General features: G+C 38.9%; 75 protein-coding genes and 1 tRNA gene. 42 read left to right on the top strand and 34 right to left on the bottom strand.

The genetic code is table 11. The annotated features are described in order from the left end of the window. Positions 1–149: 149 nt before the first annotated feature. The 3 genes from R2S57_RS20300 to R2S57_RS20290 all read right to left on the bottom strand — a co-directional run bounded on the left by R2S57_RS20300 (position 150) and on the right by R2S57_RS20290 (position 1,766). Positions 150–223 (bottom strand) — tRNA-Arg (locus R2S57_RS20300). A gap of 98 nt (positions 224–321) precedes the next feature. Beyond that, complete coding sequence (locus R2S57_RS20295; protein WP_316846766.1) at positions 322–786, bottom strand: redoxin domain-containing protein; 465 nt, start codon at positions 784–786, stop codon at positions 322–324. 77 nt (positions 787–863) lie between these two features. Beyond that, positions 864–1,766 carry an SDR family oxidoreductase gene (locus tag R2S57_RS20290; protein WP_316846765.1) on the bottom strand — a complete coding sequence of 301 codons (903 nt, stop codon included), beginning with the start codon at positions 1,764–1,766 and terminating at the stop codon, positions 864–866. 161 nt (positions 1,767–1,927) lie between these two features. Here R2S57_RS20290 and atpD point away from each other — a divergent pair, with 161 nt between their 5' ends. Beyond that, the gene (atpD, locus tag R2S57_RS20285; RefSeq protein ID WP_116251722.1) at positions 1,928–3,430 is read left to right on the top strand and encodes a F0F1 ATP synthase subunit beta; all 1,503 of its coding nucleotides are present in this window, start codon (positions 1,928–1,930) and stop codon (positions 3,428–3,430) included. An 81-nt stretch (positions 3,431–3,511) separates the two neighbouring features. Continuing rightward, a complete protein-coding gene (gene atpC / locus R2S57_RS20280; RefSeq protein ID WP_055912620.1) occupies positions 3,512–3,757 on the top strand; it encodes an ATP synthase F1 subunit epsilon in 246 nt (81 codons plus the stop codon). Positions 3,758–3,883: 126 nt separating this feature from the next. On the opposite strand, the gene R2S57_RS20275 is transcribed toward atpC, so the two are convergent. Next, the gene (locus tag R2S57_RS20275) at positions 3,884–4,834 is read right to left on the bottom strand and encodes an alpha/beta hydrolase (protein ID WP_316846764.1); all 951 of its coding nucleotides are present in this window, start codon (positions 4,832–4,834) and stop codon (positions 3,884–3,886) included. Between the two features lie 706 nt (positions 4,835–5,540). Between R2S57_RS20275 and ilvE the strand changes: the two genes are divergently transcribed. The 17 genes from ilvE to R2S57_RS20190 all read left to right on the top strand — a co-directional run bounded on the left by ilvE (position 5,541) and on the right by R2S57_RS20190 (position 23,498). Then, positions 5,541–6,431, top strand: a complete 891-nt coding sequence (gene ilvE, locus R2S57_RS20270) for a branched-chain-amino-acid transaminase (RefSeq protein ID WP_316846763.1) — start codon at positions 5,541–5,543, stop codon at positions 6,429–6,431. A 123-nt stretch (positions 6,432–6,554) separates the two neighbouring features. Then, a complete protein-coding gene (locus R2S57_RS20265; RefSeq protein ID WP_316846762.1) occupies positions 6,555–7,133 on the top strand; it encodes an O-methyltransferase in 579 nt (192 codons plus the stop codon). A gap of 241 nt (positions 7,134–7,374) precedes the next feature. After that, entirely contained in the window at positions 7,375–9,057 is a 1,683-nt protein-coding gene (gene ilvD, locus R2S57_RS20260) for a dihydroxy-acid dehydratase (RefSeq protein ID WP_316846761.1), read from the top strand. 47 nt (positions 9,058–9,104) lie between these two features. Next, a complete protein-coding gene (locus tag R2S57_RS20255; RefSeq protein WP_316846760.1) occupies positions 9,105–9,695 on the top strand; it encodes an ORF6N domain-containing protein in 591 nt (196 codons plus the stop codon). A gap of 21 nt (positions 9,696–9,716) precedes the next feature. Further along, entirely contained in the window at positions 9,717–11,468 is a 1,752-nt protein-coding gene (ilvB, locus tag R2S57_RS20250) for a biosynthetic-type acetolactate synthase large subunit (RefSeq protein WP_316846759.1), read from the top strand. A 117-nt stretch (positions 11,469–11,585) separates the two neighbouring features. Continuing rightward, positions 11,586–12,224 (top strand): acetolactate synthase small subunit, encoded by a 639-nt coding sequence (gene ilvN, locus R2S57_RS20245; protein ID WP_316846758.1) that lies wholly within the window; start codon positions 11,586–11,588, stop codon positions 12,222–12,224. A 116-nt stretch (positions 12,225–12,340) separates the two neighbouring features. Further along, a complete protein-coding gene (locus tag R2S57_RS20240) occupies positions 12,341–12,751 on the top strand; it encodes a glyoxalase superfamily protein (protein ID WP_316846757.1) in 411 nt (136 codons plus the stop codon). Between the two features lie 12 nt (positions 12,752–12,763). Next, positions 12,764–13,225, top strand: a complete 462-nt coding sequence (locus tag R2S57_RS20235) for a DinB family protein (RefSeq protein ID WP_316846756.1) — start codon at positions 12,764–12,766, stop codon at positions 13,223–13,225. 205 nt (positions 13,226–13,430) lie between these two features. Next, the gene (ilvC, locus tag R2S57_RS20230; protein ID WP_316846755.1) at positions 13,431–14,912 is read left to right on the top strand and encodes a ketol-acid reductoisomerase; all 1,482 of its coding nucleotides are present in this window, start codon (positions 13,431–13,433) and stop codon (positions 14,910–14,912) included. 108 nt (positions 14,913–15,020) lie between these two features. Continuing rightward, positions 15,021–16,427 carry a 3-isopropylmalate dehydratase large subunit gene (gene leuC / locus R2S57_RS20225; protein ID WP_316846754.1) on the top strand — a complete coding sequence of 469 codons (1,407 nt, stop codon included), beginning with the start codon at positions 15,021–15,023 and terminating at the stop codon, positions 16,425–16,427. 28 nt (positions 16,428–16,455) lie between these two features. Continuing rightward, a complete protein-coding gene (locus R2S57_RS20220) occupies positions 16,456–16,812 on the top strand; it encodes an antibiotic biosynthesis monooxygenase (RefSeq protein WP_316846753.1) in 357 nt (118 codons plus the stop codon). 120 nt (positions 16,813–16,932) lie between these two features. Next, positions 16,933–17,520, top strand: coding sequence for a 3-isopropylmalate dehydratase small subunit (gene leuD, locus R2S57_RS20215; RefSeq protein WP_316846752.1), 588 nt, complete (start codon positions 16,933–16,935; stop codon positions 17,518–17,520). A gap of 123 nt (positions 17,521–17,643) precedes the next feature. Then, the gene (locus R2S57_RS20210; protein WP_316846751.1) at positions 17,644–19,110 is read left to right on the top strand and encodes an ATP-binding cassette domain-containing protein; all 1,467 of its coding nucleotides are present in this window, start codon (positions 17,644–17,646) and stop codon (positions 19,108–19,110) included. Between the two features lie 139 nt (positions 19,111–19,249). Next, entirely contained in the window at positions 19,250–20,341 is a 1,092-nt protein-coding gene (gene leuB, locus R2S57_RS20205; RefSeq protein WP_316846750.1) for a 3-isopropylmalate dehydrogenase, read from the top strand. A gap of 10 nt (positions 20,342–20,351) precedes the next feature. Continuing rightward, positions 20,352–21,512 carry a 2-isopropylmalate synthase gene (locus tag R2S57_RS20200; protein ID WP_316846749.1) on the top strand — a complete coding sequence of 387 codons (1,161 nt, stop codon included), beginning with the start codon at positions 20,352–20,354 and terminating at the stop codon, positions 21,510–21,512. A 270-nt stretch (positions 21,513–21,782) separates the two neighbouring features. Then, positions 21,783–23,033, top strand: coding sequence for a threonine ammonia-lyase IlvA (gene ilvA / locus R2S57_RS20195; RefSeq protein ID WP_316846748.1), 1,251 nt, complete (start codon positions 21,783–21,785; stop codon positions 23,031–23,033). A 114-nt stretch (positions 23,034–23,147) separates the two neighbouring features. After that, complete coding sequence (locus R2S57_RS20190) at positions 23,148–23,498, top strand: cupin domain-containing protein (protein WP_316846747.1); 351 nt, start codon at positions 23,148–23,150, stop codon at positions 23,496–23,498. Between the two features lie 198 nt (positions 23,499–23,696). On the opposite strand, the gene R2S57_RS20185 is transcribed toward R2S57_RS20190, so the two are convergent. Further along, positions 23,697–24,326 (bottom strand): DUF4230 domain-containing protein, encoded by a 630-nt coding sequence (locus R2S57_RS20185; RefSeq protein ID WP_316846746.1) that lies wholly within the window; start codon positions 24,324–24,326, stop codon positions 23,697–23,699. Positions 24,327–24,394: 68 nt separating this feature from the next. Here R2S57_RS20185 and R2S57_RS20180 point away from each other — a divergent pair, with 68 nt between their 5' ends. Beyond that, a complete protein-coding gene (locus R2S57_RS20180; protein WP_316846745.1) occupies positions 24,395–24,808 on the top strand; it encodes a hypothetical protein in 414 nt (137 codons plus the stop codon). A gap of 176 nt (positions 24,809–24,984) precedes the next feature. Here R2S57_RS20180 and R2S57_RS20175 read toward each other — a convergent pair whose 3' ends face one another. The 16 genes from R2S57_RS20175 to hemA all read right to left on the bottom strand — a co-directional run bounded on the left by R2S57_RS20175 (position 24,985) and on the right by hemA (position 41,110). Beyond that, on the bottom strand, positions 24,985–25,977 hold the full coding sequence (locus R2S57_RS20175) for an ABC transporter ATP-binding protein (protein WP_316846744.1): 993 nt from the start codon (positions 25,975–25,977) through the stop codon (positions 24,985–24,987). A 182-nt stretch (positions 25,978–26,159) separates the two neighbouring features. Next, positions 26,160–26,945, bottom strand: a complete 786-nt coding sequence (locus R2S57_RS20170) for an outer membrane beta-barrel protein (RefSeq protein ID WP_316846743.1) — start codon at positions 26,943–26,945, stop codon at positions 26,160–26,162. Positions 26,946–27,079: 134 nt separating this feature from the next. Continuing rightward, positions 27,080–27,835 (bottom strand): hypothetical protein, encoded by a 756-nt coding sequence (locus R2S57_RS20165; protein WP_316846742.1) that lies wholly within the window; start codon positions 27,833–27,835, stop codon positions 27,080–27,082. Then, entirely contained in the window at positions 27,816–28,385 is a 570-nt protein-coding gene (locus tag R2S57_RS20160) for an RNA polymerase sigma factor (RefSeq protein WP_025146912.1), read from the bottom strand. The genes R2S57_RS20165 and R2S57_RS20160 overlap by 20 nt, the downstream gene beginning before the upstream one ends. Positions 28,386–28,735: 350 nt before the next feature. Beyond that, the gene (locus R2S57_RS20155; RefSeq protein ID WP_316846741.1) at positions 28,736–29,893 is read right to left on the bottom strand and encodes a hypothetical protein; all 1,158 of its coding nucleotides are present in this window, start codon (positions 29,891–29,893) and stop codon (positions 28,736–28,738) included. A gap of 210 nt (positions 29,894–30,103) precedes the next feature. Beyond that, positions 30,104–30,664, bottom strand: coding sequence for a CopD family protein (locus R2S57_RS20150; RefSeq protein ID WP_316846740.1), 561 nt, complete (start codon positions 30,662–30,664; stop codon positions 30,104–30,106). Further along, positions 30,664–31,404 (bottom strand): hypothetical protein, encoded by a 741-nt coding sequence (locus R2S57_RS20145; protein WP_316846739.1) that lies wholly within the window; start codon positions 31,402–31,404, stop codon positions 30,664–30,666. The genes R2S57_RS20150 and R2S57_RS20145 overlap by 1 nt, the downstream gene beginning before the upstream one ends. Then, the gene (locus tag R2S57_RS20140; protein WP_316827888.1) at positions 31,404–31,637 is read right to left on the bottom strand and encodes a hypothetical protein; all 234 of its coding nucleotides are present in this window, start codon (positions 31,635–31,637) and stop codon (positions 31,404–31,406) included. Before R2S57_RS20140 ends, R2S57_RS20145 begins: the two co-directional genes overlap by 1 nt. Before the next feature lie 45 nt (positions 31,638–31,682). Beyond that, entirely contained in the window at positions 31,683–32,708 is a 1,026-nt protein-coding gene (gene hemE, locus R2S57_RS20135; protein ID WP_316846738.1) for a uroporphyrinogen decarboxylase, read from the bottom strand. A gap of 212 nt (positions 32,709–32,920) precedes the next feature. Then, positions 32,921–33,436, bottom strand: a complete 516-nt coding sequence (locus R2S57_RS20130) for a hypothetical protein (protein ID WP_316846737.1) — start codon at positions 33,434–33,436, stop codon at positions 32,921–32,923. Further along, positions 33,436–34,140 carry a response regulator transcription factor gene (locus tag R2S57_RS20125; RefSeq protein WP_025146905.1) on the bottom strand — a complete coding sequence of 235 codons (705 nt, stop codon included), beginning with the start codon at positions 34,138–34,140 and terminating at the stop codon, positions 33,436–33,438. The genes R2S57_RS20130 and R2S57_RS20125 overlap by 1 nt, the downstream gene beginning before the upstream one ends. 8 nt (positions 34,141–34,148) lie before the next feature. After that, positions 34,149–35,015, bottom strand: a complete 867-nt coding sequence (locus R2S57_RS20120) for a sensor histidine kinase (RefSeq protein WP_316846736.1) — start codon at positions 35,013–35,015, stop codon at positions 34,149–34,151. Positions 35,016–35,160: 145 nt separating this feature from the next. Then, entirely contained in the window at positions 35,161–36,531 is a 1,371-nt protein-coding gene (gene hemL, locus R2S57_RS20115) for a glutamate-1-semialdehyde 2,1-aminomutase (RefSeq protein WP_316846735.1), read from the bottom strand. Between the two features lie 147 nt (positions 36,532–36,678). Further along, positions 36,679–37,647: a porphobilinogen synthase gene (hemB, locus tag R2S57_RS20110; protein WP_316846734.1), complete on the bottom strand. Its 969-nt coding sequence runs from the start codon at positions 37,645–37,647 to the stop codon at positions 36,679–36,681. 273 nt (positions 37,648–37,920) lie between these two features. Beyond that, entirely contained in the window at positions 37,921–39,501 is a 1,581-nt protein-coding gene (gene hemC / locus R2S57_RS20105; RefSeq protein WP_316846733.1) for a hydroxymethylbilane synthase, read from the bottom strand. Between the two features lie 382 nt (positions 39,502–39,883). After that, positions 39,884–41,110 (bottom strand): glutamyl-tRNA reductase, encoded by a 1,227-nt coding sequence (gene hemA / locus R2S57_RS20100; RefSeq protein ID WP_316846732.1) that lies wholly within the window; start codon positions 41,108–41,110, stop codon positions 39,884–39,886. A gap of 138 nt (positions 41,111–41,248) precedes the next feature. On the opposite strand from hemA, the gene R2S57_RS20095 reads away from it, so the two are divergent. The 3 genes from R2S57_RS20095 to R2S57_RS20085 all read left to right on the top strand — a co-directional run bounded on the left by R2S57_RS20095 (position 41,249) and on the right by R2S57_RS20085 (position 43,242). Then, the gene (locus R2S57_RS20095) at positions 41,249–41,632 is read left to right on the top strand and encodes a DoxX family protein (protein ID WP_316846731.1); all 384 of its coding nucleotides are present in this window, start codon (positions 41,249–41,251) and stop codon (positions 41,630–41,632) included. Positions 41,633–41,963: 331 nt separating this feature from the next. Further along, positions 41,964–42,791 (top strand): alpha/beta hydrolase, encoded by an 828-nt coding sequence (locus R2S57_RS20090; protein WP_316846730.1) that lies wholly within the window; start codon positions 41,964–41,966, stop codon positions 42,789–42,791. A gap of 10 nt (positions 42,792–42,801) precedes the next feature. Beyond that, positions 42,802–43,242 carry a UPF0158 family protein gene (locus R2S57_RS20085; RefSeq protein WP_316846729.1) on the top strand — a complete coding sequence of 147 codons (441 nt, stop codon included), beginning with the start codon at positions 42,802–42,804 and terminating at the stop codon, positions 43,240–43,242. Positions 43,243–43,254: 12 nt separating this feature from the next. Here R2S57_RS20085 and R2S57_RS20080 read toward each other — a convergent pair whose 3' ends face one another. The 3 genes from R2S57_RS20080 to R2S57_RS20070 all read right to left on the bottom strand — a co-directional run bounded on the left by R2S57_RS20080 (position 43,255) and on the right by R2S57_RS20070 (position 48,128). Then, positions 43,255–44,529 carry a mechanosensitive ion channel family protein gene (locus tag R2S57_RS20080; RefSeq protein WP_316846728.1) on the bottom strand — a complete coding sequence of 425 codons (1,275 nt, stop codon included), beginning with the start codon at positions 44,527–44,529 and terminating at the stop codon, positions 43,255–43,257. Between the two features lie 173 nt (positions 44,530–44,702). After that, positions 44,703–46,682, bottom strand: a complete 1,980-nt coding sequence (ispG, locus tag R2S57_RS20075; RefSeq protein WP_316846727.1) for a (E)-4-hydroxy-3-methylbut-2-enyl-diphosphate synthase — start codon at positions 46,680–46,682, stop codon at positions 44,703–44,705. 96 nt (positions 46,683–46,778) lie between these two features. Continuing rightward, positions 46,779–48,128 (bottom strand): alpha/beta hydrolase, encoded by a 1,350-nt coding sequence (locus tag R2S57_RS20070; RefSeq protein ID WP_316846726.1) that lies wholly within the window; start codon positions 48,126–48,128, stop codon positions 46,779–46,781. 80 nt (positions 48,129–48,208) lie between these two features. Here R2S57_RS20070 and R2S57_RS20065 point away from each other — a divergent pair, with 80 nt between their 5' ends. Continuing rightward, complete coding sequence (locus tag R2S57_RS20065; RefSeq protein WP_316846725.1) at positions 48,209–48,394, top strand: hypothetical protein; 186 nt, start codon at positions 48,209–48,211, stop codon at positions 48,392–48,394. A gap of 184 nt (positions 48,395–48,578) precedes the next feature. Here R2S57_RS20065 and R2S57_RS20060 read toward each other — a convergent pair whose 3' ends face one another. The 4 genes from R2S57_RS20060 to R2S57_RS20045 all read right to left on the bottom strand — a co-directional run bounded on the left by R2S57_RS20060 (position 48,579) and on the right by R2S57_RS20045 (position 51,693). Beyond that, positions 48,579–49,190 (bottom strand): RDD family protein, encoded by a 612-nt coding sequence (locus R2S57_RS20060; RefSeq protein ID WP_316846724.1) that lies wholly within the window; start codon positions 49,188–49,190, stop codon positions 48,579–48,581. Positions 49,191–49,294: 104 nt separating this feature from the next. Beyond that, complete coding sequence (locus R2S57_RS20055) at positions 49,295–50,284, bottom strand: LiaF transmembrane domain-containing protein (protein ID WP_316846723.1); 990 nt, start codon at positions 50,282–50,284, stop codon at positions 49,295–49,297. A gap of 5 nt (positions 50,285–50,289) precedes the next feature. Then, positions 50,290–50,985 carry a PspC domain-containing protein gene (locus R2S57_RS20050; RefSeq protein ID WP_316846722.1) on the bottom strand — a complete coding sequence of 232 codons (696 nt, stop codon included), beginning with the start codon at positions 50,983–50,985 and terminating at the stop codon, positions 50,290–50,292. 18 nt (positions 50,986–51,003) lie between these two features. Next, a complete protein-coding gene (locus R2S57_RS20045; protein ID WP_316846721.1) occupies positions 51,004–51,693 on the bottom strand; it encodes an SDR family oxidoreductase in 690 nt (229 codons plus the stop codon). Positions 51,694–51,841: 148 nt separating this feature from the next. Between R2S57_RS20045 and R2S57_RS20040 the strand changes: the two genes are divergently transcribed. The 6 genes from R2S57_RS20040 (at position 51,842) to msrA (ending at position 56,480) form a co-directional block, all read left to right on the top strand. Then, positions 51,842–52,576 (top strand): MlaE family ABC transporter permease, encoded by a 735-nt coding sequence (locus tag R2S57_RS20040; RefSeq protein ID WP_029275780.1) that lies wholly within the window; start codon positions 51,842–51,844, stop codon positions 52,574–52,576. Next, positions 52,576–53,328 carry an ABC transporter ATP-binding protein gene (locus tag R2S57_RS20035; protein WP_316846720.1) on the top strand — a complete coding sequence of 251 codons (753 nt, stop codon included), beginning with the start codon at positions 52,576–52,578 and terminating at the stop codon, positions 53,326–53,328. The genes R2S57_RS20040 and R2S57_RS20035 overlap by 1 nt, the downstream gene beginning before the upstream one ends. A 20-nt stretch (positions 53,329–53,348) precedes the next feature. Further along, complete coding sequence (locus R2S57_RS20030; protein ID WP_316846719.1) at positions 53,349–53,582, top strand: DUF2281 domain-containing protein; 234 nt, start codon at positions 53,349–53,351, stop codon at positions 53,580–53,582. 99 nt (positions 53,583–53,681) lie between these two features. Next, positions 53,682–54,563 (top strand): class I SAM-dependent methyltransferase, encoded by an 882-nt coding sequence (locus R2S57_RS20025; protein WP_316846718.1) that lies wholly within the window; start codon positions 53,682–53,684, stop codon positions 54,561–54,563. A gap of 98 nt (positions 54,564–54,661) precedes the next feature. Continuing rightward, positions 54,662–55,711 (top strand): hypothetical protein, encoded by a 1,050-nt coding sequence (locus tag R2S57_RS20020; protein ID WP_316846717.1) that lies wholly within the window; start codon positions 54,662–54,664, stop codon positions 55,709–55,711. A gap of 226 nt (positions 55,712–55,937) precedes the next feature. Continuing rightward, the gene (gene msrA / locus R2S57_RS20015) at positions 55,938–56,480 is read left to right on the top strand and encodes a peptide-methionine (S)-S-oxide reductase MsrA (protein WP_316846716.1); all 543 of its coding nucleotides are present in this window, start codon (positions 55,938–55,940) and stop codon (positions 56,478–56,480) included. On the opposite strand, the gene R2S57_RS20010 is transcribed toward msrA, so the two are convergent. Then, a complete protein-coding gene (locus tag R2S57_RS20010; RefSeq protein ID WP_316846715.1) occupies positions 56,481–57,569 on the bottom strand; it encodes an acyl-CoA dehydrogenase in 1,089 nt (362 codons plus the stop codon). A 60-nt stretch (positions 57,570–57,629) separates the two neighbouring features. Then, positions 57,630–58,250, bottom strand: coding sequence for a nicotinamide riboside transporter PnuC (gene pnuC, locus R2S57_RS20005; RefSeq protein ID WP_316846714.1), 621 nt, complete (start codon positions 58,248–58,250; stop codon positions 57,630–57,632). A gap of 406 nt (positions 58,251–58,656) precedes the next feature. Here pnuC and R2S57_RS20000 point away from each other — a divergent pair, with 406 nt between their 5' ends. The 6 genes from R2S57_RS20000 to R2S57_RS19975 all read left to right on the top strand — a co-directional run bounded on the left by R2S57_RS20000 (position 58,657) and on the right by R2S57_RS19975 (position 68,101). Beyond that, positions 58,657–61,719, top strand: coding sequence for a two-component regulator propeller domain-containing protein (locus R2S57_RS20000; protein WP_316846713.1), 3,063 nt, complete (start codon positions 58,657–58,659; stop codon positions 61,717–61,719). Further along, positions 61,712–62,359, top strand: coding sequence for a response regulator transcription factor (locus tag R2S57_RS19995; RefSeq protein WP_316846712.1), 648 nt, complete (start codon positions 61,712–61,714; stop codon positions 62,357–62,359). The genes R2S57_RS20000 and R2S57_RS19995 overlap by 8 nt, the downstream gene beginning before the upstream one ends. A 181-nt stretch (positions 62,360–62,540) precedes the next feature. Continuing rightward, a complete protein-coding gene (locus tag R2S57_RS19990; protein ID WP_316846711.1) occupies positions 62,541–63,032 on the top strand; it encodes a T9SS type A sorting domain-containing protein in 492 nt (163 codons plus the stop codon). A 29-nt stretch (positions 63,033–63,061) separates the two neighbouring features. Continuing rightward, positions 63,062–64,204 (top strand): type IX secretion system outer membrane channel protein PorV, encoded by a 1,143-nt coding sequence (gene porV, locus R2S57_RS19985; RefSeq protein WP_316846710.1) that lies wholly within the window; start codon positions 63,062–63,064, stop codon positions 64,202–64,204. A gap of 30 nt (positions 64,205–64,234) precedes the next feature. Next, on the top strand, positions 64,235–64,582 hold the full coding sequence (locus R2S57_RS19980; protein ID WP_316846709.1) for a hypothetical protein: 348 nt from the start codon (positions 64,235–64,237) through the stop codon (positions 64,580–64,582). Between the two features lie 39 nt (positions 64,583–64,621). Further along, positions 64,622–68,101 (top strand): collagen-like protein, encoded by a 3,480-nt coding sequence (locus tag R2S57_RS19975; protein ID WP_316846708.1) that lies wholly within the window; start codon positions 64,622–64,624, stop codon positions 68,099–68,101. Between the two features lie 294 nt (positions 68,102–68,395). On the opposite strand, the gene R2S57_RS19970 is transcribed toward R2S57_RS19975, so the two are convergent. Beyond that, entirely contained in the window at positions 68,396–71,320 is a 2,925-nt protein-coding gene (locus R2S57_RS19970; RefSeq protein ID WP_316846707.1) for a DNA gyrase/topoisomerase IV subunit A, read from the bottom strand. A 382-nt stretch (positions 71,321–71,702) separates the two neighbouring features. Then, entirely contained in the window at positions 71,703–73,388 is a 1,686-nt protein-coding gene (locus tag R2S57_RS19965; RefSeq protein ID WP_316846706.1) for a PNGase F N-terminal domain-containing protein, read from the bottom strand. Positions 73,389–73,452: 64 nt separating this feature from the next. Here R2S57_RS19965 and R2S57_RS19960 point away from each other — a divergent pair, with 64 nt between their 5' ends. Next, the gene (locus R2S57_RS19960; protein WP_316846705.1) at positions 73,453–73,704 is read left to right on the top strand and encodes a hypothetical protein; all 252 of its coding nucleotides are present in this window, start codon (positions 73,453–73,455) and stop codon (positions 73,702–73,704) included. Between the two features lie 157 nt (positions 73,705–73,861). Here the strand turns inward: R2S57_RS19960 and R2S57_RS19955 are convergent, their stop codons facing one another. Further along, positions 73,862–74,350: a cytidine deaminase gene (locus tag R2S57_RS19955; RefSeq protein ID WP_316846704.1), complete on the bottom strand. Its 489-nt coding sequence runs from the start codon at positions 74,348–74,350 to the stop codon at positions 73,862–73,864. 109 nt (positions 74,351–74,459) lie between these two features. On the opposite strand from R2S57_RS19955, the gene R2S57_RS19950 reads away from it, so the two are divergent. Genes R2S57_RS19950 through R2S57_RS19940 form a run of 3 tightly spaced genes read left to right on the top strand, consistent with a single transcriptional unit; the run spans position 74,460 to position 82,822 of the window. Next, positions 74,460–79,493, top strand: a complete 5,034-nt coding sequence (locus tag R2S57_RS19950) for a translocation/assembly module TamB domain-containing protein (RefSeq protein WP_316846703.1) — start codon at positions 74,460–74,462, stop codon at positions 79,491–79,493. Next, positions 79,477–81,792 (top strand): BamA/TamA family outer membrane protein, encoded by a 2,316-nt coding sequence (locus R2S57_RS19945; protein WP_316846702.1) that lies wholly within the window; start codon positions 79,477–79,479, stop codon positions 81,790–81,792. The genes R2S57_RS19950 and R2S57_RS19945 overlap by 17 nt, the downstream gene beginning before the upstream one ends. A 7-nt stretch (positions 81,793–81,799) precedes the next feature. Next, positions 81,800–82,822 (top strand): YihY/virulence factor BrkB family protein, encoded by a 1,023-nt coding sequence (locus tag R2S57_RS19940; RefSeq protein WP_316846701.1) that lies wholly within the window; start codon positions 81,800–81,802, stop codon positions 82,820–82,822. A 358-nt stretch (positions 82,823–83,180) separates the two neighbouring features. Here R2S57_RS19940 and R2S57_RS19935 read toward each other — a convergent pair whose 3' ends face one another. Continuing rightward, entirely contained in the window at positions 83,181–85,052 is a 1,872-nt protein-coding gene (locus R2S57_RS19935; protein ID WP_316846700.1) for a DNA topoisomerase IV subunit B, read from the bottom strand. 344 nt (positions 85,053–85,396) lie between these two features. On the opposite strand from R2S57_RS19935, the gene R2S57_RS19930 reads away from it, so the two are divergent. Continuing rightward, positions 85,397–86,731, top strand: a complete 1,335-nt coding sequence (locus R2S57_RS19930) for an APC family permease (protein ID WP_316846699.1) — start codon at positions 85,397–85,399, stop codon at positions 86,729–86,731. A 36-nt stretch (positions 86,732–86,767) separates the two neighbouring features. Beyond that, a complete protein-coding gene (locus R2S57_RS19925; protein WP_316846698.1) occupies positions 86,768–88,102 on the top strand; it encodes an MFS transporter in 1,335 nt (444 codons plus the stop codon). The last annotated feature ends 81 nt before the right edge of the window (positions 88,103–88,183 follow it).

The raw sequence follows: 88,183 nt of genomic DNA, 5'->3' as shown, positions 1-88,183 counted from the left end.
TAGCCAACGATATCAGGTCATTGTGAAAAGGACATCTATCGAACACCTACAATAGTGAACCAATAACCAACTAACACCCTTAAAATTAAATTTTTATATTTAAAATGATAGACAAAAAAAAGGGAGAATCTTTCAATTCTCCCTTTTAGTGCACTTGTAGGGATTCGAACCCCAAACCTTCTCATCCGTAGTGAGATGCTCTATCCAATTGAGCTACAAATGCGTTTCCGTATCGTTAACGGACTGCAAAGGTATAATTTGATATTTTAATTTCCAATTAAATTTAAAAAAAATATCAAATTATCTTTTGCAATTTATGCTTTACGCGCTTAAGGCATCGTTAATTGCTTTAAAATCAGGCAGGTCATGCGCATCTTCTAAAACTTCTGCATAAGCAACTTTTCCTTCTTCATCGATTACAAAAGCCGCTCTTTTCGAAACACCCTTCAATCCAAACACAAATTCGTCGTAAAAAGCACCGTACGCTGCCGATACTTCTTTGTTAAAATCCGACAATAACGGGAACTGGTAACTTTGTACTTCTTTAAATTTACCTAATGAGAATGGAGAATCGACAGAAATACCGATTACCTGCGCATTTATTCCTTCATAGTAGCTAAAGTTATCTCTCATGGTACATAACTGTTCGGTACAGGCTCCGGTAAAAGCCATAGGAAAAAAATGAATGATGACCTTTTTGCCTTTAAATGCAGAAAGTGAAATCTCTGCCAAATCAGAACTGTATAATTTAAAATCAGGGGCGGTATCGCCAACTTGTAATGCCATTTGTATTTTTTTTAGTTAATGTAATAGATTATTAAATGTTTTTATTGTTCAATTGCTCTAAGACTACTGACTCAAGACTATCTTTTCATCTGTTGATCCATAATTGCCAGTCCCTCTTCAAAACTATGCGGATTATAATTTAAATCTTTTATCGTTTTATCCAATACAAAACCCGTTTTAACTGGACGTTTAGCTGTTTGGTTTAAACTGGTTGAACTGATTTCGTTAATAAAAGATGGATCAAGCGACCAATAATCGGCAACTTTTCGCACTAAATCTGCAATACTCATGTAATCTTTACCTGATACATGATAAATCCCCTTCGCATTTTTTTCAACAGCCAGCAAACAAGCCTCAGCCAGATCTTCGGCTAAAGTTGGCATGCGCCATTGATCGTTTACCACATTAAGAGGTGAAGCTTTTTCTAATGCACTCTTGGCCCACAGCACAATATTGCTCCGGCTCATATCATTTGTGATTCCGTATACCAGAATTGTTCTCAAGATTGTCCAGTTTGCTTGTGAGTTTTTCAACAGCTCTTCGGCCAATACTTTCGATTCGCCATAATAACTTACAGGGTTAACAGCATCTTCTTCTCTATAAGGTCCATCGGCACCATCAAAAACAAAATCCGTACTTAAATGGATAAGCTGAATATTTTTTTCTTCACAGATCGACAACAAAGTTTGAACAGCATCTACATTAAGCTGATTACATAGTTCTTTATTTGCCTCACAGGTATCCACATTAGTCATTGCAGCCGTATGGACAATCGCACCCGGCTGGTATTTTTGGATAACCGCTCTAACCTGTGCAACATCTAAAATATCCATTTCCGCATATGCATATCCCTCTTTAACAGGGTAACGGTTTATTCCCCTGGATGTGGCTATCAGTTTTACTCTTCCCTCAGCAAGTACTTTTTCTGTTAATTTCTGTCCTAAAAGGCCGTTGCTGCCTGTTGTTAAAATGGTTTTCATAAGCCTTATTTAGGCCTCTAAATTATCGATAAAAACCATGTTGAAAAAATTTATAATATATATTTAAAATTCAGTTGGAATAACTTAACTTTGCCAACCGAATTGGAGCCCCTACAAACAGCTTTAATTCATTGATTGTAATAAATTTACTCACAACAGATATGCCTAACTTAGGAAAAATAGCACAAATTATCGGCCCAGTGGTTGACGTTAGCTTTGCTGATGATGCCCATCTACCTAAAATTTTTGACGCGTTAGAGATAACGAAAGAAAATGGACAAAAAATTGTTTTAGAAGTTCAACAACACTTAGGCGAAGATCGCGTTCGTGCCATCTCGATGGACTCTACAGACGGTTTAGTTCGTGGAATGAAGGTTCTTGATACTGGTTCAGCAATTAAAATGCCAGTAGGCGACCAGATTAAAGGTCGTTTATTTAATGTAGTTGGTGAAGCGATTGACGGTATTACTGCTGTTGATAAAACAGATGGTCGCCCTATCCACGCAACCCCTCCTAAGTTTGAAGATTTATCAACTGAAACTGAGGTGCTTTTTACAGGCATCAAAGTAATCGATTTATTAGAGCCTTATGCAAAAGGTGGTAAAATTGGTTTGTTCGGTGGTGCTGGTGTGGGTAAAACGGTATTAATTATGGAGTTGGTAAACAACATCGCTAAAGCTTATGCTGGTTTATCAGTATTCGCAGGTGTTGGTGAGCGTACTCGTGAGGGTAACGATTTACTTCGTGAGTTTATCGAATCAGGTGTAATCAACTATGGCGACGAATTCTTACACTCAATGGAAAAAGGTGGCTGGGATTTGAAAGCTGTTGATACTGAAAAATTAAAAGAATCTAAAGCAACATTGGTTTTCGGACAAATGAACGAGCCTCCTGGTGCACGTGCGCGTGTAGCATTATCAGGATTAACAGTTGCAGAATATTTCCGTGATGGTGATGGCGAAGGCGCTGGAAAAGATATCCTTTTCTTCGTTGATAACATCTTCCGTTTTACTCAGGCAGGTTCTGAGGTATCGGCATTACTAGGCCGTATGCCATCAGCTGTAGGTTACCAACCAACATTGGCAACTGAGATGGGTTTAATGCAAGAGCGTATTACTTCAACAAAACGTGGATCAATTACATCAGTACAAGCGGTATATGTACCAGCAGATGATTTAACTGACCCGGCTCCGGCAACAACTTTTGCCCACTTAGATGCTACTACAGTACTTTCACGTAAAATTGCTGAGCTAGGTATTTATCCTGCGGTAGATCCATTGGATTCTACTTCACGTATCCTTTCTCCTGCTGTTTTGGGCGACGAACACTATAACACTGCACAACGGGTTAAAGAAACATTGCAACGTTATAAAGAATTACAGGATATCATCGCAATCTTAGGTATGGACGAATTATCTGAAGAAGATAAATTAGTGGTATCAAGAGCGCGTCGTGTTCAACGTTTCTTATCTCAACCTTTCCACGTAGCTGAGCAATTTACAGGCTTAAAAGGTGTATTGGTTGACATTAAAGATACCATCAAAGGATTTAACATGATCATGGATGGTGAAGTTGATGAGTATCCTGAAGCTGCATTTAACTTAGTTGGTAGCATTGAAGATGCAATCGAAAAAGGTAAAAAATTATTAGCAGAAGCGAACTAAGAGAGACGTGAGACACTAGATATGAGATATGAGAGGGACTTGGTCTCAAATCTCATATCTCACATCTCAAATCTATTCAAAATGAATTTAGAAATATTAACTCCAGATAAAAAAGTTTTCGAAGGTGAAGTAACAGCAGTTACGGTGCCTGGTACTTTAGGCTCTTTCCAGATTTTAAAAGACCACGCCCCTATCATCTCTACTTTGGAAGATGGAGAAGTTATTATAAAAGCAAATAAAGCTGATGAGCAACGCTTTTTTATTAAAGGCGGTGTAGTTGAAGCTATCCACAACAAAATTGTTGTTTTAGCTGAAGGTATCGCTTAAGCTAACTATCCGTCATGCTGAATTTATTTCAGCATTTATAAAAGGACTCTGAAACAAGTTCAGATTGACGAAACAGAAAGCCTCCCGATTTAAAAAATCCGGGAGGCTTTTTTTTGTTTGTAGTAACTATTTTATAAAACTGCATACTGCAGCAGTAAATGCCTTATTGTTTTCATAATATAACATGTGTGAACCTGCAAGCTGTACTATCTTTTGGTTTTTAAACTTATAATTTTTGTAATAATCTGGCCCGACAGCATGGTCATCCTTACCTGTTATAATTAAGGTTGGTATTTTAATCTCACTGGTAAGTAAAGCGTAATCCTTAAAATATTCCGGATATTTCTGCACCTTCGTGCTGTCCATTAAGGGCATAAAAAGTGTCATTCCAAAATCGGAAGTCCGTTTATAAGAATTCTCAATACTATCCATTTTAATAATGGTATTGACATCATTGGCTATATATTTATACCCAAGATGAGCTGCACTTAACTTTTTTCGGACTAAAGCCGCGCTACTCATTAATTTTTTAAAATCCGTTTCATTTATAGTGGTATCCCTTTTTAATAGCCCGTATCCATATTCAATTTGTTCCTGCATCTGATTTGTATTCATAAAATGGGCAATTGTATTGGCCATGATGATACCAGTTAAGTGCTCAGGATATTTTAATGCATAATTAATCGCCAGAACCCCACCAAACGAATGGCTGAGTAAATACACTTTTTCTACACCCAATTTTAACCGCAGCTCTTCAATATCTTGCACCACCCGTTCTAAACTGTAGTTTTTGGCATTTTGCGAATGGCCTGATCCTCTTTGATCAAAGTAAAGCATGGTTAAACATTTTTCTAAACTTGCTCCACCCATCTTTTCAAAGGAAAGAAAATCCTGACCAGGGCCTCCATGTAAATAAATACAAACAGGGCCTGTACCTGCTACTTTAACAGACAGCTTCACAGAATCGGATGTTAATGCAATCTGATCACCCGTTTTGAGAAGAGTAGATGAATCCGGGGATGAACAAGCACTAAGTAATACCGTCAAAAGAATCGAAAGGATATAAATTATTTTCATAATTAAGGTTTCTACTATTAAATTACACAACTATTTCCAATAAGCAATCAAACCTGCTCAATAACCTATATATATTTAGACAAAAGCATCAATAATTCTTCGCATTTTAACATCAAAATATTAGCTCATTTTTCAATTTTGAGCATGCTCTTATCCATTTTAAGCAGAAAAATAGAAAATTTATAATGCAAGCATAATAAACATACCGTATACCGTTTTGATATTTGGTCTACGACTATCGGTATTAAATCACTAATCGAACTCCAATTAAGAATAATATTTCGTAGCAAGAACAAATACACAAACAATATTCTGATTTAACTTTTTTCTGATTTCTCTTGCATATTAATGAACCAAAAACTAAATTGGTTTTTATAAAGAATAAGATAATAATGACAATAGAGAACAACATATTTACAAGCCTTACTTCTGCAAAAGCGGTTGGCCATGCAGTGTTGTTACCAGTCGTTTTACTTAACCTCCTACTCCTAAATATTTTATGGAGTAAGAAAATGGGCAGCTTTTAAATAGATTTAAAAAACTAAATATACCTAAAGCGTCCCGATACAAACGGGACGCTTTTTTTAAATAACAAAACAACAGTATTATGAACCGTCCGTCATTAAAAAAGCAAAACAACAAATTGAATGCTTATTTAATCATGGAAAGCTCCATCTGACTGATGAAAAAAAAATAAAATAAACAGATGAAATACTATAATTCTAATACGATTATTTACCTTGATGGGGCTTTCGAAAAAGCTGTAAATAGCAATACTGACCTTTACGGGCAGTCGCTACATTACGGCTATGCTGCTTTCGAGGGTATTAGAGCCTATAAAACCCACAACGGTAACCGTATTTTTAAAGCTGCCGCCCACTTCGATCGCCTAGAGCGTTCGTGCCAGTTGGCAAATATTCCTTTCCCTTGGGATAAACAAGAATTAATTGCCGCAACTTATAAATTACTTCAGTTAAATAAACTGAAAGATGCATATATCCGTCCATTGGTATTTTGCCACCCGAACATGAAATTGAACGGGCCGAGTGGGGTTTCGATCTTAATCTGTGCATGGGAATGGGATGCTTATTCGGGCAACAAATTATTGAATTTAACAGTCTCTGATTACGAAAGACCAAACCCAAAATCGACTCCAATGGAAGCGAAATTGAGCGGAAACTACGTCAACTCCATTTTAGCCACCACAGCAGCAAACATTAAAGGTTACGACGAGGCTTTGCTTTTAGATATGCACGGTTTTGTTGCTGAGGCATCTGGAGCAAATATCTTTCTAGAAAAAGACGGCAAATTATATACCCCATCTGTAGGAAACATTTTGCCTGGGATCACACGCGCAACCGTAAAAGAGCTTTGTACCGTACTGGATATCGAATGCATAGAGAAAAAATTAACCGTAGAAGACCTAAAAAATGCCGACAGCGCTTTCTTATGTGGAACAGCAACTGAAATAGCAGGTATCGCTTCAATTGATGATATTGTTTATCGTCCATTGTGGAGAGAATCTATTGGTTATACCATACAACGGGCTTATAAAAACCTGGTATTGGAGAAGGTAAATTACGAGGTGATTATATAGTGAGAAGCATACTGGCTGAGGGTTAAATAGTTCATGGTTAATGGCATATTAAGCTATGAGCCATCGACTAAAAAACCATCAACCAAAAATAAATTTAAATAATAAAAAACATCTAAAAAGCAGATGACTGAAGATATCAACCAACATTTTCCAAAGGCCTACCAGCAAATTAACGATGCAACAAAAGCATCAGGTTTTGATATGGCATCTGATGTGTTGACCTGCTCTTTGCTCAGAACTCTTGCTTCAACCAAACCTTCAGGTAAATTTCTGGAGCTTGGAACAGGAACCGGTCTATCTACCTCCTGGATATTAGATGGTTTAGATCAAAATAGTACGCTTACTTCGATAGATAATGATGTTAAATTTTTAGCAATTGCCAAGACTTTTCTTGGTGGAGATGAACGCTTAACATTGGTTGATATCGATGGAGCCCAGTGGCTTCAAAAAAATAAAAACGAAAAATTCGATTACATTTTCGCCGATACCTGGCATGGAAAATATTTGCTTTTAGACGAAGCTTTATCTATGCTTAACAATGGAGGGCTTTATATCATTGACGACATGCTGCCACAGCCAAACTGGCCTGATGGCCATCAGGATAAGGCCGTAAAACTGATCAAAGATTTAGAATCCCGTGAAGATTTGTATCTAACCAAACAGGTTTGGGCAACAGGGATTGTAATCGGAGTAAAAAAATAAATAATATTAAAATAGTTCTTTGCATTTTTTAAATAGTTAGTATGTTTGTGATTCATCAAAGACATGAATATAAACACAAACATTATTAGCAACCTAATTATTGTCATTTCTCAAAAGAGAGGTGGAAATCGTTGCGTATAATATAAAAAATATACCCTATCGAAACCGCCTCCGAAACGAGGCGGTTTTTTTTTGCCTCGAAATTATACAACTAACAGAACCAGAATATACATTTTAAACAATGAGCGAATTAAACAAGTACAGTAAAACATTTACACAAGACCCAACACAACCGGCAGCACAAGCTATGCTTTATGGAATCGGATTAACTGATGCTGATATGGCAAAAGCGCAGGTCGGTATTGCTAGTATGGGTTACGATGGTAACACCTGCAATATGCACCTTAACGATCTTGCAAAAGATGTAAAAAAAGGGGTCTGGAATAATGATTTAGTGGGCTTGGTTTTCAATACCATTGGGGTGAGTGACGGAATGAGCAATGGTACTGATGGTATGCGTTATTCACTGGTAAGCCGTGATGTAATTGCAGATAGTATCGAAACTATTTGTGGTGGCCAATATTATGATGGTGTAATTGCCATCCCAGGCTGTGATAAAAATATGCCTGGCGCCATTATGGCCATGGCACGTTTAGACCGCCCTTCGATTATGGTATATGGCGGTACAATTGCACCAGGATATTACAAAGGTGAAGAGCTGAATATCGTATCTGCATTCGAAGCCTTAGGTCAAAAAATCTGTGGTAATCTTTCTGAAGAAGATTTTCAGGGAATTATTAAACATACTTGCCCGGGCGCTGGTGCCTGTGGCGGAATGTACACTGCAAATACAATGGCTGCCGCAATTGAGGCCTTGGGTATGAGTTTGCCATATTCTTCTTCAAATCCAGCCGTTAGCGAAGAGAAAAAACAAGAATGTTTAGATGCTGGTAAATACATCAGGATTTTATTAGAAAAAGACATCAAACCATCTGATATTATGACGAAAAAAGCATTTGAAAATGCGATTCGTTCGATTATCATTTTAGGTGGAAGTACAAATGCAGTATTGCACTTTATCGCAATTGGTAAAGCTATCGGTGTTGAGGTGACGCAAGATGATTTTCAACGCATGAGTGATGAAACACCTGTTTTAGCCGATTTTAAACCAAGTGGAAAATACTTAATGCAGGATTTACACCAATATGGTGGTATCCCAGCAGTATTAAAATATTTATTAAATGAAGGTTTATTGCATGGCGATTGTTTAACGGTAACCGGAAAAACTTTAGCCGAAAATTTAGCTGATGTAAAATCGGTGATGGATTACGATCAAAAAATCATTCAAAAAATAAGTGAGCCAATTAAAGCAACTGGTCACCTACAAGTGCTGTACGGCAACTTAGCCGAAAAAGGTTCTGTTGCAAAAATATCGGGTAAAGAAGGCGAAAAATTCGAAGGTCCTGCACGCGTTTTTGATGGCGAGCGCGATTTAGTTGCCGAAATTTCTTCTGGAAGAATTAAACCGGGTGATGTTGTCGTTATTAAAAACGAAGGGCCGGTTGGCGCACCTGGTATGCCAGAAATGTTAAAACCTACCTCGCTAATTATCGGTGCTGGTTTAGGTAAATCAATCGCATTAATTACCGATGGTCGCTTTTCGGGAGGAACACACGGTTTTGTGGTTGGTCACATTACCCCAGAGGCTTACAAAGGTGGCTTAATTGGATTAGTGCAAGATGACGACCCGATTGAAATTGATGCCGTAAATAATACCATTAATTTAATGGTCAGTGAAGAAGTGATTGCTGAACGCAGAAAAAACTATGTGCAGCCAGCTTTAAAAGTAACAAAAGGTGTTTTATATAAATATGCTAAAACAGTTTCAGATGCGGCCAGTGGTTGCGTAACTGACGAATATTAAGATCAAAAAAATCATCCCCAGATGAATTGATTACTAAAAAACAGATTATGCAAATAATTAAAAGTATTCAGAATAGGATTTATGAAATCCGGGGAGAAAGGGTAATGCTCGACTTTGATCTGGCATCGCTTTATGAAGTTGAAACAAAAGTATTAAATCAAGCAGTAAAACGAAATATCAAGCGCTTTCCCGATGATTTTATGTTTCAGTTAACTTCTGCAGAGTTTGAAAGTATAAAATTTCAAATAGAAGCGATCAATCAGGGTGCATCATCACAAATTGTGATAAAAAATCAACCCAACTTGAAGTCACAAATTGTGACTTCAAGTTGGGGCGGCACCAGAAAGCTCCCTTATGCCTTTACAGAGCAGGGAGTAGCCATGCTAAGCGGTGTTGTAAATAGCGACAAAGCCATTAACATGAACATTGCCATCATGAGGGCTTTTGTTGATGTTCGTAAAATTTTACTAAAACAAAGTAATCTTAACGAACAATTAACAGAAATTAAGGAACGGATTGGTGAACATGATGTTCAGCTCAACGAACTTTATGATGCAATGGAAAATTTGATAGATGAGAAAATTGCTCAAATAAAGTGGAACGACAGAGAAAGAATTGGGTTTAAAATTAAAAAATAGTAGAACCGCAAAAACATAACTATGGAAACTGCACAAGAAACAATACAACAAAACGAGGCGAAAGCAGAAACCTCAAAAACCTTATTCAAAGGAACGGGCTCGCAGGTTTTGTTGAATGGATTAATTGAAGAAGGTGTTACCACCATTTTCGGTTATCCAGGTGGAGCAATCATGCCTATTTATGATGCTCTTTATGATTATGCCGATAAATTAGAACATATCTTGGTCCGCCATGAGCAAGGCGGGATTCATGCTGCTCAGGGCTTTGCAAGAGCAAGCGGCGAAGTTGGTGTTGTTTTCGCAACCAGCGGACCAGGCGCAACCAACTTGGTTACAGGTTTAGCAGATGCACAAATTGATAGCACCCCTTTGGTTTGTATCACCGGACAGGTTTTCGCCCACTTATTGGGTACGGATGCTTTTCAGGAAACCGATGTGATCAACATTACCACTCCGGTTACCAAATGGAACTACCAGGTAACTGATGCCAAAGAAATCCAAGAGGTATTGGCCAAAGCTTTTTACATCGCTAAAAGCGGCAGACCGGGTCCTGTTTTAATCGACATTACCAAAAATGCACAAATACAGATTGAGGAATTTCCTGAATATGTAAAATGTAACCATATCCGCAGTTATCGCCCGAAACCTAAAGTTAGGATCGAATATATTGAGCAAGCAGCCGAATTGATCAATTCAGCAAAAAAACCATTTGTATTGTTTGGTCAAGGTGTTGTTTTAGGCAAAGCTGAAGAAGAATTTAAAGCATTTATTGATAAAAGTGGAATTCCTGCGGCATGGACAATCATGGGCGAAGGCGCCATTCCTACATCACATCCGCTAAATGTGGGTATGCTGGGTATGCATGGTAATTACGGGCCAAATGTTTTAACCAATGAGGCGGATGTAATTATTGCCATCGGAATGCGTTTCGATGATCGCGTAACCGGCCGATTGGATAAATATGCAAAACAGGCTAAAGTAGTTCATTTAGATATAGATCCTGCCGAAATTGATAAAAACGTAAAAGCTGATGTTGGTGTTTGGGGCGATTGTAAAGAAACACTTCCATTATTAACAAAATTGATCAATGAGAATAAACATGAAGATTGGTTAGCGGTCTTCAGAGATTACAATCAACAAGAAATCGATCAGGTTATTACGCCAGAACTTTATCCCGAAGGCGATGAAATAACCATGGGTGAAGTATTGCGTAACATCAATGAAATTTGTGGAGGCGAAGCCATCATCGTTACCGATGTAGGTCAGCACCAAATGGTTGCCTGCCGTTATGCGAAATTTAACAATACCCGTAGCAACATTACCTCTGGTGGTTTAGGCACAATGGGCTTTGGTTTACCCGCTGCAATTGGTGCTAAATATGGCGCTCCTGATAAAACTGTTATTGCCATAATCGGTGATGGTGGTTTCCAGATGACTCCGCAAGAATTAGGAACAATTATGCAGTTTGGCGCTGAAGTAAAAATCCTGATTTTGAACAACCGTTTTTTAGGTATGGTTCGCCAATGGCAGCAATTATTTAACGACAAGCGTTATTCATTCGTAAACATCACCAGTCCTGATTTCGTTGCCTTAGCAAAATCTTACTACATCGAAGCAGATAAAGTTGATGCCCGTGAAAACCTGAAAACAGCATTAGAAACCATGATTAACCACAAAGGTGCTTACTTATTAGAAATAATGGTTGGTAGAGAAAATAATGTTTTCCCGATGGTTCCACAAGGAATGAGCGTAAGTGAAATCAGGTTGAAGTAAGTAGAATCTAGCGTAATCGTCATCTCGACTGTAGCCGCGGCGAAACGGAGAGATCTTTCTTTAAAAACAGATTTCTCCACAAGGTCGAAATGACGAACAGATAAAAAAGAAATTATCATGAGTACTGAAAATACAATAAAACACACAATAGATCAGACCGACATCGACGGAAAACAGGAATATACCATTACGGTGTATGCCGAAAACCGTATCGGCTTACTTAACAGGATAGCGATTATTTTCTCGAAAAGAAAAATCAATATCGAAAGTTTAAATACTTCTCCCTCAGAAATTGATGGGATACACCGTTTCAACATCGTCATCCACGAAGGTTATGAAGTGGTGAGAAAGCTTGCACGCCAGATCGAAAAGCAGATCGAGGTATTGAAAGTTTATTTCAACACCAACGAAGAAATTATCTGGCAAGAACTAGCGCTTTACAAAGTTTCAACAGATGAAATCGCAGAGAAAGTAACCGTAGAGCGTTTGTTACGTCAATATGGTGCCAGTGCGGTTGTGATCCGAAAAGATTATACTGTTTTTGCAGTAACCGGTCACCGCGAAGAGACTGACGCTTTGGTAAAAGCTTTAGAACCTTACGAATTGATTGAATTTGTACGTTCGGCAAGAGTAGCCATCATCAAAGATAGTGCTGGTTTCCACGAAAAACTGAAAGAATTCGAAGCCTTCGAACCAGGTGAAGAATTGGTGGAGAACGAATTTTTAGAAAAAGGCGGGAAAATTTTCACGATGTAAATAACAACAAATCCGTCATTGCGAGGAGGAACGACGAAGCAATCTTTTAAAAAAAATCAAAACTGATTGCTTCGGTTCACACAAGTCCGGCTTCGCAATGATGAAAAAACAAGAATATGAAATGTAATAAAGTGATACCGATTTTAAGAATATTCGATTACCATAAGGCGATTGAATTTTACGTAAACTGGTTGGGCTTTAAAATAGACTGGGAGCATACTTTTGAAGAAAATACCCCGGTTTATATGCAGATTTCGCTAGGTGGTATTGAATTACATTTAAGCGAACACCATGGAGATTGTTCTCCAGGCGCACATATTCATATTGACTGTTCAGGCTTGAAAACGTTCCATAAAGAAATAATAGATAAAAAGTACAAATACAACAGGCCGGGTTTGGAGAAAACTTTTTATGGAACCTGGGCCGTAACGGTAAACGATCCGTTCTTTAACAAGATTACTTTTAACGAAGAACTAAGTGAGGCTGAAAGCTCAGAGACTAAAAACCAAAGCGAAAACACAAATTAAGACAGAAGCGACATGAACCAGGTATTTGAATTTATAATCAACTCACGCAAGGCATTTATTCAGTTAATCGATAGCTTAACCATCGAAGAATTGAATAAAATTCCCGATGGCTATAACAATAACATCATCTGGAATTTCGGGCATATTGTAGTGAGTACACAAACACTTTGTTATGTCCGTACCGGTGTATTACAAGATGCAGCTTCGGTAAAATTTAACGAGTATTATAAAAAAGATACAAAGCCAACTTACACGGTAACAGAAGAAGAAGTAGCAGAATTGAAAGCGATCGCATTAGAAAGCATTGAAAAAATAAAAGAAGATTATGCGAACGGAAAATTTTCGAACATCACTCCTTTTACAACAGCAACTTATGGCGTGCAATTAAACAGCATAAAAGAAATACTGATTACGACCATCGGTCATGATAACGTACATTATGGCTATGCATGGGCACTGAAAAAGTATATGTGAAATGGATGATGGAAGACGGCAAATGGATAAATAATCTGTGGAATCTCCCCGTGCATGTAATCAACCCGAAGGAAAAACGGACGATGTAAGACGGCAAATGGATGAGACGATAAATCTGTGAAATCACCTCATCTGTGTAATCAACCCGAAGGAAAAAAAGAATATATAACCCGATAATTAAATAGAAATTAACCAATAAAAAACAATGGCAAATTATTTTAACACATTACCTCTTAGAGAAAAATTAAACCAATTAGGTGTTTGCGACTTCATGGACAGTTCTGAATTTTTGGATGGCGTTAGCGCATTAAAAGGCAAAAAACTGGTAATTGTAGGTTGTGGCGCTCAAGGCTTAAACCAAGGTTTAAATTTAAGAGATAGTGGTTTAGATGTAAGCTACACTTTACGTAAGGAAGCAATTGAAGGCAAACGCGATTCGTGGAAAAACGCAACTGAAAACAATTTTACAGTTGGCACTTACGAAGAGTTAATTCCAAATGCAGATGTAGTAATTAACCTTACTCCTGATAAACAACATACCGCTGTTGTAAATGCAATTATGCCTTTGATGAAAGAAGGTGCTACTTTGTTATATTCACACGGTTTTAACATTGTTGAAGAAGGTATGCAGATCCGTAAAGATTTAACCGTTATTATGGTTGCACCTAAATGCCCGGGCAGTGAAGTTAGAGCAGAATATGTTCGTGGTTTTGGAGTACCTACCTTAATCGCAGTTCACCCTGAAAACGATCCACAAGGAAAAGGATTGGCACAGGCAAAAGCATATTGCGCGGGTACTGGTGGTCACAGGGCAGGTGTATTAAAATCATCTTTCGTAGCTGAGGTAAAATCAGATTTAATGGGCGAGCAAACCATTCTTTGTGGTTTACTGCAAACTGGTTCTATCCTATCTTTCAACAAAATGGTAGAAAAAGGAATCGATGCAGGTTATGCTTCTAAATTGGTTCAATATGGTGTTGAAGTAATTACCGAAGCTTTGAAACAAGGTGGTATTACAGCCATGTTGGATAGATTAAGCAATGTAGCTAAAATCAAAGCTTTCGAAATTTCTGAAGAATTGAAAGATATTATGCGTCCATTGTTTCAAAAACACCAGGATGACATTATGAGTGGCGAATTTAGCCGCACCATGATGGAAGATTGGGCAAATGGCGATAAAAACTTATTAAAATGGAGAGCTGAAACTGGCGAAACTGCCTTCGAAAAAACGCCTGCTGGTGATGTAAAAATCGGCGAGCAAGAATATTTCGACAACTACACTTTAATGGTTGCTTTTGTTCGTGCTGGTGTTGAATTGGCCTTCGAAACCATGGTACAGGCAGGTATTAAACCAGAATCGGCATACTACGAATCGTTACACGAAACACCACTTATTGCCAATACCATTGCCCGTAAGAAATTGTTCGAAATGAATCGTGTAATTTCTGATACCGCTGAGTATGGTTGTTACTTGTTCGATCAGGCTTGTAAACCACTTTTAGGCGATTTCATGAAAAAAGTGGATACTGATTTAGTTGGTAAAAACTTTAACGAAGGTAAAGATGGCGCTGTTGATAACAGAAAATTAATTGATATCAACGAGGCGATCCGTTCTCACGAAGTAGAACAAATTGGCGCTACATTGCGTAAGGCAATGACGGCAATGAAAGCGATTAAAACAGCATAACCTCATACCTAAATCCCCTCTCCTAAAAGAGAGGGGATTTAGGAAAGGTCTTATAAAAAATAATAATTACAAACTTAAATTCCCCCTTTAGGGGGCTAGGGGGTTAAAATGTCAAAAACATTAGTAGAAAAAATTTGGGATGCTCACGTTGTAAAAAGTGAAGAAGGATTTCCTGATATTTTATACATTGATACACACTTAATACACGAGGTAACCTCGCCGCAGGCTTTTGATGGCTTGCGCAAAAGAGGCTTACCGGTTTTACGTCCGAAACAAACCGTTGCAACTGCAGATCATAATGTACCCACATTAAATCAGTTGTTGCCGATTAAAGAAGAGCTTTCGCGCTATCAGGTAGATATGCTCACCAAAAACTGTGCAGAATTCGGAGTAGAACTATACGGCTTAGGGCATCCTTTCCAGGGCATTGTGCATGTAATCGGTCCTGAGCTAGGCATTACCTTACCCGGTAAAACAATGGTTTGCGGCGATAGCCATACCTCTACCCATGGTGCTTTTGGTGCCATTGCATTTGGTATCGGTACTTCGCAGGTAGAGCAGGTTTTCGCCACGCAATGTTTATTGCAATCGAAACCTAAAACCATGAAAATCGAGGTAAACGGAGAACTTGGACAAGGTGTTGGTGCAAAAGACATTATCTTATACATTATTGCCAAAATTTCTGCCGCTGGCGGTACGGGTTATTTTATAGAATATGCAGGTTCGGCAATCGAGGCTTTAAGTATGGAAGCCCGTATGACGATCTGTAACATGAGTATCGAAATGGGTGCACGTGGTGGATTAATAGCACCAGATCAAACCACTTTCGAGTATATCAAAGGAAGAGAATTTGCTCCTGCCGGTGAAGAATGGGATAAAGCTTTAGCCTATTGGAAAACATTGTATAGCGATGCTGATGCCAAATTTGATAGTGTGTTAACTTTCGATGCCGCAGATATCGCCCCAATGATTACCTATGGTACAAACCCGGGAATGGGAATGGGTATTCAGGAATATATTCCTGCAACTGGTGCACAACCGGAAAAAGAAAAACTTTCTTATCAGAAAGCATTAGATTATATGGGTTTTGATGATGATTCGTCGTTGATCGGAAAACCGGTTGATTATGTGTTCATCGGAAGCTGTACCAACTCACGAATTGAAGATTTACGTGAAGTTGCCGATTTTGTAAAGGATAAACGCAAAGCAGATAATGTTACCGTTTGGATCGTTCCAGGATCAAAACAAGTAGAACAACAAGCTAAAAACGAAGGTTTAGACAAGATTTTTGAAGCCGCTGGTTTTCAGCTTCGCGAACCGGGTTGTAGTGCCTGTTTAGGGATGAATGAAGATAAAATTCCCGCTGGTAAATACTGTGTATCTACATCAAACAGAAATTTTGAAGGTAGACAAGGTCAAAACGCCCGTACATTATTGGCCAGCCCACTTACCGCAGCAGCAGCAGCAGTAACCGGAAAAATTACTGATGTAAGGGATTTGTTAGAGAAAGTTTAACCCCTAAATCCCCTAAAGGGGACATAACATGATGGAGAAAAACACAACCAATACACAGCCAAAAGCGCCCTATAGGGACGTGGGGGTCTTAGAAGTTGCCATATTAAATGTAAAACCTGGATTATCCACTGATTTTGAAAACGCTTTTAGCGAAGCACAAAAAATCATTTCTGCCATGCAAGGTTACATTTCGCATCAGCTTCAAAAATGTATGGAAGTAGAAAACAAATATATCCTGTTGGTAAACTGGAAAACACTGGAGGCACATACCGAAGGTTTTAGGGAATCGGCAGAATACCAGGATTGGAAAAAGTTGTTACATCACTTTTATGACCCTTTTCCAACAGTCGAACACTTTACCAAAGTACAAGGTTGTGAGGCATAAGGTGGATAGTAAAAACATGGGAACAAAATTATCACCATTGAGTAAAAGACTAAAAAATAAAAGATAAAGAGTGGATTATAAGTCTTGCTACTTGTTACTCCTTACTTGATACTAATTGACATGAAAAAATTCACAAAATTAACATCGGCAGTAGTGCCTTTAAACATAGAGAATATCGATACCGACCAGATCATCCCTGCAAGGTTTCTAAAAGCAACCACACGTGAGGGTTTTGGCGAAAATTTATTCCGCGATTGGCGTTATGAAAACGATAACCAACCCAAAGCCGATTTTGTAATGAATAATCCAACATACAGTGGTCAGGTTTTGGTTGCAGGAAAAAACTTTGGTTGCGGAAGTAGTCGTGAGCATGCCGCATGGGCCATTCAGGATGCAGGTTTCGATGCCGTAATCAGCAGTTTTTTTGCCGATATTTTTAAAGGAAATGCGCTAAACAACGGTTTATTACCCATTCAGGTGAGTGAAGAATTCTTAGCCCAAATTTTTAAAGCAGTTGATCAAAATCCAAAATCGGCCTTAGAAGTTGATTTAGAAAATCAAACGGTAACGATTGTAGAAACCGGAGCGCAAGAATCTTTTGAGATCAACCCCTACAAAAAATCGTGTTTGATAAACGGTTATGATGATATCGACTTCATCTTAAACCAAAAACAATTAATTGAAGAGTTTGAGGAAGCTAAACGATAAAAATCGGTGTAATCACTTAATCAGTGTAATCACCCTGAAAGAAAAGATCGGTGTAATCATTCCGAAAGGAAAACAACAAAGAGAATTTCACTAGCATCCAAAAATTAAAATTACAGTAAAATAATGTTTAAGCCATTCGTTTACATACAACATTTAGATCTAAGTTACCATAACAAATTGGTGCTAAAGGATTTGTATTGGGAAATGAATATTACCGAAAATTATGTAATCGGTGGAGAAAGCGGAACAGGAAAAACATCTCTGGCAAAAGCGATTGCAGGTATAATTCCGGCCCAGGGAAGTATAGAAATCGACTTCGATGAACTGAGCAAACTTCCGAAAGAGGTCCTTTATGTTGAAAGCTGGTACCAGTTTAAAAATTTAGAAGGTGTTGCCAATTTTTATTATCAACAACGTTATACAAGTCAACAGGCCAAAGAAACTTTAACTGTTCATGCAGAACTGGTTAGCTATGGCAAAGAAAAAGGCCTTCATTTCGATCAGGTTGAACCGATTTTAGAAGCATTAGGTTTTGCCACATTTGCCAGTTCGCAATTAATCGAATTATCAAGTGGCGAACATAAAAAATTGCAACTGGTAAAAGCTTTATGGTTAAAACCACAATTGTTGATCATTGATCAACCATATACCGGTTTAGATGCGGCTTCGCGTAAAAACCTGAATATTTTGCTGGATCAGCTTGCCGAAGAAGGTGTTCAGTTGATTTTAATATGCAACGACACTGAGCTACCAACCTGTATCACATCATTTGCAGAAATAGTAGATGGCCAACTGGTAAAGGTTGCGACTTTAGAAAGTATTGCAAATGCAAAGATCCATTTAAAAGAGATTCCGGCATTCTTAAAAGAGTCGCCTGTTTATAGTTCGCAAAATATTGTTAAAATGCTTGATGTAAACATCAGCTATGGCGACAAACAAGTATTAAAAAATATCAACTGGGAAGTTAAAGCTGGAGAAAAATGGCTTTTACAAGGGCATAACGGTTCAGGAAAATCAACACTGTTGAGCCTGGTAAACGGCGATCATCCACAATCTTATGCCAACGAACTTTATTTATTCGGCAACAGACGTGGAAGCGGCGAAAGTATATGGGATATTAAACAGCATATCGGTTTAATATCGCCTGAGTTCCACTGGTATTTTGATGCGACGGCTACCGTTTGGCAAAGCATTGCCTCTGGCTTTTACGATACTGTAGGTTTGTTTCAACAGTTACCCTACACCAAAAGCACTCATGTTGATGAACTGGTAGAATATTTTGGATTAACCGAAAACAAAAATGAATTATTAACCGCACTTCCACTCGGTAAACAGCGATTGGCACTGTTAGCGCGGACCATTATAAAAAATCCGGAACTGCTAATTCTGGACGAACCCTGTCAGGGCTTAGACCAACAGCAAACACAACATTTTAACCAGTTGGTTGATGAACTGTGCAGCAACGGAATGACCCTAATTTATGTTGGCCATTTTGAATCGCAGCTGCCAACCTGCATAGAAAAAAGAATATTGTTAGAAAAAGGCGAAGTAAAAGTCGTCGAAAGTTTAAACGTAGAAATATTAAGCTGATGCAAAATTAACCACAAATTAAAAGGATGAACACAGATTTCAGACGGTTTGTAAGACCACAAATCATAACCTGAATTTAATCTGTGTCTATCTGTGAAAATCAGTGGCAAAAACTGCGAAGGCAAAAGAGAAGTCAACAATGAAGAAGAACATTTTAGTAATACCTGGAGATGGTATTGGACCCGAAGTGACCACTTGGGGAAAAGCAGCATTAGAAAAAATTGCCGAGATTTTTGGCCATGAGTTTGTGTTTGATGAAGCTTTAATGGGCCATGCAGCCATTGAAGTTACTGGCGAGCCTTTGCCAGATGAAACTTTAGAAAAAGCAAGACAAAGCGACGCCATCCTTTTTGGAGCAATCGGTCACGCCAAATACGATAACGACCCTAGTTTAAAAGTTAGACCAGAACAAGGTCTGCTAAAAATCCGCAAGGAATTGGGCTTATTTGCTAACCTCCGTCCGATATTACTATTTGATGAACTTCTTGAAGCCTCTAGCATCAAACCGGAAATTTTAAGAGGAACAGATATTTTATTTTTCCGTGAATTAACCGGCGATGTATACTTCGGAGAAAAAACACGTTCTGAAGACCGTAATACAGCTTCTGATTTGATGATTTATCACCGTTACGAAGTAGAACGTATTGCCCACAAAGCCTATCAGGCGGCACAACAACGTAACAAAAAATTGTGTTCGGTAGATAAAGCAAATGTTTTAGAAAGCTCCCGTTTATGGCGCGAAACTGTTCAGGAAATTGCAAAACAATATCCTGATGTAGAAACCGAGCACATGTTTATCGATAATGCAGCCATGCAGCTGATCAAAAACCCAAAAAAATTCGACGTGGTGTTAACCGCCAATTTATTTGGAGATATTTTAACCGATGAGGCTTCGCAGATTGCAGGTTCGATGGGTATGCTGGCTTCAGCATCTGTAGGCGAAAGTACAGGTTTCTTCGAGCCGATCCATGGTTCTGCCCACGATATTACAGGCAAAGATTTAGCTAACCCACTAGCCTCTATCCTATCGGCAGCTTTAATGTTAGAAATAGGATTCGGACTAAAAGAAGAAGCTAAATTAGTGGTTGATACCGTAGACCAGGTACTGAAAGAAGGTTTCAGAACACACGATATTGCTGACCAAAATACAAACCGATTCAAAGTTTTAGGCACAGCCGAAATGGGCAAATTGGTAATTAAATTCTTATCCCAAAAATTAATCACTTCCTAAACTTAAGATTATGATTCACGACCCAAACAAAGTTTATATTTTCGACACGACATTGCGTGACGGGGAGCAGGTTCCAGGCTGCCAGTTAGATACAAACCAAAAAGTAGAAATCGCTAAATCACTCGAACTCTTAGGTGTTGATGTGATTGAAGCAGGTTTCCCGGTATCTAGCCCAGGAGATTTTAACAGCGTGATTGAGTTATCAAAAGCAGTTACCAATCCTATTATCTGCGCTTTAACCCGTGCAAATAAAAATGATATCGATGTTGCCGCAGATGCTTTACGTTATGCTAAAAGACCGCGTATCCACACCGGAATTGGCTCATCTGATTTCCATATTAAACATAAATTTAACAGTACCCGTGAAGATATTTTAGAACGCGCTGTTGATGCCGTAAAATATGCTAAAAAATATGTGGAGGATGTTGAATTCTACGCAGAAGATGCTGGCCGCGCCGACATCGAGTTTTTAGCCAAAATGATCGAAGCGGTAATTGCTGCCGGTGCAACTGTAGTTAATATCCCTGATACAAACGGTTATTGTTTGCCAGATCAATACGGATCGAAAATCCTATTTTTAAAAGAAAACGTAAAAAATATCGACCAGGCCATTATCTCTGTGCACTGTCACAACGATTTGGGCTTGGCTACAGCAAATTCGATTGCCGGTTTACAAAATGGTGCCCGCCAGGTAGAATGTACCATTAATGGTATTGGTGAGCGTGCAGGTAATACCTCAATGGAAGAAGTCGTCATGATTTTGAAAACGCACAAGATTTTGGGCTTAAACACCCAAATTGATGCTACCCGTTTTTACGAAATGAGCCATATGGTGAGAAACCAGATGAACATGCCTGTACAACCTAATAAAGCAATTGTTGGTGGAAATGCATTTTCACACAGTTCAGGTATTCACCAGGATGGTTTCTTAAAAAACCGTGAGAACTACGAAATTATTAAACCTGAAGATGTTGGTTTTCCTGATGCTACTATTGTACTAACAGCAAGAAGTGGCCGCCATGCCTTAAAACACCATTTAGAGCGTTTAGGTCATAAATTGGAAAAAGACCATTTAGATATTGTTTACAAAAAATTCCTGGTTTTAGCCGATAGCAAACAAGGCATTAACGACCACGATTTAAACCAATTGGTTGCTTTGCATTTAGCCTAATACGCTTAGGGTTTAGTGTTAAGCGGTTAGCATTTTAATTCAACGCACTAGCTTATTTTTAAACCTGATCCGATAGCTATCGGATGGAATGGACATGAAGTGCAATTTGTGCCAATTTTATATCGGCAGCGGAATAAAATGTAAAGCAGGACCGCTCCACCGATGGAACGCCAAACCCTGCTTTACAAAAAACAAAGAGAAGATCAGTTTAGCTACTAAATACTCGATACTTAGCACGCTAAACCGGCTCTCTACTTGATACTTAAAAAAATGAACACTACAACACCGAATACGCTAGATTTTCAATCTGCATCACAACGATTAAAGGGCGTGGTAAAACGCACCCCTTTGGAATTTAATGCCGGACTTTCTGCACATTACAATGCCAATATTTATTTAAAAAGGGAAGACCTTCAGATTGTACGTTCTTACAAATTGCGTGGTGCCTACAATAAAATTAGCTCATTACCTCAGGATGCATTAATTAATGGTGTAGTTTGTGCAAGTGCAGGTAACCATGCGCAGGGTGTAGCGTATTCGTGTAAAAAACTTGGTATTAAAGGAGTTATTTTTATGCCCGAAATTACGCCTAAACAAAAGGTGAAACAAACTTATATGTTTGGCGGCGACAGTGTAGAAGTAATTTTAGTGGGCGATACTTTCGACGATTGTTTGAAAGAAGCCCTTGCTTACAGCGCTGAAAAATCGGCCACCTTTATTCCACCGTTCGATGATGAAAAAGTAATTGAAGGACAAGCAACGGTTGGTGTAGAGATTTACGAAGATCTTCCTGATTTGGATATGGTGGTAATGCCTGTTGGCGGTGGCGGTTTGGCATCAGGCGTAAGTGCCTATATGAAAACCGTTAAACCTGATGTAAAATTAGTTGGTGTTGAACCACTGGGCGCACCATCGATGGTTACGGCGATGGAATATGGCGGTCCATTTACTTTAGAAGAGATAGACCGTTTTGTAGATGGTGCTGCTGTAAAAAGAATTGGGCACATCACTTACGAATATTGCAAAGAGCTTCTCGATCAGATGCACTTAATCCCTGAAGGAAAAATATGTACAACTATCCTAAAACTCTATAACGAAGATGCAATTGTGGTTGAACCTGCTGGGGCACTCTCTGTGGCTGCATTAGATCAGCTGAGAGACCAGATTGCAGGCAAAACAGTAGTTTGTATTGTTAGCGGTGGAAATAACGACATAGAGCGTATGCAGGAGATTAAAGAGAAATCTTTGCTTTTCGAAGGCTTGAAACATTATTTCATTGTACGTTTCCCACAACGACCAGGTGCTTTAAAGTTATTTGTGAATGAGGTATTAGGTCCGCAGGATGATATTACCCGTTTTGAGTTTATTAAAAAAACGAACAAAGAAAACGGCCCGGCATTGGTGGGGATTGAACTTTCAAACAAAAACGATTATGCGAGTTTATTGCAGCGCATGAAAGATTTTAAATTCGAAATCATCGAGTTAAACCAGGATCAGACTTTGTTTGAATATTTGGTTTAGCATTTAACCGCTAAGTTTTATACTATCGTCATGCTGAATTTATTTCAGCATCTTTCTAGCGTGAAATACCCTGAAATAAATTCAGGGTGACGTAAAAATAAGAAAATAAAAAAAATGAATTTCAAAGACTTAAACCACAAAACATTAATTTCTGACAGCGATATCGACTGGGAAGATTTAGGTGCAGGCGTTAAACGCAAGATTATGGCTTACGATGACAACCTGATGCTGGTTAAAGTAGCTTTTGAAAAAGATGCCATCGGTACCATTCATAACCATCCTCATTTACAAATGAGTTATGTAGCGAAAGGCAGTTTTGAAGTGAGCATGGGAGATGATAAAAAAATACTAAATGAGGGCGATGTTTTCTTTGCCCCAACCAATGTATTTCATGGTGTACTTTGCTTAGAATCCGGATTGTTGATCGATATTTTTAATCCGCATAGGGGAGATTTTTTGAAATAAGACTGAGGTCGGGAGTCGGGAAGTTAGGCATATATTATTTGGGTATATATTAATAAATGCCGTCATTTCGAGCGGAGCAACGCAGTCGAGAAATCTATCTCGAGGCAGATCTCTCCGCTCCACTGCGTTCCGGTCGAGATGACGACACTATGTGAAGATCGCCCTAAACCTTACACCTTAAACCCTCCACCTTAAGCCTTAATTAAAGGTAAACTTCACATTCTTATAACCCAAGCCTTCTATAATTGGTTTAAGCACCGTTGTAGCATTGGTTTTGGTCTGCGATAATATACTCGATTTATTAACTTCGGCAGTCACCTGTCTTTCGGCTGCTTTATAGGCTTCGTCTACCAAACTCGCCTCGCGGAAGAAAGCCATTTTTGTATCGTAAACCCGGGAGTTTTTATGGTCGATTTTCACATAACAAATTTCGGGCTGTGGTAAATTTACTACAGCGGTGTCCGCATCAATATCAATATCTGCTCTGGTAATTTTTGTTAAGTCGATACAACCTACTGCTTCGGCCTTAACAATCAGTAAAACACTCGCTTCAGGTAAAAAATCGGTTTTATTTTTATGTTCCAAAACATCACTGATCTGGTACCTCACCAGCTCTAATTTGCCAATGGCTTCAATTTTCTCCACCAGAAGCTGATGTTTGCTTTCTACAGAGGTATTGATACTAAACTTTTTGGAGATAAATAAGTAGCCTGCAACGATTAAAATTAACCAGGGCAAAAGGCGGAAAAAGAGCTTCATATCTAATAAAAATTGGATGCTAACAGTTGTGTATTTAATCTGTTGCACAATAATTAATCCATAAATCATGCATTTTATTTTTTTGGCAGCAGATTTGTAATAGCAATATCATACACACAAATAAAACACTAATCAACATGAAAAAACTTACCATCTTAATGCTTTGCATTGTCACACTAGGTCTGGCATCTTGCAAAAAAGAAACTGTCTATCAAGAATTAAGAGCCAAAACTTATAATTTCACGATTAACTCAAATGAATGGGTGCGCAACGCCAATGGGAGTTATTCTGTAAGTAAGCCGTTAGCTGCTATTGATGGAGTAACATTAGATGACGAAGGTGTTCTAGTTTATTTTGAGCACCCTAGTGATCCAAATGGTGATATCCAATTACCTTATACATTCAATTACAACGCTTTTAGCTATAAAGTTTCCAATGGAGGTTTAAGGTTTGATGTTCAAGACACCAATAATTTAACAGCTACAGTTCCACCGAACTATAATACTTTAGTAAAGGTTGTTATTATTCCATCTGATTACGCTGGAAATTAAACCCAGGATATTTTAAAACTATAAAACGACTAATGTTCAATTGAACATGGTCGTTTTTTTTATGTGCTAATTTTCCCACATTAAAAAGTCGCGGATGTAAACATGTTGTATCCCTTGATATATTAAAAAGTTATATTTATAACTTTTTAATAATAATACAAAAGTTATAACTACAATTAAAACTCTAAAAAATGACTAATATTCAACTGAACGTGGTCATTTTTTTTATGTTCTCCTCTGTTCAATTGTAAGGCACGGATATTCACGCCATTTCTTTCTAAAAGCAATTCGTCGTAAAAACCTTTGTAGTATACGTCTTTTACTTCAAAACGTCTGCTGCTCCAGTTGCTGTTGATTTCGGCCCATTCGGGATAAAATACCACGGATTCTTTTTGTGTTTTTAACCCGATTTTTTCGGCATCAGTTTTCGATAAAACCACGGCATTGCCTAAAATCTGAGCCGTATAAATGTGTTTGGGATGCTGATAAATTTCGGATGGTTTTCCCGTTTGTAACAATTCTCCGTTTTTCAGAATGAGCAACTGATCAGCCAGGAATAAACCATCGGCAGGATCATGAGAAACCAAAATTACAGTAACACCCGTTTCTGACGCGACCCGCTTAATATCAGCGCGCAGTTGGTTCTTCAATAAGGCATCAACCTGACTAAAAGGTTCATCCAACAATAAAACCTGCGTATCGGCAACCATTGCTTTAGCTATGGCCACACGCTGCTGCTCCCCCCCACTCAGTTCAATGATTTTTTTATTTTGAAGTGGCAAAATCCGAAGGTGCTCCATGATCTGAAGCGTTTTTTCGGCTTTGGTTTTAAGATCGGTATTCGATAGCTGTGAGGCAATATTATCATACACTTTCGCATATATATTCAGCGAAAAGTCTTGCGTAACCATTTTCATCTGTTTGTGGCCTGGTATCAATTGCTCGTCTGGACCTTTAACCCGCTGATCTTCGAAAAAGATTTCGCCTTCATCAGTTTTCAATAGCCCGTAAATGGATTTCAACAGGGTCGATTTCCCACTGCCACTCTCGCCAATAATGGCTACTACATCGCCCCTTTTGATTTCGAAACTTACATTTTTAATGCCTCCGGCCTGTTCTGCCTGATATTGTTTGGTTAAATTTTTAACGCTGATTAGGGTATTGCTCACGCGGTAAAGATAAGAAAAAGGTAGAGGGTTTTGAGGTGGAAGGTTTAGGGTAAAGAGGGAAAACTAAAAAATCCTGTTTCGCCTAACCGAAACAGGATCTGTTTTATTGTGTGTTAACCTCTCTGTCCTTCGGACATCTCTCCTAAAGGAGAGACATAATCAGTCTATTTAATTGATATGGCTTAGTTTAGTCCGAAAGTAAGCCCGAAGCTCATATTTTTTAAACCAGCTTGCTGAGCGGTGGTAAACATATCGTTGAAGTAATATTTGGTAAACAAACCGATGCCGCCATAACCAAATCTAATGGTACCTCCATAACGAACCGATTGGAAGTGGTAACTGTCATATTGTTTTTCTTTACCACGCTCCTCACTCACTTGTTTAATTTTTCCGTTTAACAAAAAGCTCACCTCCGGACCTAAAACCAGGTAAAATCTTTTGCTGTTTTTGTTTTCGCCAGTGCGGAATTCAAAGTTCAATGGAATATGCACATAACTGCTCGAGAAACGGTTTTTAGAGAAATGCACAGGTGCCTGATCAGTGTATGCAAATTCGCTCGAGTTTTTAGCGATAGTGATATCTTTTCTTAAGCGGATTAAGGTCCAGTCAAATCCACCGGCAACATACACCTTAAAATTAGAATTGAAACGATAGCCCAATTGCAAGATATCAAAAGAAAATGTACTGGTTTTACCGCCTTTATAATCTAAGAAATCGTTATTAGGAGATAAATTAAAACTTCCATTGTCGATTAACCTGGAGAAACCCCAATCAACCCTGGTAAAAGTAATTCCACCTACGAAACGGCCTTTTCTTGCTGAATCAGCTGATTTGGATTTGATCATGATGCCATGACCTTCGCTGTAATCCATTTTCTTTTTGGTACTATCCTGTTGCGCAAAAGCACTAGGAGCCATAACACCGGCAAGTCCGCTTACCAAAAGTGTTGTATAAATTAGCCGTTTCATATCTATGTGTGTTTTTTTGAGTTATTGAATGAGTGATTGGTTTTAATGTTGTAATCCTAAAATCTGTAAATCCTGATCAACCCTAGGAGTGAATGATTTAATGTTGTGTACTGATAATTGCCGACTGAAAACTGTTATTTTTTGCGTTTCCCTATTTTAAACGGGCCGATATTGATGGATGATAAAGAAGAATCATCATCATCGGTACGGAACTGGATCAGTTTATCTTTTCTTTTGTCCATTTTGTTAACGATCAGGTTTACCACATCGCCAACATTACGGATACCTTTATTGCTTTGTTCATTGTCGTTAACAGGCTCGTCTATTTTAACAGCTGTAGGGTTAGCAACAATTACAGTTTCCTCCTTTGGTTGCAGAATGGCCTCTTCAATTTTTGTTTTAATATCTTTTTTAGGCTCCTCAACTTTAGCCAATACAGCTTCCTGTTTTTGCATTTCAGGTGCGGTAACGATGCGCTGTTTTTCTACAGGTTTAATAAGCTCTTGTTTAACCTTTGTTTTAGCAACAGCGCTTACCGATTTACGTTGAACCGGCAAAACTGGTGTTATATTTTCAACTGGTTCAACTATTTTAGTAACAGTATCTTTAACAATTGGAGCCTGCACTACTGGCTTGGTTGTTTCAATGGTATTACTGGCCAATTGTTTGCCTTCGCTGCTGGTATTTTGTTGTTGATAAACCAATATCCCTATGGTAGCGATCAATAATACAGCTGCTGCCGATAACCAATAAATTGGTATGATCCTTTTTTTCTTAGGGGTTATTTCGCTTTCAATATTGCTCCATAAATCTCTCGAAGGTGTTACTTCTGCATCAGCAAAAGCATCCTTAAACAATTGATCAAAATCCTTATCCCGTATAGGTTGCATAACCAAATCCCTCCATTTTTATAATTTCTTCTTTTAATATTGCTCTTGCTCTCGATAGCTGCGATTTACTCGCGCCTTCTGAGATGCCAAGCGTTTCTCCAATTTCCTTGTGCGAATAACCTTCTATTACATACATGTTAAAAACCATACGGTAACCATCTGCCAGTTTTTGGATTACTTTCATCAAATCCTGCATGCCTAAAGTACCAAAATCAAATCCGGTTGATGGTTGTTCATAAGCTTCATCTATCTCCACCACATTTAAGCTGCGTAAATTTTTACGGTAACTTTCAATGGCAGTATTCACCATAACCCTTCTAATCCAGCCTTCGAAAGAACCATCCCCCCTATACTCTTTTATTTTTTGAAAGATTTTGATGTAGCCCATCTGCAATACATCTTCTGCCTCCATCCTATCCTTGGCGTAGCGCATACAAACGGCTAACATTTTCGATGCAGTTTGCTTATAAAGCAGCTCTTGCATCTTCCGGTCGCCAGCTTTGCAGCCTTCCATCAAATCGTTTATCGTATAGCTTCGCGTCAATTTCATTGTGTGTTTGTATATAGAAGATGGGCAATCACAAACAATGGTTGCATGGGGAGTAAAAAAAAGTTAAATAAAATTAAAATTATCCCTATATTAATTGATTATCAACAAGATATAGTTTAAATAAATTTCAAGAAAGATATAGATTTTTTATTTGAAAATGAACATGCCGCATTTCATCGGGAGCAGCAGTCCCGCTATTCGCTACTTCCGATGAAGAATCGGAATCGCTGCTATCGGGTTTATAAACCAGGAACAGTTTAAAAATAAAAAAAACCTCGTAGGTTTCGAAAACCTACGAGGTTTGAAATGGAATGAGCTTTATCTCTCTAAACCTTCCGCCTTACTACCTTCTACCTTCCCTCCTTTTTCACCTTAAACAATTTGAAATCCTGTTTATAGGTTAAGAAAAACGAATGGTTAAACTGAAGTTGTTTATCGGTATTGTCTAAATCGATATGCGGTTCGAAACGCACATCAAGGTATAAATGTGGAATTAATTCTTTTTGGTAAGCATAACGTAACGAAACAATGTTTCTGGCACTTTGCTTCAACCCCTGACTGTACAGGTTATCAGATACCGATTCGTACAGCGGCATACCTTTAATCGAAATAAAGTTATTGCCTTTCCAGTAAGAGGCCACCAAACTTCCCCATTTACTTTCTACACCAGCATTTAACCATAAACCGAAGCCACCTTCAAATGCTTTTCTTTTATCAGGAGACAAATCTTTGTAAACGGCAATATAGTTATCGGTATATACCTGTTTAATATTACCACTAATATCTTTATGTAACTTTATACCTGTTGCGCCATTAAACATGGTCGTAATTGGAATTTCCTTAAGTACATCAATTTGTCCCCCCTGATGAAAAGCCAAAAACTGTGCAGGAATACTTAATTTCCAGTCATCGTTTTTTATTAAAAAACTTTCTGTTGATAAACCACCAATAATTTCTTCTTTAGCGGGGTCGCCTTTATAAATCATTTTCTGCCAGGCAATCCAGGCATCCAAAGTAAATTTCTTACGCTCCACCAATAATTGCGTGCCATATTCGATCGGCGTAGTGATGGTCCTTTCGAAGTCGTATAAAGGCTCGATATATTTATGCTGAATATTACCCTCTAAACTTCCAAAAATCAGGGTGAGGTTTCTTTTATGGTATTTTACGCTGAATAAAGGTTTCGCATCAGAAATCCCATTTCTGCCAAAATCCTTTCTAATAAATGCCCCTGCTGTAATGGCCAGATTAGGATGCGCATAATACACAATTTGAGGTTGCAACTGCGTACCGTACAAAGTATAACCATCGTGAAAATCGTTTGTATACTCGTAATTACGAACATAGTTTAAATTGTAAAAATTAAAGTGGACCTCGTTGGTTAAACTGCTATCAGGTCGGATCCGGTTTTCAAAAGCCGATTGGTTAAACTGGGCCGAAGCAAAATAAGCACTAAAAAGAAAGGGTATTAAGAGTAAGGCCTTTTTCAGACCTGTAGTTGTAAACATGCGCTTTGATTTTATCGCCCAAATTTAGGATAGTTTTTTATTAAATTATCAACTATCGGGTATCAAGTATCAGGAAGCTGATGCAAGTTTACGAAAAGGAAACAAAGTTAATATGGGTTGACCACTAAGGCACAAAGAACACAAAGTTTTTGTAGGGATTCTGATTGCAAGTATTTTTTTTGGTGCCTCCGTGGCTTTGTGGTTCCAAGGCTATTCGCCACGCTTTTTTCGATAGTTTTTATACAATTTAACTGCAATCATAATCGCCATGGCAACGCCCATTATACCAATTAAGCCATAAATCCAGTTGATCGCATTTTTAAGAATCACCACAAACACAATGGCAATCATAAAAATGGTAGCCAGCTCGCGCCATAACCTCAACTGAAAGCTTGTTAGCTTGTATTGATTGTTTTTAAGCTGTTTAACGATGTTTTGGCAAACGAAATGATAGATAAGCAATCCAACCACAAAACCAAGCTTAACACACATCCAATCCATTTGTAGTAAAAAAGGATGTAGGGTAAGCATAGAAGCCCCTGCCAAAACAGAAATAATCATTGCCGGAGTTGCAATAATTTTCCATAAAGTAGCTTCCATTTTAACAAACTGTTTCTGGAGGATACCCTTTTCAGGTTCAGGTTTATCGTTTGCTTCGGTATGGTAAATAAAAAGACTCAGAATATAAAACAGTCCTGCCATCCAGCTGATTACAAATACAATGTGTACTGCAAGGAAATAGAAGTAAAATGGCTCTAAGGTTTCTATCATTATTTAATTTTATTCAAGATATAGGTATCAATCCAATTTGGGATATCGGTAAGTTGTAGATCTAATATCCCATCACAAATTTCGCCAACATAATTCTGTGTTTCAGAATTGTCCCAAAGATAAGTTTGATCCACCTTTTTAAGCATATCAATTAATAAATCCATTGTCAAAAAATAGCGCTTCTCAATCTTTTCTGCATCAACCACATGTCCTCCTTTCAAAACCCGATCCTTTACGCGTTCTACATTCATCTTTGGTGTCTCTGTACCAATAAAATAAAGATATACCTTATAATTATTAAGATGAGCAAAATCAATAAGATCCAATTTTGAGGGGTGTGAAAATACCGTTTCGAAGCTAAATGACTTTTTAGTCTCAATTAATGAGTATCGAATAAAGTCAGCGATAATGGCAAAATGATAAGAATTATAAATTATTGAGCCAGATATGGCTTTAACAATAACATTTTCTCTAACAGCCAAGTTCCAAGTTTTTTTGTTAAATCCAGCTTTTATGAAAAGTCCATTTTTAAAGCAAAACGATTCAAAATCTTCATTAGTAGCGTTGATTTCAAAATTAGATAAGTTTAAAAAATTCTTCTTCGTAAATTCTTCTTCCAATAAATCTGCATTAACAAAAATCCGGGTCGAGAAATAGCTTGATTTTATAGAATCAAACAAAGTAGTTTTACCAGAACCATTTGGTCCTGCAAAAATCCTTAATTTGGGCTTTTTGGGCATTAAAAAAGCTTAATTCTCTTTACAGAAACTCTTCTTCTTTTAAAATTACCTTCTGCTATCTTAACAACATCACCATTATTAAATGTTCTATAAACGCCATCTGCTTTCACTTCAGTTCTACCTAAATTTAAAGCATCAACAACCCTTAGAACATCTTCCATCTTCTTATTAACTGCTTTAATTAATTGTTTAATTGGCAGCTTATCCTCATCATTTAACGATTTAACAGTCATGCTATTTGAGTTATAAAGCTAATATACAAAAATCAAATGATTCAGTTAATATCTAAACTCCTTCACTACGTCAATAGCATACTTCACGTTATCGAAAGGGATATCAGGCATTATACCATGACCTAAATTGAAGATAAATCCTTCAGTACCGCGCATGCGTTCGAATAATTTATGAATCTGTGCTTTAATTACTGCTTTATCGGCATATAAAATATGTGGATCTAAATTCCCCTGAACAGCAATACCTTGTGGCAAAGCATTTTTAATATTCAATAAATCGGCATTCCAATCCACTGAAATTACATCTGGTTTGGCTTCTGCCATAATCGGTGCAAAAACAGAACTTCCTTTACAGAAAGAAATCACAGGAATATCTTTTCTATTTAGGTTGGCAATAATTTCCTGAATATAACGGTGAGAAAACTCCTGATAATCGTTCCACGATAAAGCCAGTGCCCAACTGTCGAAAATTTGAACCGCATTAACACCAGCAGCAATCTGAAGATTCAGATAATCGGCCGTTACTTTTGCAATTTTAGCTAAAAGTTTGTGTGCCAGTTCTGGCTGATTGTGTATAAAAAGCTTGGTTAATTTGAAATCTTTAGAGGAACCGCCTTCAATTAAATAACTCATTACGGTAAAGGGTGCACCTGCAAAACCGATCAATGGGATTCTGCAATCCAACCGTTGCTGAATCACTTTAATCGCATCAGCAACGTACTGCAATTCGTCCAGACAGTCGACATTTAAGTTTTCGATATCCTGGGCATTACGTACCGGGTTGGCAAACTTAGGGCCAACACCTTGTGTAAAACTCAAATCGCCACCCATGGCCTCGCCAGTTACCAAAATATCACAGAATAAAATCGCGGCATCAATATCCAACAAATCAACAGGTAACATGGTCACATCAGCAGCAATTTCGGGAGTTTTACACATCTCTAAAAAAGAGTATTTGTTTTTAATTTCCCAATATTGTGGCATAAAACGACCTGCCTGACGCATCATCCATACTGGCGGGCGTTCGGTTTGTTTTGAAAATGCAGCGTCTAAAAATAAATTATTCTTCATGATTTGTATTTGGTGTCCTTTGTTCAACGTCCCCCTGATCCGATAGCTATCGAATTTAGTTCAGGGTCTTAATAGCAAAAAAGATGCTGAAACAAGTTCAGCATGACGAGTGGGCTAAAATTTTAATTCCGCAAAGGTATAAATAAAAAAAAAACGAAGTACCTTTTTATTCCTAAACTGGTGCTTCGTTATTCAAAATGACAATACTAATATTATATTTTGCTTATTTCTTTTTCAATTTTAACGATAATATCTTTCGATCGTTGTGTTTCAGCAAGTTCTTTGGCCAATTTGGTATATGCTTCTGCTCTTTCTCTATCTTTCTTCCGTAAAGCAAGATTTGCCAAATGGATCAGTACATATGATTTTTCATTCTTACCCCCTACCGGAAAACGACTGGCCAGCTGAAAATGATATTCAGCCTTATCATAGTCTTCTTCCTTCAAAGCCATATTGCCCTTCATAAATTCGTAATAACCTCTTCGGCTTTTGGCCAAACGTTCTGGTTTAGCCACCTCAGCCAATAAAGCTTTGGTTTTAGCGAATTCGTTATTTTTGAAATGCTTCGATGCCATTAATACCGAACCATGTTTAAAATGGCTCCAAACAACAAAGGCAAATAAAAGCCCTGAAACAGCGGCCAACTGGTATTGATAGTAAAAAACACAAACCAATGCAGCAAGCACAAAAACTGCCATTAAAGCATATCTGCCCTTATTATTGTACATTAATGACTATCGGTGAATTTATAACCTACCCCACGGATAGAGTGGAAATAAACTGGGTTTTTTTGATCTGGCTCGAAATATTTGCGGAACGTCAAAATAAAATTATCAATCGTTCTGGTTGATGGATAAACATCATAATTCCAAACGGTTTCTAAAATCTGCTCTCTTGAAACTGCATCGTTTTTACGTTCGATTAACAGTTTCAACAACATCGTTTCCTTTTTGGTTAACGGTGTGATGGTACCATCATCATGTTTCAATTCGAAAGAGTTAAAATAGATCGTTTTATCGCCGATTTTGTAAGAATTCAATTCTTTTAAATCGTCAGATTTTAAACTGCGTTTAACCAAAATACCAACACGAAGAATTAATTCTTCTAAATTGAATGGTTTAACCAAATAATCATCAGCTCCCTTTTTCAAACCCAATACACGGTCTTCCGAAGTATTTTTAGCTGTTAAAAACATAATTGGAACTTCTGCATTTTCTAAACGGATTGTTTCACAAACCTGAAAACCATCCATTTCAGGCAACATCACATCTAAAATGATGAGGTTGAAGCGTTCTTCTTTAAAAATTTTAAGAGCGGTTTTGCCATCTTTAACGGCGTGAACTTTATAACCCTCAAGTTCGAGGTTTAATTTGATAGCATCTAACAAGTGATCCTCGTCTTCTACCAATAGAATTCTTAATTTTTGTGACATAATTGAGATTAACTAAATGTTACTTCAAAAATACTTCCTTGGGGCAGATTGTCTTTTACTGTAATATCTGCATCATGGTATTGTAAAACCTCTTTCACAATAAACAAGCCTAAACCTGTTCCTTTCGCTTTTCTGACATTCTCGTTACCAACGCGGTAAAACTTATCAAATATCAACATTTTTTCGGCATCTGAAATACCTGGCCCTTTATCGATCACACTTAAATGAATATGACCGTCCACATCGTTTAAATGCACATTAATCTCATCACATGGGCTCGAATACTTCACCGCATTTTCAATTAAATTGGTCACTACTGACGATAAGGCAAATTTGTCACCCATTATCTGCAAATTTGGCTGAATTTGGGCACTGATCAATTGTTCGTTGCCACAAGAATGAACCTGCAAACGGTCTGTAATTTTATACACCAATTCTGAGAAGTTAAATTCTTCTTTCGGAAAGGTATAAGAACGGTTTTCGATCTTGGTAGCCAATAGCATATTTTCAACCAGATCATCCAATCGCTCAATGTCTTTTAACGAATTATTCAGTAACGAAACCTGACGGGCTTTATCCAAATCTCTTTTAACAATAGTTTGGATAGAAAGTTTAATGGCTGCCAAAGGAGATTTTAACTCGTGCGTAATCGACATCAGGAAGTTTTGCTGTTGTTCCCTTAATTTATCCTCGCGTTTTAACGATTGATGCAGAAAATAACCACCAATGCAGAGCAAAAACAAAAATACCGATCCTTCGCCCATAATCATCGTCATACGGCTCGGCTGCAAACGCACCACCAAAGTACCCCACGAAATGAGTTGAATTAACGCGTACAGCAATAATGCGTAAAATATAATTATAGATTTCTTCATTTCCTTCGGGTTGATTACACTGATTGTTTCTTGTCCGTCATTGCGAGAAGGAACGACGAAGCAATCTTAATGTTATAGGGTTTAAAGCCTAGCGATTGTAGTAGGATTGCTTCGTTCCTCGCAATGACGATCTTTAGATAAAGCCTTATTTCTTAAATACCAGATCCAACGCTTCAAAAATAGCACGTTTCGCTTTCTCTAATTCAATCTTCGTATGTGCTGAAGATACGAAACCAACTTCATATCCCGATGGACCTAAATAAATTCCTCTATTTAATAACTCACGGTGCATGATTTTGAATTTCTCCATGCTGCTTGCATCAATATCATCAGCCGATTGGATTTTATCTTTATCCGTAAAAGCAAACCAGAAGATGGATCCAATGGTAAATACCTTGAATTTATAATTCCTTGCTGTTGCAAAACGTTGGATGCTGGCCACAAATTCTTGTGCTTTTGCATTCAGGTCTTTATAAAAGCTTGATTTATTCAGTTCTGTTAATGTAGCGATTCCAGCTGCCATAGCCACTGGGTTTCCAGATAAAGTTCCTGCCTGATAAACACCGCCATCAGGAGAAATGTGTGCCATAATTTCCGCACGTGCACCATACATACCCACCGGCAAGCCTCCACCGATAATTTTGCCATAGGTAACAATATCGGGTGTAACGCCATAATGTGCAGCGGCACCTTCAAAACCCACCCTGAAACCAGTGATTACTTCATCAAAAATTAAAAGTGAACCGTTATCTGTGCAGATTTTACGTAAGAAATGAATGTACTCTTCATCCTGAATAATCAAACCGTTATTTGCGGGGATTCCCTCAATAATTACCGCAGCAATCTGATCTTTAAACTGGGCAAAAGCCTGCTCAATAGCTGTTTTATCATTTAAAGGAATTACGATAGTTTCTTCGGCAAAAGATTTTGGTACACCAGCTGAAGAAGTTTCGCCAAAAGTTACCAGGCCCGAACCTGCTTTAACCAAAAGCGAATCGCTGTGACCATGGTAACAACCTTCAAATTTTAAAATTTTATCGCGACCAGTAAAACCTCTCGCCAAACGTATTGCCGACATTACCGCTTCGGTACCAGAACTGGTGAAACGGATTTTCTCTACAAAACGGTTGTTTTTGATGATCAGCTCTGCCAATTCATTTTCTAAAGCTGTTGGTGCGCCAAAGCTCATTCCATTCTGCATTACCTCAGTAACTTTTTCACGGATTTTAGGATTGTTATGTCCCAAAATTAACGGGCCCCAACTTCCACAGAAATCAATAAACTGATTACCATCGGCATCCCAGATATAACAGCCATCACCCTTTTCGATAAAAAGTGGTGTACCATAAACAGATTTAAAAGCCCTTACCGGAGAGTTTACCCCACCAGGGAAATAGGTTTTCGATTTCTCGTACAGTTCTGCAGATTTAACCCTCGAAATATCAGGTTTACTTCCTGTATTTACCGGAATATCGGCTTCGTTGCCTGAAAACATTTTTTTTAATGAATCTAACATTTTTGTTAAGGTATAAGGTAAAAGGCTTAAGGTTTAAGGCATAAAGCCAAAACTTATAAAACACTAAATACCTATTTGTTATTTATGAAATGGAAATATCAGATTAGCAAGGAAAACCCTAAGCCTTAAACCCTCAACCTTCCACCTCTATAGCCAATCGTTATTTAAAATATCTTTAATATGGTAAGTGGTAATAATGCTTGCGCCTGCGCGGGCGAAGGCATGCATGGTTTCCATTACTACTTTTTGCTCGTCTATCCATCCCCGTTCGGCAGCCGCTTTTACCATTGAGTATTCGCCTGATACATTGTAAACCGCAATTGGCAAATTGGTATCTTGTTTTAACCGTTGGATAATATCCAGATAAGCTAAACCTGGTTTCACCATTAACACATCAGCACCTTCCTGCTCATCAAGCTGTGCTTCGCGTAAAGCTTCCAGTGGGTTTCTAAAATCCATCTGATAGGCTTTTCTGTCGCCTTTACTTGGTGCACAGTCTGCAGCCTCCCTAAAAGGGCCATAATAGGCAGAAGCAAATTTTGTAGCATGGCTCATAATGGCCGCATTTACAAAACCATTTTCATCTAAAAGATTACGCATGGCTTCAATCCTTCCATCCATCATATCCGACGGCGCAAACATATCTGCACCAGCTTCAGCATGCGTTAAAGCCATTTTTGCAATTACCTCAACCGTTTTATCATTTTGAACGTAATCGTTCTCTAAAATACCGCAATGACCATGAGTGGTATAAGAACAAACGCAAACATCAGTAATTACATATAAATCATCACCGAATTGCTTTTTTAATTCACGAACTGCAGTTGGCACCAGGGAATGATCGTGGTAGGCAGATTTCGCATCTTCCGATTTCTCGTCGCCAACCCCAAAAAGCATAATTTTATTAAGCCCTTTTTTCATTCCAGCCTCAACATCTTTTACCAGGGTATCAACCGAATAATGGTTTACACCTGGCATGGCATCAATAGCATGGGTAACATTACTGCCTGGCACTATAAAATAAGGGTACACAAACATATTTTTCGATAACCGGGTTTCGGCCACCATCTCTCTCACCAATGGGTTTTTCCTTAATCTACGCGGACGGTTTAACATTTTCTTTTAAGTATTTAGTATCAAGCCTATAGTATCAGGTATCAAGATTAAAGTATCGAGTATCAAGATTTTAGTAACGGGTATCAAGACTATAGTATCGGGTATCAAGACTTGAGTATATTTCTATTTTTTCCTTCGGATTGATTACACAGATTGGATGATTACACAGATTTTGGATTTAGTATCGAGATTGTAGTATTAGGTATCAAGATATAAGTATCAAGATAAAAGTATTTTCAACCTTCGACCCTAAACCTTCGACCTTCCTATCCTTTACCTCATCTCTATCCCAAACACTGCTTCGGCCAATCCAATTTCATCAGGCGAATAAGGCAAAGCATATTTCACTCCCATTTCATCAAATTTCTTTCCGGTAGAGTTTCCAATCGCAATTACCTGTTGCCCCGGCGCCAATAAATTATCGGCGAAATAAGCGTCAACATTAGATGGACTGGTGAAAATCAGCACATCGGCATAACTCTGGTCGATATCCTCTTCTATTACCGTTTCATAAATCGGCAGATCAATAATTTTAGCGTCTGCTGGTAACGATTTTTGAATAGATTGTAACGAATCCTGCGCTCTTGGAAATAATACTTGCTGACCACCAACCAATTGCGCAAAATCTTCTGCTACTTCGGTAATATCACCACTTGTACCAACAAAATCGGCAATATGACCAAATTTACGTAGCGCATCTTCCGATCCTCTTCCCACTACACCAAACTTTGTTTTCTTTGGCAATTGCGGTTTTAAATTGAAAAAATATTCAACGCTGTTCCGGCTGCTGAAGAAAATCCAATCCAGATGCCTTAAGATAAACTGATCTAAAACAGTTACTATTGGGAACGTACGGATTAACGAGCGTCCTTCTATTTCGATATTATTATTTTCCAGTGCTCTGCGGAAATAACTGTGTTCGCCAATTTCGCGTGAGATAAAAACCTTTGCCGGTTTCTTTCTTTCTACATTAAATTTGGCCACAATTCTTTCTGCTAACCCTTCTGTCGTATCGGCACGTAAAAACAAACGTTCGGGAAAGTGATCGGCGGTTTCAGCTTTCGACGTCCAGATTTCGAATTTTCCATTTTCCTTTTGGCAATAACAACCCAAAGGCATGTGGCAACCACCTTCGAAAAGGTTTAACACCTTACGTTCCACATTTACCGTTTCGGCAGTTTCCGGATCGTGCAGTTTCTGTAGTGCCTCAAAAAGCTCAGTATCGTTTTCCCTGATCTGAATAGCCAAAGCGCCCTGTGCGGGTGCCGGGATAAACTCAGTAGTTTCGAGTTCTTCTACATGCAAATCGCTCACATCAAGATTTAAACGTTTCACTCCTGCCTTAGCAATCAGAATGGCATCGTAATCTTCATCACGAAGCTTTTGGATACGCGTTGGCACATTTCCACGTAGATCTTCAATTTCAAGATCAGGCCGTAAGCCCAATAACTGTGCTTTACGGCGATTAGACGAAGTACCCACCATTGCACCTTTTTTTAACGAAAGTTTTTGCGAAACATCTACACAATCTTTTAAAATTAACAGATATTCGCTCGCTTCTTCACGTGGTGGCAAAGCGGCAATGATCAATCCATCAGGATGTGTGGTAGGCAGATCTTTAAGGCAATGTACGGCCAGATCAATTGTTCCGCCCAAAAGCTCTTCTTCCAGTTCTTTGGTAAAAAAGCCTTTGCCTTCCAGTTTATCCAATCTTAAATTCAGGATTTTATCGCCCTGCGTTTTAATGATTTTTATTTCTGCTTCAATTCCAATGGCTGCCAATTCATCTTTTATATGATTTGCTTGCCATAATGCCAGGTCGCTACCGCGTGTTCCGATGGTTAATTTCTTCACTATAAAGGTTAAATGAGTTGCAAATTTAATTTAATTAGTGGTTTATACCATGAATTGTTTAAAAATGAGACAGTGAGGTTACAGAAGGCATAATTTAAAGGATTTCTGTGACATTACATAAGTGACTTGTCATTCTTAGCCTAAGAAGAATCTCTAAGCTACAACCTCATAAATAAAATCCGAATCTTATGTTAGATGGCGGTTGAACAATATAAGGAATGTAAGTCTATTTAAGTTGATTGCATGCGTGATGTTGACACGAGTTCGGCATGACGACAAGAGAATTGCTTTCAGGATTTATCTAAAAGAAAAAAGATTCTTCACTGTGTTCAGAATGACAGGAAAAAAGGAAATTAACTCGAGCTCTTTGCGGTTAAGCTGATTACGGTTGATTAACCAGAATTTCTTTGGCCATAATCATCGGAACGCTGATGCATTTTTTCTCCATGTAGTTCATTACACGTTCTAAAACCTCACGCGATGCTTCGTCCATCTGACTGATTTCATCAGCAAATACACCATTTAAGGCTGTATTTTTGATTTCTTTGATTTTACGCGGCACATCCTGCATGGCCAGTTCGATACGGCGTTGTTTCAACACATAAAAAAACTCAGCAATGTTATTGCTAATAATTTCTTCTGCATGCACCAGTTCGTTGTAACGTTCCTGGATATTTTTACGTGCCACCTCTTTAAGCGATTCTACCTCAATATAATGAACAAGATTATTGTGGATTACCGCAGGGGTAACATCGTTCGGAATGGCCAAATCTACAATTACCTTTTTGCCTGTTTCGCCATTCAATAGCTTGGCGTACAATTCTTCGCTAATAATTGCTTCGGTAGAACCTGTGCAGGTAATGATGACATCAAATCCTTCATTAAAATCTTCAAGCGCTTCTAAATTGTAGGCTTTTCCGTTTAACTCTTCCGCCAAAGTTTCGGCTTTCGAAAGTGTACGGTTGAAAATGGAGAAATTTGAGTATTTATGTTTGTTAAGATATTTTGCAATATTCTGGTTGGTTTCGCCTGCACCGATAATCAGGATACGTGAGTTGCCACACATATTCAGCTCTTTTAATTTGCGGTAAGCCAACGAGACAACAGAAACAGGGTTTTTCGAAATATTGGTATGGGTATAAACTTCTTTCGCCGTTTTCACTACCCTATCCATGATCATGCGCATGTAATCACCGGTAAATCCGGCATCGCGACAGTTTTCGTAAGCTTTACGGATCTGGGCAAGAATTTCCTTTTCGCCAACTACCAAACTCTCTAAAGAACACGATGTTCTGAGCAAATGGTTAAAAGCCTCTTCATTTTCGTAAACAGAAACGTTATCCAGAAAACGTTCCATAAACTCAGGAGGCAGGCCCATATCTAAAACGGTAAGAAACCGCGTTACAAATTCCTTGTCGGTTTTCTCTTTGGTAAGGAAAACAAACTCAACACGGTTACAAGTTCCAATATAGAAAATTTCGCTAACGGGAAGCTCTGCTTGAACATTCTTCAACCTGCTATCTAAACTCTGATCACAAATAACTAATTTCCCTAAAGATTTCAGGTCGATGTGGTGATGCGTAAAAGCTATTACTTTTAAATATTCCAAGTGATTCCGTTATTAACTATTATCGGGATACAAAAGTAACAGGGTGAAGGCATGTGACTGTCATTAACCTGTAATTTACATCAATTTAGAACGGTTTTAAATAGAGGCGCCTGGCGATTAATTTACTATATTGATTTCATGAATAAAGCAATTCGCACGTTTTTTCTCTGGGCATATGCCATTTTCTATGTTCTAGCCGGATGTAACCATTTTTTATCCACTGCAGTATATTACGTAATCATGCCAAAATGGTTGCCTGTACCTGGCTTTTTAATTTACTTTTCAGGGATAATAGAAATCGTTTTAGGGCTTTTACTACTGTTTGCAAAGACCAGAAAGTTGGCAGCGCTACTGATTATCCTCATGTTGATTGCATTTTTGCCTGCCCATATCTACATGATTCAAATGGCGCCGTTCATTTTGGGTAAAATATTGGTAACGCCATTTATAGCGTGGGCAAGGTTGCCTTTTCAGTTATTGTTTATCGGCTGGGCATGGTATTATTACAAAAAAACAGTCTAACGATTTCTTTAATTTGAAAAGCAAAGCCAGCATTTTACTTTTAGGTTAGTCCCCGCTATTCGTTGCAATCTTTTTAAACTTCTGTCATTCTGAGGAACGAAGAATCTTTTTCATTGGTTGCAGATGCTTCGTTCCTCAGCACGACAGCATATTGAGGGTAATTGCACCAAAAAGTATTTTCACTTCTATCGGGTTTAGGTAACATCTGTCTCTGGTTCTATTAAAGGTTTCCCTGCATTAAGCGCTATAAATATATCATCAAGTTATTGCATAAAACACACAACAAAATTAGATTTCGTAGGTTTATATTTTAGATCAAATCCTTTAAATTATGATTATACAAAGCAATTTTAGCCTTAGCGGTGCTGACGGAAAATTAATTATCGGCGATATCACTTTTGATGAGAAGAACCCAAATACGCCCATTATTCTTTTTGTACATGGCTTTAAAGGTTTTAAAGATTGGGGCGCCCATAATTTAGTGGCCAGGTATTTTGCCAGCAATGGTTTCCGTTATATCAAGTTCAATTTATCACATAGTGGTGTACCGGTTAATGACCCTAAAGATGTAACCGATATGGATGCCTTTGCCAGCAATACGGTATCAAAAGAGCTTTTTGATGTAAATGCAGTGCTCAATTTTATTGAAAAAGCCTATGGTGCAACAACTAAAGTAAACCTTATCGGCCATAGCCGCGGCGGTGGCTTGTGTATTATTGAAGCCGCAAACGATGTAAGGATTAACAAACTGATTACTTGGAGCGCCATTGCCGATTTTAATAGTCTCTGGAAAAAAGAACAGGAAGCAGAATGGAAAAAGAATGGCAAAATCTTCGTCACCAATGCCCGCACCAAAGAACAGATGCCTTTAAACGTAACTTTATTAGCAGATTTAGAGGAAAATGCAGCTGCATTAAACATTATAGCTGCAGCCAAACGCATAAACATCCCCTGGCTGATTATTCACGGTGATGATGATGTAAATGTTCCCTTTGAAACTGCGCAGACTTTAGCAGAAGTCAATCCGGCAAGCAGATTGGTTAAAATTGAAGGTGCCAATCATGTTTACGGGGCAACACAACCTTATACCAGCGAAACTTTGCCACCGCTTTTATTTAAAGTTTGTGAAAAGGTTTTGATATTTTTGGGTGAAGAATAATTTAAACGTTATGACTGCTTTAACTTCAGAACAAATTAAAGAAATAGCAGACACGATCGATTGCGGTTTCGTGTGCCACTGGAATATAAAGAATAATAAACTGATTTTTCTACCAAGCGATCAGCTGATGGATTATAACGATACAGATGCATGGGATGAAGACATTAAAGAAGTAGAGGAAAACTTTGGCGATTATAAGCAAATAGAAAAACCGGATTCAAGGGAATCATTTAGGTTTATGGAAGATTTTACAGATGAGCTTCCCGATAATACGCGGATAAAAGTTACACTACTCGAGGCGCTTAATAAAAGAAAACCTTTCAGGGAATTTAAATATGAAATAGATAATTCAGGAGAATATAGACAATTATGGTTTGATTTTAAAAATCAAAAAATGATTGAGTATGTAAAGGACAGTATCGATTATATTATTAAATACGAAACTAATTAATACCTTGTCCTGCTAATCATCCCCTCTTCTCACAAAATTACGCATATCGCTGCCGCTCGGGCTTTGGAAAATCTCAAGGTCGAAATACGGTACCGCAGCCAATAAATGATCGAAAATATCGGCGGCTACTTCTTCGAAACGTTTTAATCCCTTTTCTTTCGAGAATACGTAGATCTCGATTGGAAGTCCGTTTTCAGTAGCCTGTAACTGGCGCACCATAAAGGTTAAATCGGTGTTGATATGTGGATTGCTCTCCAGGTATTTCTCTGCATACACCCTAAAAGTTCCAATATTGGTCATATGCCGCCCATTAACCAGATTGTTCGGATTTACCGTATTTTCAGCATTATACCGCTCAATAAAAGTTTGCGTTTCTTTGAGGTAATCTTTTAGAAAATCGATGCTCTGCAACCTTCCGATCAATTCTTCATCGCAGAATTTGATGCTCGAAATTTTAATATTAATATGCCTTTTAATCCGCCTACCTTCACTTTCTTCCATGGCACGCCAGTTTTTGAACGATTCGCTCACAATGGCATAACTGGGTACAATGGTTACTGTTTTATCCCAGTTGCGGACTTTAATGGTGGTTAAATTAATCTCCGTAACCTCGCCATCGGCACCATATTTCTCTACGGTAATCCAATCGCCTACCCTCACCAAATCGATGGCACTCATTTGTACCGAAGCCACAAAACCTAAAATCGGATCTCTGAAAATCAGAATAAAAACAGCAGTAACTGCGCCGAAACCTCCAAAAACATATAATGGCGATTCGCCAAGAATAATCGACAGAATCAGTACAAAACCAACAATATAGAATACAATTTTGGCAACCTGCTTATAACTCCTAATGGGTTTATCGGCATATTTCTTTGATGATTCCATAATGGAAACCAAAGCATTCAGAAATGCATTGATGGCAAACATCACCGCTAAAACCATGTAGATTTTAGCAAAAATCAAGGCGTAAAAGAGCCAGTTTTTAAAATCTATAAAAAGATAAGGAACTACATTATAAATGATGTAAGCACCAAAAATCAAAGCAAATGCCCTGAAAACACGAAATTCGAATAAGGCCTTTTGCCAGTCGGATTTCGTTTTGGCGCTTTTGACCACACCAATAAAAACCTGCCGGGTTACGAATATGGTGATGAACAGAAACAGCACAACGCCAACCAGTCCGATAAAGAAATAGGAATAGATCAGTTCGCCACCAACCAGGCCTTTGCCTGCCAGCCAGTTTCGAAGTTCGTTAAACAGGTTTTGAAACTCGGGGATGTTCATTAAGGCAATTTAGGATTTATTGATTAGAAATTTAAATGATGCTAGATAAAGCAAAATGGTTTGTGAGACACAAACCATTAGGATAACTCCTCGGTCTGTGTCCTCACAGACCGAAAATAAAATGACACATCATACTGGTCTGTGACGAGACAGAGCTGGGTACCTTTAGATCATTAAACCTTTTCTACCCAATTGCCATCATCTTTGATAATGTCGATCAGTTCATCCAGCGCGTAAGCTGTAGTTACATTTTTCTTAACCACTTCTTTGCCCCGGTACAAGGTAATTTTATCTGGTCCGGTACCTACATAACCATAATCGGCATCGGCCATCTCACCAGGGCCGTTTACAATACAGCCCATGATGCCGATTTTTATGCCTTTTAAATGGTCGGTACGCGAGCGGATCAGTTGTGTGGTTTCTTGTAAATCGAAAAGTGTTCTACCACAGCTCGGGCACGAAATATATTCTGTTTTACTGATACGCGTACGGGTGGCCTGTAAAATCCCAAAACTGGTAGAATTAATTAAGGATAGATTTTGACCTTCTGAATCAATCCAAATACCATCTCCAAAACCATCTGTAAATAAAGCACCAATATCCGTTGCAGCATACAGCATTAAATGATCGGCATCAGCATCCTGATAGGTTCTTTTAATAATTACTGGAATTTGTATGTTCTGTTCTTGCAAAGCAACAAAAAATGTCCTTTGTTCGGCCATTCCATGCGATGCGGAAGTTTTGAGGATTAAAACAACATTAGGTTGGAAGGTTGGAAGGCTGGAAAGCTGGAAGGTTCCTGCATCAACTTCAACAAAGTTTAATAATTCATCTTTATGAGCTGCCTGATTAAACTCTTCGAGCGAGAATAATGGATGACAATTGTTCTTATCCTGAAGTTTTAACCAGGTTTGGTAATTGTAAACCTGTTTTAAGTTCCCTGGGAAAGAAAAAGATGGCAGATTATCTCCTAAATAAGCCAAATCACAAGCCTGATCGGCTAAATTGTATTTGTCCAGACCGGCACTGTAGTTATAGCCTACCGAACTTAAAAAGTAGGGATCTTTTAAGTTTTCTTTCGAAACATCAATCATCACAACCGGATGATGATGCCCACCGATATGCTGAACTGGAGTTGTAATGCGGCGGTTGTATTCGTAAGGGGAATAAGTTGGGCGTTTGGAGTCGGGAGTTGGGACCTTTGCAGGCGACTCAAAACTCTGAACTCCAAGCTCCGAACTCCTTTTCGAGTAGCGGTCTGCCAGGGCTTTTGCAACCGGGGCTTCAAATTCAGGATCTTCAGTAAGCGAAACACGGATGGTATCGCCCAATCCATCTTCTAATAAAGTTCCAATACCAACGGCCGATTTAATGCGGCCGTCTTCACCGTCTCCTGCTTCGGTAACGCCCAAATGCAAAGGGTAGTTCATCCCCTCTTTCGCCATGGTTTCGACCAATAAACGGTATGCCTGCACCATTACCTGGGTATTACTGGCTTTCATCGAAATCACCAGGTTATAATAGTTCTGGTCTTCGCACATGCGGATAAATTCCATTGCCGACTCTACCATTCCACGAGGGGTATCGCCGTAGTGGCTCATAATCCTGTCGGACAGTGAACCATGATTGGTACCAATGCGCATGGCCGTACCATACTCTTTACAGATTTTGACTAATGGGATAAACTTTTTATAAATCCTGGCCAGCTCTGCGTTATAAGCATCCTGGGTATATTCTATATTTTCAAATTTCTTTTTATCTGCGTAGTTACCTGGGTTAACACGCACCTTTTCTACAATCCTGGCGGCCATTTCGGCAGCATTTGGCGTAAAATGGATATCAGCAATTAATGGAACATGGTAACCGCGAAAACGGAGTTCTTTTTTAATATTGGCCAGATTTTCTGCTTCTTTAATGCTAGGAGCTGTGATACGCACATATTCGCAACCCGATTCTACCATACGGATGGTCTGCTCTACAGTACCTAGGGTATCCATGGTATCGGTAGTGGTCATCGATTGGATCCGGATCGGATTATGCCCGCCCAAAGCGATATCTCCAATATTTACTTCTCGGGTTAAATACCTCGAATAAGTGCTTAAACTGTTGCAATATCCGCCAGCCAGATCATGTTTTGCCAATATATTTTCCATCTGTTTGCAAAGATAAGGATTGTTGGAATGTTTTAATGTTGGAATGTTGTAAAAGATGTCGGATAGCAAAACCTAATACTTATCCCGATGAAAATATTACTGGTTTAAAAAAGTGAGTACTTCTGTATTAAATTCGGAAACCTTTTCTACGGGCACATAGTGTGAAGCGCCCTTAAAAATAAAAAGTTGTGATTTAGGAATATTAGCTGCTATAAACTTGGTGTGCTTCTCTAAAATCATGTCCTTCTCTCCAGCCATTACCAACACCGGGGCTTTAATCTTTTTCAGATCCAGAGCAGTAAGGTGCGGCTCTGTGAGCAACATGGTAAATAATTTAACCTGATACTTTGATTTTTCATCAGATTTTGTTTCCAGGCTTTTAATAGCCTTACTAACTTCTTCAAGCGTGCTGGTTGAAACGGCATCATTTGGATTTGTACATGCCCCGGTAACGGCAAGTTTTTTGATATATTTCGGGTATTTAACAGCCATAATCAAACCTGTATTTCCGCCATCGCTCCAGCCTAAAATATTCGTTTTAACAATATGCAGAGAATCAAGTAAGGTTTTCATATCCTCAGCGTACAGGTCGTATGAAAGTGGCTGAGTACTGGAATCGGTACTTTTCCCCTGTCCACGGGTATCTACAGCAATAACTTTATAACTTTTGGAAAAAGCTTTAATCTGCTTCTTGAAAACGGTGATGGATTGGCTGTTTCCATGTAGCAATAACAGTGGCTCGCCTTTCCCATAGGTTTCGTAATATAATTCGGCATCTTTCACTTTCACCCTGCCCGATGCCGTTGCATTACTGCCATAATTAATGGCTTGTGGGGCATTAGGGTTATAATCTGCTTTAATTTTTGCCTGACTGATATCCACACCATCAATCAATATCTGAATATCGTCTACCCACATTTTACCCGGCCCATATAACAAAGGAAAAAGATAAATTTTCGATGCCTCTTTTTGAAGGGGCAGCTTTAAGGTATATTGTTTCCAATCTTGGGTTCCGTATATTTTTTTAGCTAAAAGGTTTGTAAATTCTATTTTATCATTATCCTCATCATCAATTCTAAATGGAAAGTCAACATGATCTTTAACATTTTCCATTTTTAAGTAGAATTTAACTTCTAGTTTAGATCCCTCATATTTTGCTGGAATAAACATACCGGTCAAGGCATAGTTTGACGCTACATTTTGATCAATATTTTCGATTGCTAGGGAGTATTTCCCACTATGTTTTTCAACGGAATCTACTCCTATCTTGAAGCCACTTTTTGTTATGCCAGTATTCCAACCAACAAAAGAATTGGAAGCAGAGATTATTTTTTCGAAACCTAAATTATATTCATCCTTAACAGGTTTTAACGAATCTGTTGAAGTTTGGCAAAAAGAAGTAAATTGATAGCAAGCAAAAACTGCCGTGAGAAGTGAACGCAACATATGATTAGCTTAATTTTATTAAAACTAACAAATAGTACAATGGCTTATTGTTATTTAACATCTTTTAACCAACCACCAAAATGGAAAACGTTCAGCTTAATTATGCCAGTGCTGAGTCTATTCTGCGTGAGAAATTTCTGAATTTAAATTTGTTTTTTTCTGAAAAGCAATGGCAGTATTGCCTGGCGAATGCAGCTCCGCTTTCGGCTTTAGTCCCCATTAGAAGGAAATCAGGCGCTATCGCCTCAATCAGGCTTATTTTTTAGCGGTGGATGGGTTTGGCATCATTGCACCTGCCCAAATGCACTAAACGGGATGGAAGCGGCATCCTCCGATTTAAGCATTATTGTTTATTATTTTGTGGTATGCTTGCTTGTTTCACAGGTTTAATCAGAGATATAGCGTACAGCCCGACTAACGAAAATAGATGCATTGCCCCTGCTTTTCCGATTAAATTAACCTGTCTTTTATGACCAAAGTATTGGCGGCAATATCGTGCCAGCACTGATTCTTCTTATTGAGAAAACTATACAGGTAACCAAAAAAAACAGGAATTACGGATAAAATTTTAGAAAAATTTCTCACCAGGGAAATGCCAAAAGAAATCCGGCTGCCTTCCAGATCGGTCACTTTAATACTAAGCAATTTTTTACCAATGGTAGCCTGGCTTTTGGATGCCTCTGCAATGCTGCCATAAATCAGTTTAATGATAAATATGGATGGGAATGGAATTAGAAAGGCCATCATCCGCTGATCTTTGCCTTCTATAAAGATAAAACTCGTTAAAATGGCCACGGTATAAAACCCAAAAATGATAAAATGATCAATTACAGTTGCCAATAAACGCTGATCGAAAGCGGCAAAATATTGGGGAGCAGTTTTTTGATAGCTAAAACCCAAAAGCTCACGCAATTCGGGAATTGCATGAGCTTCTTTATAATCGTCCATTCCGGGTTTGCGTATAAAAGTATTCGCACTGATGTTTAAATCTTTCAGTTCGGTTAAACTATACGGTCCCTCTGGTTTACCATTAATTACGACTGTGTATTGATCAGGATTCATTCGATTGGATCAGCATTATGAGATTTTAAGATTGCAGGATTAGGGCTTTATAAAGATTTCAGTTAATGATGTCTTAGCCTTACGCCTTCTACCTTCCAACCTTCCTAATATCTGCTTACCTCAAAGTTACTCAATCCGCCATCTAAATTGATAAAGATTTTTTTGGCAGACGTTTTGTAATTCGAAGTTTCGTAAACACCCTCGCTCAATTTTTCAAACCCATCGAAATCTTTTGCCGATAAACCTGTTTTCGTTTTAATCCTGCAGCCCGAGTTGGTAGGCACTTTGATTTTAACATCAGCTACCCCCGATTTTACAATCACATCGGTTATTGGCAACAAATCTCCGAACTTAATATCTAATGCTGCTGCCCCGCCATCAAATCGGAAGGTACGCACTTTGTAACCGGCAAAATCGAAATTTGCTTCGCCTGCACCAAGTTTCATTAAAATATCCCAGTTAGCGCCTTTATTTAATTTAAAATCAACATCATTGCCGCCGTCGCCAAAATTCCATTTGTTCTTTTTATCGTCCATTTGGAAAGTAAGTACTGTTGCACTATCGGTAAGTACTTTCTTTAATGAAAAATTACCATGTTTTTTCTTTATATCTGCACTAATCAATTCTGAAGTTTCGCCATCAAGGTTAAATGAGATTCCGCCTCCTGAAATATTCAAAACTGTTTTTTTGGCATTATCTGCGGCTACAAACGGTTCCGAAAGACTCGAGTGATAGGATGTTGTGGTATCGTGATCATCATCATTATCTTCATCATTGTCGCCATCATTATGATCGATATTAACATCAATGTCCTTTTTAAAATGGCGCCCCCACCAGTTACCATGTTCTGGCACCTGCTGTCCTTTATAAAAAAGGAATGATAAAGCTACAACCAGCACTCCAATAGAAATCATGCTGCCTGTTTGCGAGTTGTTTTTATTAAACAGGATATTTAAACCTGCAATAATCAAAAATACCGGCCAAAAGCTCCAAACGTTACGCCAATAAAATTCGATTACGCCAAAGTTTTCGAGTAGAAGTACACCGCCAATAAAAAGCAGGATGATACCCCAAATTAATCTATCTAATTTCATTTTATTTATACTTGAGGGTTAGCGGTTGTTGAATTATCGTCTTTGTTAACAGGTGTTGTAGGTTCGTTTTCTACAACGGCTTCCGAAAAATCGGCAGTTTTTTGCTGTTCTGCCTGCTGTTGGTTCTGAAAAGCTGCCCAATCATTCTTTCTTTTTGATTTAGCGATAATACTTACACCTAAGGCGATAAATATTAATGGCCACATATACCTGAATAAATTACGGATACTAAACCAATCGGGTATAAAATCCATTTCGCGCATCAGAAAAAAGCATCCGATTACCAATAAGAGCAATCCGCCAATGGTACGACCAGTATCATTCGATTTATTGAATTTACCAAAATCTGCCTGTGTTTCAAAAGGTGTTTTTGTTGTGCCATCAACAGGTTGTGTCCAATTTGCATTTCCAGGATTAGCCGGGCCAGCAAATGGATCGGCGCTTCCAAATGGCGGTGTGTTTGGTGTTTTGTTGCCGAAGTAATCATTAAATTTTGAGAATCTTGCTGCCGGATCGTTGTTCACCGGAACAATAATCCACATGATTATATAGGCAATCAAGCCACCTCCAGCCATAAATATAGCCGATAATGCAAACAATAATCTAATTATGGTAACCTCCACCTGCATGTAATCTGCAAGTCCCGAAGCTACACCGGCAATCATCTTATCGTGTTCGTTTCTAAAAAGCTTCTTTTCCATAACGTTGTTCATTTTGTGTTAAAAATCTAGCGGGGTAATCAAAACCTCATCTACGTTTACACCTTTACTTAAGTTTAAAATGGTGAATAATGTTTCTGCAATATCTTCAGGCTGTACAAATTTTTCGTCGGGGATTGTTGTTCCTTCCCAAGATGAAGTTTTTGTAGAGCCTGGCAAAAACGCAGTTACTTTAACGTTGTGAGGGGCTAACTCTTGCCGCAATACATGATTAAGACTTAACATCGCTGATTTTGTTACACTATAACTGCCACCATTTTTTACTGGTGCCTTACTGGCCACCGAACAGATGTTGAATATATGCCCATGCTTTGCTGAACGCATTTTTTTTCCAAAAAACTTGCTCGTATAATAACCGGCATTGATATTTAGATGTTGTTGTTTTTCGAAAGTTTGGTCATCTTCATCGAGCATACTTCCAGGCAAAAAGATCCCTACATTGTTTACCAACACGCTAACATCATCAAAACCTATGGTTACTGAATTTAGAAACGCATACACTTCCTCTTTAACCGAACAATCGGCAGCATGGATAAAAACAGCATTCCCGTAAGGTGTGAGTTCCTGTTTAAGTGCTTCGAGATCTTGTACGCCCCTCGCTACCAGAATTAAATCATATCCATTTTGCGCCAGTTTAATCGCAATCGCTCTGCCAATTCCTTTAGTTGCTCCGGTTATTACAGCTTTCATCTTTTGTGGTTTAATTTTTGTTGACAAAAAACCATATTTATATTCAAAACCACGAATATTTTTGTAATTAGCGAAGAGCGACAACTTTTTTATCGTTTCTTTGTAGTAGTATAAGAATGATCATTTAAATTAAGCAAATACATACGGAATGAATTTTACCAATTTCGGCAGATACATCCTGCTACTCAAGTCTGTATTCAGAAAGCCGGAAAAACTGAAAATATACCTGAAAGAAATCGCCAAACAAATGGATTATGTTGGCGTAGGCTCATTAGGTCTGATTGCCATTATCTCCACCTTTATTGGTGCAGTAATGACTTTACAAATTGCTTTCCAGCTGGTTAGTGATTTTATTCCAAAAACCATTATTGGTTCCGTAAACCGGGATTCGAGCATTTTAGAGTTAAGTCCGACCATTAGTGCGATTGTACTGGCAGGAAAAATTGGCTCGGCCATTTCATCAGAAATCGGTTCGATGCGTGTTACCGAGCAGATTGATGCCTTAGAGATTATGGGTATTAACGCCCCAGGTTATTTAATCTTACCAAAAATTATTTCGGGAATAACCATGGTACCCATGTTGGTAATTATTTCTATGTTCTTAAGCATTACTGGTGGTTATATTGGCGGTTCAATTTCAGGTGCAGTTACACCAGCAGAATATATTCAGGGTATTACAACTGATTTTAATCCTTATACCATCACTGTTGCTTTGGTTAAAGCATTTGTATTTGGTTTCATTATTACCTCAGTTCCAGCTTACGAAGGTTTTTATGTTCGTGGTGGTGCTTTAGAAGTTTCGCAGGCCAGTACAAGAGCAGTTGTAATTAGCTGTATCTCTATTCTTGTTTGTGATTATTTAGTAACTCAACTTTTATTGTAATGATCGAAATTAAAGATATTTATAAATCATTTTCTGGAAACGATGTATTACAGGGCATTTCCGGGAAGTTTGAAGAAGGTGTTACCAATTTAATTATCGGTGGTTCCGGGTCAGGAAAAACCACCCTACTGAAATGTATGGTGGGTTTACACCAGCCAGATTCGGGTTCGGTATTGTACGATGGTCGCGATTTTACACCGATGACCTACGAGCAACGCATTGAAGTACGTAAAGAAATCGGCATGCTTTTTCAGGGATCGGCTTTATTTGATAGTATGACTGTTGAAGAAAACATCATGTTTCCTCTAAATATGTTTACCGATCAAAGTAGAAAAGAAAAAATCGAGCGCGTAAACTTTTGTTTGGAAAGGGTTAATCTTGCAGGCAAAAACAAATTGTTCCCTGCCGAATTATCGGGAGGAATGAAAAAACGTGTAGGTATTGCACGTGCCATTTCGATGAACCCAAAATATTTGTTCTGCGATGAACCCAACTCTGGTTTAGATCCAAAAACTTCGATCGTTATTGATGAACTGATACAGGAACTTACCGAAGAATACAAAACAACCACTATTGTGGTAACACATGATATGAACTCGGTGATGGGTATTGGCGATTATATTTTGTTCTTACACGAAGGAAAAAAATTCTGGGAAGGCAGTAACAAAGAGATTGCACATACCGATATTCAGGAACTAAACGATTTCGTATTTGCCAGTCGCTTTATGAAAGCTGCAAAAGATAAGTTTTAAGAAAATTCTTATATTTGGTTATGACTACGGCTACAAAAAATATCATTCATAAATTGGAAACCTTACCAGAAAGCATGGTAAACGAGGTAGAAGATTTTATTGATTTTTTAAAAGCCAAACATTCGAAGAGTTTTCCAAAGTCGAAAAGCGAAGAATCAAACATTGTTGAAGAACCAAAAAGCTTATATGGTGCTACAAAAGGTACAATTCTTTATATTTCTGATGATTTTAACGAACCACTAAATTTCCAATAAATAAAATCGTCATTGCGAGGCACGAAGCAATCTCCTTCTGTATATCTATCGCATTAAGATTGCTTCGTGCCTCGCAATGACGACCTACATAAATAACAAATGATACAATTACTTGCCCCAACCCACTGGAAAGATTACGAACTGATAGATTGCGGGGATTTTGAAAAATTAGAACGTTTTGGAAACGTAACCCTCATCCGTCCTGAACCTCAGGCGGTATGGAAAAAAACATATTCAGAACAGGATTGGAAAAAAACAGCTAACATCACTTTTAGGGGCCGTTCGGCTACTTCTGGCGAATGGGTAAAGAAAAACTTATCTATTCCCGATCGTTGGCATGTAGAATATAAAAACGACGAAGTGGCCATTAAACTCCGTTTAGGACTAACTTCTTTTAAACATGTAGGTGTATTCCCTGAGCAAGCCGTAAACTGGGATTTTATTTCTTCCTCCATCAAAAAATTTAAAACACCACAGCCTAAAGTTTTAAATCTTTTTGCCTATACAGGGGCTGCATCTTTAATTGCCAATGCAGCTGGTGCAGAAACTACCCACGTTGATTCGATTAAACAAGTGGTTACCTGGGCCAACGAAAACCAGGAACTTTCTGGCTTGAAAGATACCCGTTGGATGGTAGAGGATGCACTGAAGTTCGTAAAGAAGGAACTAAAAAGAGGCAAAAAATATAATGGTATTATTTTAGACCCACCTGCCTATGGCCATGGCCCCAATGGCGAAAAATGGAAACTGGAAGATCACATTCAGGAAATGATGCAGGATGTAGTTCAGCTCTTGGATGAAAAAGAACATTTTCTGATCCTCAATACCTATTCATTAGGTTTCTCATCAGTAATTGTAGAAAATTTAATCCGGACTTCATTCCCTTCGGTTAAAAACCTCGAAACTGGAGAACTGTATCTACAGGCTACATCGGGCATTAAATTGCCTTTGGGTGTTTTCGGCAAATTCTGCAATGTGTAAATGTTGATTACTTTATTTTAAACTACCAGATTTCCGACCTACATTCATCACAACAGAACCGGAAAGCTGTTCTAAATTTTAATTATCCATAACAATCTATGAAATTCCCTCAATTAGCAGGCACACTTATACTTGGTTTTGCCGCAATCAGCTTGTTTGCCAACTGTAATTCAGACGGTAAGGGCAGCAACGGTATTGGTAAAATCTTCTCTTCTGATTCGACGAAGAAGAAAACCGACTCAACAGTAAATGTAATGAAACCTGTTGACCCAAAACTTTACGATTCTTTAGTAAAGAAACTGGCTAATGGAGATACAACCGGAAAATGGCCGGTAAAAAAACAACCTTATCCTTTAGCTGGAGCCATATTGCCATTTAAACGTATCGTTGTTTATTATGGTAACCTACACTCTAAAAAAATGGGTGCATTGGGCGAATATGCACCTAAAGAAATGTGGCAGCGTTTAAATGCTGAAGTAAAACATTGGGAAAAAGCTGATCCTTCTACTCCAGTACAACCTGGCTTACATTACATTGCAGCTGTAGCTAGCGGAACACCGGGTAAAGATGGAAAATACATTAACAGGATGGGCAACAAACAGATCGATTCTGTTTTAAAAATCGCTAAAATGCAACCCAATACCATTGTATTTTTAGATCTTCAGGTGGCTTTGAGTACCATTAAAGCTGAATTGCCACATATCGAAAAGTATTTACAATTGCCATATGTTCACTTAGGTATTGATCCTGAATTTTCGATGAAAGACGGAACATTACCAGGTAAAAAAATCGGCACTTATGATGCTGCCGACATAAATTATGTAACGGGATACCTGGCAGATATTGTTAAGAAATACAACTTGCCTCCAAAAGTATTTGTATTGCACCGTTTCACTAAAAAAATGGTAACCAATTCGCCGAGCATTAAACTGCGTCCGGAAGTTCAGGTTGTAATGCACATGGATGGATGGGGCGAACCTGAACTGAAAAAAGGCACCTACCGCCACTTCATACAAGGAGAACCCGTACAGTTTACAGGCTTTAAATTGTTTTACAAGAACGATCTAAAGAAAGACCCTAAACGTTTGATGACCCCGGAAGAGCTGTTGAAGCTTACCCCGAAACCGATATACATCCAGTATCAATAATATTGAAGCCCGCGACCGAAAATCGCGGGTTTTTTGTTGCTAATATTTTTTTAAAAGAAAAGTTTATAGTTTGTCATATACTGCATAAATACTATATTGAACCTTTGTAACCCAAGGCTTTAAAACTTAAAGGAATAATCGTCCATCAATCCTATTTTGAATATCAACAAAATGTCTTTTTTTGATAGTAATTAAAAAGTTGGAACAGATTTTAGATAAGTAGAATATGCAAACAGCAACATTTGGCGGAGGCTGCTTTTGGTGCACCGAAGCCGTTTTTCAGACGTTAAATGGAGTAAGCCAGGTTACATCCGGTTATATGGGTGGAGAGCTAAAACATCCAACCTATATGGAAATCTGTAATGGCAATACCGGACATGCGGAAGTTGTACGGATTATTTTCGACGAAGATATCATCTCTTTTAGCGAGCTTTTACTCATCTTCTTTAAAACGCATAACCCAACAACTTTAAATAAACAGGGTAATGATGTGGGCACGCAATACCGTTCGGTAATTTTTTATGAAAATGAAGAGCAGAAGAGAGAGGTTTTAAAGATGATTGACGATCTCACCCGTGAAAATGTTTTCGATAAAGCAATTGTTACCGAAATTTCGCCCGCAATGGAGTTTTACGAGGCAGAAGATTATCATCAAAACTATTTCAGTGACAACCAGGGCAAACCTTATTGTGCATTTGTAATCCAGCCAAAACTGAACAAGTTTGCTAAGGATTTTAAGGATAAAATTAAACCTGAACTTCTCGAATAATTAGCTTTCGAAAGTGAGTAATGCATGCTGACTTGCGGTATGTATATCACGCCAAACCCGGTTAATCTCCGATTCCTTTTTAGCGGCTTCTAAACCACAGTAAGGAAATAGCGTAGCGGCAGCTTTCCAGCAGGCATGTGCCAGTTTACGACTGATAGCACTAACCTCAGCTAATTTATTATCAGCGATTTTACTGTTCTCCATCAATTCATCCCAGGATGCATCGAATGTACTGTAAAATTTTGCCCGAAGGTTTTGGATTTCTTCCTTGCAGCGATTGAGTTCGCCATTAAAGAACAATACCTGCTCCTCTGTATATCTCTTCAATGCTGTACGTAAATAAAATGCATCTTCTACCAGTTGAATAAAGAGCTTCGTCATTCCTAAGCTATTTACCGCTAACGTGGTTTCTGCAAGCTGTAGAAAGGGATAATCAAATCCCGAATCTGCTACTTCGATATGTTGGTTAATCTTAAAAGTCCGGTTTTCAGGAACAAGTAAATCGCCAACTTCAAAAGCATGGCTACCAGTTGCAATTAAACCAAAATAAGACCAGCCTGGCAGAATGTTTACTTCATCTTTTTTTAGGATAAACGATTTGATTTCCGGATCTCCGTTTTCATCCAAAATATCTTCATCCTGTTCGTTTTTCAGCGTGCAGTTAGCTGTAAATATGGTTGCGTGCAAGGCACCACTGGCATAATTCCATTTTCCATTTACCAAATAACCTGTTTCAGTTTTAATCGCCACACCACCAATAGCTCCGCTCCCGGCGAAACAAACTTCCCGATCGGCAAAAATCTCAGCCGCCAGTTCAGGGTTTAAAAAACCTGCAAACCAGGCCGCACCGGCGCATAAGGTAATGGTCCAGCCTAAACTGCCATCGGCCTCAGCCAGCTCTTCTTCTAACCTTAAAATTTCTGGAAGTTTTTTATTTGGTCCGCCGTAAATTTCAGGTACAAATAGTTTGAACCAGTTTTCCTGATAAGCCAATTCCAAAATTTCGGGATGAAGTTTTCCCATTTCTTCTGAAAGTGCAGCATAGGCTTTTACTTTTTCTTGCCAACTTACTGTTAATGTTTCTTGCATGTTATCGTTTTCGCACTAAACCCTGAGGATAATTTTAAATAACTAATGTTCAATTTAGCTTTAAGCCAACTTAAGCTTGCTTTTATTGATGATCTTTTTCCAGTCTAAAAACCCAAAAATGGCTACAATAAATAAAAATGTAGTTAAACAGGCCATTAATGGAAGTTTTTTATGAAATAGTAGTGGAATAGCTACTATATTGGAAATATTGAGGAAAATCCAGTTTTCTATTTTGCGTTTGGCCAAAAGCCACATTCCTGCCCAGGCAGTAGCTGAAACAAATGCATCGAATAAAGGCACATCCGAATCGGTATAATGCCTCAATACGAGATAAAGTACACCGAATCCGATAACGGAAATTAAAACCGCAATGGTTAATTCTTTATTGCTCGACCACGACACCTGGTTTTCACCATCCTGTTTTCTTTTTTTCCAGATCACCCAACCATAAACACTCATTACCAGATAATAAATACTTAAAAGTGTTTCTGCATATAATTTTACGTTCAGTAATAAAAACATCGACAACAGAATAGAGATTATCCCCGTTGGATAAAGCCATATATTGTTTTTTTTTGCCAATAAAACCTCCGATACGCCAAAACCCACAGCCAACCATTCGATTAAAGAGGTGTGTAAAATCTGCTCCTGAAAAAGCTTAAACCAATCTTGAAAATTCATTTACAATAATTTGCCTTGCAGCCGGTAAAAAATAATTAAAGACTGTTTTCAGGGCGAAACAGTATGGTAAATCTAACCTCTTCCTACGTCGGCATTACCCGCATCAGGTTCATTAGGAGGCATAAGGTATGAGGTTTGGGGTGTAAGGCCGAACCCTATACCTTAAACCTTTTGGCTTAAACCTCTCTAAATGGGTATAATCTCAGCAAATTGAAAGCAACAGAAATTGCAGAATCAAAAAGCACCCCTTTGAGCATGGCAAATATATACTTTTTTATTTTAACAGCATTTTACAGTCTGTTTACGCCAGCCACGCTCACAATTCACTTATAATCAACGAATATAAACTGACAAAATATATATTTTATATATATTTAAATTCTTAAATCATCCCATTTAATATCCCATGCTCTCTGTTAACCGCTTTCTTGGATCTTGTTTGCTAAAAAAGCTATGTGGTATTTTTTATTTTATTTTTCTATGTCAGTCAGCTTCCGCACAAAGTGCTCCCTCCTTATTATTTAAGCACCTCACACTCGAAGACGGTTTAAGCGACCCAACAATACGGGCATTACATACAGATAAAGATGGTTTTTTATGGATTGGTACCGAAAATGGGCTAAACCGCTTCGACGGAAAAACCTGCATCACCTACAAAAATAAAACCAACTCAGATACTTTTCCGGGCAATTACATCACTAATATTATCGAAGATAGAAATGGCGATTTAATTATCGGTTCGCAAAGCAACCTGGTAAAGTATAAGCGGGCACAAAACAATTTTAGCCCTTATCATTTCAGAAAGGGAATCAAATTAACCGATAATTACTATTCATTCCCTTTTTATATAGATAAACAAGAAGACCTTTGGGTGTATTTGGCTGGCAACGTTTATAAATACAACAGTAAAGACAGTACTACAAAATATATAACAACCTATTCCAATGGATATCATTTTAGTCCTGTTCCATTTTACAATAAGCTAGATTGGTTTATCAGCAGAGGTGTAAAAGGCATTTATATCAACAAGGCCGATGATGTTAAGGAACAGCATGTGCAGGAGTTTTTCATGAACAGTGCAAATGAAAAACTGAACAGCCATATCGAAGATGTATATTTTGCGTCAGACAGTTTGCTTTGGCTTGCCAGTGATAAGGGATTAATAAAACTGAACATTAAAACCAAGCAGCATGAGTGTTTTAATAGCTGTAAAACGAGTAAAAGCCTATCTGTAACAGCCATAGCAAAATACCCCAGCAAACCCTGGCTTGTTATAGGTACCAGAAGTAACGGTTTACTTTTGTTCGATCTGGAAACAAAGAAGTTTTTTGCCGAATATAACCACCAATCCGATAATTCATTTAGCCTGTCAAGCAATTATATCAGAAAAATTTACATTGATCAAAAGCAAAACCTGTTTTTGGGCATTAACGGCTATGGACTCGATTACACCAACTTAAATAAAGTAATTTTCTCCAGATACCTCGATAAGGATGATGTTTCTACAAATTTTGAAAATGATGTTAGTGTTATTTTAAAGCCTAAAAATGGCCAATTGTGGTGCGGAACAAAAAACAGTGGATTGCTTATCTATCATTCGGATTTAAGAAAACCCGTAAAACATGAGTTTTTAAACCTGGGTATTTCCCAACTCGTAGAATTAGATAATGGCAATATTTTAACCGGGCTTTACAACGGTCTCTTTTTTATTTATGACGGGCAAACGCAAAAATTCAATTCATTAAAAATAAAGTTTTCAGAAAAGTTAAACGGAAAAGTTCAGATCAATCAAATCTTGAAAATAGGAACCGATTTATTTGCCGCCACCGAATATGGAATTGCCAAGGTGATGATCAGATCTAAAAACGAACTTTATTTCGAAATGGATCAGGGCATTAACCATGCGGTATCGTGGCCCAATATACAAAGGATAATTCTTACGGGTGCCAATCAAGCCATCATCCAAACCTATTATACATCCATTTACCATGCACGGTTAACCGCCGGAAAATTTATTTTAATTAAAGAAATTACAAGATCACCCTATGGTATAAATGGCAGTACTACAATTGATAATACCATCTATCTGGCTACAACTTCGGGACTTTTAAAACTCAATTCGACCACAAATACGATAGAAAAATCGGCATTGATAGATCTAAACTGCAGCAGTGCTTTAGCTGATCAAAATAAAAACCTCTGGGTAGCAACCAATAATGGTTTATACTACTACAACACAAAAAATGGCAATCAAACCCGTTACACCATTAGCGATGGGTTACAGAGTATGGTTTTTAATCCTAATGCAGCAGTATCACTTAAAAATGGTTTATTGGCATTCGGTGGGATCAATGGAATTAATGTAATAGACCCTACAAAATCGAATGTTTATACCAGCCGTTCAAAACCTCAGATTACAGACATTTTAATTAATGATCAAATCCATCAAGGCTTGGGTAATCCAATTACTACGCAGAGCTTAAAACTCCAGCACGATGAAAACACCATTACAGTTGCTTTCAGTACAATGGATTTCATTAATCCCATGCAACGAAAAATAGTTTATCAAATGATCGGCTATGACAACAAAAAAGTAAGTGTTTTCGGCAGCAATAGCATCCGGTTTCCCAATATGCCATCGGGGAAGTTTAAACTTGTGATTACGGATGTATATAGCAATGAAAAAACCAGTTTATCTATATTGATCAGTGCACCTTTCTGGCAAAAGACATGGTTTATAGCCGTATGTATTGTTAGTTTGATCATTATTTCACTCCTGGCCCTCTTTATTTATCTTAGATGGGTTAAACACCTTCAGGTAGTACAATTGCGCCAGATGATCAATTTCCAAAAAGCTGACCGGAAAAGAATAGCTGATGATCTGCATGATGAACTGGGATTAAAGTTATCTTCCTTAAAACACTATCTATTAGCGGGCGACATTAATAAAATGATAGATGGCGGCGAATTGCGGAAATTATCGACAGCATACATCGATTCATCGGTAAATCTGCTCAGAAATACTTTGATTAATTTAAGCCCTAAAACGCTCGACGAAAATGGCCTGGTTACAGCAATGGAAGATCTCATCGATAGCATCAACAAATTGGGCATCATCAATATTCATTTCGATCATTCGGGCTTAACTGTTGCACTCAAAAGCACCCCAGAATATGCCATTTACAGGATCTGCCAGGAACTGATTAACAATACCATTAAACATGCTTCTGCAAAGAATATTTATATCGTCATCATCAACCGCAACGAAAGACTGATTTTCCTTTATGAAGATGACGGCCAGGGATATGATTTTCACACGATAAAAAGAGGTTATGGCCTGTTCAATATTGAAGCACACACTAAGGCTATAAAGGGAGAACTCGTTATTGATACCGCAATTGGGAGAGGCGTTGCTGTTACCATAACCATTAACTTAAATAGGATTTTAAAACCAAAAACCAATGATTAAGCTACTAATTGCAGATGATCATAATGTACTCATTAATGGGCTAAAGCTCATTTTAGGCGCAAGAAGCGATTTTAAGGTAATTGCAGTGGCCAATAATGGTATTGAGGTAATTGATCTCATTAAAATTGAAAGGCCGGATGTAATTCTGCTCGATATCAACATGCCGATATTAAACGGCTATCAAACGCTTGGAATTATCAAAGCAGATTATCCTGAAATTAAGGTAATCGTGCTCACCATGCTTAATGATAAAAGAAATGTACTGAATATGCTTGAAGCTGGCGCTAAAGGATACCTTTTTAAAGACACCGACGACAAAAACCTATTTAAGGCCATTAATTATGTTTATCAGGGCGAATATTATGTTTCAGATGGCCTGGAAAATATCCTGGAAGAGTTTTTATGCAGCCATAAACACCCTGACAAAAAGAATAAACACATCCTTTCCTCCCGCGAACTTGAAATTGTTAGCCTTATTATTGATGGAAATACCAATGCAGAAATTGCCGATCTGCTTTTCTTAAGTACCAGAACAGTAGATACACACCGCAAAAATATTTTTTATAAACTCAATTTAAACAACACCGCATTGCTGGTTAAATATGCTCTGGAGAACAAGGCATTTCTCGGATTACAATAATTCTGTTCATTAAAAAAATACCGTAAAAAGCGTATTGAAATAATTGAATGCTTTCTGTCACTTTGTATTGATCATCCATTAACACTCATTCTTTTAAATCTACCTGGAGATGAAAATTTGTGGCTGAAATTGTAGAATGCTAATTCTATAAACCATAACTAAACAAACTTTCCTGCGCTCTATGAAAAAGGTACTTTTACTCTCTTTATTTTGTTTTCTGTGCTTAATTAAGTCTTACGGTCAGGCCGCAATTACCCGTAGTGTTGTTGCCAGTACAGGTGGAAGTGCTCAGGTAGGCAATACCTTGATCCAGTTTACCGTTGGCGAAGTGGCTACCCTAACACTACAAAGTGCTGGTGTTATGCTTACACAGGGTTTCCAACAACCAGAAACGACCGCTTCTAACTTTGTTCCTAATGCAGTTGGCAATATGCGGGTTTATCCCAATCCTGCTGTTGGAAAAACAAAAATAGATTTCGATTTATTAACCGATGGCAAGGTGATCATCAATCTGGTTAACAACGCTGGCCAGATTGTACACTCGAGCTCGGTAACTAGTTTGGCCGGAAAAATCGAATATGTGATGCCATTAAACGGACTAGCTTCAGGGATGTACCATGTGGTACTTTATGTCAACTACCGCACATTCTCTGAAAAACTCGTCATCCAATAAATTTATTGCTAACCATCTAATATAGCTCCATGAAAACGCTTATCAAAACTGCATCTGCTGTACTGATTTTGCTTTGTTCGGTCAATTACGCAAAGGCTCAGCTTCAAAATCAATATAGTACGGTAACAACCGGTGCTGCATTTTTATTAATTAGTCCCGATGCACGGAACTCAGGTGTTGGCGAGGCAGGCACTGGATTAACCAGCGATGCAAATTCTAATTTTGTTAACGGCGCAAAACTTTCATTTGCAAACAAAACAGGTATAAGCGTTTCTTATGTGCCCTGGATGATGGAGATTGATAAAAACCTCCACCTTGGTAATTTAAATGCTTACCATAAATTAAACGACAAAGAAGTAATTGGTGTTTCGTTAAAGTATTTTGATCAGGGAAACATTAATTTCCGCGATGAAAACGCGGTACTTCTACAGCAATACAATGCCAACGAGTTTGCTATTGACGGAACATATTCCAGAAAATTCGGAGAAAACTTTGCCATTGCATTAACTGGCCGTTTCATTAGAAGCGATTTAGGCAATGGAACATTTAACGGCTTGCAGGTAAACCCGGTTAATGCTTATTCGGCTGACATTAGCATCTATTCTGAAAGGACATTAAACACCTCTCGATATGCATGGGGCGTAAGTTTAACCAATATCGGAACTAAATTAAAATACTCCTCTTCATCGGCTGGAGAATCATTTCTGCCCATGAACCTCCGGATTGGTGGAGGTTACACCATATTGAAAAGCAAGTCGAACAGCCTCACCTTTCTTGTTGATGTAAACAAATTAATGGTTCCTTCTCCACCTAGATATAAGGTGGATGCAAACGGAATAACAACAAATGAAATTGAAAAGGGAAAGGATCCCACCCGAAGTGTTCCCAGTGCTTTATTTACTTCGCTTTTTGATGCCCCAGGAGGTTTTAGAGAAGAAATATCTGAATTTACAATTGCCGGAGGGATGGAGTTTGCATACATGAACCAATTTTTTCTACGTACCGGATATTTTTACGAAGACCCTGATAAAGGCAACAGACAGCATGTTTCAGTTGGCCTTGGTTTAAAGTTAAAACCTTTCCAGTTCGACATGAGTTACGTTGCGCCCACAGCAAGACGTTATGTGCTTAGAAATGGGATTAAATTTACCTTAAGCTACGCCATTGATTAAATATTAAACCTCAAAAACAATCTATAAAAAATGAAAAAGTTATTTTTTCTGTTGATGCTGATCGTTATTGGTATCGCAAATGCAAAAGCCCAAAAATCTACCATCAACACCTTGTTCCCAAATAAAGCTACAGAAATTGAAAAATTAAAAGCTAAAGCAGAACCATCAAAAAAAGATGTTTCTACGCCTACTAAGCAAAGATTATTTCAAAACTACAGCCAGGGTAGCGCACAAAGGGCTTTGCCTGCAGCAGCAAACAGAAAAGCGGTAGCCAATGTAAAAACAGCTTCGGCATCAGAATACAAACCAGATAAAAGTGAGCCTAAAGCAGCGGTAAAATTACCGCCAATGCAACAGGAAAGTACTACCAAACAGTAAAATATTAATCTAATACCTCTACACCTTAAATTATTTAACATGAAAAAGTTTACGCTCATCATTGCGGTTATCCTTATCTTTTTCGCAAAAGTATCTGCCCAAAGTGGATTAACAGGGATCAACTACCAGGCAGTTGCCCGTAATAACGATGGAACTGTACTCGCTAAACAAAATGTAAAGGTTAGGATCTCGATACTTGGAACAAGTGCCAGTGGCCCTGTTCAATATCGGGAAAACCACGACCTCACTACAAATACTTTAGGCCTTTTTACCTTACAAATTGGTAAAGGAACACCTTCAACAGGAACTTTGGCAGGTGTTCCATGGCAAAATGCAAACCAATATTTAAAAGTCGAACTGGCCATTGGCGGTGGAGCTTTTACTGATTTAGGAGCAACACAATTAATGAGTGTACCTTTTGCCTTATATGCAGCCACTGGTAATCCAGGTCCTGCAGGTGCAACAGGTCCCGCCGGACCAACTGGCGCAGACGGACCAATTGGTCCTCAAGGATTAGTTGGCCCTGTAGGTGCAACCGGCCCTATCGGTGTAACAGGTGCTACCGGCCCTATCGGTCCACAAGGATTAGTTGGCCCTGTCGGAGCAACTGGCCCTATTGGTTTAACAGGTGCAACCGGAGCTGTTGGTCCTATTGGTCCACAAGGATTAGTTGGCGCAACTGGTGCAACTGGCCCTATCGGTTTAACAGGTGCAACTGGCCCAATCGGTCCACAAGGATTAGTTGGTGCAACTGGCGCTACCGGACCTATCGGCTTAACTGGTGCAACCGGAGCTGTAGGCCCTATTGGCCCACAAGGAGTAGTCGGCGCAACAGGAGCAACAGGAGCTACCGGACCTATCGGTTTAACAGGTGCAACTGGAGCAGTAGGCCCTGTTGGTCCGCAAGGAGTAGCCGGCCCTGTTGGTGCAACCGGAGCAATTGGACCAATCGGTTTAACTGGTGCAACCGGAGCAGTAGGCCCTGTTGGTCCGCAAGGAGTTGCCGGCCCTGTTGGTGCAACCGGACCAATTGGTTTAACAGGTGCTGATGGACCAACCGGACCAGTTGGAGCAACCGGAGCAACCGGAGCGATTGGACCAATCGGCCCAATTGGCGCAACAGGAGCAGTAGGTCCTATTGGTCCTGCTGGAGCTCCGGGTAATCAAGGACCTGTAGGTGCAACTGGCCCTGCCGGACCTATCGGCCCCGTTGGACCTGCGGGCGCACTTACTGGTGTTGCAGGTGGCGATTTAAGCGGAAATTATCCTAACCCAGTTGTACAAGGTTTGCAAAATATTGCCGTTGCGGCAACCGCGCCTACAAATGGACAGATTTTAAAATATAATGGAACCAGTTGGGCTCCAGGAACAGATGCGGGAGGCTCGTTAACACTTCCTTTTGCTGCTACAGAAAATTCGGCTCCCACCTTATTTTCGATTACCAATGATGGTGATGGAACCTCAGTTGAAGGTATAAATAATACAACATCATCTAGTGTAGCCGCAGTAAGGGGTATTGTAAGTTCAACTGCACCAGGTGGTTTTTCTTCAGCAATTCGTGGCATCAATAATGGTACAGGCGGTTTAGGTATCGGTATATGGGGTAGCCAGGCTGGAAGTGGCTGGGGCGTTTACGGCGTAACACCAAGCGGATTAGGCGTTTACGGAAACTCTAGTGGAACTGGTTTTGGCGTATATGCCAATAGCAACAGCGGTACAGGTTTAAATGCTACATCAACCAACGGTCCTGCTGCCAACATTGGCATTTCAAACAATGCAAATGCAAACAATGCATTAAGTGTTAATACACTAGGGAATGGAATCGTGATCAATGCTTCAACATCAGGGAGTGGTGAAGGCATAAGAAGTACAAGTGGAGACGGCTTAGCAATACATGGAATTACATCTAGTCAAAGTTCTGCAGGTATTTTTGGCGATAATAATGCTGGGGGTGAGGCGATTGTTGGCCGTACCACCAGTGATATCGCTGGCGCTGTTGTTGGCCGCAATGACGGTGGAGGTTTCGGTGTGCGTGGTTTCATTTCCACAAGCACTACAGGTACAGGTGTGGGCGTTCAGGGTGAGGTTGGAAATAATGGCAGTAAAGGATTGGCAGGCCGTTTCAACAACACAAACGCAGCAAATATAGATGTAAATACTTTCGAGGTAAACTCAAATACCAATGGTAATATTCCAGATAATACGCTTGGTAACGCAGCTTCATTTAAACTGGATAACACCAATAGTGTTGGTTCTGCTGTTCGTGGAGAGGTAAATACCATATTCGGTAATTTTGGTGCAGCAGGTATTTTTGGGGTATCATCAGGCACCGGAGGTAGAGCAGGTTTGTTCTATGCCTCTAACCCAGCAGGTAATGGCGCAGCATTGGTTGCTATAACCGATGGCAATGGCAACGCGGTAACAGCAAATGCAGGAAAAGACGGTAATGCCGTAGAAGCCAATGTAGACGGAAAAGGCACAGCCGTATATGGTTGGGTACCTACATTCAGCGAAGGAAGAGCAGGCCGTTTTGAAAACTTCAATCCAGATAATGAGTCCGATGCTTTAACAGTAAAAACAGTAGGAAACGGGACAGCGGGTAACTTTAAAGTCGATAATACGCAAGGTACCTCTCCTGCAGTAAAGGGTGAAGTAAATTCTATTTTTGCCAATTTCGGCACCGCAGGGATATACGGTGTATCGTCTGGTACCGGCGGTTATGCAGGCTTATTTTATTCATCAAATGCCGGGGGTAATGGACCCGCACTACTTGCATTAACTGAAGGTAACGGAAACGGAATTACCGCCAACGCTGGTAAAAACGGCGATGGTATCGAGGCTTCCGTTGATGGAACAGGTAACGCTGTTTACGGCTGGACACCTAACTTTGGGGCAGGGAAAGCTGGTCGCTTCGCTAATTTTAATAACGCTAATGGCCAACCTACCGTTCATGTGTCCACTACCGGTACCGGATCGGCATTATTAATCAACCATACAGGAGCATCAGGAAATATTTTTATCGGCCAAAGTGCAGGTACAAATGTAGCCAGGGTGAACAAGGCAGGCCGTGGTTATTTTAACGGCGGTACACAAAACAGTGGGGCCGATGTTGCCGAAGCATTTGATGTAAGCGGAGAAGTAAAAGATTTTGAACCAGGTGATATATTGATTATCTCTGTAGATAAAGACAGAGCTGTTGAAAAATCAAATGGTGCTTATTCTAATTTAGTAGCCGGCGTTTATGCCACCAAACCTGGTGTTTTATTAACCGAAGAAAACATTGACTCTGAATTACTGGATAAAGTACCAATGGGTGTAATTGGTGTGATTCCAACCAAAGTTTGTTTAGAAGGTGGCGCCATTAAAAGAGGCGATATGCTCGTAACTTCATCAACAATTGGTGTAGCCATGAAAGCAGATTTGAATAAAGTTAAAGTTGGACAGGTTTTAGGCAAAGCCCTACAAGACTTCGATCAGCCAACAGTTGGAAAAATTAAAGTACTGGTAAGCATTAAATAATACGCTTTTCTTTTTTAAGCAAAAAGGCACCTCAGATTTTGAGGTGCATTTTGCGTTTTGATTCGTCATCTCGACCGAAACGCAGTGAAATGCCTGCCCGTACAGGCGGGGAGAGATCTATCTCGAGACAGATTTAGCTTCGCTGAGCCTTCGGGTTCTCGACTGCGTTACACCCAATAGCTATCGGAGCGAGAAGGCTTTTTCAGCCGACGAAGCCTGCCTGCTGCAGGCAGGCTTCGTCGTTCCTCCTCGCAATGACGACTCTTTATTGAAATCTGTCAATAATATGTTGATCTAAAATAATCCCAATTGCCCTTTATCATCAATATCGATATCATCCGGATTGGTGATTTCGAAATCTACTTTTTTGGCTGGCTTTTCTTCTGTTTCTGGTTTATCTTCTGCTTTAGGCTCTTCCTTTTTAACAGACACAGGCTTTGGTTTTTCAGCCACTGGCTTTTCTACCGCTGCGGGTTTTTCAACTTCAACTGTTTTTTTGTCTACCGTTGGTTTATCGGCTTTAACTGCTGGTTCTGGCGCACGTTCGAATTTTGGCTTTGGCTGCTCCACAGCAGGTTTATCAGCAACTTTTTCAGGCGTCTCGGTTTCCGCTAATGCATCATCGTTGGTTACTGTTTCGTCCTCATTAACCGCTTCATCTGCTATTTCTTCCCCATCTTCAATTTCTTCAACAGCTGTTTCCTCTACCTCTTCTATCTCCGGTTCTTCCAATACTACTTTCTGTACATCATGTGGCGATAAGCGGTTTCCGTTTGCTTTTAATCCTTTAACATCAATCAGCTCTGCCAGTAATAAATCCAGGGTCTCCGGAATCTGGGTTTTACCTTTTAAAACATCAACGATAATCTTCGCGCCCGGATTCGAAGTCAGGTACAACAACTTCGACTTCTGCTCTTCGCTGATAAAAATGGTTTTCCTCCCATTAGCCTGTAACTCAAATGCAAAACGTTTGATAAAATAGTTCTGTGCCTTACCCTCAAAATGCACTGCAGCAAAAACCCTTTCCGGGTCAAACTTCTGGATCAAAATCAATCCATCATCAAAGTGGTTGCTCAGTTCGAAAGAGCTCAACTCATAGAAACCATCTTTATGTACCTGTAAAATGCGGTCATCACCATCAAATTCGCCCAGGTATTTTCCACGGCCATCTACATTTAAGCGTTTTAGCAGATCATCATACCAGATCTTAAGGCCCGATAAAGTCGAAACACCTTTACTTTTCAAAATAATCTTTTTAACCGGATATTTCGAAATGATGTTCCCCTGCGAACCACGTCCTTTAATGGCCACTTCTGCGAAATCCTGATCAAACTGAAGTTTACGCAGTTTAGAATGTGGTTTCAACGCAACATTTATAATCTCCGCTTCACCGTTAGGGTTAGCTGTAAAATACAACACCTTCGATCCTTTCGATCCCTTGGTTAAATCGTATTCCTTATCACGCGTTACGCCTACAACAGCAAATCTTTTAATGTATGATGTACCACTTGCACCATCTTTATAAACCATGTTATAAATGGTACGCTCGTCGTTTTTCTTAAATACCTGTGCGTGTATGATATTCTTACCCACAAAGGTTTTATCGGCTACTTTGGTGATGATACATTTCCCATCTTCGCGGAAAACAATTACCTCATCAATGTCCGAACAATCGGCAACATGCACATCTTTCTTTAATCCCGATCCCGTTCCAATAAAACCATCCTCCTTGTTCATGTAAAGCTTCACGTTGGCCAGTGCTACTTTCGAAGCCTCTACACGATCGAATAAACGGATTTCAGTTTTACGTTCCCTTCCTTTTCCGTATTTACTCAATAATTTCTGGTACCAGGCAATCGCATAATCGGTAAGGTGTTTTAAATGGTTTTTAACCACCTTGATTTCATCTTCCAGGTTTTTCATCTGCTCATCAGCCTTTTTCACATCAAAACGCGTGATGCTACTCATTGGCTTATCGATCAGCTTTTTGAAATCCTCAGGTAAAATCTCGCGGTAAAGCGACGGTTTAAAAGGATCAAACAATAGATGTAATACCTCTACAACCTGATCAAAATTGACCGAGTTTTCATATTCAGGATTTTTGTACATCCCCTCCTGAATAAATATTTTAAGTAAAGAACTAAAGAAAATTTTCTCCTGCAGCTCGTGCAAGCGGATTTCCAGTTCCCATTTTAATAAGTTTTTAGTGTGTTTGGTATTTTCAATTAGAATATCATTCACACTTAAAAAGTGTGGCTTATCCCCTTGTATAATACAGGTATTTGGCGAAATAGACACTTCACAGGCCGTAAAAGCATAAAGTGCATCAATGGTCACATCAGGCGAAATACCCGGTGCCAGGTGCACTACAATCTCTACATTGGCCGCGGTATTGTCTTCAATTTTTTTGATTTTGATTTTGCCTTTATCGTTGGCCGATAAAATACTATCGATAACCGAACCTGTTGTGGTACTAAACGGAACCTCGGTAATTACTAAAGTCTTCTTGTCCTTCTCGGTAATTTTTGCACGCACGCGGATTTTACCCCCACGCTGTCCCTCATTATAATTCGAGAAATCGGCCATACCACCTGTAAAAAAATCAGGCAGAATATTGGGACGGACATTTTTTAACACCTCTATCGACGCCTCTAGCAATTCGATAAAATTGTGCGGCATTACCTTGGTAGCCAAACCAACGGCAATACCTTCGGCACCCTGTGCCAGCAATAACGGAAATTTAACCGGTAAAGTAATCGGCTCATTGTTACGTCCATCGTAACTTAGCTGCCATACCGTAGTATCGGCATTAAACACTACATCGTTGGCAAATTTCGATAAACGGGCTTCAATATAACGTGGTGCCGCAGCACTATCGCCAGTAACCGGATCACCCCAGTTACCTTGCATATCGATCAACAAATCCTTTTGCCCAATCTGCACCATGGCATCACCAATTGATGCATCACCATGCGGGTGATATTTCATGGTGTTACCGATTACATTGGCTGCCTTATTGAAACGGCCATCATCCATCTCTTTCAAAGAGTGCATAATGCGTCGCTGAACAGGTTTTAATCCATCATTGATGTGTGGAACTGCCCTATCGAGAATTACATAAGACGCATAATCGAGAAACCAGTTTTCGTATAAACCGTTGATTGGGGTTATGGTATGTTTGTGCTCTTCGTTTACGTTTTGATCTAATTCTTCACTCATTTATTTACAAAAATTGGAAGCCGTAAATATAATAAAAATGATTGCATAGAATGAAGAGAGGTTATTCACATTTCGAAGTAGAAATTTTGCTTTTAAGGGTTTCGAAAAGCAAGTTCCGTATTGCTATTAATGTTTCTTCCGGCTTTCCGGTACGATCTTTTTTGCCCACAACATACGCTCAGGCAGCAAAAAAGGATCTCCCCTGCAATCCGGTTTAGAAAGATAGTGTTGTGCTGCTATTTAGGGTTGCATGGTGCATAAAAAATCGGGCGTCATTGCGAGAAGGAACGACGAAGCAATCTTTCCTACCTTCGTATCCCTACTTTAAAGATTGCTTCACCCGATCAAAAATCGGTTTCGCAATGACGATCTCCATATCCCCCTATTCAACCCCCAACAACACACCCGAAACATTCCAGGCGCTCGAACTGCTGCCTTCTGGTTTCCCCATTGGGATGGTTACTTTTATGGTATGCGATCCGGCTTTTAAATCGCCCAAACTGATCCAATTCGGATTGGTAACCGTACCCGGACACCAGTTCGAACGGCTTAAATCAGATGATGAAAGACCACTTTCAAAGTTGCCCGAAGCAGGGTTTGATAAACGGTATGAGCCGCAATCCTGCCGCCAGGGCGTAAAAGCAAAAGCTTCCTTATCATCCAGCCAGATGGTATTTTTACGTGGCACAAATTCATCGCCGTTCCCCCAGCCACCGTGCCCGGTGGTAATGTAACGTAGTTTTGCGTCTTTCAAATCTTTTGTTAAAGTAAAAGAAACTTCCAGACCCTTATCACTGCTAAACATCGTGGCATATTCCTGTCCCGCCATTTCCATTACATTCGTTGAGTTAAACAAAGGTAAAATCACTTCTTTAACCTCCTTTTCTCTTCCACCGTTATGTAGTGTAATATTTAACGACACTTTATGTCCACCTTTATCGTAATTACCAATAAAAACAGCTACCCATACTTCTTTTCCATTTACCAACGGAAAAAGTTCTGATACATCCTGTCTGTAATAAACTTTCTCTGCCCAGTTTTTATCCTTTAGTTTTAATGTATTGTATTTCCCAACGCCAAAAGGGGTAAAAAACCGCATCAGTTCAATAACAGGGTTATAATTTGCCGTGGCCACTACACCCTGGTATTTTTTGCCGTTTCTGTTGTCGTAAACCGGCAGGTCTTTAACAGAGTTTTTAAGTGCATCCATCAAACTGATCTGCTTATCTGTAGGAATAATAAATACCGAACCCGTTCTATCGTAGGCGTCGCCGTTCGATTGTTCGGTTAAATCAACAAAAACATTGGGCTTAGCTTTCAATTCAGGGAATTTAACCTTTCTGGCAATTACCGTTCCACCGGCAAAACGGAATATAGAATCGTTCGATTGCGGTTTATCAATAAAGTTGATCTGTTCGTTGTTGAAAATATTTAAGGTGGTAAACCTGCTTTTCCAAAGCAGATCCTTATAGGTTAACCCATCAGTTAGCCTCGTGCTTATGTTTTGTAAGTCGATTGCTTTCGGTTTTTTAACTTCTTCGATTTTTGTAGCCGTTACAAAGCTGTTCCCATTGCGTACCTGCTCTAAAACCAGACCGAGGTTTTGCCCCAAACTCGTTGGCGCGGCTTTTATACCGGCATCAGTAGTGTACCATAAATCGATGCGGTTCGAATTGACAACCGTTGTGGCTTTTTTGCAGGTATAACCTAAAATCACTTTGGTTTCGTTGCTCAGCTCAAAAACCTGTTTGGCAATCGCAGCACTATCCGCCGTAGCTATTTGGTTATTCGCACTTAAATCTGCAACCTGAAATAAAATCCCTGCGGGTTTCGTCACAATACTTTGTTCGTAAGGGTATTTCGCCTTGTTACCGAGTATGGCGGCATTGCTGATCAAATTCTGATTTGCCGAAGTCAGCACAATCGTAGCGTTTCGGTCTTCTTTCGCTTTACCGTCCGAAGAGCGGAAATAAGTTATTTGATAAGTTGAGCTACTTTTAAGTACCGTTTGGGCGTAAGCACCAAAAGAAATTAAAACAGAGAAAGTAAGAATGTATAAATGCTTCATGTGGTTAAAAAACCAAATATACAATTGTTGAAGGAGGCTATAAAGGATACGAGAAAATTTTGAGATGGGATACGAATCAATGACCCACAGTTTATTGAAAAGACCCGAATTATCGAACGCACGCTCAGAACTATCTACTGCGGGTTCAGAACTACCTACTGCGACTTCAGAACTATCTACTGCGACTTCAGAACTGCTTACTGCAACTTCAGAACTGCTTACTGCAACTTCAGAACTATCTACTGCGACTTCAGAACTGCTTACTGCGATTTCAGAACTATCGATCTCACGCCCAAAACTCCAAACTGAAAACTAAAAGCGCCCAACTCAATTATTGGGTTAAAAACACGATCCCCCGTTTCCCTCTCCTACAGGAGAGGAACTTGCAAAAACGAACCTAATCCACAAACTTTGTCAGGGTGAGGTGCTGCGCCCAGAACCCCAAACTCCCAACTCCAAACTCCCAACTGAAACTACCTTTCCAACCTATCCTCCACAAAAGAAAAAGGCAACAAACTCTTTACACTCGGCACTTTAAGCACTTCGCCATTTAGGCAATAAAAAATCACTTCAATTGGCGTTTTTTGTTTGCGTTCGAACTCTGCCATTACCTGCAAACAGCCTCCACAAGAGGTAATCGGTTTTAGAATCTCAAAATTATCCGTTTGAGCAGTAATGGCCATACTCTCTATAACCGCATTTGGATAAGCCGCACCAATGCTAAAAAGGGCAACGCGCTCTGCACAAAGTCCTGAAGGATAAGCAAGGTTCTCCTGATTGCTGCCCAGCACGGTTTCGCCCGAGGCAAGTCGGATGGCCGTACCCACCCTAAACTTCGAATAAGGAGAATAAGAAGTATTTAAAGCCTGTTCTGCACTTTCGCAAAGACTTCGATCGGCCAATGTTAATTCTGTAATACTTTCGTATTGTTCAAAAGATATATTTAGATTTATTACATTCATTTTTAACTAATTATACAACCGCCAATATTAAATTTTTATAGCGGGCGAACAATTTAAGTTATTTTTTGTATTATTTAGTAAAAGCTGCCTTAAATTTAATTTTAATGGCATGCTTTTAGCATTTATCAAACACCAAACACCCTTAGCTTTGAATAAATACGTACGCAAAAGTCTTAAAATTATATTATGGGTAATTGCCGCCATCATCATCCTGGTGGTAGGTGTAGCGCTTTCTTTAAATATCCCGGCCGTTCAGAATTTTGTTAAAGGCAAGGCCATAAACTACCTTAAAAACAAAACCAAGACAGAAGTAAGTTTGGAAAGTATCAAAATTGCTTTGCCAAAAGACGTGGTCTTGAACAAATTCTACATCGAAGACCGCAAGGGCGATACCTTATTATATGCCGAAAAATTCGCAGTAGATATCAGTTTATTCAAGCTGTTAAAAAACACTGTCGAGATCAATGATATTGAACTAAAAAATGTACGCGCAAATGTAAAACGCATCACGCCCGATACCACATTCAATTTTTCATTCCTGGTTGATGCCTTTGCCAGCGATCAGAAAAAACCTGAAGAAAAAGTAAAAGAAGATACCACCTCAACCCTGAAGTTCTCGGTGGATAAAGTTTCTTTTGAAGACATTGGTATCAATTACCGCGATGACGTTGCCGGAAATGACGTTAAATTATACCTGGGTGCCTTTAAAACCAAAATCAAGGATTTCGATCTGGCCAATCAGCATTATGTGATTAAAGAATTAAGTCTGGTTAATACTTCATTGCGCTATTTACAGCAGAAACCACTTGTTAAACTGGTTCAACATATTACCAACAGTGTAGACAGTACGCAGAAAGAACAGGGCAAGTTGCCATTAATCGAAGTACAGAATTTCGTTTTCAGCAATGTAAAAGTAAATTACGACGATCAGATTTCCACCACCAAAGCTATTGCTAATGTAAACGATCTGGGCCTGGCAAACCTAAAAGTGGATTTAACCAACAGTAAATATTCGGTTGATGACGCTCATTTAAACAAATCGAACATCCTGTTTGCTTTTAAACCTGCGCCGAGCAACGATTTAAAGAAAGTTAAGGATACCGTAGTTCCCGAAAAATCACCTTTGGGTTTGATCATTAAAAACATCAGCCTTGCCGATAACCAGGTACAGTTTGATAATCTGGGCGCTAAACCTGCCAAAAAGGGCATGGACTTTAACCACCTTAAAATCGATCAGCTCAACTTAGGTGCGAGTGATGTAAACTATAGCGCGGCAGGCATCAAGGTCAATGTTAAAAATGGCTCGTTAAAAGAGAAAAGCGGTTTTGTGCTGGATGAATTACGTGGTGATGCCGTGTATAACGACAAACAGATCAAACTGAGCAATTTTATCCTGAAAACACCAAATACCTCAATTGAAAATGCCACGGAGTTAAATTTCACCTCAATGGAGGATTTAACCAAACATCCGGAACGCGTTAAACTGAATATCGCCCTAAAAAATACCACCATTGGTTTAAAGGATGCTGGTTTTTTCAGCGATGCCGTACCCGCCAATTACCGCAACGAAAAAATAAAAATAACTGCCAATATGGATGGCTTTCTGAATAACCTGAACATCCCAAAACTGCAGGTTACCGGGTTAAAAAACACGCAGATCGACATCAGCGGAAAAGCAAAGGGATTGCCTGATATCAAGAAAACTTTTCTCGATTTAAATATCAAAAAGCTGCACGTTACCAAAAGCGATATTTTGGTTGCCGTACCTAAAAAATCCTTGCCGCCCTCCATCGAATTGCCAAACGTAATTGATGCGAAAGGTAATTTTAAAGGCTCTATGACCGATTTTAACACCAACTTAAATATCAATACCGATATGGGTGGTGCAATTGTTGTGGCGGGAATGAAAGGGCCAAAGGGTAAAGAAAATTATAAAGCGGATATCAGCCTAAACAACTTTAATGTGGGCAGGTTATTAAAAATGCAGCCAAAACTTGGTCGCGTTTCGGTTAAGGCAAATGTAGCAGGTACAGGTCTTGATCCTAAAAAAATCAATGCAAAGTTTAATGCAAAAGTAATCAGCGCTTATTACAACAAATACACCTACCGCAATTTAAGCCTTGCCGGAAATTACAGCAACCAGAACATCAGCATTAAAAGCAGCATGCCCGATAGCAATGCCAACTTTAATTTAGATGCCAAAGTAAATATGGCAGGTAAATATCCGGCCGTAAAAGCCGATCTGAATTTAAAACAGGTAAACTTACAGGCACTAAATTTTAGTCCTACCGTTTTAAGCGCGGCAGGTGTGGTTAAAGTAGATCTGGCCACCGCCGATGCCGATTATTTAAATGGTTCGGTTGATGTTACCGGACTACAATTGGTAAAAGACAAACAGAGAATCAATGTAGATACGATTTCCATCCGTGCAAAATCAACCGCTACCGAAAACGAACTGACTTTAAAATCAGAAATTTTATCGGCAAAATTGGATGGTAAATACCAATTATCAAAGCTAGGTGGTGCCATTATCAACCAGATCAATAAATACTATGCCTTTGGTACTGTAACCAAAGTTCCCGATCAGCGTTTGAGGTTTTTTGTACAGGTTTACGATTCTAAACTGTTAAAAGAATTTGTACCACAGTTAACCGTGTTTAAACAATCGCAGTTTTACGGATTAATAGATACACAAAAAGACAGCTTACAGATCAAGGGTAATTTCCCGCAGGTGGTGTATGGCGATTTCAAAGTAGATACCACTGTATTAAACATCAATAACGATAATAATAAGTTAGATTATAGTTTAACCGTAAAAAGCTTGCAAAGCCCATCAATTGCACTCTTCAATACCGAAGTGAGTGGCGACGCAGCAAATAACAATTTAGGCGTGAATATCTTTTTGCGCGATAGACAGCTGAAGAACAAATACGTTATCGGCGGTACTTTCCAGTCGATCAATAAAGATTTCAAATTCACTTTAGATCCTCAAAAACTATTGCTCGATTATCAAAAATGGGTGGTTTCGCAAGACAATTACATCCAGTTTGGTGCCTCAGGAATTTTGGTCAACCAGTTCCAGATCAGCAACAGCGGCCAGTCACTTTCCATCAACAGCAACCCTACCGAGCCTAATGCACCATTGGCTGTAGCCTTTAAAGATTTCCAGTTGGAAACCTTAACCAAGTTTGCAGAAACCGATACCACTTTGGTTGGTGGCCGCTTAAACGGAACTGCAAATGTTAAAGATCTGGCATCAACACTAAAATTCGAAGCCAACCTCACCATCGATCAGTTACGCTATCAAAAAGACCAGTTGGGCACTTTACGTTTAGCTGTAAACAACAATACTGAAAATGCCTTTGAAGTAAATGTAGCCTTAACCGGTGTACACGAATTAAGGGTTAACGGCTTCTACTATACCGCACCACAGAGTGCCTTAGACCTTAGGGTAAACATCGACAAGATCGAAATGAAAAACATCGAAAGTTTATCTGCCGGTCAGCTTAGGCGTGGCACCGGTACCTTAACCGGCGAATTAACCGTTAAAGGTGCGTTAACGGCGCCAAAGATCCTGGGCGATTTAACTTTCAATAATGCAGGCTTTAATGTGGCTTATGTAAACTCATTTTTCCGTATGCCGAATGAGAAGATTTCGTTTACAAACGAAGGCATCAGCTTTAATAACTTTACGCTGATCGATTCTTTAAATCAAAAAGCGACGATTAACGGAAAAGTATATACTACTGATTTTAAAAATTACCGCTTCGGTTTAGATGTCAGGATGAACAATTTCAGGGCGATTAACTCTACCGCAGCCGATAATGATATGATTTATGGTACGGTATTTTTAACCAGTGATATTAAGGTACGTGGAGATTTAAACCAACCTGATGTGAACATGAACATCAAGGTAAATAAAGGCACAAAATTCTTCTTCGCACTTCCGTCAAGTGATCCTTCTATTATCGACCAGGATGGCATTGTGCAGTTTATCGATGCAGATGCGCCACCTTTTAACGGACAGAAAGCCTTAAAGGTTGATAGCATCAGTAAATCTCCTGTTAAGGGCATCAATCTTGTTGCCGCGGTAACTATCGATCCTGAAGCTGAACTGAATGTGGTGGTAGATCCATCAAACGGTGATGCCTTGAATGTAAAAGGCGATGCGAACTTAAATGCAACGATGGATCCAAGTGGTAAAATCAGTTTAACAGGGCGTTACGAAATTATTGACGGTTCTTATAACCTATCGGTTGGTCCATTGGGCAAAAAAGCATTTAAACTGGTAAAAGGAAGTACCATCATCTGGACAGGCGAACCAACAACAGCAAATGTTAACCTGAGTGCATTGTACGAGGTTAACGCGGCTCCTATCGACCTGATTAATGATCCATCTAATACACAGGCTAAAACAAAATTGCCTTTCCAGGTATATTTAATGATGAAAGGTGAACTTTTAAAACCGATTATCTCATTTAAATTAGATTTACCAGAAAACGAACGTGGCGCGCTGGGCGGTATTGTTTATACCAAATTGCTCAACGTAAACCGCGATGAAAGTGAGCTGAACAAACAAGTTTTTGCACTATTGGCTTTAAACAGGTTTATTGCCAACAATCCATTCCAAAGTTTAGCTGGCGGCGGAGGTGGTGTTTCTACCCTTGCACGTTCGAGTGTTAGTAAATTATTAACAGAGCAGTTGAACAATTTAACTTCTGATCTGATTCAGGGTGTAGATCTTAATTTTGGCGTTAATTCATCAGAAGATTATTCGACAGGTTCGATGCAGCAAAAAACCGATCTGGAGGTAGGTTTATCTAAAAAACTGCTGAACGATCGCTTAACCGTTACCGTTGGAAGTTCTTTTGCCTTGGAGGGACCACAGGCACCGGGAGAAAAATCGACCAATATTGCCGGAAACGTAAATGTTGAATACGCACTTTCTGCCGATGGAAGATACCGCTTAAGGGCTTACCGAAGAAATCAGAATGATGTTATCGTGCAGGGACAGATTATTGAAACAGGCTTGGGCTTTACGCTGGTAGTAGATTACAATAAATTTAAAGAAATATTCCAAAAGAAAAGAATTAGAAGAATAAGAAACATTGAACAGAAAGCACAAGATGAGAAAACTAACTAGACCTCTTTTATTTTTATTGGCCTGTTTAGTTTGGGCGGCCTGCAGCAGTACCAAATCCCTAAAACCGGGACAGATTCTGTATACCGGTGCTGAAGTAAAAATCAATCCCGATACTTCAGGTAAAATTGATGATGAAAAACAGGTTAAGGCCGATTTAGAAAGTAAAACCAGACCTCGTCCCAATAAATCACTCTTGGGCATTAAGTTTAAGTTGGGTATTTATAACCTGGCTGGCGAACCTAAAAAACCGAAAGGACTCAGAAATTGGTTACGCAGACAGGGTGAACCGCCTGTGCTATTGAGTGAAGTAAAACTGAAATATAATAACGACGTTTTATCAAGTTACTTGATTAGTGAGGGTTATTTGCAGGCTGAAGTTACTGGCGATACCGTGGTTAAAGATAAAAAAGGAAAGGCCATTTATACCGCTGTTACTGGCGAGCGTTATAAAATCAATAAAATCACCTTCCCTCCTGATTCGGGCGTCTTAACCAAAATCATCAATACCAACAAAGGCAAAACCTTACTAAAAGTTGGTGATTATTATGATATCGATACCTATAAAAATGAAAGGATCAGAATTGATAACGACCTGAAAGAAAACGGTTATTTCTATTTTAGCCCTGATTATTTATTGATGCAGGTTGATAGTACCATTGGTAAAAACCTCGTTAATGTTTCGGTTAAGGTGAAAGATATTGCACCAGATGCAGGTTTAAAGCCTTATACCATCAAAAATATTAATATATATCCTGCATATTCATTACGGAGAGACAGCACTTTAAGAAAACTGAAACCGTTAGAATATAACGATTTCAATATCTACGATGATAAAAACACTTTTAAACCGAGACTTTTTGATCGCCTGGTATTCTTCCAAAAAGGCGAACTTTATAACCGTAAAGACCATAACCAATCGTTAAACCGCATGGTGAATGTGGGTGCCTTTCAGGATGTAAGGGTAGAATTTTTACCGGTTGACAGTTTCAAAAACAACCAGCTCGATCTTAATATCTACCTAACCCCTTTAAAGAAAAACTCATTAACCTTTTCGGTAACCGGAACGAGTAAATCGAACAATTTTGTGGGTTCAGAAGTAAAGGTGACACAAACCACCAGAAACCTGTTTAGAAATGCAGAACAACTGGATATTAGTGTGAGCGGCGGTTTTGAAACCCAAACCAGAGGAACTTCTTTAGGCAAAAACTCCTTATCGTTAACAGCAGAGGGTAAACTGACTTTCCCAAGGTTTATTGTTCCTTTTTACAAACCCAATAGCACCACAGCCTTTATCCCGAAAACCATAGCATCACTTTCTTACCAGATGTTAAACCGGGGATCAGAGTATACTTTAAATGCTTTTAAAGGTGAGTTTGGTTATAACTTTAAAGAGAATATTTATAAAGAACATAATTTTAATCCAATATCTGTTAGTTACATTTCTACAAAGTTTCCGGATTCGAATGCCAGAGATAGTTTATACGACGCAAATCCATTATTAAGATCAACTTTAGAAAATCAATTGATTATTGGAAGCAGTTATAACTTTACCTATACCAATCAGATGGAAGAAAACCGCAGAAATAACACCTATTTTTATGGTGCTTTAGAAACTGGTGGTAATGTATGGGGTGCTTTCGTCCCTAAAAATGATGCAGGTAAACGCACGCTTTTCAATGTTCCACTCTCGCAATTTATCAGAGTAGAAGCCGATTTAAGAGATTATTACAAGATCAATAAAAACCTAATCTGGGCCAATAGGTTAAATCTGGGTTACGGTTATGCCTATGGCCAAAGCACATCATTACCTTTCGTGAGACAGTTTTTTGCAGGGGGTAGTAACGATATCAGGGCCTTTCCGGCCAGAACTTTAGGCCCGGGAACCTATAAAGTTCCGGATGATGCCATTTTTGCCGATCAGGGGGGCGATATTAAGTTAATGTTGAACTCCGAGCTCCGTTTTAAAATTGTAAGTGTGTTATATGGCGCATTGTTTGTAGATGCTGGAAATATCTGGCTAAGGAAAGAAGACCTTGGTGAGCCTGGGAAACCAGAGACCGCAAGACTTGGATCGGGTTTTAAATTAAAGAATGCACTAAACGAACTGGCTGTTGGTACTGGTGCTGGTTTACGCGTTGATGCCACTATTTTTGTTGTACGTTTAGATGTAGCCTTCCCAGTGCGTAAGCCTTACTTACCAGATGGACAAAGATGGGTATTTGATGATATTGCCTTTGGCAACAAAGATTGGCGCAAACAGAATTTAATTTTTAACATTGGGATAGGATATCCGTTTTAATTTTTCGATGAAAGTAATCCATAAGATCAAAGATTTCTTTATTGCGCTTTACCATCTTTTTATTGCAGCTGGAAAAGGTTTTATTGAGGATAGGATCACAAAACTCAGTGCATCTTTAGCTTATTACACCATCTTTTCGCTTACCCCGCTCATTATTATCATGCTATCAGCCGCTACCCTGTTTTTTGGCGACCAAAGAAATGAGGAAACAAGAGGTCAGTTTTATGGGCAGGTTACCGAAATGGTTGGCAAAGAGGCCGCTACACAAATTCAGGGTTTTGTAGAACATGCCAATAAATCCGGACAATCTACCATTGGTTTAATTATTGGTATAGGTACGCTAATTGTCGGCGCTACAGCTATTTTTATCGAAATACAGGATAGCATCAATATCATCTGGAAGGTAAAGGCTATTCCGAAAAAAGGGTGGCTAAAAATGCTCACCAACAGATTGCTTTCCTTTTCACTGATCGTATCGATGGGCTTTTTACTACTGGTTTCACTCGTGATTAACACCGTGGTCGTAGGTTTGGGCGATAAACTGGGTGCACTGGTTTCTAAAAGCGATATAGATAAGGTTATTCCGGTAGCAGATGACACCATGCAGCTCCTGTTTTACATTTTAAATAATGTGATCACCCTTGCCGCTGTTACGGCTGTTTTTACGATTATATTTAAAGTATTACCAGATGTCATCATCCGTTGGAAATCAGCTATCATAGGGGCTTTGTTTACCGCCGTGTTATTCAGCTTAGGTAAATACCTGATCGGGATTTATATCGAAAAAGGAAATCCAGGTTCAGCTTTTGGCGCAGCCAGTTCGATCATCGTGATTTTATTGTGGATTTATTATACCTCCATCATACTCTACTTCGGAGCCGAATTTACTCAGGCCTATGCCGAAAAATATGATAATGGCATCTCCCCTAGTAAGTACGCCGTATTTACCAAGATTACCATTGTAGAGAAAAAAGTAGATGTACTGCCACCACAGCACCCGGAAGATACGGTTGAGGTGAAAAAGGAATAATTCGATCAATATTCACTCTAAATTGTCATCCTGAGCGTAGTCGAAGGACCTTTTCAATGCACTAAACCAAAGAAGAGGCTGTCTCAAAAGTCATTTTTTGACAAAGAACACCAAATTAAATTCTAAAGCTGGTAAGCTTGGAATCAAAAGTGGCTATTTTCGATTTGAAAGTAGCCACTTTTACATGATATACTTGATTGAAAACAAGGTTCGCGAAATTTAATTCCGTTTTGTAATTACCATTTTTACTTTTGAGACAGCCTCTTCTTTTCTATGCCACTCCCATCGCCCCGATTCGCGTCTCCACGAAACCATTCGCAAAAAGCCTGTCTGTAGGGAAGGTCGCTCTAGTGCTTTTCTAAGCAACTTCTTCCGTAATTACTTTAGGCTCTTCCTGTACCTCATCCTTCTCTACCCTAAGGTTTCGGATAATGTGCTGTTGCCTATCTGGAGTATTTTTACCCATATAGTACTCCAGCAAACTCTTAATCGTTTGGTCTTTCAAAATAACAGGATCTAACCTGATATCCTTTCCGATAAATAAACCAAATTCATCTGGAGAAATTTCACCCAGTCCTTTAAATCGGGTGATCTCAGGTTTATTGCCTAGCTTCTCAATTGCATTTCTGCGTTCTTCATCACTATAACAATAAATCGTTTCCTTTTTATTTCGAACCCTGAAAAGTGGCGTTTGCAAAATATACACATGACCGGCTTTTACCAGATCAGGGAAAAACTGAAGAAAGAATGTCATCATCAGCAAACGGATGTGCATACCATCCACATCAGCATCTGTGGCGATTACAATATTGTTGTAATGAAGTCCTTCTAAGCCATCTTCAATATTTAAAGCGTGCTGTAAGAGGTTAAATTCTTCGTTTTCGTAAACCACCTTTTTGGTCAGCTCGTAACAGTTTAAGGGTTTACCTTTTAAACTAAATACGGCCTGACAATCTACATCGCGCGATTTCGTGATCGAACCTGATGCAGAATCTCCCTCGGTAATAAATAAGGTAGTTTCATAACGCTTCTCGTGTGTCGTATTAAAATGAACTTTGCAATCACGCAGTTTTTTATTGTGTAACGATGCTTTTTTGGCCCTGTCGTTTGCCAGTTTTTTAATACCTGCAATATCCTTACGCTCACGTTCCGATTGGATAATCCGTTTTAACAATGCATCAGCAACATCTGAATGTTTATGTAGGTAATCATCCAATTCTTTTTTAACGAAATCATTGATGAAAGTAGCAACAGAAGGTCCATCAGGTCCCATATTCTGCGATCCCAGCTTTGTTTTAGTCTGCGATTCAAAAACCGGTTCCTGTACACGTACCGAAATGGCGGCGATAATAGATGAACGGACATCAGCCGCATCAAATTCTTTTTTGAAAAACTCTCTAACCGTTTTCACTACTGCTGCCCTAAAAGCCGCCTGGTGTGTTCCACCTTGTGTAGTGTGTTGTCCGTTAACAAATGAGTGGTAATCTTCGCCATATTGTTGCCCGTGGGTCATGGCAATTTCGATATCCGGTCCTATCATGTGGATAATCGGATAACGGATTTCTTCTGGTTTGTTAAATTTAGAAAGCAGATCGTAAAGACCTCTTTCTGAAAAATATTTTTGATTATTAAAATTTACAGTTAAACCGGTGTTTAGGAAAACATAGTTCCAAACCATGCTCTCTACAAAATCAGGAATGTAATGGTAGTTCCTGAAAATGGTTTCATCCGGGTAAAAAGTAATGGCCGTACCGTTACGTTGAGTGGTATCGATAATGGGCTGTTCTGTTACAATTTCCCCTTTAGAAAACTCTACTTTTTTAGTTTTTCCATCACGGTACGATTGCACCATAAAACTGGTAGAAAGTGCATTTACGGCCTTCGTACCAACCCCATTTAAACCTACAGATTTTTGGAAAGCATTACTATCGTATTTACCACCTGTGTTGATCTTGCTTACACAATCGATTACCTTACCCAAAGGGATCCCACGACCATAATCGCGAATATTTACCTTTTGTTCGGAAAGCGTAATTTCGATAGTTTTTCCGGTGCCCATTACAAACTCATCAATCGAGTTATCTACAATTTCTTTTAACAAAACGTAAATACCGTCATCCTGTGCAGAACCATCGCCAAGTTTACCAATGTACATTCCCGGACGAAGCCTGATGTGCTCTTTCCAATCTAATGAACGAATACTGTCGTCGTTATAAATTACTTCTGCCATATTGTATTTATCTGTTCTCCAATGAAAAACCCTGCATTTTTTGGTTTGCAAAGCAATGACGAATTTGTAGAAATAAACCTGATGATTGAAATATAAATGTTTTCAAATACACTCTTCAGAATTATTATACAATAATAGATTTATTCTCTGAGGCTCGCAAAAGAAAATTTCAACATACAAACATCGATGGATGGTTCATTAGTTCATCCGTCATTGGTTCATTTGTTGTTGTGGCATTACCCATTCCCATCTTTCAATCATTTTCCCATTATCTCGTTCAATCATTCTGTCATTCAATCATCCAATTTTCCCTATCTTCAACCCAACATTCAAAACCCTATTTAATGCAACAAAAGAAACAGCTTTCGTTATTCGATTTATCCATGATTGTGGTGAGTTTGGTTATCGGGATGGGCGTTTTTCGTACGCCGGTAAATGTCGCGGCCAAAGCACAAATCCTGGAACTTTTTTACCTGGCCTGGTTTATTGGTGGTTTTGTGGCTTTTTGTGGTGCATTAACCTATGCCGAAATCGGATCACGTTTTCCGGTAACAGGTGGTTATTATAAAATATTTTCTTCAGCTTATCACCCTTCCATAGCCTTTGCCATTAATTGCATTGTAATTATTTCAAGCGCAGCATCTGTTGCGGCCATCTCCATTATTGGTGCAGAATACCTGAGCAAAATTATTTTACCTCTTGATAAACAAACTGAAACCTATCGGGTGGCCATAGCCATTACTACCATTTTAGTGTTTTATTTCATTAACCTACTAGGTTTAAAAGCGAGTTCGAAAACACAGAATGTACTCACGGTGATAAAAATCGGAATGATTTTAACTTTAATCTGTGCCGTATTTTTCGGTGGACAAACACAAACGGTTACACCAATTTTTAAAACTGCTACAGGAGCTTTGCCCACCTGGTCTGATTATGGAAAAGCGCTTGGTTTATGTTTAATTGCGGTTTCTTTTTCTTATGCGGGTTATGCCCAAACCATCAACTTTGGTGGCGAAGTTAAAGAAGCCAAAAAAGTTATTCCACGTTCTATTATTATCGGCTTAACCATTATTGTAATCCTTTATCTGGCCATCAATTATGTGTACGTAAAAGTAATTGGTTTCGAAGAGCTAAAATCAGCCGAAAGCATCGCTGCAATATTGGCTTCAAAAATATTCGGTCCTGCAGGATTCAATGCACTTTCGGTGATCATCTTTTTCTCGGTAATGGGTTATGTAAACGTAAACCTGCTGAGCAACCCAAGAGCCATGTTTGCCATGGGCGAAGAAGGTGCCCTGCCAAAAATATTCAGCAGGATGAACAAAAAAACAGAGGTAATCACCATTAGCTTAACGGTCTTCACCTTAATTGCCGTGGTGATTATCTTCTATGCCAAAACCTTCGACAAAATTTTAAACTATACCATTTTCTTAGAAAGCATCAGTATGGCCAGTTCGGCGGCTACAATTTTTATCCTAAGAAAAAGAACGGCACATCTTGATAAAAAAACCATCTACACTGTTCCTTTATATCCTATATTGCCTATTATATTTATTGCCGCTTATACTTTTGTTGCCTTCAGTATTTATGCTGATGACCAGAATGCGGCATTAAATGGTTTATATATTTTTGTTGGCTTTCTGGCAATCTATTTTGTAAGCAGATGGTTTAAGAAATAGTTTATTCACGGTTCAAAAAACACTTTTAAAAAATTAATGAACAAAACACTCTCCTTAAAACAAGAAATTGCTTATGCTGCAGGTATGATTGGCTGGAGCACGATGACAAATATCATCATCGTAATGCTTCCTTATTTCTATCTTCCGCCCAGTAATGCAGGCTTACCCCCTTTAGTCCCACAACTTGTTTTATTGGGTGCATTTAATATCCTATCCATCATTGCTGCCTCGGGCAGATTGGTTGACGCCATTTATGATCCGTTTATTGCCTCCAGGAGTGATGCCAGTACCAATAAAAACGGGCGCAGGATGCCTTTTATGAAACTGGCCATTATCCCGGCGATGATTTTCTGCGCACTGGTGTTCTACCCCATCCAAAAAACAGAGAGCCTGCATAATGCCTGGTGGCTCACCATTACACTCTGTTTGTTCTTTGTATCGGTTACCACCTATATTATTCCTTATAACGCTTTACTGGCCGAAGTAACCAATACACCAAGGCAAAAAGTTAAGTTATCGAGTTACCAGCAGGTTGGTTTTGTAATCGGCATTATCCTATCGGCCTGTACCAACAACTTTGCCGACCTGGTTGAAGATCATTTTCACGTAGCCAACCGCAGCGAAGCCATTCAGATTGCCATATGGGGCTTGTGTATTTTATCAGGATTGGTGATGTTGTTGCCGGTTTTCTTTATCAATGAAAAAGAATTTTCGGTGGCCAAACCTACCCATGTGCCTTTATGGCCCGCGATTAGGAGTACCTTTAAAAACAGCAATTTTAAATATTACCTCATATCTGATTTTGCTTTTTACACGGCACTGAGTATTATATCGAGCGGTTTATTGTTTTTCTGTACCGTTTTATTGGGTTTGCCAGAATCGGAGGGTGGGAAGTTTATGGGAGCCATGGTAATGGCCTCTTTGCTATTTTATCCCTTGGTTAATTTTGGCTCAGCAAAAATTGGCAAAAAACCTTTTGTACTGCTTGCCTTTGGCGTACTCTGTTTAATTTTTGTAACCATTTTCTTTTTAGGCAAGTTACCTTTTGGTCCGCATACACAGATTTATATTCTGGTATTATCAGCTTCATTTCCTTTAGCAGCACTGGGTATTTTACCTACGGCCATCTTAGCCGATATTGCCCAAAAAGATACCCTGGAAACAGGAGAAAATCACGAGGGAATGTTTTTCGCAGTGAAATACCTGTTTGTAAAACTTGGTCAAACCCTGGGCATCGCCATTTTTGCCATGCTTACCATTTATGGTAAAGATCCAGGTAACGATTTCGGACTACGGCTAAATGGAATTGTAGGTTTCGGGCTTTGTTTAATTGCACTCTTGTTTTTCAGCAGGTTTAAGGAAGAGAAATAATCCATTCGTTAATGATCATAAAAAAACGCATGGATGGCTGATGCCTATTCCATGCGTTCTAATTTAAACAAATCCGATCTT

The organism is Pedobacter psychrodurus, assembly GCF_032678585.1.
GTDB lineage: Bacteria > Bacteroidota > Bacteroidia > Sphingobacteriales > Sphingobacteriaceae > Pedobacter > Pedobacter psychrodurus_A.
This window is presented reverse-complemented; position numbering and strand designations above follow the sequence as displayed.

Bases quoted from the DNA above. Each gene is read 5' to 3' on its own strand.
- R2S57_RS20065 (WP_316846725.1), top strand. From the start codon at position 48,209: ATGGAAAACGTTCAGCTTAATTATGCCAGTGCTGAGTCTATTCTGCGT.
- R2S57_RS20020 (WP_316846717.1), top strand. From the start codon at position 54,662: ATGAAATTCCCTCAATTAGCAGGCACACTTATACTTGGTTTTGCCGCA.
- R2S57_RS20025 (WP_316846718.1), top strand. From the start codon at position 53,682: ATGATACAATTACTTGCCCCAACCCACTGGAAAGATTACGAACTGATA.
- R2S57_RS19990 (WP_316846711.1), top strand. From the start codon at position 62,541: ATGAAAAAGGTACTTTTACTCTCTTTATTTTGTTTTCTGTGCTTAATT.
- ilvB (WP_316846759.1), top strand. From the start codon at position 9,717: ATGGAAACTGCACAAGAAACAATACAACAAAACGAGGCGAAAGCAGAA.
- R2S57_RS20180 (WP_316846745.1), top strand. From the start codon at position 24,395: ATGAAAAAACTTACCATCTTAATGCTTTGCATTGTCACACTAGGTCTG.
- R2S57_RS20080 (WP_316846728.1), bottom strand. From the start codon at position 44,529: ATGAACATCCCCGAGTTTCAAAACCTGTTTAACGAACTTCGAAACTGG.
- R2S57_RS20050 (WP_316846722.1), bottom strand. From the start codon at position 50,985: ATGGAAAAGAAGCTTTTTAGAAACGAACACGATAAGATGATTGCCGGT.
- R2S57_RS20275 (WP_316846764.1), bottom strand. From the start codon at position 4,834: ATGAAAATAATTTATATCCTTTCGATTCTTTTGACGGTATTACTTAGT.
- R2S57_RS20000 (WP_316846713.1), top strand. From the start codon at position 58,657: ATGCTCTCTGTTAACCGCTTTCTTGGATCTTGTTTGCTAAAAAAGCTA.
- R2S57_RS20265 (WP_316846762.1), top strand. From the start codon at position 6,555: ATGACTGAAGATATCAACCAACATTTTCCAAAGGCCTACCAGCAAATT.
- R2S57_RS20045 (WP_316846721.1), bottom strand. From the start codon at position 51,693: ATGAAAGCTGTAATAACCGGAGCAACTAAAGGAATTGGCAGAGCGATT.
- R2S57_RS20200 (WP_316846749.1), top strand. From the start codon at position 20,352: ATGATTCACGACCCAAACAAAGTTTATATTTTCGACACGACATTGCGT.
- R2S57_RS20145 (WP_316846739.1), bottom strand. From the start codon at position 31,404: ATGCCCAAAAAGCCCAAATTAAGGATTTTTGCAGGACCAAATGGTTCT.
- R2S57_RS20255 (WP_316846760.1), top strand. From the start codon at position 9,105: ATGCAAATAATTAAAAGTATTCAGAATAGGATTTATGAAATCCGGGGA.
- R2S57_RS20130 (WP_316846737.1), bottom strand. From the start codon at position 33,436: ATGTACAATAATAAGGGCAGATATGCTTTAATGGCAGTTTTTGTGCTT.
- R2S57_RS19960 (WP_316846705.1), top strand. From the start codon at position 73,453: ATGGGATACGAATCAATGACCCACAGTTTATTGAAAAGACCCGAATTA.
- R2S57_RS20210 (WP_316846751.1), top strand. From the start codon at position 17,644: ATGTTTAAGCCATTCGTTTACATACAACATTTAGATCTAAGTTACCAT.
- R2S57_RS19930 (WP_316846699.1), top strand. From the start codon at position 85,397: ATGCAACAAAAGAAACAGCTTTCGTTATTCGATTTATCCATGATTGTG.
- R2S57_RS19940 (WP_316846701.1), top strand. From the start codon at position 81,800: ATGAAAGTAATCCATAAGATCAAAGATTTCTTTATTGCGCTTTACCAT.
- R2S57_RS20010 (WP_316846715.1), bottom strand. From the start codon at position 57,569: ATGCAAGAAACATTAACAGTAAGTTGGCAAGAAAAAGTAAAAGCCTAT.
- R2S57_RS20160 (WP_025146912.1), bottom strand. From the start codon at position 28,385: ATGAAATTGACGCGAAGCTATACGATAAACGATTTGATGGAAGGCTGC.
- R2S57_RS20055 (WP_316846723.1), bottom strand. From the start codon at position 50,284: ATGAAATTAGATAGATTAATTTGGGGTATCATCCTGCTTTTTATTGGC.
- R2S57_RS19995 (WP_316846712.1), top strand. From the start codon at position 61,712: ATGATTAAGCTACTAATTGCAGATGATCATAATGTACTCATTAATGGG.
- R2S57_RS20150 (WP_316846740.1), bottom strand. From the start codon at position 30,664: ATGATAGAAACCTTAGAGCCATTTTACTTCTATTTCCTTGCAGTACAC.
- R2S57_RS20190 (WP_316846747.1), top strand. From the start codon at position 23,148: ATGAATTTCAAAGACTTAAACCACAAAACATTAATTTCTGACAGCGAT.
- R2S57_RS20035 (WP_316846720.1), top strand. From the start codon at position 52,576: ATGATCGAAATTAAAGATATTTATAAATCATTTTCTGGAAACGATGTA.
- R2S57_RS20030 (WP_316846719.1), top strand. From the start codon at position 53,349: ATGACTACGGCTACAAAAAATATCATTCATAAATTGGAAACCTTACCA.
- atpC (WP_055912620.1), top strand. From the start codon at position 3,512: ATGAATTTAGAAATATTAACTCCAGATAAAAAAGTTTTCGAAGGTGAA.
- msrA (WP_316846716.1), top strand. From the start codon at position 55,938: ATGCAAACAGCAACATTTGGCGGAGGCTGCTTTTGGTGCACCGAAGCC.
- R2S57_RS20095 (WP_316846731.1), top strand. From the start codon at position 41,249: ATGAATAAAGCAATTCGCACGTTTTTTCTCTGGGCATATGCCATTTTC.
- R2S57_RS20125 (WP_025146905.1), bottom strand. From the start codon at position 34,140: ATGTCACAAAAATTAAGAATTCTATTGGTAGAAGACGAGGATCACTTG.
- R2S57_RS20140 (WP_316827888.1), bottom strand. From the start codon at position 31,637: ATGACTGTTAAATCGTTAAATGATGAGGATAAGCTGCCAATTAAACAA.
- leuC (WP_316846754.1), top strand. From the start codon at position 15,021: ATGTCAAAAACATTAGTAGAAAAAATTTGGGATGCTCACGTTGTAAAA.
- R2S57_RS20155 (WP_316846741.1), bottom strand. From the start codon at position 29,893: ATGTTTACAACTACAGGTCTGAAAAAGGCCTTACTCTTAATACCCTTT.
- ilvE (WP_316846763.1), top strand. From the start codon at position 5,541: ATGAAATACTATAATTCTAATACGATTATTTACCTTGATGGGGCTTTC.
- R2S57_RS20090 (WP_316846730.1), top strand. From the start codon at position 41,964: ATGATTATACAAAGCAATTTTAGCCTTAGCGGTGCTGACGGAAAATTA.
- R2S57_RS20060 (WP_316846724.1), bottom strand. From the start codon at position 49,190: ATGAATCCTGATCAATACACAGTCGTAATTAATGGTAAACCAGAGGGA.
- R2S57_RS20070 (WP_316846726.1), bottom strand. From the start codon at position 48,128: ATGTTGCGTTCACTTCTCACGGCAGTTTTTGCTTGCTATCAATTTACT.
- R2S57_RS19965 (WP_316846706.1), bottom strand. From the start codon at position 73,388: ATGAAGCATTTATACATTCTTACTTTCTCTGTTTTAATTTCTTTTGGT.
- ispG (WP_316846727.1), bottom strand. From the start codon at position 46,682: ATGGAAAATATATTGGCAAAACATGATCTGGCTGGCGGATATTGCAAC.
- ilvC (WP_316846755.1), top strand. From the start codon at position 13,431: ATGGCAAATTATTTTAACACATTACCTCTTAGAGAAAAATTAAACCAA.
- R2S57_RS20295 (WP_316846766.1), bottom strand. From the start codon at position 786: ATGGCATTACAAGTTGGCGATACCGCCCCTGATTTTAAATTATACAGT.
- R2S57_RS20220 (WP_316846753.1), top strand. From the start codon at position 16,456: ATGATGGAGAAAAACACAACCAATACACAGCCAAAAGCGCCCTATAGG.
- R2S57_RS20165 (WP_316846742.1), bottom strand. From the start codon at position 27,835: ATGCAACCTATACGGGATAAGGATTTTGATCAATTGTTTAAGGATGCT.
- ilvA (WP_316846748.1), top strand. From the start codon at position 21,783: ATGAACACTACAACACCGAATACGCTAGATTTTCAATCTGCATCACAA.
- R2S57_RS19925 (WP_316846698.1), top strand. From the start codon at position 86,768: ATGAACAAAACACTCTCCTTAAAACAAGAAATTGCTTATGCTGCAGGT.
- R2S57_RS19950 (WP_316846703.1), top strand. From the start codon at position 74,460: ATGCTTTTAGCATTTATCAAACACCAAACACCCTTAGCTTTGAATAAA.
- leuD (WP_316846752.1), top strand. From the start codon at position 16,933: ATGAAAAAATTCACAAAATTAACATCGGCAGTAGTGCCTTTAAACATA.
- atpD (WP_116251722.1), top strand. From the start codon at position 1,928: ATGCCTAACTTAGGAAAAATAGCACAAATTATCGGCCCAGTGGTTGAC.
- ilvN (WP_316846758.1), top strand. From the start codon at position 11,586: ATGAGTACTGAAAATACAATAAAACACACAATAGATCAGACCGACATC.
- hemL (WP_316846735.1), bottom strand. From the start codon at position 36,531: ATGTTAGATTCATTAAAAAAAATGTTTTCAGGCAACGAAGCCGATATT.
- R2S57_RS19980 (WP_316846709.1), top strand. From the start codon at position 64,235: ATGAAAAAGTTATTTTTTCTGTTGATGCTGATCGTTATTGGTATCGCA.
- R2S57_RS20235 (WP_316846756.1), top strand. From the start codon at position 12,764: ATGAACCAGGTATTTGAATTTATAATCAACTCACGCAAGGCATTTATT.
- leuB (WP_316846750.1), top strand. From the start codon at position 19,250: ATGAAGAAGAACATTTTAGTAATACCTGGAGATGGTATTGGACCCGAA.
- R2S57_RS20185 (WP_316846746.1), bottom strand. From the start codon at position 24,326: ATGATTTATGGATTAATTATTGTGCAACAGATTAAATACACAACTGTT.
- hemE (WP_316846738.1), bottom strand. From the start codon at position 32,708: ATGAAGAATAATTTATTTTTAGACGCTGCATTTTCAAAACAAACCGAA.
- R2S57_RS20085 (WP_316846729.1), top strand. From the start codon at position 42,802: ATGACTGCTTTAACTTCAGAACAAATTAAAGAAATAGCAGACACGATC.
- R2S57_RS20290 (WP_316846765.1), bottom strand. From the start codon at position 1,766: ATGAAAACCATTTTAACAACAGGCAGCAACGGCCTTTTAGGACAGAAA.
- ilvD (WP_316846761.1), top strand. From the start codon at position 7,375: ATGAGCGAATTAAACAAGTACAGTAAAACATTTACACAAGACCCAACA.
- R2S57_RS19975 (WP_316846708.1), top strand. From the start codon at position 64,622: ATGAAAAAGTTTACGCTCATCATTGCGGTTATCCTTATCTTTTTCGCA.
- R2S57_RS19945 (WP_316846702.1), top strand. From the start codon at position 79,477: ATGAGAAAACTAACTAGACCTCTTTTATTTTTATTGGCCTGTTTAGTT.
- R2S57_RS19935 (WP_316846700.1), bottom strand. From the start codon at position 85,052: ATGGCAGAAGTAATTTATAACGACGACAGTATTCGTTCATTAGATTGG.
- R2S57_RS20120 (WP_316846736.1), bottom strand. From the start codon at position 35,015: ATGAAGAAATCTATAATTATATTTTACGCATTATTGCTGTACGCGTTA.
- R2S57_RS20170 (WP_316846743.1), bottom strand. From the start codon at position 26,945: ATGAAACGGCTAATTTATACAACACTTTTGGTAAGCGGACTTGCCGGT.
- R2S57_RS20240 (WP_316846757.1), top strand. From the start codon at position 12,341: ATGAAATGTAATAAAGTGATACCGATTTTAAGAATATTCGATTACCAT.
- R2S57_RS20040 (WP_029275780.1), top strand. From the start codon at position 51,842: ATGAATTTTACCAATTTCGGCAGATACATCCTGCTACTCAAGTCTGTA.
- R2S57_RS19970 (WP_316846707.1), bottom strand. From the start codon at position 71,320: ATGAGTGAAGAATTAGATCAAAACGTAAACGAAGAGCACAAACATACC.
- R2S57_RS19955 (WP_316846704.1), bottom strand. From the start codon at position 74,350: ATGAATGTAATAAATCTAAATATATCTTTTGAACAATACGAAAGTATT.
- porV (WP_316846710.1), top strand. From the start codon at position 63,062: ATGAAAACGCTTATCAAAACTGCATCTGCTGTACTGATTTTGCTTTGT.
- hemB (WP_316846734.1), bottom strand. From the start codon at position 37,647: ATGTTAAACCGTCCGCGTAGATTAAGGAAAAACCCATTGGTGAGAGAG.
- pnuC (WP_316846714.1), bottom strand. From the start codon at position 58,250: ATGAATTTTCAAGATTGGTTTAAGCTTTTTCAGGAGCAGATTTTACAC.